Source organism: Natranaerovirga pectinivora (assembly GCF_004342165.1).
Lineage (GTDB): Bacteria > Bacillota > Clostridia > Lachnospirales > DSM-24629 > Natranaerovirga > Natranaerovirga pectinivora.
In genome coordinates this window covers 173,015-288,357 of sequence record NZ_SMAL01000002.1, presented here as the reverse complement: position 1 = coordinate 288,357, position 115,343 = coordinate 173,015, and the positions used below count along the sequence as shown (strand labels likewise).

Sequence of the window (115,343 nt, the reverse complement as noted above, 5' to 3'; positions counted from 1 at the left end):
AAATATGCAATAACTGTAGTAACTACAAGCAATATCATTGGATATATTATATATACTTCTAAAACCTCTACCTTAAATACGATATTCTGAATACCCATTATTGCAAAAATCTTGCCGGATGTTACAGGCCCAAGGAAATTAGAGAATATAATGCCTAAAATAATCGCAATGACTAGAATGATGCTTATTCTAGCTGTTTGCCAAAATCGTATCCCACTATTTCTAAAGCCGATACTTTTTAGCATTGCTATTTCACCTTTTTCTTTAATAATAAAAGTCTTCATCATTAAAATAGTAATTAAAGCATTTATAGCAAGGACAATTAGAACAATTAAATTCTTCATAATATCAATTTGATCTAATATCCCGCCTAAATATTTTGAAACATATTCTTGTGAGTCGCTAAAGGTATAACTTGGGTAGGCCACCTTTAATTTATTGATCCATAGTTGTGGCTCTTTATCTCCCTGAAAATTACCTTGGAAAGGGTATACCATTGCTAAATATCTAAAATCTATATCCATTATAGGATTTAATCTTACTGATTCCCCCATATTTGTCATACTTTCATATATACCGGTCACTATTAACGGCCTTTTTTCCTGACCAATTTGCACGTATATGGTATCCCCAATAAAATGATTTAGCTTCTTAGATACTTTTTCTGTTATTGCTATTTCATTTTCTAATTTTGGCATTTCACCTTTTAAAACATTATGATTAGTCGTATTACTTCCTTGGACTTGAAATGCCATTAATGTAAAAATATTGTCTTTCTCCTCTCCTTGAAACTTAAGGGAATACATTATTTCACCATAAACTTCTATATCTACACCAATATCTCTAAAAGATCTATTAAGGTGATTCATATCCTCTAAATATTCTTCTTTACTAACACCTATGGAGTATTTGTACATTTCATCCGTTTCAATAAATACATCACTATAATCAAGTCCAAACAACTTAATAATATTGCCATCTTTCAAGGTGTTCATCGTGTTCAAAGGAATAATAATTAAAATTGTTCCTATACAGAAGGTTAAAATCAAAACCACAAACCGCTTAATATTGCATAAGATATCATTTATAGCAATAAAGATTGGTACTTTTATATTTCTAAAGCTTCTAAGTTTTAACCTTGAATTGCCTTTAAAACGTTCACCATTACTGCCATTTCTAATGGCATCTATTGCAGAGTATTTACTCAGTTTTCTTGTACAGGTGTAGCAAAATATAAGAACGATTAAAACAACTAAAATAGAGCAAACTATATTAATTAATATATTTCCAGTAGAATTTTTCATTAATATATTTTCTGAGGCTTGCTTTAAAAGCATATTCCCAAAGGGGAAGCTTAGTATAAAACCAACAACCACACCTATTACAGTTATAGCAAGGTATTTAATCAAATAAATCTTTTTAATCCCCATAGATTTAAGGCCAATTGCTTTCATAATCCCTATTTCTTTAAAGTCATCTTCTAAGGTAAAAATGATTGTAAATCTTAAAATTAAAAAGGCTATTAAAATAAGACAAATGCTTACTATAATTAAAACTGCAGAGGGCAACATATCAAAAATAAAACTAATATTAACAAAGGAATTGTCAAAGCTAAATATCGTATTACTATCTATCCCTTCAAATTCTTTTTCAAGTGTAGCTATATCTTCTGACATTATATAATAATTTATCATAACCCCTGCATCCTCATAGGTTCTGAAAATTTCATAATCTTCATCACTGATAAGCAGCCTTTTCATTTCAATCATACTGGATCCGTAAATAGCATCCTTCGTAAAGAGCTTTATTGTAAATTCTTTTTCTATATGTCCTAAAGTAATAACAACTTTATTGCCAACTTCTAAATTGTTTTTATTTTTATCAGCATATGACAAGGCAATTTCACCTGGTTTTAAAGTAACTTCTTCTCCATTATCATCAAGTAGTTTTCCATACAACTTTGGTTGTGATTGAAGCAAAACTTCTCCAAAAGGATTAAATTCTTGAATTATATTGTCTTTTATAATTTTGATATTGTCTTTAAAGAGCATTGTACTACGATCAATGTCATAAGAATTTATGACCTGAGAGTTATTAAGCCAATGATTAAACTCTTCATCTCCCCCTCTATCATAAGCCGAGATAATGTAATCTGGTACTTTCGCCTTCTCCATAAAATAGTCAACAGATTCTGTTATTGCAATTAAATTATTCATACTACTTGCTAAGAATGTTGTTGATAAAATGATGAAAATCAAAAGAATAATATTCATTGCTTTTTTTCGTTTTAAGTCCTTTTTAAAAATTGTAAAAAACATAGTCCTTACCCCACTTAAATTATTTATTGATCTTGAGTTCATTATAATTTATTAATTATTAAATAATCCTTAAATAAAATATTAAAAAAGCTATTTTAAATCGTCTTGTATATTCTAATTATATTTTTATATTTTTTATCTTCTTTAGTAATCACATTAAATTTTATTATCAATATGAATGTTTTTACCTTATAATTTGTCTTTTGTTAACAAAAGTGATAGTATATTTATATATAACCCCTAATCAATATAAAAATTGAAAGGAGAGATAAACATGATTTGCATCAAAAAACTTATAACTTCCAAACCATTGGTGGCATTGATTTTATTACTAACATCGAGTTCTTTCAATGTTTTTGCAGAAAAAGAAAACTTATCAATAGCAATTCAAGACTTGCTCCCACACTATAACAATTTTAACTGGTCATACTTTGGAATTACAGGCTATGGTCATGATATGTCGATTGCCTCTATTATTAAAAACGATGATAATCTCCATTACTATATTAATGGAAATGTCCACGATATGTCTAGTGGAGAGTCCAATGCTGACTTTTCCCTTTCTTTAGAGTATATTGTAGAAAGTGATACCCTCATACAAATAAAAGAAGAGGAAACCATGCTAGATTCAGAGTTTGATCGTATTGAATTAATAAGAACCCCCTTAGTACAAGGTACTCATTGGACTCAAGAAGTTGAAAAGAATGGTACCCTTACAACTCTAAGTTCTACCATTACTGATGTTGAAGTGACAAATGAAGGTACAATCTTTACAGTTATTTATGAAGATACTAATAGTTCTTATTATGAAAAACGTCAATTACAGGAAGGCATTGGTGTCATTGATTTTGAAAAAGTTATGTACAACAATGAAGATGAGGAGTATATGGTAAATTACTCTTTATTTACAAACGAAACAGGGTTAGATACCTCAATTAATTTTAAAGACACTTCTAGATCTGCTTGGTATATGCCCTATGTCTCAAAATTAATTACTCTAGACTTACTTCACGGCTATCCAGACCAAACCTTTAGACCTAATAAAGAAATAACTGTTGCGGAGTTTTTAAAGTTAACCATTTTATCTTTAAGTTATAATCTAGAAGCAGGTGATGACATATGGTTCAACCCTTATATAGAAAAGTCATTGGAACTTGATATTATTTCTAACGATACCTTTGATGATTATAACCGTCCAATTACTCGAGAAGAGATGACAAAGGTTATTGTCAATGCTTTAGGTAAAGAGCCTCAATGGGGAGAATTAGATTTTACTGATGCAGATGAAATTGATTCAGAATATGTTCCTTATGTTTATATAGCAATTGAGTTAGGCTTCATCCAAGGTTATCCTTCATATAATACTTTTGCCCTTAATCAGTTCACGACTAGAGCAGAAGCTGCAAAATTATTTGCTTTTTTAGCTGAAACTATATATACACAAGAATCACTTAGTATTTCAAATTCACTAGATTTAGAAAATGAATTCCAAGATCGCTTATTTCAAGAAACTGAAGAAGGCTGGGTTGTTCGTGATTTTAATAATAAACAAGATTTAATTGATTATATTGCAGAAATTGCAGATAGGGAACTTGTAGAAACATATGTGAACAATTACTACGATTATATAGATGGTGAACTCGTTTTAATCCCTAAAGATGGTCCTACCTTAATCATTGAAGATAGGGAATACCAATTAGAGATTATTACTCCTAAAAATTTTCAATTAAAACAAGAGACTACTACAGACATGATAGGTCACTATACCCTTACTATAACTTTCCATTATGAAGATAATCGATGGATTGTGACAAATCGTCATGTAAATGTTCAAGACTAATTAAGAAATTATTCACTCTTTTAAAGGGCAAAACCATGTCATCCATGATTTTGCCCTTAATATTTTCAAACCTATTTATCCATATAAAAGAACTGTTTACTTTCAATTAATCCATCTTTTTCTAGTTTCTCGATATTCATTCTTTGAGGATTACCAATTACATCTGACGGACAGTAGAATCTCCCATTTTTTTCTTCTGGTTGATATATTGTGTATTCCCCTACAGGCTTACTGATTGGTTCGTGATATTCTATATATTCATCTTCATTATAGAGACAACCAAAGATAGCATTTAGATAAATCCTACCACCTGAAGAAAATTTTACATTGTTTTGACGGGCCATATCTCTAATACGAATCAAATCATCTATGCGTGTCATTCTACCTAAAGATGGTTGTACATGATCTACGCCCTTCTCAATATAGATTTCATATTCATAGGAAATCCTCATAGATTCACCAAATGCAATAGGTGCTGAAAAGCCCATTTCTTTTAAGCGTTTTATACCGTTCATATCATTGGCATGAATAGGTTCTTCGATCCAAGCCAGGTTATAAGGTTTTACCAATTCAGAGAATTTGTAAGCTGTCTCTACATCCCATTTTTGATTTGCATCAACAGAAATATTTATGTGATCGCCTACTGCCTTTCTCACTTTTTCTACCCTTCTTAAATCCCTGTCCATATCATCGCTACCCACTTTAAATTTAAGGGTATTGTATCCTTCTTCTACATACCTTGTCATATCTTCTATTAATTCATCATCTTCTAGCAAGATAGACCCGCCACCTTTATAAGCAGCTGCCCAGTCTTTTGTAGCCCCCAAAAATCTGTGTAAAGGCTTTCCTGCTCGTTGAGATAAAATATCTAACATCATTAAGTCCAGCATCCCAACTTCAACAGCTTTTTCACTCTGGAACCCACTATTTCTAATTTTCCAATATAAGCTGGTTCTCCATTCATTATAGCTTTTCTTCTCTCCATTAAGAATCATAGGAAGAATATTTTTTACAAATCCTCGTCCTACAGAAAGATGGGCACAAGCACCTTCATCATCATAGAGTTCAATACAGCCTTGTTCTGGAGCATTTTTACCCATTCCACCAGTACCATCTTTAAATGGTCTTGGTAATGGAATCGGATTAAAATTATAGTATATCGCCTTTGTAAAACGAATTTCATCTTTAAAATCAAATGCAAACATCATATTCCTCCTCAAAGTTATAACTTAATCTTAATACTAAAGGTAATGCTTATATATATCAACTTATATATTACACAAAAATAAACCATATTTTTATACAAATTATCTATTTACCTCATTTTCATATATTCCATTCAACCTTTTGTTTGAACATAATCACCATAGTATCAATCATCATCATAACTTTAGAATAGACTTCTATAGTAATTTTTCTTAGCTAAAAAATAACACCAATAACAAAGAAAGAGATTACAACCTTGTATTATTAAAACCAACCATACATAATAATATGTGTCTCTAACTAATAAACTGCTTAAATGTGTATTTTGAACTACTATTAACAAGATAAATACAAAAACCGTAGACAATACTGTAGGAAGTATAAAAATAGGCCGTAAAACTTGCCTTATATAAAGCCTCATTTCAATGTCTGTAATACCTATACGCTTTAATTGCAAATAATTTTTTAGTAAAATTTCCTTCCCAAGTATCAGCCTGAAGTATAGAATACTATTAAATGCTATAGCAAATATAAAAATCAAAAGATATAAGACAATTATCATTGCTCCTGTTGAAAATAAACTATTTTCATAAGTAGAATAATAATCAGCTATAAAATATGGGTTTTCATTATATCTGTCAAACCGATAGGCTAACTGAAAATTATTAACATTATATTTTTCATAAAGGATATCAGCTACTTTATCTGCTACCTTCTTCGAATCTTTTTTATTATTAAAATAACTTAAGTACAATTCTCCTATTCTATCCTCTCTAAGATTTATTCTAATGTTTCTATAATCTTCATCATTTAAAATAATAAGATAACCTGTATGATATCTACTCATATAATTAATTATTTTAGAATCCAGAGAATATCCTTCTTTAAACTCTAAGGGTATTACACCGTTCATTATTTCAATTGTCTCAGGCATTTTGCGCATAGTGGCATTTTTAAAGGTATGTATAACACTATAAGTTCCTTTATTAACAGCAATAGGTTCTTCTAAAAGTTTTACTATTTCTTTTTCAGAGATTACTATTTGCGACATCTTTATTACTATATCAGGCATTTCAGTTGTAAAAACAGGTGTTATAAACTCTATTTGAATGGCATCTATTTCTTTTACTTTTTGTTCTTTAAGCACTTCCATATAGATTTGTTCAAAACCCTTGACTTCATTACTATATGCACTTGCAAAATCATAAATTTCGAAGGATCTTGTTGATTGTTCTATATTATTGTATTGTATAATTACCATGCCAATACCTATAACAACTAGGAGCTGCACTACTACTGACAAAAAAATAATCATACTATTATCTACAATATGATTCCTAACTTCACGTAAATGTAATAAATTATTATAGTAGAATACTTTAATTTTAAAAAATAATTTTATTATCAAAAGAATACTTTGTGAGATAAATAAGTACAATCCTAAGAATAATATCAATAAAATCAATATTATTACAAGCTGCATACCTTTTTGCGATTCTAACAAATTGCTCATCCAAGTTGGAATTCGATTGTATGCCACAATATAAACTATGAAATATGCCATTAGTAAAAATATGATTAATCCAATAAATCCTAGATAACCATTTTCTATAAACAATTTTCTTGGTTTTCGATTTCCTTTAATGATTTCTAATGGTTCTTTTCTAGAATAGTAAATAAATGAAAAGAGCGTACTAATGACAAATACAAATCCAAAAAGAATGAAACTTATAAAGGGACTACTTATATCAACAAAAGCTATTTTTTGCTCTATGACATACACTTTTTTAATAACTGCAATAATTAGATTGCCGAATAAACTTCCCAAGAGTATTCCTGTAATCCAAGATGCTACAAATAAAATAATACTCTCAAATAAAAAAATCCCTAAAACGCCACTTCTTTTCAAACCTATTACCAAATAAATGCCATATTCTCTCATTCTGGATAGTATTAAAAGCTTACCCATATAAGGGATATAAAGTAAAGAAAGCACAAAAATTATTAATGCACCAATCAAAAGTACCGTGTTCATAAAAAAATCAGAATAGTTGTTTAGTTCGCCAATCAACACAGTATTCATGGATAGGTTATATAATATATAGAATAAACATACCAAACCTGATGCAATAAAATAAATATTCATCCAATCTTTTTTCTTAAATAGGAAGTTCTTCCACACAATACTTCTAAATTTCATGTGTAATTCCTCCCATCATTTTAAGACTGGCAATAATTTGATGGTAAAAACTCTTTTGATCTCCTTTTCGATCTAACTCGCTAAATATCGTGCCATCTCTAATAAAAGTAATTCGATTGCAATAACTTGCTGCTAATGGATCATGTGTTACCATTAAAATTGTTCCACCTTTTTCCTCATTTATATGCTTGAACGAAGTCATAATCTCTTCTGATGCTTTTGAATCAATGTTACCAGTAGGTTCATCTGCAAAAAGAATTTGTGGTTTATGAATTATTGCTCTAGCGATGGCAGCTCTTTGTTGTTGTCCTCCCGAAACGTTCCAAGGGTATTTGTCTTTAATATCTTCAATTGAAAAGAATTTCATAATTTCATTAATCTTGTTTTCTATTTTCTTACCTTCTTCTTTATTTAATATCAATGGTAATGCCACATTTTCTTTTATTGTTAACCCATCCATTAGATTAAAATCTTGAAAGACAAAACCCATATGATTTCTTCTAAATAGTGCGATTTCATTTTGTGATAGGTTTTCAATATTCTTATTATTAAGTAATATTTCTCCTGAATTAATATTAATAATACCACCCATGGCACTTAGCAAAGTAGACTTACCACTTCCTGAAGGACCCATTATACCAACAAACTCACCTGATTGAACTTCTAAAGATAGTTTGTCAAGTGCAATTGTTTTGTTATCAGAGCCTTTAACACCATATATCTTAGTTACATTCTTACAAGCTAACATATGCTTCCTCCCAGCCTATTATATCTTTTTTTACTTGTAAAACAAGCATATACAAAAACTCAATCTATATCTACCGTAAAGATTAGGCTTTTTATTACAAATTTGTAATAAATCTAGTAATAAGCTATAGGATATGTTATTTTAACACAGGTACCCATTTCTACTTGAGATTCAATATTAATGTCTTGATTAAGTTTTGAACAGATTTGGTGACATAAGAATAAACCAACGCCAGTAGATCGTGGCACCTTACGTCCGTTTTCACCTGTAAAAAACACCTCGAATACCCTTTTAATGTCGTAGTTTGGTATACCAATTCCATTATCTTTAATACAAAGAGTAAAGTTCTTCTCTCTTTCTTCTACATAAATATGTATTGATTTTTCTTTTTTACATTCATATGAAAACTTAATAGCATTGGATAAGATTTGATCTAGAATAACACCATTCCACTTTTCATCAGTAATAACTTTTATCTTTTTTTGATCTTCATTAAATTTTAGAATTGGATATACTTGATGTGATAAAAAGGATGATTGCCTCTGATTAATGGCTTTCTTAATTGAATCATATATTTTAACTTTAGTTGGCATCAGATCTTTAGCAAATTCATTGAGCCGTAAGATATTAAGGGTTCCATCTAATAACTCATTCAATTGATCACATTCTTGCTTTATATATAAATGATACTGAAGGGCTTCTTCAACTAAGACTGGACCAAACCTCTCATTGTATAATTTCATCACTGTCAAAGGCGATTTCATGTTATGTAAAAACTGTGCAATAATATATTTTTCTGATTGATATGTGTTCAATATTTCATTTTGTCTATTTAGCACCTCATTATGCATTTCTTCCACATATTGGATAATCTGTAAATAGCTTGGCTTATAATATTCATTGGGTTTATGTTCTAGAGATTCTTTTAATAATACGCATCTCATTAAAGGATAAAAATGAAACCATTCATAACCTATGTATATAAGCAAAATTGTAAAAAAAGTTATTATTGGAAAGGTCAAATCTAATACATTATATTCAAGTCTATAATACAAAAAATTTATAAGCATTATTAATATAATGGCAATTAACGCGACTCTTATTTCTTTAAAAAACAACATTATAAGCTTTTTTCTAATTTTCATCCATACCATCTCCTAATGACATATAATAACCTACTGATCGCTTACTCCTTATAGAATATGGATATTCGAGAGTAGCCAACTTATCCTTTAGTCTTTTAATATTTACATTAAGAGTGTTCTCGTGGACAAAAATATCGGTATCCCATAAAGCCTTTAAAAGTTCATATCTTTCAAATATTTTATTAGGATTAGCTATAAAGAGTTTTGATAAAATAAGCTCATTTCGACTTAGAGTTGTTTCCTTATCTCTATAATACAATTTAAAATGGTCAGTATCTATAACAAGTCCATTGTATTGAACTTCTATATTCTTTATATTTTGTATTTGATATCGCCTAAGCACCGTTTTTATTTTAGCTTCTAGAAGTTGCAAACTAAATGGTTTAACTATATATTCATCAGCACCTATATCCATACCATATATCTGCTCAAATTCACTACCCCTAGAAGATATAAAGATAATGGGTGCCTCTGATTTCAAACGGAACAAACGACATAATGTGAAGCCATCTTTATATGGCAGGTTAACGTCTAAAAGCGTTAGGTCCGGGGCAACTTCTTCAAACACTTCTTCTATATTGATCAAAGTTTCTGGCACAATAACTTGATATCCATACCCTTCTAACCCAGTCTTCAAAGCATTAGATAATTGCATATCATCTTCTACAATTAATATTTTAGACATTATATCCACCTCTAAGATAGTATTATAGTTAAACAAGCTTTTGTTTTAAAAATTTTATTTTATATGAAGTATTCATAATATAAACAGCCATTAAAGATAAACTTCCCCCAATGATAGTAACTAACCTAGGGACTTCTCCTAATAATAACCAACTTGTAATCATTGCACTTGTTGGCACAAGAAAGATAAAAGAACTTGCTCTCCTTGCACCCAAATTACTTACTGCAAAAAAGTACGCAGTCGTTGCAAATGTTGTTACACCTATAGATATATAAATGACATTGATCCAAAACCCAGTTGTCATATAGTGGGTAGAAAATAAGCCTTTAGGAATAGATAAAAACAAAGTAATCAGAGCAGTTATACCATATGTATAAAAACTAAAAGTAAAGGCATGAATATTTTTTTTTGAAGTTTGGCTAGTTATAGAAAGAAATCCCCATGTAATCGCTGCAAAAAAGAAAAGTAAATTCCCACCCATTAATATTTGCCCACTATTAAACTTCCATCCTTCAAGTAAAACAAACCCTCCGATACACCCTACAAAAAGCCCAATCATATGTTTCCATTCAAACTTTTGTTTGAATAATATGGCCGTAATTAAAAACGTAAATAAGGGATTTAATGTTGTAACCAACACGCCCCCTGCTCCAGCCAATCCAACAGTGAGCCCAATAAAAAAAAGAAAATTATAAACTGCTAAACAGACTGCTCCTATTAGTACTTGAATAAAGCCTTTTTTATTTAACTTTAATGGTACTTTTAAATACAGTACGACAGGTACAAATGATATAAATGTAATAAAAAAGCGCCAAAAAATTAAAATTTCAGGTGACGCAGACTGTGAAATTATTTTACCTGAAGTCCAACTGCCTCCCCAAAAGGTCATAGAAACAATCATTAATATATAAAAATATGTATTTTTTTTCATGGAATTCTCCTTACATTATATTTTCAATAAAGCTTATGTCTGTTCCTAAGCCATAGGCATAAGGTGACGTTGTTACTATTTTATCATTAAAAAATATAAACATCTACACAAAAAAAGTCCTTCATAACCCACTTACTCATTTAAGATAATTGACCCAATCATCCGTCTATGCTATCGTTAATTAGAGGTGTTAATATTAGGAGGGATTTGTTTTGAAAAAAGCAATTATTTATTACTTTAGCGGAACAGGTAATACCTGGTGGGTGTCCAAGGAACTAAAAAAACAACTGGTTCTTAATGATTGGGAAGTCAATTGTTTCTCCATAGAATGTATTCAAGATGAAGATATATTAAATCAAATTACCGATGTTAATCATATCGTATTTGGATTTCCTGTTTATGGTTCAACAGCCCCCATTCCAATGCTTAATTTTATTCACAGTTTTCCAAAGGCAAATAACAATCAAACTATTAGTATCTTTGGCACTCAGGCCCTAGCATCTGGTGATACAGCCTACTTTATTGGAAAACACCTTATAAAAAAAGGCTATAAACTTAAGCAAACCATTCATTTTAAAATGATGAATAATCTCCATTTACCTAGATTTAGATTTTATGCGCCTAAAAATGATGATCGTGTTATATCCCTCCACCGTAAAAACTTACCCATTATAAAACAGCTCGCATTAAATATTACTCATAACAAAAAGAATATTCGAGGTAAATACTCTTTGGGTATTCTCATAGGCATTTTTCAAAGAAGTCATATTAATAAACTTATTACTACTGCAAGCAAAGGATTTAGTGTTGATTCTTCTCGTTGTGTAAACTGCGATAAATGTGTAAATATTTGTCCAACGAAAAACATTATTAAATCAAAAAACACCTATGTCTTTGATAGTAACTGTGCTTTATGTTTGCGTTGTTATTCTCAATGTCCTACATATGCTATTTTAATTGGCAAAAAATCAGCAAATATTAAGAAATTCCCTCGCTATAAAGGACCACAGGATGGTTTTAATGTTAATCTTTTAATAAAAGCTAAGAAGTGATTCTTTTGTTATCAGTCATAAAAAGAATAACCCACGAGATGAGAACCAGAATATTCGTGGGTTATCTTTTAATAGATTTATCCATCACTATACTACTTACTATAAATCTCTCTTTCAAATACAGAACCATCACTATATACTACTTTTAACACAAGACGATTATAGTCAACATTATCCTCTGATGATATGGTTTTTGTTAACGAATCTTCTCTAGCTGGTGTTCCGTCGTAATATCTCATTTCTTGGTTAACGAATTTTTCTTCATCTATTAGCCGGCCATCATTATATTTCTTTAGAAATGCATCTTTTAAAAAAACTGATGTATTATACATATTACCATTCATTACAGTTAAATTGTAGTTATTATTATCATTAATGTTTTCGTTAATATATCCATAAACATCTAAATACCCATAATATTGAGCACCTATCTCCTCAATATTAAAAATGTTAATATCACTATTTTTTATAGTTTCATCATGAGACACTGATATATAATAACTAAAACTCATTCTATTTTGTTTTGGATATTTCTCATCTACAACAACTTCAACATTATTACTTATACCATTTCTACTGACTCCAACATTTCTACTAATTCCAATATTCCAGATAGGTTCTACATCCATATCAATTGGTAATTCAACTCTAAAAAACCCATTTCCACTAGGCTCAGCCTTAACAGATGTATACTCTTCACCCTCTGCTATCCTGTAGTTTAAATGAACCTCAGAATTACTTTGCAACTCTTTTACTTGCCACTCAAAATTTACTGATCCTTGGTTCTTATGGGTATCACTTAATTCTGTTCTAACATCAACCCTGCTTAACCAACTCTGTTCTTCTTGCATTCTATTAATCGCATTACTAACATAGCCCATTTGTGAATTAACAGTATTCATAATGTGCTGATTATTATTTGAAATATGGTTTAGTGTATTATTTATGTCCTTAATCCTTGTTATCAAAATATAATTTAATAGTAGACTTAAACACAGTCCACCAACTACGATAATTTTAAAATGTTTCATTCTGAACCTCCCAAATTATTTAACAAATAGATGTATACGAGTGTTTATTCCCAAACCATACCGATGGTTATCCTTATGGGTTCTATCAGTTTTTCTCCTAAAGCAATTCCTTTCATTATTAGCACTATATATTTTTATATAGTCACTATTGATATAACTTTCAGCAAGATCCTTTTAAATGTAATGAGTTAAAAAACCTAAGGCGATTGTCCTTAGATTATGTATATTCGGTTAATTAATTTATTTCTAACTCTACCTTTTTTTATCTTATTAAGTATTATATTCAATATTCAAATATTTGTCAAAGTATTACGATGATATAGTTTTTATCAACAATAACACCTCATTAAAAACTAATTACAGTATAAACTGGTGCTCCCTTTTACTTAATTAAGATTAAAAATACGCTATTTAAATGACATTATTGATCTTGTCGAAGTATACAAAATTAGTGCCGTAGTATATACTAAAAACTAGGTCATACTTTTTTATGGAAACATCAAAGGAGGGTATATGAAATGACACTATTAGAATTTGAGACAAAGTTATTACAAATAAAAGACTGGACAATCATAAGATTGCCTATAAATATTAGTAAAGAACTCCCTTCTCGTGGAATGGTTATGATTGAAGGAACCATCAACACCACTAAAATAAAAATTCCTCTCGAGCCAGATGGTATGGGCAGCCATTGGTTCAGGGTTGATAATTCTTTATGTGAAGAACTAGCTTTAAAGGTTGGTGACATAATTTCATTGTCCATTATATCTACTAACACATTAATTGAACCAGAAGTACCTGATGATTTAAATAAATTTCTTAGTTTATTTAATTTAGAATCCCAGTGGAATACTATTACAACAAAGGCTCGTTGGGAATGGATACGATGGATTCGCGCTACCCATAATCCACAAACCAGAGAAAAAAGAATCCAAACCGCTTGTTCTATGCTTGACTCTGGAAAAAAAAGACCTTGTTGTTTTGACCAGAGTAGATGTACTGAACCCTATGTATCAAAAAATGGTATTCTAATTATAAATTTATAATCATTCATAATAATTCAAATACAAAGAACCCACGAACTTCGATTAAATCAAATTTCGTGGGTTCTTATGCTAATCAGTCTATATTCTCAACCATATAATACTTGTTCCTAAAGATGAGCTTTAATTTGTTCCATAATAGACGTATACTCTTCGTCAGTAAGATACTTTTGAGCAGGGTTCATTGCAAATGTACCACCCCATTCAAATTCATCTTTGTATTTTGGAACTAAGTGAAAATGCAAATGATTTCCAGTATCCCCGTAAGCACCGTAATTTACTTTCTCTGGTTTAAACGCGGCGTGAAGAGCTTTTGCCACACGGTCAACATCTTTAAAGAAACCATTTCTTTCTTCGTCTGATAGATAAACCATTTCCCCTACATGATCTTTTCCAGCTACAATAACTCTTCCTTTATGACTTTGTTCTTTAAATAGGATAAGAACAGAATTATCTAATTCACAAATCTTAATGCCAAATGCATCAAGAAGTTCTCCCTCCATACAATATGCGCAGTTAGTATCTTTTAACATTTTATTGCCACTCCTCTTTAGTAAATTTTGTAATATATATATATTATACGAGAAGCTAAAGAATAACAATAGGTCTTGATAGATTAAATTTAAATTGGTAATGCCTTTTATTTTAAGATTCATATTTAATAACTCTCTTTAATATATATGAAAAAAACAAGCTATTAATAAAACTCATATAAAATTAGGGAGCTATTAAAAATGAAGAAATACAAAAAAATATTATTAATCACACTACTGATAATAATAACTAACCTGTTTGTTCATGCTAATGGTATAGAAAAATTCGTAGACGTACAGGATGAAGGAACTGTATTACATTATGAAAGTATTTATAAAATAGCAAACAGGGGTATCATCACTGGTTATAACAATGGTTTCTTTGAACCTAACAAACCACTTTCTATATTGGAATATGCTGTTATTCTTACTAGAACTTTGGAATTAGAAAGAAGTAATTTTATATCTAATAGCAAAATAACACCTGACCTTCCTACAACCCATTGGGCATATGACTATGTAATGGCCGCTATTGAACATGGTTATATTTCTCCATTTAGTAATCTCCTATCCTTACATAAAACTGTAACTAAGAATAACGTAGAAGAACTCGTTTCAGATTTAGGTTTGGAACTCGTGCTCCATGTTTCAGATGAAATAACAAGAGGTGAAATGTCTTATATTGTTAATCAAATACTAACACACAAAGAAAACAAAAAACTTGATATGCCTACACTTATAGAGACAAGTAATGAAAAGCTTCAATTCAAAGCAAATGCCAGTTATTTGTATAGTTTATTAGGTGAATATTTAGTAGATGATACGCCTGTAACCAATGAATCTATTGCATTAATATTACTAGACAGAATGAAAATAAGTTATCCTAATTATGATTATTATAACCATATGATTAAAGACACTTCTAAAGGCCATTTAATCAAAGCTTTTAGTGAAGGATTGTTAGAAATCGACCCCCAAGGTTATGTTCAGCCCTATAAAGAATTAACAAGAGATGATGTATATAGGATAGTTAAGCGACTAGAAGAACCTTTGACTGTAGCCAGGCCTCAATATGTAGAAAGAAGAAATATTCCAATATTAATGTACCACGAAATTAATACCCTTCCTAAAAATGGCCCCACAGGATTGTATGTTAGTAAAGAGAATTTTTCATTGCAATTGGATGCTTTACAAAAAAATGGATACAATACTGTAACCATGGAGCAAGTATATCAACATTGGAAAAATCAAGTGCCTTTACCTGAAAATCCAGTGGTATTGACTTTTGACGATGCTTATATCTCTCATCGAAATTTTGCAACAGTAGAATTATCAAAAAGAGGTATGGTAGGTACCTTTTATGTGATAATGGGTGAATTTTATTTAAATGATCCTTGGTATGTTAACGAACAAGATATAAAAGAAATGTATGAATTAGGCATGGAGATTGGAAGTCATACTTTAAATCATATAGATTCTAGAAATACCAGAAATGCTGTTTTACTTGAAGAATATAAAGAATCCAAAGAACGCTTAGAAACATTACTTGGAACAGATATCCATCATTTTTGTTACCCATATGGTGCATCAACTCAATATGCTTTGCAAACATTAAATGAATTAGGTTATAGGACTGCCGTAAAAACAACATATGGGAAAGCCAATAAAAATCAAGGTTATTATCGATTAAGCAGAATTCGAATATTTTATACAGATACTATTAATGCTTTTTTAAATAGATTATAATCATTTCTCGACGTCAATCTATTAATCATGGACAAAACCCCAACTTCTATCACCTATAATAGAAGTTGGGGTTTTGTTTGAGTATTTTAATCATTTTGATATGATATTACCTCACAGTAGCTTTTAAGCTAAACACCAAAGGAAGCTTTCCTTCTAAATGTGGAAAGTAAGAAAGACCTTTTTTATCTAATATTGATCCGCCCATCCCCTGAGCACAACGATCATATTCGTTAAAATACTCAATAAATAATCCAGCTCCAGCTATTGCATTTACCAACTGACTCACTGTATACATCCAGAAGTAATTTTCTGCTTCCTTATAATCAGATGCATAACCACCAATCTCATTAGAGACATCTGGTTCTTTTCCAAAGTAAGGGTATTTTATTTCTATAATATTCTCTCTAATCTTCACTTCATCAAATGTATAATAAAAAGGATGACTATCATGCACATAAAAAAATCCATCATCTTTTAAAAAATACCTAATTGTTTTTCCCCACTTCTTCAAATCAGGCAACCAACCGATACACCCGTCTGAGGTAAAGATTATATCATATTTGCCTATATGGTTATCCATAAGTGCCATAATGTCACATTCAAAAAAGTCTACATTAGCAACACCTAAATCATTTGCAAGTTTTTCTGCAAAATATATGTTTTCAGGAACTAAATCAACACCAGTAACTTGTGCACCCATTTTAGCTAACACTATTGAATCGGCTCCTGTATTACATTGCAAGTGGAGTATTTTCTTTCCTGAAACATCACCAAGTTCACTTAATACTATAGGGTTAAATAGGTAACTATTCTCTTCAAAACTCTTTTTATAATGATTGTAGTGATCTTCTGATACTAAACTCCAAGCTTTTTTGTTTGATTCAATTTCCTTCATATGCATATCCTCCCTTATTAAAGTTCCCCACTGTACATAAAGTACTTATTTGTACATAAGATTTACTTAATTCATTTACATTACATTCTATCATTTTTATTCCTCACTTTTTATCTCGCTTCGGTAAACTAAGCTTCTTAAATTTATTAATGATAGCTGCAACGCGTCCTTCCACACCCTGATCCTAACTAAGAAAAAATCAAAAAAACCCAAGGCCAATTAGCCTTGGGTTCATATATAATCAGTTTTATAAATGATTTCTCATTTCTTAAAGAAACTGATGGAATATATCCCTAATCACTAATAGGATCTTTGCAGCTTGAATCTTAAAAATGGACGCACCTCTCCCGTAAACAGGTGAAATTGCTATCATTAAAGATTCAAATGTAATCCATCTTAGTGTCGTACTCATAGGATTTATTACCATCTCCAGCCCTTGGACTGTGTTCCTTTCATAATCTTATGAATTTTATTATAGTTAATTCTTTAATATTTGTCAAACAATTTTGCATAACAGAAATATTTTTATGATTTCTCTAATATACAGAACATATTATTCATTTGTAGAGAAATTATTTTTTAATTATTGGTATCCAAATCTCACATTTATAATCTTCATCACTTATGTTCCCTGGAAGATACACCTCTAGCTCCGGTGCATCTGCATGCTCATATCCAGTTGCTGGAAACCACTCTGAAAAAATACGTCTCCATATATCCTGCATCGCTTTAGGTAGTGGTCCAATTGATTCAAATACTGCCCAAGTAGCTGAAGGCACCTCTTTTTCAACAAAGTCTCCAGCCAGTCCCACCTCTGGTTTTTCAACAGCAATAACATACGCAAACTCTTCATTTTCTAGATCAAATTCCATGCATACTCCTAGTACCCCTAAACTTCCAGCTACCTTATTTAATTGTTATACAATCTTTCAATCTATTAATCCACTCCACAATATTCTCCCCTTTCAAACTAAGTATATCAATGTACTAATTATTTCTCCTGCTATTCTGTGCTTTCAATTGACTGGTTAGGGACAGGAATGATGTTTGTTTAAATCACCACTATTTATTTACTCCTTTATAATAAGTCCGAATATTTTCGAAAAGTCTACTGCTTGCATAGGAGAAACAATTGCCCCCCTAATATCTTCAGGTTGTATACCTACTCCTTCAAAGTTGGAATTACTCAAGTCTATTCCTGACAAGCTAGTTCCGGACATTTGACTTAGTATAAAACTGCATCCTCTAAACTCAACCTTATCCAATTTACTGGTTTGAATATTACTATTTTGAAACATACACTCTGATAGGATTACATTTTTCATTTGAATATAATTCATTAGAATAAATTGACCATTACAGTTGTCCATATAAACATTCTGAAGTGTTGCATCATTGAGATTTAAACCCATTAGCTTGCAGTTTATAAATTCAGTTCTATGTATAATTGCCCCAAGAAAATTTGCATTTGATAAATCACAGTTTTCAAATCTTACATCCGTAAGCTCTAATGCGTTTAATGTGATGCCTTTAAAATCAACCTTATTAAAAACCACACCTTCAAATTCTACTTTGTTAGCTTCTCGTGTTTCTATCGTATAGTCTGATATATAGATATTCTTAATAGAAGCTTCATCTTCAACATCAATAGTTTTTATACACGTTTGTTCAATACCCTTTATGAATTTAGGCTTAATTACTTTCGGCAGAACTTGCTTATTATTCATAGTCAGTCTCCTAAATTTTATTTTTATCTAAGTACTTATTACGCTCAATTTTCAAACAATATTATAATTTTATCATTATAAGATTAAAAAATCCATGCTAATAAGTAATCTACTCTTTTCAACGTGTATTTTAACAATGGCGCGTTTCGAGATCAGTGTTCAACTTTGTATACCTTAAATGTAACTTTTTCAATAGCTGTTAAATATGATATAGTGCTATATATTAATTTATTTGGGGGTTAAGATAATGAGTTATCACTTATATCAAATGCCAAAGACAGAACATAGACAGTCCTATCAATATATTACATTGGTAGATCCTTACGTTGTAGAAACATTAAAAACGATTATAGGACGTTCAGCAGTGATTGAAACAGTCAGAGGAAACCTACAAGGTATAATAGAAGATGTAATGCCTGATCATATTGTTGTAAGGTCATATGATAGTGACACGACCTTCTATGTTCGCATACAACAAATTGTCCATGTTATGCCGACTTAAAAAGAAAGGATTCTTTGCTGTCGATATATATTTATTAAGCCTAAATTTACTCTTAATCTAAAAAACCCGGGAACTTCTAACTAATTGTTAGAAATTCTCGGGTTAGATATCATTATCGATAAAACTTATAATGGTTATAGATTCTTTTTGAATAAATTTGATAATAGTTTAGCACTATTCTTTACTTATACTTTTAATATACATGAATCGTAGTATTCAATCCACCAGAAAACACCAGAAGTATCCCGTTGTCTTTCCTTTGTCTTTTGCATTAGCAATATTTTTTATTTCTATCACTACTTTTATTAACCCTCATATATTAACTATATAGCCTATATATACTATATTTAAGCTTGTTTTAACAAATTTATAGAAACTTCTTTAATGTAAAGTTAATTGAAAAGGAGGTGCATACATGCGCAAAAATAATAAAGACTCCTTAAAACGTGGCAATAATTTGGGTTGCTGGGATATGGGTGGTAATACTGATTGGCACAATAATCGCAAATGTCCAGAAAAACCTATTGGGCCTACTGGCGGTCCTACTGGACCTACAGGTCCAACCGGTCCGACAGGGAATACTGGCCCTACTGGTCCAACTGGTCCAACTGGGGATACTGGCCCTACTGGTCCAATGGGTCTAGCAGGGGATACTGGCCCTACTGGTCCAACTGGTCTAGCAGGAGATACTGGCCCTACTGGTTCAACTGGTCTGACAGGGGATACTGGCCCTACTGGTCCAACTGGTCTGACAGGGGATACTGGCCCTACTGGTCCAATCGGTCCAGCAGGAGGTCCAACAGGGGATACTGGCCCTACTGGTCCAATCGGGCCTACTGGACCAACAGGCGACACGGGTCCAACTGGACCTATTGGTGATACTGGGCCTACTGGAACTATTGAACCCAACCCATTTGATGTATATGTTCAGGCAGGAGCAATTGGTGGTGATGGTTCACAAGCCAATCCATTTGGAACTATACAAGAAGGCGTGACAGCTGTACTTCCAACAGGAACTGTTCATATCCTAGGCGGAACTTACCCAATAACTTCTCAAATAACAGTTAATAAAGCTGGGGTAACATTACAAGGATATCCAAATACTCTGGTAGAGCTCCAATCACCTGTGATTCCATTTCTTGTTACAGGAGACGGTATAACCATAGACGGCTTAACGATTACAAGTGATATCCCATATGCTGTTGAATTTATTCAACTTGCTGGAACCAATCATAAACTTATTGACAATGTTATATATGGACCACCTCAAGCAGGACCATCAACAGATTGGGTTGTCAATCGTGGGTTTGTCACACAAGGAAATGTGGAAAATCTAATTGTTCAGGATAATATTTTTTATTCACTCAGACAACCTGCTTATTTGAATCCAAATTCAACAGGTCATATCGTCAACAATGTCGTCTACAATACCCGTGGTTTCGTTGTAGATGGAGCAATATTTGTTTTCTCTGGCAATTCATGGGGTATTCCAGAAAATGCCGTTGATATTGCATTGTTAGTTGGGACACCAGCAGGACCACCATATGATCCATTATCCGAGTTATCTGCTAATAATAGTGATGCTACCATTAGTGATCAGAGGTAAATATCAATACACTTTCCCACCCACTAAGTGGGTGGTTTTTAATGAAAGGAGTTTCCATTGAGTAAATATAAAATATGTGTTTATGCAATCTGCAAAAATGAAGAGCAATTTGTTGAGCGTTGGATGGATTCTGTTAGTGAAGCCGATATTGTCATTGTAACCGACACAGGATCTACTGATTCCACCGTTGACAAACTACGTGAGAAAGGCGCTACCGTCTATATAGAAGAAATAAAGCCTTGGCGATTTGATGTTGCAAGAAATATTGCCTTAAATCATATTCCAGAAGATGTTGATATCTGTGTGTCTACCGACCTTGATGAAGTGTTTGAAACAGGTTGGAGACAAAAACTTGAAGCAGTGTGGACACCTGATTGTACAAGAGCAAGATATCTATTCACCTGGAACTATCATGAGGATGGCACACCAAACAAGCAATTCACTATGGAAAAAGTTCATCGACGCAAGGGATTTCGCTGGGTACATCCCGTACATGAAGTCCTTGAATATAGAGGAACAGATAAAGACCATTCTGTTTGGGTTTCAGGTATGGTTTTAAATCACTATCCTGATTTATCAAAGCCAAGACATCAATATCTCCCTTTGCTAGAACTATCCGCACAAGAAAACCCTGATGACGATAGAGGCGTTTTTTGGCTAGGAAGAGAATATATGTATTATGAGAAATATAATGAGAGTATTTCTACTCTAAAAAAATACTTAGATATGCCAACAGCAGTATGGGATGAAGAAAGATGCGCTGCAATGAGATTTATAGCTAAATGCTATGAAAAAACAGGTAATTTACAAGAATCTAAAATGTGGCTTTATAAAGCCATTGCAGAGTGTCCACATATACGTGAACCTTATGTCAATATGGCACAGTTAGGGTATCTTGAAAAAAATTGGCCCCTAGTAAACCTTATGACAAATGAAGCATTAAAAATAAATAACAAAACAGGAAGTTATCTTCTCGAACCAACTTCTTGGGACTATACCCTTTATGACCTTGCTGCAATAAGCAATTACAGACTTGGGTTGTATAAGAGATCCTATGAATATGGTAAAAAAGCCTGTGAAATGTCTCCATCTGATGATCGACTAAAAAATAATCTCTCTTTAATAAGTTTTAAAGCGGAAGAAAATGAGAGGTGATATTTTGAATAAATATAAAGTATGTGTCTACGCCATCTGTAAAAACGAAGTACAATTTGTTGATCAATGGGTTGATTCTATGAATGAAGCAGATCTTATTATTGTTACAGATACTGGTTCTGATGATGGTACCGTTGAAAAACTTCGTGAGAGAGGCGTTATCGTACATGTAAATCTGGTCACGCCTTGGCGTTTTGATACTGCTCGTAATATTTCACTAGAGCATGTTCCAAATGATATTGATATTTGTGTCTGCACTGACTTAGATGAGGTTTTTGAAAAAGGATGGAGAAACTGCCTTGAAGAAGCTTGGACACCAGATACAAAAACAGCTAATTATTTGTATAATTGGAGCTTTAAAGAAGATGGTACCCCTGACGTACAATTCAACTACTTTAAAGCCCATTCTAGACATGATTACAAATGGCAACATCCAATACACGAATGTCTAAAATACGTAGGCGCATCTCCTGAAAAAAAAGTATTTGTTACAGGCATGGTTCTAAATCATTATCCCGATACAACTAAATCAAGAAGTACTTATCTGCCATTGTTAGAAATGGCTGTAAAAGAATCACCTGAAGATGACCGTATGACGTATTATCTAGGTCGAGAGTATATGTATCATGACATGTGGGAGAAATGTATTGAAACATTAAAAGGGTATTTAGACCTTAAATCATCTGTATGGAAAGAGGAGCGATGTGCTTCAATGAGATGGATTGCAAAATCATACTTTGAGCTAAAAAATCCTACACAGGCATACTGTTGGTATTATAGAGCTATAGCAGAATATCCTTTTATGAGAGAACCCTATATAGAATGTGCTAAAATGGCATATTTAATAGAGAATTGGGAAATGGTCTTTTATATGACAAAAGAAGCTTTAAAAATAAAGGAAAAATCATCCACCTATATTAATATGGGCTATTGTTGGGATGATACCCCTTATGATCTAGCTGCACTAAGTTGTTATTACCTTGGATTACATGAAGAATCCCTTATTCATGCAAAAACAGCACTTTCATTAAATCCTAATGATAAAAGACTTATGAATAATATACAACTTATAGAAAACAAATGTATCCATTGATTTTAATCATCAAAAAATCAGCACAATGTCTCTATATATTGACATTGTGCCTTTCTTTTTTATTGTACCATACTACTTTCTTCTATGCGATTTGCATGATAACAAGGTGTGCTGAAACCGGCCTTGTACCTCCTGCTAGCGGTGTGATGGTTAGTGCTGCTGCATTGCCAGCAGGATTTCTTACAGTGAGTATTGAATTTATAGTTGTCGTAGTCACAAGAGCCATTCCTACTATCTGAGAAGTCCCTGTTGCTCGCCCCACTACTGTATATACTAAATCAGCACCATTTAAAGTCAAAATCAATTGACCTGCTTCGGTCACACTCACTTGAAATAAAACTTGATAAGTGCCTATTAGTGCCAAGTTAAATGAACTTGGACCAGTACGGGCAATGTCAGATCCACTAGTTGGACCATCTTGTGGGAAGCTTACATCTGTTCCAGGTGCAACTGTTGCTGCATTATCAGGTGGCATCAAAGCATAAAAATCTGCATAGTTTAATACACCGCCTGCTGGACCTGTTGGGCCTGTTGGGCCTTCTGCTCCGGCTGGACCCGTTGGGCCTGTTGCTCCTGCTGGACCTGCTGGGCCTGTTGGGCCTTCTGCTCCTGCTGGACCTGCTGGGCCTGTTGGGCCTTCTGCTCCGGCTGGTCCCGTTGGGCCTGTTGGACCGGTTGGGCCTCCCGCTGGGCCTGTTGGACCTGTTGGACCCGTTGGACCTGTTGGTCCTCCTGCTGGGCCTGTCGGTCCTGTTGCCCCATCTTCCCCCGCTGGTCCCGTTGGGCCTGTTGGACCGGTTGGACCCCCTGCTGGACCGGTTGGTCCGGTTGGTCCTGTTGGTCCTCCTGCTGGACCTGTTGGGCCTGTTGCTCCATCTTCTCCCGCTGGTCCCGTTGGGCCTGTTGGACCTATTGGACCCGTTGGGCCTCCTGCTGGGCCTGTTGGGCCTGTTGGGCCTATTAAACCTGTCCTTCCTCTTGGACCTCTTGGGCAAATTGGGCATTGCTTTTCCCATTTATTGTCTTGGTCAGAGCACTTATAATATCTTTTTGTAAAACACCCTCTATTAAGGTTATTATCATCATTACAATTATTCATATAATCTATTCACCCCTATCAATTAAGTTTTTAACTTGTCTTATTTCATCATATGTTTTTTAGAATAAAATGTTTCTTGATAGGTATCAATTTTTGAACAATCATTAGAAGTTGCTCAATATTCTTAATAAATCTGCTGCTATTTCTTTTTGTGTTTTTTTACTTAGAGAATTACATGATTGAAATTAGTAAAAAAAGGTGTTATGCTAACCACTGAAAAGCAAAAAATATTATCCTTACTATATAATATTGAATTTCAAAATTTCTACTGGCAATATTATATACTAAAGACTAAATTTATAGGCTCTTTCAAATGATAAAGTGAGGTAATAATAATATGATAAAAGCAGATAACTTGTCCTACTCGTTTCCCCAAAAAGAATTATATAATAATATTTCATTTTCATTAGAAGATGATCAACATTGCGCTTTTATAGGGACAAATGGAAGTGGAAAAAGTACATTAATAGATATCATTATGAATCCAGAAAGATATATGTTCGATGGTAAGTTAGAAATAGACCCTAATTGTAGAATTGGTTATGTAAGTCAGTTCTCCCAACTAGAGAATAAAAATGATATTACAGTTTTCGAATATATAGGACAAGAATTTATTAAACTACAAAATGAAATAACATCCATTTGTGCTGAAATGGAAACATCTATGGATATTGAAATTTTACTAGAAAAATACCAAGAAACTTTAGACGCATTTAATGCAATAGGTGGAGATGATTTTGAAAGCATCATAAACAAAAAACTGAATCTAGCAAACCTAATGAAGCATAAAGATCTAAAGGTATCTGAGCTTAGTGGTGGAGAATTCAAACTCATACAAGTAATTAAGGAAATGCTCAGTCACCCTGACTTAATCATAATGGATGAACCAGATGTATTCTTAGACTTTGAGAACCTTAATTCTCTTAAAAACCTAATTAACTTCCATAAAGGAACACTATTAATTATTACCCACAACAGATATCTATTGAATCATTGTTTTAACAAAATTCTACACCTTGAAAACATGGACCTCCAAGAATTTGATGGAAGTTTTATAGATTATAACTTTTCATTACTTCAAACTAAAATCGAGTTACAAGAATTGGCTATAGCCGATAGTGAAGAAATTGAGAGAAATGCTATTTTAATCAATAACCTAAGAAATATAGCAACTCGTAATTCTGAAGCTGCTCGAGGAAAGTCTCTAAATGCTAGAGTCAAAATTCAAGAAAGATTAGAAGCAAGACGTATTAAAGAACCTTTTGTAGATATTAAACAACCGAATATCATTTTTGATATGGATAATGAGTTGGAAGAAATCGTTGCTTTAAAAGTTAATAATTACAGTGTTTCCTATGATGAGATACTTTTAGAAAATGTTAATTTCGAGATTAAGTCTACTGATAAAGTGGCTCTTATAGGATCAAATGGTACTGGAAAAACCACTTTATTAAGAACCATTTTTGAAAATGATAGTGATCTAATTGAAATTAATCCTGATGTTAAAATGGCTTATTTATCTCAGCATCAAGGGGAAACACTAAATGAGGCTAATACAATACTTGAAGAGTTCTTCGATGCAGGTTTTAAAACCAATGGAGAGATTATATCCTATCTTTCAAACTATGGTTTTGACGAAGAAATAATCGTTCAAAAAATAGGGTCCTTATCAGGCGGAGAAAAAAATCTACTCCAATTAGCTAAAGTTTCTGCTATGAGGGCAAATGTGTTGCTTCTAGATGAACCCACAAGTCATTTAGATACATACTCACAAATAGCACTTGAAAAAGCCGTAGAAAACTATAAAGGCGCTATTCTAATGATCTCTCATGATTACTACTTTATATCCAATTGCATGGATTATGTTCTAATTATTGATGATAAGACCCTTAGAAAAGTGAGTATGAAGAAATTTAAAAGGAAAATCTATGCTAATCATTTTAGTAAGGAATATTTAGAACTTGAACAAAAGAAAAAATCAATTGAAACAAAAATAGAATTAGCTCTAAAAAATAAAGACTTTAAACTTGCAAAATCTTTATCTGAAGAGTTAGAAGAGCTGATTAAGTTGCTTTAAAGGATTCTCTACAACAGTAATTAAATCAATCAAACATAGTAATCCATATTCTATGTGGAATGCTATGTTTAAATCATTTAAAAAATTTGTGAGTTGACCTGATTAAAAGACACCATATTTTAATGACACTTTTGTGTCACCAAATATGGTGTCTCTTCATACTAAACCCTTTGATCTAGGGCAGTTCATTAATAGAGGTGAACCATTGGGTTTCTTATCCACTAAAAGACAATATAAATGTCTCCTTATCTTCGTAGGTTAAAGAAAACCTCCATTTTCATTATAGAATGAATCACAAAATCTTATACGCCCACTTACATTGCTTTCATTTGATTTATTAAGAAAATTAATTTTTAAATACTTATTCTCAGGGTTGTTTTCCGATAGAAGAATTCTGTATTGCAATGCAGGTTTGCCTTATTCAATCCCTTTTTTATTTTCTTCTAGCACAATGGTTACATTTGGATCATGCTTTTTAGTCATACTTTTCCTTGCCTTTCTATTGTCTGCAGAATCAAAAATAATAGAAAAATCATAATTTGGAGGATAAAGTTCACTTGCGCTAATGAGTAACTTTACAAACTTATGATTAACAAGCTTTTTTTCTTTCTTAATTTGTATGCCAATCTCACCTTTTTCATTAGCTTCTTTATATACAATTCCAACTTCCTTTTGAGGATACACCGTAACACTGTCTCCAATATTAAAGTGTATGTTCTTAGTTGGATCTAGCTTTTTCGTTTTAGTTTGTTTCTTGATGGGTTGTGTAATTATAGAATGGCTTTTTTGAGCATTACTTAATTGAGCCTCCGAACTCTTTTTCAAATTATTTAAGTCATAATGACTTTTCTTCTCAACCACATCTTCCTTTCTATAAGCTACTGCATATGCCCGTTCTATAATCTTTTGTTCTAATCCTAATCTTTTTGCAATATACAATGCACAACTTTCTCCCTCTTCCCCAATCTCTAATTGGTACAAAGGCAATAGATTTTTTCGATCAAACGCCATTCTTGCATTTATAAATCCTTGTGTGTTCTTAGCAAATTCTTTAATCTCAGGATAATGGGTTGTTGCAACGAGCAAACATTTTTTCTTGGCAATTTCTTCTAGAATTGCAATAGCAAGCCCCATGCCTTCTGCCGGATCTGTTCCTGAGCCCAATTCATCTAATAACACAAGTGATTGGTCATCTGCTGTATTTAATATATGAATAATATTTTTCATATGAGAAGAAAAAGTAGATAAGTTTTCTGCTATACTTTGGCCATCTCCAATATCACAGTGTATATCATTATTCATACAAACACTGGCTTCTTCTGCAGGTATATGCAAACCACTTTGAGCCATAAGCGAAAATAACCCAACCGTTTTTAAAGTAACTGTTTTTCCCCCTGTATTAGGACCAGTAATAACAATCCCTCTCACAAATCCTTTCTCTTTGATGCTATCGCCAAGATAAAAATCTAGTGGGACCGCTTCCCCCTCTGGAATAAGGGGGTGTTTACCGCCTTTTATTTTAATAACCCTATCTGTAGTTATTTGTGGTGGCACACCTTTCATAGACAGACTTAACTTTGCTTTGGCAAAAATAAAATCCAAGGTTTCCATTGCTTCTATATTAACTTTTATTAATGGCAGATATTCTTCTACAAGGGCTGTTAATGTGTAAAGAATTCTTCTTACCTCATTGTCTTCTTCTATGTGTAAGGTTGACAATGCCTCTTGCTTCTTACTAATTACAGAAGGCTCAATAAAGTAAGTTCCCCCACTTTTTGAAGTGTCTATAACGGTTCCATTCACCTGACCTTTATACTCTTTTTTTACAGGCAAAGTGTAACGCCCATTGCGGGTTACAACGAAGCTTTCACTAAAATAACCACTATTGCCACGGAGTAGACTCTCTATTTTACTTTTTATTTCTTCTCCCAATCGGTCTATTTTTTTACGCGTATTTGCCAGTGCACTAGATGCCCTATCCTGAACAATTCCTCCCCTTATGGCATTTTCTATTTCTTCTTCTAACACTCCTAACTCATGAATAGAATTTCCATAAAACGCAATTTCTTGAGCTGTACTTTCTGCTCTTTTTAGATACTGTTTCATCCTTCTACAGGTCGTTATGAATTGTTTTACCTCATTAAACTGTTCTGGCAATAGCATAATGTCTTTGCCAAGTAAAGCGATTACTTTTTCGATTTGCGTAGTTGATCCCATATGGGGATTTCCAATACTTTCTATGATTTTTTTTCCTTGTGTTGTTTCCTGCATTTCTCTTATGACTTCTGATTCATCCATAAAAGGCTTAAGGGCTTTTATCTTAATCTTACTACGCTCTGACAGTGCATACTCAGAAAGCATATAAAGTATTTTATTAAATTCTAGTAATTCGAAAGTTTCTTGTTTCATTGTGAATTCCTCCTCAAAAAAATGCCCGCAAAAGCAGATTACATAAATATGTAGAATGCTCCTGTGGGCATAAATACTGAAAAGTCATTTTTTAACATATTCTATATATAAAAAATAAGCGTTACAATTTTATTTGCAACACTTACATTATACATTTCCGCCCATGATAAAAATGAAATTTCAAGATGGTTTATGAAAGCAATCTGTAAGGTAACTTTTAAGGCACAAAAAATAAGCGGTATTAAATACCAAAAAGCACCTTAAACAACTATATTTAGTTGAATCTCACCATTCCAGATACAATTAACAAAAAAACCATCCTTTCACTTTTAAATTTAAGATAATTCTAGACTATTTTTATTTATATGTCAATACTTTGAGTTTTTTTCCTGAAGTTATAGGGTAAAAAATATTTCTAACCCAATAAGGATTTTAATAGTTTGCTGTTAATTTTTCTTATGTATATTTCTATTTTTTTTGGGTTCATAATATAATCATGTAAATCAACCTAATTTATCACCTTTTTTTACAGGCTGTTCTGGTTGAATTAACACAACTCCTTGTGACCCATATATCCCCAAGATTAACACTTCTGACATGAAATCACCAATTTGTCTTGGGGGGAAGTTTACTACTCCTAAAACTTGCTTGTGAATCAGCTCTTCTTTTCTATAGCATTCAGTTATTTGGGCACTTGATTTTTTTATACCAATTTCATCACCAAAATCAACCCATAGTTTATATGCAGGTTTTTTAGCTTTTTCAAAACTCTCTACTTTAATAATCTCTCCTACTCTAATATCTATCTTCAAAAAATCATCAAATGTAGCCATATTCTATTTCCTTCCTTCTTCTATACAGATTTTCGCCAATAAATCAATATAAAACATATTAAAGTGAGGCGTTTTTGTCAATCAACCGTCCCCACTGTTCCATGTAAGAATTTTTGTACAACTTAACACTCGTTATTATTCCTGTAATGATCGTGAACCTTGATTTTTCATCAGCCATATACATAACAGGGAAAGTCAAGCGCAGTTTTCTATTAGTCATTTATATTTTTGTTGATCGTTCTTCTCATAGATAATAACATGGGATTAAAGTATTTTTTCCAAAACTTATTACCATATAAGTTTGATGTTTCAAAATCCACGTGAATATACCTGGCGTTAACTTCTCTACAGTAGTTATTTACAGTTTGTAGTAGTTGACTTCCTATCTTTTTATTTCTATATTCTACTTTTATATAAGTGCCAATTTCATTTATCAAACCACAATCTTTCACTGATAAGTCTATACAATTATTATGATCAGTAATACTTAAATTCATAAACCCAATTGGTATCTCTTTATCCCATGCAATGAACACATTACTCTTTAAAATCAGTTCTTCAATCTCTTTTAATGTCAATTCATCTCTTTTTAGAAATAAAGGTGCGGCAGAATAATAGTGATTTGATTCCTTCACAAGCTCATATAAAACATCCGTATCTTTAGTGGACGCTTTTCTTATATCATATGTAGCATTTTCACTATATAAAATATTGCAGTCACTAAATGCATCTATTAAATACGAACCATACCCTAAATCAAATAATATTTTTTTCAATTTATCATCATTATAAAAAATTGTCCACATATGATTAAAAATGCTTTTATTAACCCATTCCTGTGAAATGCTTTTATATAACGCATGATATACTTTTTCCTTATATTCTTCAGTAGCCGCATGTCCTATTGCCGGACAAAATACTGAATTCTCGCCATTAAAAGGGAATTTATCATATGCTAGAAAACCTATGACTTTATCCCCTAACTTTGCAACCACGGCACTTTTCTTCTTTATTTTGTTCATAAGAAATTTTTCTAGCAGTTCTGTTTGTTCTTTCCAATACGAAGGAAAACTACCGTGGTTACAGTAGCGTTCGTACTGAGTCACCCATATTTTTTCTGCCTCTAGAATATCTAAGTCGGTCAAATTGCTTACTTTTAATTCATCATTCACTCAAACCACTCCAATCAATTTATCATTCTATTCCATAAATCATTATAACAAATATGTCTTTACATTATTGGTTCTACCTCTTTTCAGAAACAAAAAAGCACTATAAAATATTCTTTTATAATGCTTTTTAATAACTATTCTCTATTTAATTTTGAAATAATTCTATGAATCCAGTTAGGTGACAAATAGTATGTTTCAGCGAGTTTTTTCACTGAAATACCGCTTTTATATTTACTATAAATAGTGAGGTTTCTTTCATAAACTTCATTCTTACTTCTTGTTTTGTCTCCCCAAGACTTTCTATTATCTTCTTTTCTTGGTATGTAGATATATTCACCATCAACATACTTTTGAATTATATCAATTAATTCTTTTGGTAAAATATCTGATGCTTTTTTATAGCTCAATTTGCTCCTCCTAGTAAATTATATATTAGGATTAAGCAAAGGCTATTTGATATTCATATCATGCAATAGCCTTTGCTATGCATAATGATCTAATTTAAACAAACAATACCTCCTTCTGTAATAGATCTATTCAATTATTGATTATAAAGTTTTTCAAATGATTTCTATTAATAGTATATATGAGTTTTAATTTTATTTCAATAATTTCCTTAATATCTATTGTTCCTTTTATTACAGTACTGGTCAAGCTAAAAGCTCTAAACTTTCTTCTTCTATTTCTTTTAAAAAGGTTTCTAACTCACTCAAATACTCAACTTTTTTTGACATATAATTAAACTAAAACAATGTTCTTCTCTAACTTTTTTACAAATATATTTCTCAGACTACCATTAATATCTATAGTATATTATTTTAAAAAACAAATAACCCGCGAACCTCCAACCAATTGTCTGAATTTCGCGGGTTATAATTTATGGAGGTATGGGGAATCGAACGAATACACCTCTATTTCTTTATGTTTAGGTATGTTTACATTATTTGTAATTACCCTCTTTTAATATTGATTTATGTTTACTTTTATTTATTTGTATTTTATGCTATTTTTAGTGCTAAGTCACTTTGATGACACCACAAAATGACGGGAATTAAACCCATCATTGTTGTTTAGTTTTATTCTTGAAAAGCCCTTGATTTTATGCGGTTTTTAGCATGTAAAGTACACACCAAGTTGGATAGGATAATATAAAAACTAACCATTTAGATGTGTACTTTTTTATATTTAAATTAAAAGTAAATAGTAAGTCAGATAAAAAGTACTCAACATTAGATTTTATAGTTGCATATTAAAAATAGTATAAGTAAAGATTAGTGCTAAACCATTATCAAATTTATTCAAGAAGAAGCTATAAGCATTATAAGAATTATAATAAGTTTTATCTATAATTATATCATAGCCATAAGAAATTATGAATTCATCGTAAACATCACCATCATATCTAGAAACATCTATAGTCAATTTTAAGTATTCTCCATTGTACTCCAATATAGAAAGAGTAGGTGGTCCATCAATACCAAACATAGTAATTCTTATTTTATCTGGAATCCCATTATTAAAATTACATAAAAATTTTACGAGTTGATCTATATTAAATGACTGAGCTAATGGAGTATAAAGGAGATCGTTATTTTCTAAAGCTATTTCTACGGTATACTCTTTAGGTAAAGATAATAATTCTTCTTCAGCATTTGAAAAAATATAATTATTTGACATTATATATCAACCTCTTTTATTAATACTATTCCATTAATTAAAAATATGTGTTTTAATTAATTTAGTGACTTTTCCTCTATTTTATTAGAAATCACATATTTGATTTTAAATATTATTATGACACATAAGTCAAATTTCAAGGGAATAAATACTAAAAAGGACAATATTGAATTTAGTAATATATATGAATATACACATATTATATTACCTCAAATAATTATTACATAACCATACAGATTCCTAGTTGTATTTTTACGTGTTATTAAGTGACGTACAACACCGACATAAATACCTATTCCGTTTTGACTATATAACCCGTTACCTTATTCTTAAAGAATCCAATTTTTTCAAAGGCCTTGCTATATAACTGAGCTGCTCTATTCCTACTATTTTGATCAAACCCCTTTTTAATGATGATTATAATTAATACTCCTTTTACCTTTAATTTTTTTGTAGTAAATGATCATTTGAAATTGGTCACCTCGCTATAGTTTGACTATTTTTATCCCAAATATTCTTTTTTTCAACCAGCAGTTGATTTTTATGTTAATATCAATTATTGGATTATTGAAACTAAGTATATAACTATACTATAATATAAATTATGAACTACATCTTCCTAAAAAGAAAGGATCATTTATATGAAAAATATAAGCAGTGGAAAAGTAAGAGATATTTACGAAGTGGATGAAAAGCGTTTGTTAATGGTTGTATCTGACAGAATTTCTGCGTTTGATCATATTATGCCAAATGATATTCCACAGAAAGGCATCCTATTAAATCAAATGTCCGCATTTTGGTTTGATTATGTTTCAGACCTTATTCCAAATCATGTACTTTCCACAAAACTAGATGATTTTCCTAAAGAGTTTCAAAATGAATCATTTCAGGGTCGAAGTATGTTAGTCAAAAAATTAAAAATGCTTCCCATCGAATGTATCGTTAGAGGTTACCTTTCTGGTTCTAGTTGGAAAAGTTACCTTCAAACCAGTGAGATATGTGGAATCAAAATACAAAAAGGCATGAAGGAAAGCGAAAAATTACCAACACCAATATTTACTCCTTCATCAAAAGCACATTCTGGAAGTCATGATGAAAATATAACTTTTGAAAAAGCCATTGAACTTTTAGGGGAGGATCTTTCAGAAAAAATCAAATCCAAATCCATTGAAATCTATGATAAATGCGCGCGCTATGCATTAAGTAAAGGTTTAATCATTGCCGATGCAAAATTCGAATTTGGGCTAGACAATAATGGAGAACTTATAATTGCTGACGAAATTTTAACGCCTGACTCAAGCCGATTTTGGCTTCTTGACACTTATGAAATTGGCCGCTCTCAAGACAGCCTAGACAAACAGTATCTTCGAAACTGGCTAAGTATGAATGGGTATGCAAACAAACTCCCCAATTATTTGCCTCAGCATGTTATTGAAATGACTAAATCCAAGTATTTAGAATGCTACGAAAAAATAATGGGGCAATCATTTGAGGTAATCATATGAAAAACATTGTGGGCGAAAACATCGCGCGATACCGTAAAGATATGGGGTTGACCCAAGAAGAAATAGCAACTAAGCTTAACATCACCTGCCAAGCCGTCAGTAAATGGGAAAAGGGACACTCTTCTCCAGATATATCGCTTTTGCCTTCGTTGGCATCTATCTTTTCAGTGAGTATCGATAAAATTATGGGTTATTCTCATAACTTTGATTCACGCTCTTACTATGAAGACCATTACAATAAAGAAGAATATTTTTGGGGCGTTACCCCCTCCACAATGTGTTTAAAAGTCCTCGAACTCTTGCCACCAACAAAGCCTTTAAAGTTACTTGATATTGGTTGTGGCGAAGGAAAGGACGCCGTGTTTTTTGCCAGATGTGGCTATTCAGTTAGTGCTTTTGATATTTCAAATGCTGGCATTGAAAAAACCAAAAGACTGGCTGATAAAGCCAATGTCTATGTCGATGTGTTTAAAGCCAATATATGGGATTTCAGACTGGAGCAAAAGTTCGATATCCTTTTTTCGAGCGGTGTATTACATTATATAAAACCAGAACTAAAAGAAGAAATATTTCTTAATTACAAAGAATATACCCAGACCAATGGTCTCAATGCAATGCACTGCCTTGTCGACAAGCCATTTATCCGTGAAATACCGGGGAAAAAAAGCCATTCTCAGCATTGGAAATCTGGTCAGTTGCTTTCTCTTTATGATGATTGGTATATTGAAGGCTGTGAGGAATATGTTTTCGACTGCCATTCAGGGGGTGTATCACATAAACACGCTGGAAATAGGGTGTTTGCTAGGAAAATATCACATCTGGAATAATAAATGGATTCATTATGGGGGCATTTAATTTTTGAAAAAGTTCGAGGAAGAGATAGGTTTTCCAAGTGGCCATATGAAATTGAAAAAGCCTTGTAAACACTGTGTTTACAAGGCTTTTTCAAAATTTATGGAGGTGAGGGGAATCGAACCCCTGTCCGAAGACCCATTTATTACAGTATCTCCCATCACAGTCGCTATTTTAACATTCCCTCACTACAACGCCTAACGACAGGCTTTGTAGGTTAGTAGCTTCATAATTCTTCTTCCTACTCAAAGCTTTGTAAGAGAAGTTCCCCGCTTCATTTGATGTTAACCCACAGCCGCGGGTTACTGAGAGTTAACAAGCTGCATTAAGCAGCTAATGCGAAATTATTTTCGTCTGCGTTTAATTTATTTACCAGGTTGTTGACGCAGTCCCAGAAAGCTGCGGATGGCTCCTCTAATATCTGATGCCCCCGTCGAAACCAGTACACCCCCGTACTAGTATTAGACGAAAAATAAATATTAGGTGCATAACCTAATTTATACTACTTTTGTGTTTTTGTCAATGTTAGTATATTACAACATAGCAAAATTATTACTATTAAGATTTATTGAACTCAAATTTAAACTAATTTAAATTCTTGATTTTAAACTCTTTTTCTGCCGCACGTCTTTGATCTTTTTTAGCAATATCTTGACGTTTGTCATAAAGTTTTTTACCTTTTGCTAGACCTATTTGAACTTTTACTAGACTCCCTTTTAAATATACTTTCAGGGGGACTAAGGTATAGCCTTTTTGAGTAATAGCACCTTGAATTTTATTGATTTCGTATTTGTGAAGCAATAATTTTCTTGTTCTTAATGGATCTTTGTTAAATATATTCCCTTTTTCATAAGGACTGATATGCATATTTAGTATATTAACTTCTCCATCTTTTGGTCTAACGAAGGATTCTTTTATACTGCATTTGCCCATACGAATTGACTTAACTTCAGTTCCTGCTAGAACGATGCCTGCTTCGTACTTTTCTTCTATAAAGTAATCGTGATATGCTTTTTTATTCTGTGCTATTAGTTTAATACTATCTTGGCCCATTTTAACACCAACCTTATATTTGTTGCGGTACCCTATATTATATCATATACATTAACAATTTCAAGGGCTTTATTCTTTACTCTAGATATTCAGGATAGTGTTTTCTTGGATTAACTAATTCATCAAAAAGTGGGGCTATTTCTTCTTGTGGATTGGCTTCTTTTGTAATGTACTTAGCCATTAATTTTTCAAATTCTCCAATTGTAAGGGGTTGTGCTTCTCTTATTAGTTCCACACCTATTTGTCCATTGGCTTCACAGGTAACTATTTTTGCATCCTTTATATCTTTTACACCTTGTTGACGAAGTCTAACTTCTAATTGGTCTACAGTCATTCTAATCTTTTTCAGATTGGTAGCATTTAATTTCCCATCTTCAATAACGATAACGGCATGACCTTTTAAAAGCTTTTCTACCCAATTGTATTTGACTTGGCCCACTTCCATAACCAATAAAAAGGCTATAAATGTACTAGCGCCAACAATGGTTTTCCAAACACTTGTTTCTACGATTGGCTGTATGATTAAGTTCCCTATAGAAATCATTATAATGGTCTGTGGAATGGTTAACTGGGATATGGATTTTCTACCTGCCAGTCTTAGTAATAACACGCCAACAGTTAATAATATTAAAGAATCTGATATTACCTCTAACATTTAATCACCTCTAACTATACTAGATAAAGCGTATAATATCCCCCACAGTAATGTGGGGGATTAAAGGTTATTCTACCATTTCAAAATCTATGGTTTTCTGTATCTTGTCAGTACCTAAAACTCTTATATTAACTGTATCACCAATTCTATATATCTTACTGGTGCGTTCTCCAACAAACATATATTTTTCTTGGTCAAAAATGTAGTAATCATCGTCTAATGCCGTCACATGAACCAATCCTTCTACTGTATTAGGCAATTCCACATAAATACCCCAACTTGTTACCCCTGAGATAACACCTTCGAATTCTTCACCAATGTGTTTAGACATATATTCTACTTTTTTAAGTTTGTTTGTTTCTCTTTCCGCTTCTTCTGCTCTTCTTTCTAATTCGGAGCATTGTTTTGTTACTTGAGGCAATATACTCTTATAATGGGCTATTTTTTTCTCATTTAACTCACCGTTTAGATTCTGCTTGATGATTCTATGAATCTGTAAGTCTGGGTATCTTCTAATTGGTGATGTAAAGTGAGTGTAGTATTTTGCTGATAGACCAAAGTGTCCATCATTGCTTGCTGTATATCTTGCCTGCTTCATAGAGCGTAATGCCAAACGGCTAATAATTGGTTCTTCTGGCTTGCCTTCTATTTCAGACAGTAATTTTTGAATTTCTTTTGGATGAATGCTTTCCTTATGACCTTTGATACGGTATCCAAAATTGTATATGAACTGTCCTAATTTCTGTATTTTTTCTGGATCAGGCAATTCGTGAGTTCTATAGACAAAAGGAAGCTCTTGCCAGTGATAGTCTTCTGCTATGGTTTCATTGGCTAATAACATAAATTCTTCAATGATTTTAGTAGCCACATTTCTATCATAAGCTTTTATATCTATTGGTTCCCCTTGTTCATTTAAGATGATCTTACTTTCTGGGAAGTCAAAGTCTATAGACCCTCTTTGTTTACGTTTTGTTCTAAGAAGCATTGCTAGGTCTTCCATATCTTTGAACATTGGTACCAATTCTTTGTATTCAGCTATGGTTTCCTCGTCATTTTCTTCAAGTATTTTTTTAACTGCTGTATAGGTCATTCTTCTATCTACATTGATAACTGTTTGTTCTATTTTATGTCCAATTACAGTACCATTTTCATCTAGGTCCATAATACAACTTAGAGCCAATCGGTCTACATTTGCATTTAGTGAACATATACCATTGGATAATTTGTGAGGTAGCATAGGAATAACCCTATCTACTAAGTATACGCTTGTGGCTCTAGTGATGGCTTCTTTATCAAGAAATGAATTCTCTTTTACATAGTGAGTAACGTCTGCTATGTGTACCCCTAATGTGTATTTTCCATCTGGTTTTTTAGTGATTGTGATGGCATCGTCAAGGTCTTTCGCATCTTCACCGTCAATGGTTACTGTTTGCCAATCTCTAATATCCAATCTGTTTTTTAATTCTTTTTCTTGTACTTCTGCTGGTATGCTTTCAACTTCTCTCATAACTGCTTCAGGAAAATCAACTGGAAGGTTAAATCCTCTAACAATTGAAGTAATATCTGTTCCTGGATCGTTTACATGCCCAATGATTTCAGTGATACTACCTTCTGGGCTTCGTCTTTCATTACCATAGTTGGTTATTTCTACAATTACTTTATGACCTGTAACAGCGCCTTTGTCATTGGTTTTTGAAACGAATATATCTTTAAAGAGTTTTGGATTGTCTGGTATTACGAATCCAAAGTTACTGCTTTTATCAAAAGTACCAATAACTTCTGTAACACCACGTTCTACGATTTGAACAACTTCTCCTTCTTTTCTTCTTCCACTTGGTTCACTAACAATTTTGATTAATACTTTGTCTTTGTGTAATGCACCATTGGTATTATCACCTGGTATGAAGATATCGTTTTCTTCTTCTTCCACAACAACAAAACCAAACCCTTTTGGGTGGCCTTCAAATACACCTGATATTAAGTTCAATTTTTCTGGCACTGCGTACTTGCTTCTTTTTGTTTTTATGAGTTTACCTTCTGCTATTAATGTCTGCAGTACTTCATCTAATATATGTCTGTCGTGCTGGGGTATATCTAACAAAGCAGCTATTTCTTTTATTTTTAAAGGTCTATATTCTGGGTGACTCACTAAGTCCATAATTATTTGTTTTTTTGTATCAAATTCGATATTATTCATAAAATCCACCTACTTTTCAAAGAATCTTTATCTTAGTATACCATATATTAGGTCTTTTAAACAAAGTTTTGGGAAAATAAATACCAATTCTTGGGAAATCATTTGTGATATAGTTAAAATAAATGATTGGCTAAAAAAACACCCTTCACTATCAATTTAGGGTGTAGAGTCTTAAGTATCATTTCTTTTTTTCTTAAAGTACGTGACTATCTAGATTTTTTGAATCAAAATTCTGCACCAAATTATAAAATGCTTTTTCGTCAATATCTTAATATATATCTTCTTTTAGTCTCAACTTTCATTCTATAGTATATCCAAAAATGTAGGTTTTCTAGCCCTTGATGCAAAAATCCGTCAACTACTCAGAGGTGTAAATGCAAACTTCTGGTCAACTAATTTAAACTGATGTATCCCCTATTATAATGTTTCCATCGACATAGTGCACCACTATTTATTCTTATAAATAATACAGTTTAAGATTATTTAGCTCTCTTCTGGAATTAATTAAAAAAACAAAGATGCAACTACGAAAAAACAAGCTTTTTTCTCTTATTCAATAAGCATTATAGCGTTTCATCTAATATTTTTTATTTATCTTACTCAATTGTTAATATACTGATTAATCTATTTTTTTTATTTTTTTTATTTTTTTATTAATTATATTTATATTTCAAATTTATTGTGCTATTATTTGCTTGTACGTACACATTTTACTATTTAGGTGGATATTTATGAATATTAAACGTTACAAAAAAAACATAATAAGCTTTGCTTTCATTATTATTTTATCATTAAATATGACATTTGCAGTATCTGGACAAACAAAAGACACTAATTATAACACAATTATTCTACAAGATGATGAACAAGTTAGAATTGCTCAAGCAAATGATGATAACATGATCTACACAACTACCTTTAATAAAATTGATAATTGGGTACAAACAATTGCCACAGATATTTATACAGGTGAACAATTTAAAGGTGATATTGTTTTCATCCAAATACCAGAACAAGAATTTGTTGTAGGTATAAGAGCATCGTTAAAAGAAAACACATTTACTAACTATGAATACACAAAAACGTATGGAACTACTAATAAGTGGGAATTAAGGAGACCAAGAAGTAATATCTTTAATTACTATTATTTCAAAACAGATGAAACTACCGCGAATTCATCAGATTTAAGTAGATTTAAATCTTATGTTGATTCAATTAATACTTTAGAAGGACAAATAATAATGGATATGGGATTGTCTGGTCTTTCTATAGTAGTTTCTGCTGCTGCTGGTGCTGGCGCAATTTTTACTGGTGGAACTTTGAGTACTGCTGCCTGGGCATCGATAGTAGCTTCCGCAGGTGCTCATTCAAAACTTGTATCTACATGTATGAGTTATGACACTGCGTGTAAAAATGCGTACGATGCATATTGGACTGTATACTATAAATCAGATGTATACTTTTAATTGTTATTAATTAAGCGTAACTATTAATCAAGCAGTAATAGTTTTATATCGTCAACCATCTTATGTGGTTGACGATATTATAAATTATACTAAGTAATTGAAAGTAAGTGATTTTTGTCAGTCTCAAAAAAAGTTGAGTAATCGTAATAAATTTCTGCCAAACAAAGCTGTTTATGTTAAAATAGATATAACTCCTTTTAGGTTGGTCTGAATTTGCTTCTGTGAATTCAATTTTACCACAATCTGGTGAGGAGTTATATTATTTTACTGAAAAAATATCCCGTGTTTTTGCGAGTCTTGGCGTTTCGGAAACACCTAACTATAACTAAGTTAAAGAGGAGACTATATGAAAAAAGTTAACCAAGAAAATCTTATTAAATTTGCTCTTTGTATTTTTATTGGTACCCTAGTTACAACTATCTTTAATAATATTGTAATTTTAATTTTAATTTCATTATTAATAGGTTATATCTTTGAAAGAATACAATTTAGAAAATAATTAGCTATCAAACACAGAAATTTCATTACAAATACTTTTAATTAAAATATCTATGACGAGGCCTCTTTTCCATATATCATTTATTCTAAATGATGGTCCTTTTAATGAACTCGAAATAATGTAATATTCTTGTACAATAGCAAAAAAAACATTCTACATCTGCAGAGTGTCATTTTTATAAGGTTCTATAATAAAAATATTGGGTAACGCTTGTAAAAGACGATTTTGCTCTATCAACAACTGTTTTCATATTATCGAATAATATTTCCTATGGAATTCCTCCAAATATTGACTTCTATCTGAGGTAGGCATATATACTTTCTTCTAAAAAATCCCAAATCCATTAGAAAAATGTTTATATTAAAAAGCTCACCATACTTACTAACCATAGTTATATTTTCTTTCCAATCTACAAATGCTACAACAGAGGCATATTTACCAGTATATCCTTTCTTTTCAATGAATTTGTATACCGTCATAACAGAAGCACCGTGACCTTCTACTTTGCTAACAACCTTGTAATCACTAATTTTAGAATGATATATCCTTTTTGATTTAGTTGGAATATATTCTCCTGATTGTATTTTAAGATACCTATCGATGGTCCCAGGATCACAAAATCTTCTTGCTTCTGATCAAGGTTCACAATAAAGTTAAAAAATTAGGTATGAGTCAATCCATGTCTAGGAAGGCAAACTGTTGGGACAACGCACCTATAGAATCCTTTTTTAGCACTCGTAAGCAAGAAATAAACATTTCTTTTATAAACAGTTTTTCAGAATTAATAACTTATATTAAGAACTATATTTAATATTATAATAATGAAAGACCCCAACTTTCATTAAATAATCTCACACCAGAAGAGAAATCAGATTTATTAAGTATGGGGTTTAATATTTGTCCTTTACAATGGGTTTTAATTTAAAAAGTCACAAAAAAAAACACTCTACTATAAGCAGAGTGTCATTTTTATGTTAAACTTGCAAGCTGGCTTGCATAAAAGTTATTTCAATTCTTGCGGACAAGTTTGAAAAATTCACTTTCACATTATATCTCTTCCTTGTGCTATCGACACAAGTTGTTAAAAAAGTATTTCCAAATCCTTGCAAGCAAGTTTGAAATTACTATTTTTATATTAAACTTAATGCTAATGCTACTACGAAGAATAAAACAGATACTATTTTAGTAAGTCTATCTAACTTACCTTCCATTGAACGTGATTTGTTTTTATTCCAGTAAGAATCTCCCGTTGATCCACCACCGAAAGCGCCTGATAACCCTTGAGCTTTTCCTTTTTGCATTAATACTACCCCAATAAGGAATAAGCTAATTAAAATAAAAACTATTTGAAGAAATATTTGCATACCTTCACCTCCTACTATCAACAGTAATATTTTAGCACAAGCTCTATATTGTTTCAACTATTTTATTTTTTTAAGAATACTTACAAACAAAATCTGATTTGATAGGTATATTTAAAAAATCCGTACCATAATCTGATACGGATTTTATATTTAAAATTAGATTATTTTAAGTTAAACCAAGCGCCTAATCCTAAAAATTCAGCTACATCTTCTAATTCTTCTTCGATTCTTAATAATTGGTTGTATTTTGCAACACGGTCAGATCTGCAAGGAGCTCCTGTTTTAATTTGACCAGCGTTTACAGCTACACAGATGTCTGCAATTGTTGCATCTTCTGTTTCTCCAGAACGGTGAGATATTACTGCTGTATATCCTGCTCTGTTAGCCATTTGGATTGCATTGAAAGTTTCAGTTAAAGTACCAATTTGGTTAACTTTGATAAGGATTGAGTTTCCTACGCCTAATTCAATACCTCTTGATAATCTTTCAGTGTTCGTAACAAATAAGTCATCTCCTACTAACTGCATTTTGCTTCCTAATCTTTCAGTTAACAGTTTCCAACCATCCCAATCTTCTTCGTCTAATCCATCTTCTAAAGAGATAATTGGGAATTTGTTAGCTAAATCTTCATAGTAAGCTACCATTTCTTCAGATGTTCTTACTACTTCTTTTCCAGCCATTTGGCTTTCACCTGGGAAGTGGTATTTACCTGTTTCTTTATTGTATAATTCACTAGCAGCCGCATCGATAGCGATTCTAATGTCTTCACCTGGTTTGTATCCAGCTTTTTCTACTGCATCCATAATTACTTGGATTGCTTCTTCTGAAGATGCTAAGTCAGGTGCAAATCCACCTTCATCACCTACAGCTGTTGCTAATCCTTTTGTGTGTAATACTTTCTTTAAGTTATGGTAGATTTCAGATCCCATTCTTAAAGCTTCTTTGAATGTTGTAGCGCCAACTGGCATAATCATAAATTCTTGTAAGTCTACTGTGTTATCAGCATGCTCACCACCATTTAAGATGTTCATCATAGGAACTGGTAATACTTTAGCGTTAAATCCACCTAAGTATTGGTATAAAGATAATCCTAATGCTTCAGCAGCAGCTTTAGCTACAGCCATAGATACACCAAGAATAGCGTTAGCGCCTAATTTACCTTTGTTATGTGTTCCGTCTAATTCGATCATTTTCATATCGATAGCAACTTGATCTAAACAGTTCATTCCGATTAATTCTTCAGCGATAACGTTATTTACATTATCTACTGCATCAAGAACACCTTTACCTACGTAACGGTCTCCTCCGTCACGTAATTCAACTGCTTCAAAAGCGCCTGTTGATGCTCCAGATGGAACTGCAGCTCTTCCTACATATCCTCCTTCAACAACAACTTCAACTTCTACAGTTGGGTTTGCTCTTGAGTCAAGTACTTCTCTTGCAAATACATCAATAATTTCAATATAAGTTTTCATTTCTTTTTTATCCCCTTTCTTGTTTGGTTTATATAAAATCACACTTATTTTTTAAATGTGTATTCTACGACTTTTTAAGTAACGATTCACCTGTCATTTGGGCAGGTTTTTCAATTTCCATCATTTCTAATAGAGTTGGCGCTATATCAGCTAATTTACCGCCTTCTCTTAATGTATAACCTTCTTTGTAATTCACTAAGATAAATGGTACTGGGTTCGTTGTATGAGCTGTAAACGGTGTTAATGTGTCATAATCCACTAACTGCTCTGAGTTACCGTGGTCTGCACAGATAAACATTTGTCCATCTGCTTTTAGTAATGCTTCTAATGCATTACCAACACATTCATCTACTACTTCAACTGCTTTTACTGCAGCTTCCATAATACCAGTATGACCAACCATATCTGGATTAGCAAAGTTTACGATGATTAAATCATATTCTTTAGATGTGATTGCATTTACAAGTTTCTCACTTACTTCGTATGCACTCATTTCTGGTTGTAAGTCATATGTTGCAACCTTTGGAGAGTCTACTAATATTCTTTCTTCTCCTTCGTTGGCCTTTTCAACGCCACCATTAAAGAAGAATGTTACGTGAGCGTATTTTTCTGTTTCAGCTAATCTTAGTTGTTTAATGCCTTTTGTAGATAAATACTCACCTAATGTATTTTCTAATGAATCTTTATGAAAAACAACTTCTTTGTTTTCGATTGTGATGTCATAATTTGTAAAACATACATAGGTCAGTGGTATAAAGCCTTTTCCTCTTTCAAATCCAGCAAATTCTGTATCACAAAATGCTCTTGTGATTTCTCTTGCTCTATCTGGTCTAAAGTTAAAACAAATAACACTATCATTTTCATTAATGCTAGCTGTAGGTTTTCCTTCAGTTGTTATCACTGTTGGAAGAACAAATTCATCATTTAAACCTTTATCATATGTTTCTTGCATAGCTGAAGCTGCACTTATAGCAGTTTCTCCTTGAGATAATACCATAACATCGTATGCAAGTTTTACTCTTTCCCAACGATTGTCACGATCCATGGCATAGTATCTACCCATTATTGTAGCTATTTTTCCTACACCAATTTCTCTTGTTTTTTCTTCTAATTCTTCTACAAATCCTTTTCCTGATGTTGGTGAAGTGTCACGTCCATCAAGGAAAGCATGGATATATACTTTTTCTAATTCATGTTTTTTGGCTAGTTTTAGTAATGCATATAAATGAGTGTTATGACTATGAACGCCTCCATCTGATAACAAACCAAAAAGATGTAGAGCACTGTTATTTGCTTTACAGTTTTCTACTGCTTTTAATAATGTTTCATTATCGAAGAATACCCCATCTTCAATCTCTTTAGTAATTCTTGTAAGTTCTTGGTATACAATTCTTCCTGCACCAATATTTAAATGACCTACTTCTGAATTACCCATTTGCCCTGTTGGTAAGCCAACATCTAAACCACTAGCATATCCTTGGACATATGGATAGTTTGACATAATTCTATCCATATTTGGTATGTTAGCATTAGAAATTGCATTACCTTCAGTTTGCTCATTTAATCCAAAACCGTCTAGAATCATTAGCACTGTTGGTTTTTTACTCAATCTAAGCAACTCCTTTTTATAACCTATCTATATTTATATATCAAAATTGACAATATTTATAAAGTCTTCATTAAGACTTGCTCCTCCGATAATACCACCATCTATATTAGGTTGAGAAAAGTATTCTTTCACATTAGAAGATTTAACACTTCCACCATATAAAATGCGAACACTTTCACTAGTATCCTCATCATAAAGATCTGCTATTAATCCACGGATTGCCTTACAAACTTCTTCTGCTGTAGTTTTAGACGCATTTCTTCCTGTTCCAATAGCCCAAAGCGGCTCATAGGCAACAACAACTTTTTTAACGTCTTCTCGTGGTACATTTTTAAAAGCAATTTTGATTTGCATCCTAATAAAGTCTATTGTTACAAGTTCTTCTCTTTGTTTAAGAGATTCTCCTACGCAAACAATGGGCGTTATATTATGCTCTAATGCTTTTAATAACTTTAAATTAACCATTTCATTGGTTTCTTTAAATATAGATCTTCTTTCTGAATGTCCAATAATGACATATTTAATACCAATCTCTGTTAGCATCTTTGGTGAAATTTCCCCTGTATAGGCCCCATTGTCTTCATAGTACATATTTTGAGCACCTATGAATAAATTGGTATCTTCTATTGCTTCTAAAGCTGATGTTAAAGATAAAAAGGGCGGAAACATTACCACTTCAAGATCCTCTCTATTAATTCTGCCTTTAATAGCGTTAATAAATTCTACTGTCTCTTTAGGTGTTTTGTTCATTTTCCAATTACCAGCAATCAATATTTTTCTCATACATTACTCTCCTAGAAATTGTATTGCCACTTATAGAATCTTCTAATATAATACCCAGATACAATATCCAGGGGTCAAGGAATATATAAAAGCAAAAGTTATGGTTCCTTTTAAGGATTTGATATTTTACTTATATATATTCCTTGAATAAAATATTAACTCAGCCTATGCCTCTTACTGTGCAAGAGACACACCTTCGCTGAAAATATCATTTCCAAATCCTTGCAAGGAAGTTTGCAAATTACATTTTCATATTAAAACATTCTATTTGAAATATGCAAAACATATCTCAAAAGTGAACTAAGAAATTTCATAAAATTTCCTAATTCACTATAAATGACTAGTGACTTAATGTCAACTAAATCTATTGTATTCATTTAATTACATAAATTATACAACTTTTTCAGAAATTAATTACTATTTATCATTTGCTGCAGCAACACCAGGTAATTCCTTACCTTCTAAGAATTCTAGGGAAGCCCCACCACCTGTTGAGATGTGAGTCATTTTGTCTCCAAAACCAAGGATATTAACAGCAGCTGCTGAATCACCACCACCAATAATAGTAGTCGCTTCAATTTCTGCTAATGCTTCTGCAACAGCAATTGTTCCATTTGCGAAGTTTGAAAATTCAAATACACCCATTGGTCCATTCCATACTACTGTTTTAGCACTTTTTAAAGCGTCTTGATAAATTGCTCTTGTTTTTGGTCCGATATCAAGTGCTAACCAACCTTCTTCAATGTCATCAGATGCTTTATGTGGTGCATCATTACTAAATTGTTGTGTCACAACATGATCTACTGGCAATAAGAATTGAACGCCTTTTTCTTTTGCTTTTTCAATCATTTCTTTAGAATACTCTAATTTTTCTTCTTCTAATAATGAAGATCCGATTTCTTGACCCATTGCTTTAAGGAAAGTATAAGCCATTCCTCCACCAATGATTAATGTATCAACTTTTTCTAATAAGTTGTTGATTACATTGATTTTATCAGAAACTTTTGCACCACCAAGAATTGCTACAAAAGGTCTTTCTGGATTGTTTACTGCATTGCCTAAGAAATCAATTTCTTTTTGCATTAAGTATCCAACTACTGCTGTATCTACATAATTGGTTACACCTACATTTGAACAATGTGCTCTATGTGCTGTACCAAATGCATCATTAACAAATACATCTGCTATACTAGCAAGGTCCTTGCTAAATGCTTCACCATTTTTTGACTCTTCAGCTCTGAAACGTGTATTCTCAAGTAATACAACATCTCCTTCATTCATAGCTTCTACAGCTTTTTTAGCGTTTTCCCCTACTACTGTATCGTCAGCTGCAAAAACAACTTCTTTGTTTAATAATTCACTAAGTCTTTTAGCCACTGGTGCTAATGAAAACTCTGGACTTGGTCCTTTTGGTTTTCCTAAGTGAGAACAAAGAATGACTTTACCTCCATCATTGATAAGCTTTTGGATTGTTGGTAAAGCTGAAACCACACGGTTCTCATCAGTGATTACACCATTGTTTAATGGTACATTGAAATCACAACGAACAAGAACTCTTTTGCCTTTTACATTTATATCATCAACTGATTTTTTATTTAACATTGTAATTGTTCCCCTTTCTACGATCAAGTAAGTATTCGTCAGGTTTAATCAAGGGATATATTATTGAATTGGCGTCGACCGGCTGAAAGGAAAGGCAGCCAATTTAATAATATATTCCTTGATTAAACATTATCAGACGATTTTCAATTTAAATAAAGGCCCGATCCTATAGTCTAAACCTACAAGACCGGACCTTTATTATTATAATGATTTAGCTATATATTCAGTAAGGTCTACTATTCTGTTTGAGTAACCCCACTCATTATCGTACCAAGAAACTACTTTAACTAAGTTGCCTTCCATTACTAATGTAGATAATCCATCAATAATAGAAGAACGTGGGTCTTGACGGTAGTCAATAGATACTAATGGCTCATCTGAGTATCCTAAAACATTTGATTCTGCTGCTTTTAAAGCTGCATTTACTTCTTCTACAGTTACATCTTTAGCTAATTCAGCAGTTAAATCTACTACTGAAACTGTAGGCGTTGGAACACGCATAGCCATACCTGTTAATTTTCCTTTTAACTCAGGAATTACTTTAGCAACGGCTTCAGCAGCACCTGTAGTTGTTGGGATAATTGATTCAGCAGCTGCACGAGCTCTTCTTAAATCTTCGTGAGGTAAGTCTAAGATTCTTTGGTCATTTGTGTAAGCATGAACAGTTGTCATGATACCTCTTTTGATTCCAAAGTTATCATTTAATACTTTAGCAAATGGTGCTAAACAGTTTGTAGTACAAGAAGCATTGTCTACGATATTGTCTTCTGCAGGATTATAATCTCCTTCATTAACACCCATAACGATTGATTTTGTTCCTTTACCAGGAGCAGAAATGATTACTTTTTTTGCACCAGCATCAATATGTAATTGAGCTTGATCTTTTGATCTAAAGATTCCTGTAGATTCAATTACGATATCAACATTTAATTCTCCCCAAGGTAAATCTGCTGGGTTTCTTTCAGCTATAACTTTGATTTCTTTACCATTTACAACTAAGTTAGTACCATTAACTTCAACTGTACCATTGAATTTTCCAAAACAAGAGTCATATTTTAAAAGGTGAGCTAATGTTTCTGCATCAGTTAAATCATTAATTGCTACGATGTCTAAACCTTTTTCAACGGCTACTTTGAATGCATTACGTCCAATACGTCCAAAACCATTAATTGCTATTTTTGCCATATTAATTTTCCTCCTAATATTGTTTGAATTTATTTTTAAGCTTTTGACAGCTATAAAACTAAGTTATTGTTATCTGTTAAGTTTATAATTTCTTTTGCTGCCCCTTCATCCATAATAAAACACCCATTGTTTATAAATTTTGAAAAAGCTATAATGGCTTGTGCTTTAGATTTCCCAGCTGCTACAGCAATGGGATAGGCAGTTTTTGTCATCTGTTCTAATTTTATACCAATGGAACGTGATGTATACACTATTTCTCCATCTTTGTTTAAATAATATCCTAAAGCCTCAGCTACAGCTTCTTTTCGATTTAAAAACTCAATAACCGTATCTGCTAAGTTTCTTCTAACAACCATTTCATTAGCATTACCAATTCCACATAAAATAATATTGGATTTTAATATTTTATTGATTGTTTTTTGGATATCTGGTTCTTTCCTTACACTTTCTAAGGATTTTCGGCTAAGATTATCTGGTATGTTTAACAATTCATAATTTGCTTCTAATTTAGTAGCCAGCTTAGCTGTTAATGAATTGGCTTGGTACTCAACATTATTTCTTAAACTTCCTCTGGCAGGTAGCACCAATACCTCAGGATACTTTTTATTTGTTTTGATGGAATGTACAACATGGTATACTGTACTTCCTCCTGCAACAGCAATAATTGAATTATTACCAATTTTATTCAATAATACTTTTGCAGCTGCTTTGCCTATATTTTCTCTAACAGATATATTATGAGCTATATCACCTGATACAATAACCACTTTGTCACATTTTAGTATTTTTTTAATGATATCTTCTAAGCTATATAATCCTCTTAAATTTCGGATAACCATTTCTACTTCAGCTAATATATTCTTTCCTTCTTCAGTAATTGTCATTCCTGAAGTGGATACTTGAATATAATCTAATTCTTTTAGAAATTCAACTTCATTTCTAATAATTTTTTCAGTATTGTTTAATGTTGTTGCTAATTGTCTTCTACCTATTGGTTGACTACTTTCTATTGCTTTTAGAACTTCATATCTTCTATTTAGAACTTGTATTTCATTTGGTATAATTTTATTTAAACAATTTAAAGATTTGTCCATAATACCATCCTTGTGGACCTTTTCAGTCCCTCGTGACGTTTTTAGTCCCAATTCAAACAAAAAAACACTGAGAAATTTTATTCTCAGTGTCTATTTTACCCAATTACCATGGAAATTTCAAGTAATTTTTTCTTTTTTAATTAAAACTTTACAAATCTTTTACAATATCTCGTCTTTAACATAATAAGCAATATTTAATGCATGGTCAGAAATTCTTTCAAGATTGCTTATTGTGTCTAAGAATACAACACCTGTTGTAGCAGTACATAAGTTTTGAGATAAGCGTTTAATATGTCTTTCTCTTAACTCTTCTTCTAATGTGTCCACAATTTCTTCATTTTGAATGACTTTTCTGATGGCTTCAATGTCTTCATTTTCTCTTGCATCTATTGCTAATTCAATAGTTTCTATTGTTTTTTGTATCATTTGAGTTAATTCTTGTAATGCATCATCTGAAAGATATAGATCATTTGCCATGTGATATTCAGCCAATTCGGCTATGTTTTCTGCATGGTCCCCTACTCTTTCAATATCATTTATAGAATTAAATAGGTTATTAACAATTTGTTTTTGATGTTCATTGATAGATGTATTGCTTATCTTAACCAAATAATCCGTAATCAGTCTTTCTATTTTATTAATATGTTTTTCATTTTCTTTTGCTTTTTGATACTTTTCTACATCTCTTTCTAATAGCGCTTCCGTTGCAATTTTAGTATTTTCTATTGCAAGTCTTCCCATATATACAACTTCTTTTATAGCATTCTCTACTGCAAAGGAAGGTGTTTCTAATATTCTTTCATCTAAATGACGTAATACAGTGTCTTGATTACTTGCATCAGGCTTGTCCTGCCCTCGTACAATCTTACCTGATAAATGTACCAAGTAAGATGCAAATGGAAATAATAACAATGTACTTCCAACATTAAAGATAGTATGGAAAATACTAATACTTGTCATCGTCGTTTCAGTGTAACCCATTTCTGGATTAATATAAGTAAAGAATATGATAATACCTACGGTGAATATAATCGTTCCTATAATATTAAAGAGTAAATGTATATATGCAGCTCTTTTTGCAGTTTTATTTGCTCCTATACTAGATAATAAAGCTGTCATACAAGTCCCTATATTTTGACCTAATATAATATATACAGCTGCATTAAATGGTAAAAATGTTGCTGCTGCAATGGTTTGAAGTATACCAACAGATGCAGAGCTACTTTGTACTAAAAATGTAACAACTGCCCCTACCAAAATCCCAAGAAAAGGATTTTCACCAAAAGCTTTGAAAGCCTCTTTAAAAACAGGACTGGTTCTATAGGGTTTTACAGCATCCGACATAAATCCTAAACCAATAAATAACATACCAAATCCTACAAATATTTCACCTATTTGTTTCTTCTTTTTATCTTTAGTAAAGAACATTAAGTATGCACCAATGGCAATTGCTACCGGTGCCATATTATCTGGTTTAAGGTATTTAGACCATTCTCCCATTGCCACTACCCAAGAGGTAATTGTCGTACCAATATTAGCACCCATAATGACACCAACTGCTTGGGTCAAATTAAGCAAACCAGCATTAACAAATCCAACGATCATAACTGTTGTTGCAGAACTACTTTGTACAATGGCAGTCACTAAAGCTCCAACAATTACACCTAAAAAGCGATTATTCGTCAAAACGGCAAGTAATTGTTTCATCTTGTTTCCAGCAGCCTTTTGTAGACCTTTTCCCATTTGGTTCATTCCATACAAGAAAATGGCAAAACCACCTATAAACGTAATAATTAATTCCATCTTTGTCCTCCCAAATGCTTTGTTAAGTCTTAGTTAATTTTATGTAAAACAACAATTTTTATCTTACCACAAATTTCGTCAAATACAAGCTATAATATAAATTATTATTAAACTTTACATTAACTTAACAATTTTTATTTTTCCCTTGAGTATATAGCATATTTTTATACTCATAAACTATAAATCTTTGTGTAAAATCACAGTAATTCACTTGACGTATCTTATACATCCTATTAGACTTATTATATATTCTTTTTTGGATACTTCCATTATTATCTTTGTAAATAACGGTTGATTTTTTTTAAAAATACAATACATATTACCCTAATATATAGGAGGTTCTTTATGTTTTATTCTGATTATCATGTACATACTCATTTTTCTGGGGATTCAAAGACCCTTCCAGAAGACACAATAAAAAAAGCCATAGATTTAGGTGTTAAAAAACTTTGTATTACAGATCATTATGATGCTGACTATCCAACTGAAGATATTATATTTACTTTTGACATTTCTGACTACTTTCATACATTAGAAAGCCTTCAAGATAAATATAAAAAGGATATTCACATACTAATAGGTATTGAATTAGGTTTGCAACCTCATTTAAAGGATTACTATGATAAGATTATTAACAATCATCCTTTTGACTTCATTATAGGGTCTTCTCACCTTGTTGATGGCATTGACCCATATCTTAGGGCTTATTACAAAAACAAAAGTGAACATACGGCTTATGGACGTTATTTAGAGAGTATCATTGAGAATATTGACGCATTTTCTGGCTTTCAAGTTTATGGTCATCTTGATTACATCGTTAGATATGGTCCTTATGACAACAAATTAATATCTCACTCTAATTATACGGATATTATCGATGCCTTATTACTTAAATTAATCCATAACCATAAAGGCATAGAAATTAACACATCTGGTATACGTTATGGTTTAGGTAATCCTCATCCAAATGTAGAAATCATCAAGAGATATAAAGAATTAGGTGGCGAAATTATTACAATAGGGTCAGATGCTCATATACCTGACCACCTATGCTCCAAATTCAATGAAGTATATGACATCTTAAAAAGCCATGGCTATAAGTACTACACTGTTTTTGAAAAGCAAAAGCCTGAGTTTATAAAATTATAAATAAAACAGTAACAAAACACTCTCTACTTCTATAAATATATAATAAGACCTAATATATATTTCTAAATGCGAGAGTGTTTTTATGAGCAAAAAAACAGTTAGAATATTATCCATAGATGGGGGAGGCGTTAGAGGATTAATTCCTGCTTTAATCCTTAAAGCTTTATCAAAAGAAATTAATGGAAAAGCTATGTATAAAAGTTTTGATATCATTGCTGGCACTTCCACTGGAGCATTAATTGCTTTATTATTATCTGCACCTAAAATCGGGGGTATTCCTTATAGTAATAGAACGGACCTTATTAGTGACCTATACGAAACAAAATCTCACTTGATTTTCAATCAAAATTGGCAAATCATTAGAACCATTTTTCAGCTCTTCAAACCCAAATACAACACAAAGTACTTATCAACTCTTCTTGATGAATATTTTAGTCAAGCAACTTTAAAAGATTCATTAACCAATATTATAATACCTTCTTTTGACATGCAAACGATGAAGCCTTTTTTCTTCAAGCATCTACCCCCATCCCATAATAATGGTTATCAAAATTTTTATCTACGAGATGTGGCACTTGCCTCGACAGCAGCACCAACTTACTTCCCTGCACACTACGCAATGCCTATAAATAGCAAAAATACTTATTGCTTTGTAGACGGGGGGTTATATGCTAACAACCCAACATTATGCGCCTATGCAGAGGCTAGAAAAATATACCCCGATGCAGAGGAATTTATTTTTGTATCTCTAGGGACTGGGAAAAACGAAAAGTCTTTTCTATGTAAAGATGTGAAAAATTGGGGTCTTATTGGCTGGGTCAATCCCTTTAATAGCGTTCCTTTACTATCTTCTTTTATGTACTCACAAGAAAGTAGTGCTAATCATCTAGTAAGCAAGATTCCTAATACCAAACTTTATAGATTAAACCCCATCATTACCAACAGGCAATCTGATATTGATAATGCCTCACCAGTAAATATAGACTCTTTAAAGAAAACGACTTTATCCTATATAAATGAAAATTATAAGGTCATAACAGAAATTGCAAAACATCTTTAGACGCAAAAATCAAGGAGCTACAGTAACTCCTTGATTTTTTTATAGGAAAGGGATGATATTAAATTTTTTATTTGCGTTATTAGTATTGTTTAACCTTCCATTGCCTCTGATACCGCTCGGTTTGTATTTCTAATTAATTCTTCAGCAGCATCTCTTGAAGCGAAACTACCTTCTAACATTATAAACCTTTCTATTACATCTCCAATTGCTGATCTAACTGTATTGTCTTCAAAGAATGGGTGGAAAGAATATACATCCGTTATTTCAGAAGCTAATACATATGCATCATAATTAATTCCTACTAACATACCTGCATCTGCAAGTATTTGCTCTGCAACTCTATTCAATGGTATACCTCTATTTAAACCATGTGCTATTACTGCATCTTTATCTGAAGATATAAATTCTAAGAATAATGCTGATTCTTCAGGATATGGCGTATTTGCACTTATTGACCATGCTTGAAGTATTTTATCAAAGCCTCCACTGTGTAATTGGTTAGGCCCTAATTTAATTTGTGGAACCGCTATAATCGTAGCATTTAAAGCTGGATCTATATTGTTTTCAAATATGTTATTATTAGAATTCCAGTTAAAAATACCTGCATATCGACCTGAAATCCAGTTTGGATTTTCTTGATTCTTTACAGCAGAATCCGCATGATAGTCTGGTATTACATTATTGTCAATTAAATCTTGAAGAAAATCAAATCCACTCGTTAATTCTTCAAGTGTATAAGATATTCGATCATTTGTAAAAATATCTTTACCAGTTTTTTGTGCTAAGTAAGCAAACATAATATGTGGGATTTCATAATCATGTCTTACATTACCTAATGAATAATAATCAGGACCTAATACATCTCTAAAAGTTCTTCCTGCTGCCATTAAGTCATCCCAAGTCTCTGGAATTGGAACACCTGCTTGTTCGTATGTTGTTTGATTAAAAACAAACCCACGTGCACCAATACTTATAGGAATTCCTTGGATTTTTCCATTTATTGTTAATACCTCAAAACTTTCTTGTGGCCAGTTTGATAAATCAAGATTTTCTAAAGTTGATAGATCATAGAATCCATTTCCATCAGGTGAAAATCCATAGTACCAGTTAAAGTTTATTTGCATAATATCCGGTTCATCTTGGGCAGTAAGTTGAGCTGCAATTCGTTCGAAGTGACCTGTGAATGCTGTATACTCAGGTATTACTGTTATATGTGGATATGCTTCTTCAAAAAGTTTAATTACTTCTAGAGTAGCCTCATGACGAGCATCCCCACCCCACCAAGACATTCTAAGTGTGATTTCTTCATCAGTATTTCCTGGTGATACATCATTATTGTTATTATTACCTGGGGTTGTGTTTGTTCCTTCTTTAGAACCACACCCCATTAAGGATACTGTTAGTGCCATTACGATCATCGCTATTATAATTTTCTTCATAAAACCTTCCTCCTTCAGCTTTAATCTGAATACTTTTATATTTAAAGCACATTGCTTTAAATCTTAGTAACGGGTCTTAAAAATTAATTCCAATGATTCATTTAATGCCTTTAACTGATTGCCAAACAGTTAATTTATAACAAGGTAATATTTTCAGAATGTTTAACTTTTTTCTCTTAATTTAATTTCACTTCCTCTTCTAAATTAATTAAGTTTAAATATTGGTTCAACTTATATATTTATTATATCTTCTTCTCATTTCAGTTTCTAGCTCAATTTTGTTCTAAATATCATGAAAATGTGCATTTTTTGTTTTTTTTAAGTAAAAATGACCAAAATTTGTTCATTGTATACAATGTTTCTTTTTATCATTAGTTACATATGTATGTTTTTTAGTAATTTTTTATCTAATTTTAGTTAATGTTCACAAATTATTCACATTTTGTACATATTTAATCCCCTTTTCTCTATATGTCTGCTTATAAAAAATACCTAAAGAAACAAAAAACCAAGATACTAATAGTATCTCGGTTTTAATGTAGGGATTAAGTTAATCACGTTATTATTGTTATTAATTACTATATTAATTGATTTTATAAGCGTTAGGTTTAACCTTGCATTGCTTCTTTTACTGCTCTGTTTGTATCTCTGATAAGCTCTTCAGCTGCATTTCTTGGAGAGAGATTTCCCATAATAAATCTTTCAAATACATCCCCATAAGCAGATCTTACTGTATTATCTTCGAAGAATGGATGGAACGAATAAGTGCCTTCGATTTGGGAAGCTAATACATAAGCTTCATAGTCAATACCTACTAACAATCCTTCTTCTGCTAAAATAGCTTCTGCTACCTTATTTAATGGCGTCCCTCTATTCAAACCATGTGCAACGACTGCATCTCTATCTGTGGAAATAAATTCTAAAAACAATGCAGCTTCCTCAGGGTGGGATGTGTTTGCACTTATTGACCAAGCTTGAAGCACTTTATCAAATCCACCACTGTGTAATTGGTTATCACTTAACTTAATAAATGGAACTGCAACTAATTGAGTATTTAGACTAGGGTCCAAATTAGCTTCATATATATTGTTATTTGAATTCCAATTGAAAATCCCTGCATATCTACCTGCAATCCAGTTAGGGTTTTCGTGATTTTTTACGGAAGAATCAGCGTGAAAATCTGGAATAACATTACTATCAATTAATGTTTGAAGAAACTCGAAACCATCAGTTAACTCTTCTTCAGTATAAGCTACTTCATTATTTTCAAAAATATTTTTCCCTGTTTTTTGAGCTAAATATGAGAAAATTAATTGTGGAATTTCAAAATCATGTCTTAAATTTCCTAATGAATAATAATCAGGACCTAATACTTCTCTCATTGTTATACCTGCCTGAATTAAATCATCCCATGTCTCTGGGAATGGCACACCTGCTTGTTCATAGATAGCTTCATTGTATACAAATCCACGAGTACCAATACTAATAGGAATACCTTGTATTTTTCCATTAATGGTTAATACTTCAAAGTTTTCTGCTGGCCAGTTGGATAAATTAAGATTTTCTAAAGTAGATAAATCATAAAACCCTTCTCCATCAGGAGAAAACCCATAATACCAGTTAAAATTAACTTGCATAATATCCGGTTCATCTCTTCCTACAAGCTGAGCTGCCATTCTTTCGAAATGACCATCAAATGCAGTATATTCAGGAACCACAGTAATATGTGGGTATGCTGCTTCAAATAGATCAATTACTTCTAATGTGGCATTATGACGTGCATCTCCACCCCACCAAGACATTCTTAGAGTGATTTGATCATCCTCACTTGGTGTGGAATTGTCATTAGGCGTTGTTTGTTCCGTATTACCACACCCCATTAATGATACCGTTAGTGCTAAAACAATCATTACTATTAAAATCTTCTTCATAAAACCTTCCTCCTTCAGTTTTAATTTGACAATTTATATTCAAAGCAAAATGCCTTAAATCAAAATAATACATTGCATTTTGTTAATATTTTAACAAGTCTAGTGGGTTATATATTATCCCAGTATGACGCCATTATTGTATTTCATTAATTTTCAGAACATTTAATTTCGAAGACTTTTTATATGTTTTATATTTAAATATGTTTTTTTGTGTCGAAATTTTTCATTAACTTATGTGGTTATTATACTCTCTTATTTATTGTTAATCTAGTAGATTTTTGTTTAAATAGTTATTAAAGTATGCATTTTTTGTTCTTATATACAAAACACACTCCAAACATCATTCCATTTGTATTCAAAATAGATGACTTTTCATTGCAAAATGTATACAGTTTCCCCTTTGTTTTTTTCAAGTGTAAGTACTTTATAGGAAACAGAACCCTACAAAACAAAAAAACCAGAGTATGCCTCTACTCTAGTTTTTCGTATTTATACCTATATAATTGTTCCACCACCAACAATATAGTCCTCTTCATAAAAGACAACTGCTTGTCCAGGTGTTATTGCTCTTTGAGGTTCATCAAATTTGCATAGTAAAGTATCTTCATCAATTTTCTTTATAATACAAGGGGCCCCTTGGTGACTGTAACGTATTTTTCCAATAACACGTTTTTCGCCTTCTAAATCTTCTATAGACATAAAATTCAAGTTATTCGCTTTTAATTCTTGAGTAAAAACCTCATTGTGTTCACCTATCACCACTTCATTCGTTTCAGGTCTTATTTCAACAACAAAAACTGGTTTTCCTAGGGCAATGCCTAAGCCTTTTCTTTGTCCTATTGTATAATGAATAATCCCTTTGTGCTTTCCAACTATATTACCTTCTGTATCAACAAAATTTCCTGGTTCAATGGTTTTTTCAAGATTCTCTTGAATGAATCTACCATAATCATTATCTGGGATAAAGCATATCTCTTGACTATCTGGTTTATTCGCTATTCTCAAATTTATCTTTTGTGCCATTTCTCTAATTTGATCTTTTGTGTATTTACCCACTGGCATTAAAGTACGAGATAATTGCTCTTGAGTTAAATTATACAATGCATAGGTTTGATCTTTTTGAGACGTAACAGATTTTTTCATTGTATATCTACCATTTTCTAACTGAACAACTTGGGCATAATGCCCTGTAGCAATGTACTCTGCTCCAATTTGTAAAGAACGGAATAACAAGGATTCCCATTTTACATATCTATTACAGGCAATACAAGGATTTGGGGTACGCCCTTCTTGATATTCATCAATAAAATAATCAATAACCTTTTCTTTGAATTCATCTTTAAAATTCATTACATAATAAGGTATCTCTAATGCATTGGCTACTCTTCTAGCGTCATCTACAGCACTCAGTCCACAACACCCTGCTTTTTCTTCTTGTACATCAGTGTCTTCATCTTGCCAAATCTGCATGGTTACACCAATTACATCATAACCTTGTTCTTTTAGTAAATACGCCGCCACAGAACTATCTACTCCGCCTGACATACCTACAACAACTTTTGTTTTTTCCATTGGTATCCCGCCTATTTATTCTTCATCATCGTCATGGTCGTGATCATGCACATCTTCTTTTGGTGGTTCAAGGCCTTCTATCTCAATATTATGTTTTTGAGCATAATCCCATAATGCTGCATGGATAGCCTCTTCTGCTAACAATGAACAGTGGACTTTTGCTTTTGGAAGACCATCTAAAGCTTCCATTACTGATCTATTAGTAACTTGCAATGCTTCTTCAATGGATTTACCTTTTACTAATTCTGTTGCCATACTACTTGTTGCAACAGCAGCACCACAACCAAAAGTTTTGAACTTAACATCTTTTATAATATTGTCTTCAACATCTAAAAAGATTCTCATGATATCACCACATTTTGCATTTCCTACTGTTCCAGTACCACTTGCATTCTCTATTTCCCCCATATTTCTTGGGTTCATAAAATGATCCATTACTTTTTCTGTATACATAAATATCACCTCAAATTATCTTTCATAAATTTCAGTTACGATTGCAGTTTCTATATTTTATTGATTCATTTTCATAAAATCTTCATATAAAGGAGACATATCCCTTAACCTTTGAACAATCTGTGGTAAGATCTCCAATAAATAATCCACATCTTCTTCTGTATTTTTATCTCCTAAAGTAATTCTTAAGGAACCATGGGCTGTTTCATGGGGTAAACCAATAGCCATTAATACATGAGATGGATCTAATGATCCTGATGTACAGGCTGAACCACTAGAAGCGCAAACCCCTTTCATATCTAACATAATGAGTAAAGATTCACCCTCAATAAAGTCAAAACTAATATTTGCATTATTAGGTAATCTCTCAGTAGGATGACCATTTAATCTGCTATAAGGAACATTTTCTAATATGCCTTTAACCACTTTATCTCTAAGGGCTATAATCTTTTTAGTATTTTCTTCTCTATTGGCATATGCCAATTCAATTGCCTTACCAAAGCCAACAATTCCTGGCACATTTTCAGTTCCTGCTCTTCTTCTTTTCTCTTGTGCGCCACCATGGATATATGCTTTAATTTTTACACCCTTTTTAATATATAAAGCACCTACACCTTTTGGGCCATATAATTTATGAGCACTCATACTTAAAAGATCTATATTCATATCTTTTACATCAATATGAACACTTCCTAACGCTTGAACAGCATCCGTATGAAAAATCACACCTTTTTCTTTTGCAATTCTACCGATTTCTTTTATAGATTGAATGGTTCCTATTTCATTATTTGCAAACATTATTGAAATCAATATCGTATCTTCTCTAATTGCATTCTCTAAATCTTGTAAAGAAATTCGACCATATTCATCTACTTCTAAGTAAGTTACTTGAAATCCTTTTTTCTCAAGGTATTCACAAGTATGCAAAACCGCATGATGTTCTATTTTTGATGTAATAATGTGTTTTCCTTTTGATTCATAACTTTCTGCTATGCCTTTTATTGCCCAATTGTCAGCCTCTGTTCCACCACTAGTGAAAAAAATCTCATCATCCTTAGCATTTATTGCTGTTGCAACTTGCTCTCTTGCTTTCAAAATCGCTTCTTTATTTTTACCTGCTATACTGTATACACTAGATGGGTTTCCAAAGTTCTGAGTAAAGAAAGGAATCATTTCTTCTAATACTTCTTTACTTGTTGGGGTGGTTGCTGCATAGTCAAAATATATTGCTTTATCCATTAAGATCATCTCCTCGTTTTCTCTAACACTTGGGACTTATGATATTGTTTATATTATGGCCATTTATCTTAATGTTCTCATCAATTAAATCCTTTAATGTTATATCATTTACTACATTATTTATGCTATCACTTATTTTTTTCCAAACATATTTGGATACACAATTGTCTTCACAATCACACTGAAGTTCTTCCTTTAAGATAGAACAATCAACAGGTGTCAAATCCCCTTCTAAAGCTCTTAAAATATCACCTACTGTAATATCATCTGAAGGTTTTGATAGGGCATATCCTCCTTGTGCACCTCTTGTACTGGTAACCAATCCTGCTTTTTTCAGCTTAGCAATAATTTGCTCTAAATAGTTTTCAGATATGGATTGACGTTCTGAAATACTACTTATAGGAATATTGCCATCCTTACTATTTATAGCCAAATCCAGCATCGCTCTAAGGCCGTATCTTCCTTTTGTAGACATTTTCATATTTATCACCATCAATTCCTAGTAATTTACTCGGATATCTAATCTCAGAATATCACTTATGGTTTAAACTGTCAACATTTTTTTGCAATATAATTAGTACTTTCTTGCATGAATTTTTTCAAGGATTTCGTTATATTTACTACCATTTATTTTGTACAAAAATAATATTTTTATTTGACAAAAATCATATTTTTGCATATACTGTATATAATCAGTATAAACAGTATTTACAAGGAGGTGCCTAATGCATATTATTATCTCTAATTCTAGTTCTGAAGCAATCTACACTCAAATAACCAACCAGATTAAAAAACAGATTGTTTCTGAGGAATTAAAGGAAGGAGCTCTTCTTCCTTCTATAAGAAAGTTGGCAAAAGACTTACAAATAAGTGTCATTACAACTAAAAGGGCCTACGAAGAATTAGAAAAGGAAGGTCTTGTACACTCCGTTCCTGGAAAAGGCTTTTTTGTAGCCGCACAAAATCAAGCTTTTTTAAAGGAAAAGAAAATAAAATTTATAGAAGAAAAATTGTTAGAAGTCATAACCGAATGTCACTTCGTTGGTATTTCATTAGATGAACTAATGGATATGACCAAATTATTATATGAGGATCAATAGGAGGGATTTTTATGAGTACTATATTAAATATCAATAATATTTCTAAACATTTTAAAGATTTTTCTTTAAACAATATTAGCTTCACTTTAGATAGAGGCTATGTAATGGGTTTTATTGGCTCTAATGGCTCTGGTAAAACAACAACCATTAAACTAATTATGAATTTACTGAGTGCTGATTCTGGTAGTATTGAAGTTTTTGGACTTGATCATAAGAAAAATGAGAAATCAATAAAAGATAGAATTGGTTTTATATATGATGAGTGCTATTTCTTTGAACACTTGAGCATTATGGATAACGCTAATATCCTTGGCCCCTTGTATAGTCAGTGGGATAAAGAGGTATTTCTTAATTATGTAAAGCGATTTGAATTAAATCCTAAGCAAAAGTTAAAAAAGCTCTCTAAAGGGATGAAAACCAAATTCCAAATAGCTTTTGCCCTTTCCCATAATGCTGAGTTTTTAATTATGGATGAACCGACAGCTGGTTTGGACCCTGTTTTTAGAAGAGAATTTTTAGATATTATATATGATGTGATGCAAGATGACCATAGAAGTGTCTTTTTTTCAAGTCATATCACCAGTGATTTGGATAGAATTGCAGATTTTGTAACCTTTATTGATAAAGGTAAAATTATTTTCTCTCAATCTATGGAAGTTGTAAAAGAATCCTATATCATTCTAAAAGGAAATAATGAGATTTTAAAATCTATTAATAAAGATCATTTAATCGGTCTTAGACAGTCATCTGTTGGTTTTGAAGCATTAACGACAGATAAAAATTATTATTCTAACAAATTCGGCGACAGTATTGTGTTAGAAAAACCAAATCTAGAAGATTTAATGTTTTATTCTAAATAAGAAAGGAGTTTTTAAATGGTACGTTTAGTAAAAAGTCACTTTATGTATTTGTATAAAAGGAAAATATTATTTACTATAATCTGTATGTACCACTTTATTATGATAGGTGCAATTTCTATAGGTTTATTTTTAGGGGATACTTATGATTATGGTTTGATTACTGGTTTTAATATAGTTGTTATAATGAGCATTAGTTCCATATTAATGTTTACCTTTACCATTCCTGCTCGTGATGAGCCTATTACTAAATTTTATTTGAATTTACCCTTGTCACGTAAAGACTATATTTTAGGTATGTATATGTATTTGGTCATACATTTATTAATTTTTTTACTGCCTTCCATACTATTTGCATTAATTGTTTTTTTTGTAAAAGATGGTTTTAGTTTAAATCTTATAGGGTTATTTGTTTTGAACTTCTGTATTTATATTTTTTATGTTTTTATAAATTGTTTTCTATTTATAACCTTTAAGTATGGTCAAATATTTCTATTTATTTCATTTTGGTTGTCTTTATATACTTATAAATATCTCCTTGATTTTACACAGTTTAGTTCAAATTTGATAATGAATCGTTCAGCCAATATACTTTTTTATGTACTCATTACTGCTGTTTTTACTTTAGTGATGTTCTATTTAACCTTATTTGGTTTTTCTCGTAGAGATATTGATTAGGGGGTAGTTATGTTGATAAAATATATACAGTTTTATTTAAAATCTAATAATGCTTTAAAGACTTGGCTTGGAATACTCTTTGGTATTTTTATAATGTATTTTCTAAACTTATATTCGGATGATTATTTTGTAATAAGTTGGACTTCCATTTATTGTTGTTTTTATTTTATATATACCAATAATAAAGAACATAGACAGTTATTACTAAAAAGTTTTCCTATTGAAAATAATAAAGTCATTAAAAGTTTATTTATCTGCAATATGATTGTTTTGTTTGTTATACTAACATCTATTTTTATCGTAATATACTTATTTAATTTATATGCCGGCACGCCTTATACATTATCTAATTTATATAATGTGTATATTATTACATTACTTATACTTGTAATTCTAATACCTGCTATTCAAACAAAAACTTTAGATCACAAAAGTGAAAATATAATTTTTTTATTAATTATCCCATTTATTTTATTCATATTTTTAAGCGTATTTATTAAACTTATATTAGAAAGAAATATTTTAGCTCATTTTTTTGACTCCTATATAATCCACTTAACACTACTAACCGTTGTGTTAGGCATATGGTCAAACCACTCTTCTTATAAAGCAGCTTTAGAAAAATATCCTAAGTTGCAATTCTAAGCTACTAAAAAACAAGTATTATATCATCTTTTGATTAATGCTTGTTTTTTTGTAAAGCAAAATAACGCAAAAATTAAGCAAGTTTTACGTAGTTTTTTACTTAAGTTTTCTATATAATATTACTTAAGAAGATTAGGAGGTACTTAACATGAAAAACAAAAAGCCAACTCTAACAGAGATTGCTAACGCTCTAGGCATTTCTACTGTTTCCGTAAGTAGAGCTTTATCAGGTCAAAGTGGTATTAGTGATGATCTTAGAAATAAAGTTATAGATAAGGCCAATGAATTAGGTTATCTTAAGAAAAAAAGCGATTCCCTAAAAATTTTGGTACTCCATTTAAAACCTTATACTCAAGACAATAGTAACTTTAGCCTTTTAATGCAACGCTTAGAGAGGTCTCTTCAACACGCAGATACAGATTATAGCATTGAATTTATACCAAAAGAAACTCAAGATCAATTGCTTCTTCCTTACAAACTTTCAAAATGTGGCCATTTTGATGGGGTAATCTTTATTGGAAAGTTTGATTTGAAATATATGGCATTGGTCCAAAAGAAAATTCCTTGTCAAGTATTGTTTACAGGCTACTCTCCAGGATATATGGGTGATAGTATATGGTTTAATTTCAATAATTCTGGTTATCAACAATGTGAATACCTTATACAAAAAGGCCATAAAAACATTGGCTTCTTAGGAAATATAAGCTTAATACGTAATAAGGAAAAACTTCTTGGTATTACCACAGCTTTAGAAAATTATAACCTATTGCCTAATGAAGATTTATTTATAGAAAATATTGCATTCTCAAAAAAAGATCAGTTAGCTTTGTTTACTAATAGGGATCATTCTATATCTTATATCGATAAGACGGATATAAATTATTCTAAAAAACTTGTTGAGTTGATTCAATCTAAAAAAGATCTAAGCGCCATTATATGCGAATGGGATTTTACAGCCATTGAGCTGATTAACCTCCTTCAAGAACATAATATTAAAGTACCTGAAGACATCTCCATTATGGGTAGTGGCAATAGTGAGTACGCTACTGTTACCACACCAACCTTAACAACTATGGATATTAATGTGGCATACGCAAGTGATTTGGTTGTAAAAACTTTAATCAAACGTATTAAATTACCATTTAAACATTATAAAAACATAGGGGTTTTATGTACCCTTGTAGAAAGAAATTCTGTAACAAATAAAAAACAATTATAAGGTGGTGAATGCTTTGAGCAATAAGATAATAACGAACTTTATTAAGAAAAATAGTTTTTTTTATATCGTTGGAATTGTACTAATGTTAACTGCTTCATTAACTCAAGCATTAATCCCAACTATCGTTGGAAATACCATTGATTTAATGCAGGATGCTAACTTTGACCAATCTCTTATATTGAATAATATTTTCTATATTATTGGGATCACACTTCTTGTTTTTCTAGCAACCTTTGGCTGGAGAAACTTAATCATCGGTAATTCTAGAAAATTGGAATGCACTTTAAGAGAGCACCTTTTTAACCACTTTCAAAAATTATCTCCTGAATTCTATAACAAACGAAAAACAGGAGACCTCATTGCCTATGCTATTAATGATATTAATGCTGTGAGAATGACCTTTGGTCCTGCCTGTGCCCTTTCTATTAATAGTTTTGTTATTTGTGTGTCCGCTATTTATTTTATGGTGGCTAATGTTAATTTAAGATTAACCTTACTTTGTCTTTTGCCTTTACCAGTGGTTGTGGTTTTTATGCTCAGGGTTGGTAAAAAGATACAGTTGAGATTTAAAAAAGTTCAAGAAAACTTTGCATCTATATCTGATTGTGTTCAAGAAAACATCTACGGTATTCGAGTTGTTAAAGCCTATGTCCAAGAAGAAAAAGAAATTGCTAAATTTGAAAAACTAAATAATAATATGGAAGAATCTACCCTCAATATGGTAAAAACCTCTTCTGTTCTTGAACCTGTTATTGAGATATGTTTTAGTATTAGTTTTGTTCTAAGTTTATTAATTGGTGGGAATATGGTTTTACAAAATCAAATAACACTTGGTGCGTTTGTTGCTTTTCAAGGGTATTTGACAATGATTATGAAACCCGTCTTAAATATTGGAAAAGTGATTACCCATATTCAACGTGGTATGGCTTCTTTAATTAGATTAAAAGAAATTTTTAATACTGAGCCCCATATTAATGAAAACAACCATTTAACCACCCCTCCTATTAATGGGGAAATCCGTTTTGAGAATTTAAGCTTTACGTATCCATCATCAAAAATGAAAGCCTTAAATAACATTAGTTTTGATATACCAAAAGGTCATACCATAGGTATTGTTGGTAAAACAGGGTCAGGGAAAACCACAATCATCAACCTTCTATTAAAATTATTCAATACTTCAGAAGGTGTAATAAAAATTGATGATAGAAGTATTGATCATTTTCCTTTAGAAAACATCAGAAATAGCATTGGTTTGGTGCCCCAAGATTCATTTTTATTCTCTACATCTATTAAAAACAATATCACATTTTTTAAAGATATTTATTCTAATAAAGATATAGAAGATGCCTCTCAAAAAAGCTACATATACAAAAGCATACTGGGTTTTTCTGATGGCTTTTATACCAAGTTAGGGGAACAAGGGGTTAATCTATCCGGTGGTCAAAAACAAAGGATTGCAATTGCTCGTGCCCTTATTAAAGACCCTGATATTCTTATATTAGATGATTCTTTATCTGCTGTAGATACAGAAACCGAAAGGAAAATCCTTACTTCCCTTAGAGAAGTAAGAAAGGATAAAACAACGATTATTATTGCCCATAGAATTTCTGCTGTAGAACATGCCAATGAAATTATTGTTTTAGACGAAGGAGAAATTAAAGAAAAAGGCAGTCATAATGAACTCTTAGAAAAGGGAGGTATGTATTATGAGATGTATCATGAACAATATTCAAAAGATGATATTGCCTAAAAAACAATCTAACTCCCGTAAAGATAAAAAGATTTCAACAATTAAAAAACTTTTTAGTTTAACCGTCCCTCATTATAAAAAAATATTACTTGCCCTACTTTTTGTATTAATCATAAATGTTGTTCAGATTATTAAACCCTATATATTAAAAGTGGTTATTGATGATTTTTTAATTAAAAGGATGTCTGCTAATGGGTTATATTCTGTTACCTCTATGAGCATTTTATATCTTACCCTTTCCCTCATAAGTGCCATATTAATATATTTTCAGGTGAATATCATAAATAGAGTTGGCCAAAAAATCATAAAAAACTTAAGAGGCAGGGTTTTTAAAACTATACAAGCCCTACCCCTACATTATCTTGATAAAACATCCTCTGGTAGACTTATAACTAGAGCAACCAATGATGTAAACGAATTAAACGATCTGTATTCAGAAGTTTTGATAAGCCTTTTTAAAGACGTATTCCTACTTGTAGGGATTGTTTCGGCAATGTTTTTAATGAACGTAGAATTGACTCTTATCTCTTTTATCGTTATACCTATTATGGCTTATATTGTTGTAAAATTAAAAACCAAGTTAAGAGCCAATTTTGTTGATATGAAACATTATGTCGGCAAAATAAATGGCTTTATGGCAGAAACCATTTCTGGAATGAAGATCATACAAATCTTTAGAGGGGAAAAGGAAAAACAAAAAGAGTTTTTAGAGATCAATAATGATTATATGAAAACCACATTCCTTCAAGTAAAATACAATAGTTTGCTTAAACCTGCTGCAGAGCTATTTCAATCCTTTGCTACTGCCTTATTGCTTTGGTATGGTATGACTAGAATCACCAATCAAACATTAGAACTTGGTGTCCTTTATGCTTTTACAGTTTACATTAGGCAGTTTTTTAATCCTATTTCTGATTTGGCAGAGAAATATACCAGCATTCAATCTGCATTGGTCTCTACTGACCGTATCTTTGATTTGTTGGATGAAAAAGAGATTCTAGAAGATACGGACATTGGCCTTAGCCTGGATACCATTCATGGTGAAATTGAGTTTAAAAATGTTTGGTTTTCTTATGATAATGAAGAATGGGTATTAAAAGATGTAAGCTTTAAAGTCAAAAAAGGAGAAACCTTTGCTTTTGTAGGTGAAACAGGAGCAGGTAAATCCACTATTATCAATTTAATCAATGGCTTTTACAAAATACAAAAAGGTGAAATTCTTATAGATGGCATCAATATTAATGATATCAAGTTAAAAGACTTAAGAAAAAATATATCTGTTGTCCTACAAGATTCCTTTTTATTTTCTGGAGACATTTATATGAATGTAGCTCTTAATAACGATATTGATGAAAAAGAAATCCAAGAGTTTCTTGACCTATCTTGTGCTTCATCCTTTATTAATAATTTTGAAAAAGGAATCCATACACCTGTAATGGAAAGAGGGAATAATTTTTCATCTGGCCAAAAACAATTGCTTTCTTTTGCAAGAGCCATTGCTCAGAAACCTTCTGTTATTATCTTAGATGAAGCAACAGCCAATATTGATACCCATACTGAAAAATTAATTCAAAGAGGTATTAATAATATAACAAAAGATAGAACAACTTTAATCATCGCCCATAGACTTTCTACCATTAGAAGTGCAGATAAGATTATTGTCCTAAAAGACGGAGAAATTGTTGAAGCTGGAAGTGACCAAGAACTAATTGATAACGGCGGTTATTATAAAAGTATGCTTGTACATAATTACTCATAAACTTTAGGTACAGAGGTTTACATTAACACCTCTGTACCTTTTTACTAGGAAAATTTTCAAAAAGCTTGATGCTGTTCTAAACAACACTTTCTTTATACCTTTATATATACGTTACTTCTACTTCTTTTCCCAGAAAATTTAATATATCTTGTAGTTCCTTTACTATATTTACCTTTATATTAAAATCAATTGGGAACTTAGGGTTTTGATGGGCTGGATTTACAGCCCTACCAAGCCAAATATGTAAATGGGTACAATCTTCTAGTAAAATTTTAGCAAGTTTAGATGCGCCATTATTTTCATTCAATAACTTTTGATAAATCAAATGATCATTTATTAGTAATGTCTCTTTGATGATTTCTAGGGTTTTTTTCATTGTCAATACCCCTTCTGTAACCAAATCCACTCCTTCTATTCTAGCCATTGGGGGTACATCCTCAGCGTAAGTATCCATATCTACAATTAACGCTCTATTAAGTATCCTCGAAACTATATTTGCTGTTGTGCCGCCAGAGACAACAATTTTTCCAGCTGAATGTTTTAAGTAATTCACCAATTTAATATCATCTTCCATACTTTCAGGTGGCCCTGTAAACAAATTCACTACCTCTGGTTGTCTTAATTTAATAGAAACCACCGTTGTATCATCACCTGGTTTATTATCGTATAAATTCTCACATGCATTAATCAGATGCCTAGAAACATTTTTTGAACACTTTTCTTTTTTTGCGATTTCTCTTAAAAAATCATTGATATTTTCCCATTGCCAACCTAAATTCAATAATTTTCCTACCCCAGCATGTACCGCCCCATCACTTACAACAGTAAGCAACCCATCTTGATCCATTCTAAATTGGCTCTCATAAATCACTTTACCATTCAAGGTCTTTTTTTCTTTGTAAATTTTTCTATCTCTTCCATTATCAAATATAAAAAACGGTGGATTATCACATTCCGCTATATATACCCCCCCATCATTTTGCACTTTTATAATGGTAAAGGTGGAATAAGCTAATCTTCTCACCTGACATTCTGGCAAAGTATTACTTATGGTATCAATGGTTTCTTCTAAACTTGCACCTTCCTTAAGCATAGTTACAGCTATTTTTGATGTTAAGGTTGCTAGTATATTGGCTTTTACGCCACTACCCAGTCCATCAGCCAGTACAATGATAACACCGTCATCGGATTTCACTATTTCAATATGATCTCCACATAATTCTTCTCCCCATTTGTTAATACTATTGTAAGAAACATCAATATAATATTTCATTACAAACCACCTTCTTCACCTTTAACAACTTCTTTTAGCTTGGTTAATGCTACTTTTGTCTCTGCAGTTGTTTCCCCTAGTAAGCTAGCAATCTCTTGTGCAACCCTCATTTGTTTGTTTATAACGTTTTGGGCTATATTTAAAGTGTTTTCTCTCATCTCACTTAATTCTTTTTTCCTTTTTTCTTCTTGAGTAATATTTGTAATGATTGTAAGGAGTATATTTTCTTTATGCAAGTATAAAATGTTCAAAATACCTACCAAATTATTATGATTGAATTGAATACGCTTATTAATGATATCACTTTTTAATCTAAAAATATTTTCCCATTCTATTTGATTGATTAGATTCTTAATAGGTTGACTAATATACTTCTCACTTTTTATCTCAAACATATTTTTAGCTGAAGGGTTTAAGTCAATAATATTTAACTGTTCATCGACTATAAATATTGCATTAGGAGAATTCAAAAAAATAACATTGCTTAAACTTTCTGCTTTATTTCTCATATAGGGCATACACATATCTATTTGGGACACCCCTTCAAAGACTGCTAGGGCTTTTTCGCGGCAGGTATTATAACCACAAGCACCACAATTAAGTTCATCAATTAATTGATACTTTCCTAATTTTTTTAATATTTTATTTAGAGTTGATTCACTTATTTTCTCTTTTTCTTTTTTCTGACTTTCAAAAGTTCTCTTTAACTCATTATCTGTTAAGAAATATAAAGGTTCATTTCCTTTATTTTTGTTTGTTATATATCTTTTAAGCTTCTGCTTTCTATTAAATAAACCAACACTATTTTTAGGTATTGCTGGACCACCTATGCAACTTTCATTACAAGCACTGATTTCTATAAATACTTTAGATAAAGATTTGTTTTTTAATTCTTCAAAAACACTTTTAGAATTACTTAGTCCTGTAATTGATAAAATATCATAGCCCTTATTAATTAGACAGTCTCTTAGACCATTGGCTATGCCACCAACTATTGGATAGCTACGTCCGTTATCTTCACCATTATACCCCAGTACCTTTTTTTCATAATTATCGCCTAAATATTGATCACTGTCTTCAATCCACCCTACAACCTCTTCTAGTGTTAGTACGGCATCAATCATTCCTGCATTATATTGATTGAGAGCTTCACATTTTTTACTAATACATGGTCCAATAAAAACCGTCATTGCCTCTTTTTTTTCTTTTTTAATCGCTTTTCCGTGAGCAATCATAGGGGATACAAAAGGCAACATGTATTCAATACTTTCTGGATAATGTCTTTCCACAAGCAAATTTATTGTAGGACAACAACTGGTCACCACATAATTAGGGTTATTTTCTTCTATGTAATTAGCGTAAGCTTTGGTTATATATTCTGCACCTATTGCTGTTTCTTCTACTGAAGAAAAACCCAACCCCATTAACTGTTGAATAAATGTATTAGGTTCTGTAAAAAAGCCTGCAAAAGATGGTGCCAAACTACCAATCACTTCTTGTCCTTTGTCAATAGCTTCTTTAACAATCTCTATATCACTCTTTATGTGTCTAGCATTTTGAGGACATACGACAAAACATTGTCCACAAGCAATACAAAGGTTTTCATCTATTTGTGCTTGATTTTCATTAAATCTTATAGCTTTGATAGGACAAGTTCGTAAACATTTATAACAATTTCTACAGTTAGCAGATGCAAAATTAAGTATTCTCATATGACACCTGCTCTCTAATAGCATAAAAAAAAGCATTTACCTTGTTTGGTTCAAGTGAATATATTTTATCTTGATTAACTTTTACAGATACAGCCTCTGTACAATGACCTAAGCAGAAAGCTGCTTTAATAGTAATTTGATCTTCAAGAAAAGACTCCTGCACCAAGCTTTCTATTTTTGATATAATTTCATAAGAGCCCTTTAGATGACAGGCGCTTCCAACACAAACTTCAATAACCATAACCAATCCTCCCAAAAAACCAAATACATTATTTTTAGTATAAAATATAGTTAATTTTTTGTCAAAGTTTTTTCAAATTACTTCAATAATTTTCAACGTTTATATACGAAGATTTCCTAGTCTATAAAAAAAGACAATCCTAGAAACTCTCCTAGAATAGCCCTTTTTATTATCTCTATTATACTTTATATTTTATTTATTTCTTCCAAATAACAACAATATAATACATCCTATAAATATAAACATATCCCCCAAGTTAAAAACTACTTTTTTTAAAGATTTAAAAGAAAAGTAATCAATTACATGGTTTCTTTTTAATCTATCATAGAAATTACTTAATGCCCCTCCCATAATTAAAGCTAATGCAAATTTTGTCACCGCATTCCCTTTAAATATAATAAGTTTCAAAAGATATATCATCATGGAACCAATTGCAATGATATTAGCTATAAACAAATATTGGGGCTTTTCCTTAAAAATTCCCAAAAAAGCACCTTTATTATAGCATTTCGTTAGAATAATATTCCCATTTAATATATACTCATCTTTATGTAATGCTCTGGTTTTATCCATCTTGACTTTTATAACTTGATCCAATACAAATAATAATGCAATTAAAAAGATATATATCATCTCGTAGTCTCCTTACAATTAATTTTTCTTTATTTACTTATCTTTTATCATACTGAAATAAATACATAATGACAAGCCTATTAGAATATATTTCTCTTAAATAGATAGAAAAAGCATAGGCGATTGTATATGAAAAGAAACAAAAAAGATTCCATCATTAAAGGGGCTATTATATTAACTATTGCAGGGCTTATTACTAAAGTTATAGGATTCTTATATCGAATATATATGTCTAATCTTATCGGCTCTGAAGGAATGGGGATATTTCAATTAATTTTTCCTGTGTTTATGATTTGTTATACCATATGTTGCTCTGGATTGTTTACTGCTATATCAAAACTTGTAGCTGCACAAAGGGCTTCTAATAACACTAAAAATATGTCCCGCATCATCAATACAGCCACATTTATAACATTGGTTTTATCACTAATACTTTCTATCATTATATACGTATTTAGTGAATTTATTAGTTATAATTTATTAAAAGAACCTAGAACTTTACTTTCATTAAAAATCCTTGCTTTTACAGTTCCATTTACAGCTATAGGCTCCTCTGTTAAAGCATACTTTTATGGTTTAAAGAAAACCTTTATCCCTGCTAGTTCACAATTAATTGAACAAATTATAAGAGTTGCTGCTGTTTATTTGTTAGCAAGTACCTTTATTCCTAAAGGATTAGAGTTTGCTTGTGCTATGGCAGTAATAGGTATGGCATTAGGAGAAATAATCACTTGTTTCTATGTTATTATTTCTTATAGAGTATCCATAGGAAAAAACACTGAAGAGAGATGCTCTAATTATAATTCTTACAGAAAAATTGCCAACAATATTGCAACTATTGCCATCCCTCTAACAGCAAATAGGGTATTGATTACGATTTTATCTAGTGTAGAAACAATCTTGATCCCTTCAAGGTTACAACTATTTGGTATGACCCATTCTAATGCTCTAAGTTTATATGGTATGTTAACTGCAATGGCAATACCCTTGGTAATGTTTCCTTCTGTCTTTACAAATTCATTATCTCTCCTGCTCTTGCCAGCAGTTTCTGAAGCCAGTGCCGCAAAGAACAAGAACACCATCAAACATACAACATCAAAGACACTACAGTATTCCTTACTTATAGGTATTATTAGCACATGTATTTTTATTGTATTTGGTAAACCAATGGGCACGCGAATATACAATGAGCCCTTTGTTGGAAATCTTTTAGTGATACTTGCTTGGCTATGTCCATTTATATATCTTAATACCACACTAGCTAGTATATTAAATGGCTTAGATTATGAACTTATTACTTTTAGAAATAATACTATTGGATTAGGCATTCGCATTGTATTTACAATCTTTGTTATACCAATTGCTGGCCTTAAAGGTTACCTATGGGGATTGTTAGTAAGTAGTTTGATAATCACCTTATTAAATTTAATAAAGATTGTAAAAGTAACTACAGTTAAATTTGATATTTCAAAATGGTTATTAAAACCAATCTTTGCTGCAGTTATATCTTCTATATTAATTAGCTATATCTATTATAATTACATACAATATTTAACAGGATCTTTATTAATTTTATTTGCTAACTGTATTATTCTTGCTTTAATATATATAATTATATTAATTTATTTTAAATGTATTCCACGGAAGGATCTTGGTAATGTGAAGCGTTCTATCTAGCATTATTTTTATAGAACTATTCTAAAAAACAATATACTCCCCTTACAGATAGACAATCAACAATGATTGTCTTTCAACAAGGGGAGTATATTAGTTTGTATAACTATCCTTTATACCCTATTAAATCTTTTACAACTTCTGAAGCAATAATCAACCCAGAAACAGATGGCACAAAAGACATACTTCCTGGAATTTGTCTTCTTGTTACACAAGTTCTATCTTTATTTGGGCATATACAATTGGTTTTGCAATCCCCTTCTAAGGCTATAGGCGTTAATGGTGCTTCTTTTGAATAAACAACTTTTAATTTTTTTATAGCTCTTTTTTTCAGTTCTTTTCTCATTACTTTTGCTAATGGACATATGCTTGTCTTATAAATATCTGACACTTCTAACATAGCAGGATTCATCTTATTTCCTGCGCCCATTGCACTTATAATAGGAATTTTTTTATTGTTACATCTTTCAATCAAATCTAATTTAGACGTAACCATATCTATGGCATCAATAACATAATCATAGTCATCTGATAATAATTTTTCAGCAGTTTCAGCAGTGTATAACTCTTGATACGCTACAACTTCTACTTTTGGATTAATGGTTAAAATTCTTTCTTTCATTACTTCTACTTTAGGTTTACCAATTGTTTTACGTGTGGCATGTAATTGCCTGTTTATATTTGTAAGACATACATCATCATCATCTACTAAAATGAGTTTTCCAACACCACTTCTAACCAATCCTTCAACAGCATAAGTACCTACGCCACCTATTCCAAAAACTGCTACCGTTGAATTTTTTAATTTCTCAAGTCCTTCTTTACCAATAAGCATTTCTGTTCTAGAAAAAGCATGTAACATAATCAGCACCTCTATAATATTTTATTTCTCTAGTTATCATATATGAATATAAGGTATAAATCAAGCGTTTCACTATTATTTTATTAGTAATTACAGATTGATTACCTATCACTTATCCTTCTGTACTTTCGTATATTATTATAAGAAAAACCTTGGAGGAATTTATGGGTATTCACTATTTACACGAAATTAAAAGAACACCTCCACTTGAGACCCTTATCGCCCATGCAGGCGGGTCTATTTATGGCATTCCTTATACAAATTCTTTAGAGGCCCTAAACAATAGTTATATGAATGGCTTCAAACTTATTGAATTAGATTTTCACTGGACAACAGATGGTTATCCTGTCTGTATACATGATTGGGATTCTACACCTAGATGGTTGTTTATGAATACCTCTAGACAATATTCTTTAGAAGAGTTCTTAAACAAAGACACCCTTTTGAATCTTACTCTCTTAGATCTCAATAGACTTGAGCAATGGCTTATTTTTCATCCAAGTATCTATATCATCGCAGATATTAAAAAAGATTATATTCGATTATTAAAGTATATAAAAGACCATCATCCAAAGATACAACACAAATTCATCCCTCATCTCTATTCATTTCATGATTATGAATATATTAGATATTTAGGGTATTCTTATGTTATTCCTGCACTTTATAACCTTGCTACTTCTGATACAAGTTTATTTCACTTCCTAGAAGGCAATGAAGTTTTTGCTGTTAGTATGCCCTTACTTAGAGCCTTAACCCTATTACCTAGGAATCTGTATTATCTAAATGTGCCTAGTTATGCACATACCATTAATTTTAACAAAACATTATCCACATTAAAAGCCAATAAAGTCACAGGTGTCTATACAGATTATTTACGCCCTAATTCAATCCAATCTATTAGATAATAACCCTATTAAACACTCATTCCCACAATAAAATGAAGGACCAAAAGATATCATATAAGCCACTTGCCTTTTCCACTACAATAACATTTGCCACTGCACCAACAACATAATTTTATAATTATCTACATTCCTTCTTTTGTTACAATTTCGTTAAGAATATTATATGCATCTTCAACAAGATTTTCACAAGGCACACCTTGTTTTTTAAGTTCAATACACTCAAGTGAACCATACTTATCTTTTATTTTTTTTAATAAAGCCTTGGTATCTTTTCTTGTTTCATTTATTTCTTTAGAATCTTCTCTTCCTTTTGAAGCACCAATAACAATAAGGGCCGCTGTGATGGCACCACAAGTGCTTCCAATAGTCATTCCAGACCCAAAAGGACTTCCTAGGGCTACTGGAATACTTTTATTATGTTCTGTGTTGTATCCCTTTATTATTGCCTCTGCACAATTGTACCCTTCATTATAAAAATCTATTGCTTTTTTCACAATATCACCTATTCATGTCTTTCTCTTCCAATTTCTTTCCTATTGTATTGTACATGCTTTCCTATATTCTTTCAACAAATATTTGTTAAAAAAAACACCCCACAAATAATATGGGGTGAGATAATAGTCTATTCACCATAATAAGCACGTTTATAAAGAGCAACCAATTCAGATACTAAAGGCAATCTAGGATTTGATGTGGTACATTGATCTTCAAAGGCCTTATCCCCTAAATACTCTACTTTAGATAAAAAGATATTTTCTTCAATACCGTGGTCTTTTATGCTTTGAGGGACATCCACTTCCTTCATTAAATCTCTTACGGCTTTAATAAGGGATTTTACACCTTCCTGAGGTGTGGAAGCTCCTAGCCCTAAATGTCTTGATATCTCACTATACTTTTCAGGAGCAATATATTTCTCATACTTTGGAAAAGAAACAAATTTAGTCGGTGTTTCAACACCATTGTATTCAATCACATAAGGCAATAATATAGCATTGGCAGCCCCATGAGGAATATGAAATTCTCCCCCTAACTTATGAGCTAAAGAATGATTAATCCCTAGAAAAGCATTGGTAAAAGCCATTCCTGCAATGCAAGAAGCATTATGAACTTTTTCCCTTGCAACTTTGTCATTGCCATTATTGTAAGCTTTTGGAAGATAATCAAAAATCAGTTGAATGGCTTTTAAGGCTAAGGCATCTGTGTAATCTGATGCTAAGATAGAAACATAGGCTTCTATTGCATGAGTTAAAACATCTAATCCCGTATTGGCCGTTACTTTAGGTGGTACCGTCATAACAAAATCGGGGTCAATAATGGCAACATCTGGTGTCAATTCATAATCAGCTAGAGGATACTTTATATTTTTTTCCTTATCTGTAATAACCGCAAATGAGGTTACTTCTGATCCTGATCCTGATGTGGTAGGAATTGCTACAAATTTTGCTTTCTTACCCATCTTAGGGAATTTATAAACTCTTTTTCGAATATCCATAAACTTCTGAGACATATTGTTAAAGTTTGCTTCAGGATGTTCATAGAACAACCACATACCCTTTGCTGCATCTATGGCTGAACCGCCTCCTAATGCAATAATGACATCTGGATGAAAACCATTCATTAATTCGGTTCCTTTATAAACCGTTTCTAGAGATGGATCTGGTTCTACATCACTAAATATCTCACAATGTACATAATCAAGTCGTTTTCTTAAATAATATAATACTTTCTTTACATATCCAGATTCTCTCATATAAGGATCCGTAACAATTAAAGCACGACTTATATTTGGCATTTTACTTAAATATTGAACAGATCCTGATTCAAAATAGATTTTCTCAGGAATTTTAAACCATTGCATATTTACTTTTCTTTTTGCCACCCTTTTCTTGTTAATTAAGTTAACAGCTGTAATATTAGATGTTGTAGAATTTTTACCATAAGATCCACAGCCTAAAGTTAAAGAGGGCATATTCGTATTATATATATCCCCTATGGCACCATGGGTAGAAGGTGAATTTACTATTATTCTTCCTGTTTTTAACTTTTTTGAAAACCCATCAATAATGTCTTCATCATTAGAATGAATAACAGAGGAATGGCCTAGACCTCCTAATTCAACCATAATCTCTGACATTTTTATACCTTCGTTAGCATCCTTTGCTTTTACTACCGCTAATACTGGTGATAATTTTTCATAGGATAGCAAATGTTTTTCACCTACGCCATCTATTTCACAACATAACACTTTAGTATCCTGTGGAATTTCTATATTGGCCATTTTTGCTATTTCGTAAGGTGATTTCCCTACAATATTGGAGTTAACAACTTTTTTCCCTACATTTATAACCACAGATTCAATTTTTTCTATCTCTTCTTTCGTCGCAAAATAACAGTTTTGCTTTTTCATATAATTGGTCACTTTTTCATAAATACTTGATTCAATAATGGCAGCTTGCTCAGAAGCACAAATCATTCCATTATCAAAAGACTTTGATAAAATTAAATCTGTTACGGCTCTTTCAACATTTGCTGATTTTTCTATGAAGCAAGGAACATTACCAGGTCCAACACCTAACGCAGGTTTTCCTGTTGAATAGGCTGACTTTACCATTCCTGAACCTCCAGTCGCCAATATTAACGCTACTTCTGGATGATTCATTAATTTTTGCGTGGCTTCTAGGGATGGTTCTTCTACCCATTGAATACAATCCTGAGGCGCTCCTGCTTTGATTGCTGCTTCTTTTAAAATCCTAGCCGCTTCTGAAGAACAATGTTGAGCAGAAGGGTGGAATGCGAAAATAATAGGATTTCTTGTTTTCATTGCTATTATTGATTTAAATAAAGTTGTTGAAGTTGGGTTTGTAACTGGCGTAACACCTGCAATCACGCCTACAGGTTCGGCTACTTCCATATAATCCTCCTCTTCATTTTCTTCAATGATGCCTACGGTTTTCTCGTATTTTATACTATGATAAATGTATTCTGTTGCAAACAGGTTTTTTATAATCTTATCTTCATATATGCCTCTTTGGGTTTCTTCAAATGCAAGTTTAGCCAAATACATATGTTGATCTAACCCGGCTAGTGCCATTTCTTTTACAATTTTATCAATCTGATCTTGCTCCATTAACATAAATTCATCTAATGCTTTTTGCGCTTTTTGAACCAATACGTCAACCGTTTCTTGAACTTTTATTAATTTTGTATTATCATCCATTACCGCAACTCCTTTTTATTATTTGCTGTATGAATTATTAAAATGTAGGTCTGACTTATTCATTATATGTTCAAATATCTTTTTCTTTACACCAGACAACTATTAGAAAAATAAAAAAACCTCTTAAACATTTAAGAAGTTTTTGTATCAATATTTTTTATTTAGCCCTTTCTTAAAAGGGGCATAGTACAACATCTAAATGAACCACCTGATTTAATAATCTCTGAGAATTCTACTTCTATTACATTAAACCCACGACTTCTAAGAGCAGCATTCACATTTCTATTCTCAGGCAAACTAAAGACCTTCTTATTACCAATAGAAAACACATTGGTTCCTAAAGAAAATTGCTCTTCCTTACTCACTTGAATTAAGTCATATCTACTTTCTAAAAATTTTATTGTATCTTCATTTAATGCTTGGGGATAATACAATGCTTCATTTTCAGAGACAATATTAAAAACACAATCTAAGTGTAAATACTTTTCTCTAAAATCAATGGTTACAACTTCATAATCTGTAAGAAGTCTTTGTAAATGATTAATGGCATTTTGGTTGGTTCTCTCGCTCAGACCTATATAGACGGTCTTACCATCAATAATTACGTCACCGCCTTCAATTTCGTCACCAATTAAATTAAAGTAAGAAATCATATTGCCTTCCAAATAATTTTTCAGTGCATCCTCTTCACCAACTCTAGCTTCATTAGCCATATCTGCAACAAAAACTGTTTCTCCTAGAACAAATCCAATATCTCTAGTAAAAACTTGCTCATGATATTTATTAAGAGGAGGTAACATGATTACATCAACCCCATTTAACTTCAGTTGTTCAACAAATTTATTATGTTGTAACATAGCAATATTAATTTGTATATTTTCATCTAAATAGTGTTTTTGAGTTTCATTAATTGCTTCTCGTATGGTCATATATTTAGGTTCACATACTATCACCTTTTTAAGCACATTATATTCACTATTGCAGTATGTTTTTAAGTCCAATCCTAACATTTAATCCCTCCACACCATTATTTTAGGGCTTGAAATTTTTGTTTTCAATGGAAGCTTTAGGCTCTTTCAAAGCTAAGCTTAAGTTAAATTAATTACTATTAGGATTGCCTATTCTCTAGCTTTTTATTACTTACTGCTTTCTACAAAAACTTATACAAATTTAAACCTATTTGTTCATTAAATTCTCTTTCTACTTGTCCATCAATTATTGTTAATACTATCTCACAAGTACCACTAATAACTGCTTTATTCAAATGGCCACCAAATACATTCATCTCCACATCAGAAATATTAATATGGGTATGCAAATAGGTTTCTCCATTCATTGTAGATACACTACCTACCAAACTTGTGATTTCATAATCGCCACTAAAGGTTTTAGAATAATATTTTTTTTCCTTCGTATTAAATAATCCCACTGTAATCTCATCTGCTGCACCAAGACCTGTATATGAACCTGCTTTTATTTGCTCTTTGTCACAAATTGCTTTTATACATTCAACAACTTCTTCTTTAGGATCAATTCTTATGACCACACTATTATTAAATCTTTTATATTCCATTACCATCACCTTCCAATAACTTTTCTTAATTATAGCATAAAAACCACCTATTAAATAAGTGGTTTAAATAAACTGTTTATAAGATTTCATTTGTAACAGGTATCACTTGACCCGTTACATATCCTGAATCTTCCGAAGCCAAATACACATATGCAGGTGCAATTTCAAAAGGTTGAGCAGCTCGTTTATAAGGAGTATTCCTTCCAAACTCTGACACAGTATTAGGCGGAAATGTGGATACAACCAAAGGTGTCCATACAGGTCCTGGCGCAACAGCATTCACACGAATGCCATTATTTACCAAAGACATTGCTAGTGATTTTGTAAGGTTTATTATGGCACCTTTTGAAGCAGCATAATCCATTGCACCTGAATTGCCTTTTACTCCAACAATTGATGATGTGTTAATGATGCTACTACCAGTTTCCAAATATGGAAAGGCTGCCTTAATCAAATAGATATATGAAAATAAATTTGTAGTAAATGTATCTTCTAATTGCTCTTGAGTCATATCAAGAACACTTAAAGTTTGATAGGCAATGGCATGGTTGTTTACAAGTATATCAATTCTCCCCATAAACTCCATAGTTCTTCTAACCATTTCTTCACACTCATTTTCTAATCTCAAATCTGCCTCAAAAAGCAAGCATTCTTGACCTAAATCATTAACCCTTCTTTTTGTATCCATAGCATCTCTGTGTTCATTTAGATATACTATTACTATATCTGCTCCTTCTTTTGCAAATGCAATAGCTACAGCTCTTCCAATTCCACTATCTCCACCTGTAATAATAGCTACTTTTCCTCTTAATTTACCTGAACCTACGTAACCATCATAATCCGATATAGGATTAGGAATCATTCTATATTCAAAACCTGGCCTTGCTTGACTTTGAGGTGGAAAGGGTATCGGCAGATCTTCACACTCTTCTTTTCTACTATAATAAGGATAGACTGGATACATAATAATCTCCAATTTTATATTTTACTTCATTATATTCAAACAATTTACCTTTGGTCTCCATTAAAATAGTTATACCATTGGCTATACTTATACATGCCTTTGGGCATCAATGGGATTCAACCTACCAAATTATTAACCTATTCTTTACATATCAATAAGCATCAATCTATAAAACTTTAACCCATATATTCATATTTTCAAATCCTCCACAAATATGACAATGATTAACTAGCTTACCCCCATACTCATAATTATGTTTGGCAAATATAATATTCATTCCTGCTGAGATAGACCTTGCTGTACTATAAAACACATTATAATTTTTTCTTCTCATTTCTTTTTCTAATTCTAATATTAATCTTCCCATTAACCCCTGTCCTCTATGTTCTACTTCTGTTGCACAATCTGTCATTTCCGCATTATAATTTTCAGGGTCCATATCTGCTGAAGCAGAGCTTATAATCCTGTTGTTATAAGTAATTACTTTAAAATACACATGGTTTTTCATAGCATATTTTATATACTCTCCATTGTTCATAGGTGATGGATAAGTTTCAAACACACTTTTATATAAACGTGCCAATTGTTCAGCATCTTCTTCACAGGCATCCCTTATCTCGTATTTGTCATATATTATATATTCATAATTGTCTTTTATATAATCTCTTGATCTAATTAATACCTCTTCTTCCTCTGGGACATACAAACTCATCTTTCTTTCTTGTTTTAAAAATTTAGATAAAAAGTATCCAGGTTCCCCTTTTAGAAAACTATAAACTTTAGCTTCCATAATAAAATTATTTTTTTTAAATACTTTAATATCAGCCTCGCCACCAATATAAAAAATCTTCCCTGCATTAACTTTCTTTGCAATAATCTCAATCTTTTCTAACAAGAATGCTATATCACCCTCAAAGGCAACAATCTTTATCCGTTGATTAAATGTATCTACTTTTATAACGCCATATCCACCATTAAAATCTACTCTCTCTGTTTTTGGAATATCTAATAGCATATAATCGCCCCTTAATTACTGTATATATATATTTTATCGCTTTTTATATGCTTTAATTCTAAAAAAGTTAGATTCTCAAAAGAATCTAACTTTTAACCTGGCTGAATCTTAATCTATAACCACACTTTCTACACAACGCTTCAATTACTTCTCCATTAGAAAAACTATTATATATATCTGTTGCTTTTTTACTTTCTATAATCTCTTTGAATGAAGAGTTTTTCAAATTACCCAAATCCATAATGCCTTCACCATCAAGACAACAAGGCACCACTGTTCCATCAACTAAAATAGCGATTTGATTTCTTAGACCGTGACAAAAGCCTTTTGAACTTATTTCTTGTATTTGTAAATCAGGCCAATTAAATTGACTTTCTTGATTAATATATAATCGCTCTTCTATCTTAATACCTTTTCCAGGTTCTACTTTTTCTTCGATTTGAAAATCTAAATTAAATTCTTTTTCAATTATTTCTAGCATTTGACGATTTTTTTTCTTTTGAGTATTGGTTGCATTATCCTTTTGAAGGTTCCATAACCTTAAAGAAATTATTATGTTATTTTTAATTGCATCCTTTGAAAAAGATATGATGGAATTCATATACTCTAACATTTTTTCAGAGCCTTTTTCATCCTCAAAACTATGGAGAGAAAAATTCACCTGTCTTAATGAAGGTATCTCTAATATTTTATCTTTAACTAAATTAATTAATGTACCATTGGTTGTAATATTAACATAAAATTCTTTCTCATAACTAATCTGTAATAATTTTTCTAGTTGGGGATGTAATAAAGGTTCTCCTTTTACATGAAAGTAAAGATGTTTACTATATCCTTTAATCTGCTCTAATATATTAGTAAAGGTATCAATATCCATGTATTGACTTAATCTTTTTGTAGGCGGGCAAAAACTACAACTAAGATTGCATATATTAGTAATTTCAATATAAGTCTTTTTAAATTTTTTCATCTCTTTATGCTCCATTCATTATTTACTAGAAATAAATCCTTTGTCTATGAATATAATATAAAAAAGGATAATAGTTGGTTCAATATGACTCCACATAACAATAATCTTGATAAACTTTTATCTCTCCTTGCAACAGCAGCATTCCAAAAAGCAATTAATGGAGAACTTGTTAATCAAGAACTCTTATTAACTGCTCAAGCTGCTTTATTAAAGGCTCAAATTCCTTATGATGTTAATTACTCTCCTGGAACACAAAGAATTGCACCCTTTGCCACTTTATTAATATTTATAACACCAATTTGGTCAGTACGTATAGTCTTTAACTTCAATTCTTAGTCTTGTAGAAATAAATAGAATAGAATTCTATTCTACTTATTATACTTTATTTTTTAATTTAATTAAATATCTCAATGGTACTACAAAGCTACCTTATAAATTACAACAATTTATTTATATCAAAAAAAGAGAGGCCTAAACCTCTCAGTTTTATTTTTTCTATATAAATCTTAACGCTTCAACAGGATCTAAATTTGCAGCTTTGCGAGCTGGATAAAGACTTGAAACCAAACCAATTACAATTGCTAATCCAACTGCTAATAATAAAATATCCAATCTCCAAGGAATCTGTATATCCATTCCTGCTAAATATGGTCCAGCATAACTTGCAATAAACATACCAATAAAATATCCAATAATTCCACCCACTGTACTTATTATAACACCTTCAAGAACAATCATCTTAGCAATATCAGACTTTCTAAATCCTATAGCTCTAAACACACCAATTTCATTGGTTCTTTCCCTGACAGAACTTAGCATTGTTAATCCAACTACTAACATTCCTACCAATAATACAAGTAGGGATATGGACATTCCAAAACGAACCAATCTCATTAACATCTCATCTCTTCTTAAAGTTTCTTGACGAAGACTTGTCACATAGGTATGTGGAAGTTCTCTTTCTAATTCTAAAAGCAGTGCTTCTTCTGATCCTTTGAAGTAATCTACTGCCATTTCGATTACAGTAATCTCTTCAGGCCGCCCTAACAACTCTCCAGCAGCAACAAGATTCATGAAAATTTGTTGGTCTTCCGTAGAACCACTTTCTAGTAGAATAGCACTTATTTCAAATTCTTTATCTGAAATAACTAGAAAATCTCCTTCTTTAATATTAAGTGAATCTGCTATTACAGCTCCCACTATAATTTGTTCATTTGAAATAGTAAGTCTTTCTAAATCTTGACGACTTAAATCAATGAGTTCAAAGTCCATTTTCTTATCTTCACCTTGTAAGGGACTTATCTCCAAAGCTTGTGAATCTGACATTTCCATCCCGTCATCAATTCTTAACCAAGGCTTAATTAAAAATTCCTCTTGAAGGTTAGCCCCAACTACCATGATCCTTTGCCCCGTTTCTAAAGAATTAAATCCTAATAATTTTGGAGCAATAATTCTTATCATATCACTAGATGGTAATGCTTCAATTTTAGAAACATCTTCTGTTGTTAGTTGTTCAACATCATACATAATCTCAGGCAATGTTATCCCACCATAAGAGAATGTTAAGCCTCCTGCATCTGGTGTAATTACAACATTTACACCAAATTCAGTTACTTGTCTTGTCATCTCTATTTTCATTGTCTCAACTACTCCGTATACAGAAACAACTGTAGCAATTCCAATAATTAACCCTAACAACACAAATAACATTTTTGCTTTACGTCTACGGAGATTGTTTAATATTATATTATGAAGTTTCACTTTATCCCTCCCTTATACTTTTATATAAAATTATTAGTCTAATGATAATTTACCATCTTTCATCATTATCGTTCGCCCCATATAACGGGTGTTATCCGGATTATGCGTTACCATTAATACAGTTAACCCTTCTTCATTTAACTGTTGAAACAACGCCATAATTTCATCACCTGTTTTAGTATCTAAACTACCAGTAGGTTCATCTGCTAAGATAAGAGGTGGCTCATTTACAATAGCTCTTGCAATGGCAACTCTTTCTTGCTCTCCTCCTGAAAGCTGGTTTGGTAAGCGGTTCATTTTCTCAGTCAAGCCAACACGACCCAATACGTCTGCTGCCATCTCTCTTTTTTCTTTATTAGATCTTTTTGTAGTTGTTAAAGGTAACATTACATTTTCAATAGCTGTTAAATAAGGTATTAATTGAAATTGCTGAAATACAAATCCTAAGTATTCTCTTCTAAAGTCAGCTCTTTTTTCTTGTGATAATTTGTATATATCAATGCCATCTATTTCTATGGTTCCAGAAGTAGGTGGATTTAAAGCACCAATAATGGATAACATGGTACTTTTTCCTGAACCTGAGTGCCCCATTACACTAATGGATTCACCTTTCATAACGTCAAAGCTTACAGACCGCAAAGCTTGGACTTCATCTCCCATAGATTTATATGTTTTTTTAACTTCTTTTAACGAAATCATTATTTCAGACATTCTTATGCCTCCTTATAATTAGTTTCACTGTGAATACATTTATAAAAAACGTAGTGCTTCTGCCGGGTCAAGCTTTGCAGCTTTTATAGCTGGATATGCACTTACTATGATTGCTAAGCTTGTTGATAACAACACTGCTGGTAATAATAAATTAAACTGAATAGGCACACCACTTTGGATTCCTGCTAGGTAAGGACCTGCATATTTTGCGCCTAGACTTCCAAAAGCAAATCCAAGAACACCACCTAAAATACTAACCATTCCAACTTCTAAGAAAATAATTTGTATAATATGACGCTGACGGAACCCAATAGCTCTAAATATACCAATTTCTCTGGTTCTTTCATTAATAGAAGATAACATAGATATTAAAACAACTAATGCTGCAATTAAAAGTACCATCCCTGATAGGGCATAACCAAAAGCTGAAAATTGTTCAATTGTCTCTTCCCTAAAAAGAGCTGCTTGTCTTAAAGGAATGCCACGGGCATTAGGAATGGCTTCTTCTAATCCCATTGTAACTTCCTCTATAGGACAGTAATTACAGTATGCTGAAATCTCTATCATAGAAAGTTCACCAGGTCTATTAAGAATATTTTGAACCACTGTCAAATTAGCAAATATAAGGCCATCTTCTTCACTTCCAAGTTCATCTAATACACCATAAACATAAAAAATCCTATTATCTATTTCTAATGCATCACCAATTTGCACATTAAATGCCCTTGCAGCCGATAACCCAAGAATTAAACGATCTTCAGGCAATTCCAGCAGAGCCAAATCGCCTACCCTATCTCCTGGTGCAACACCTTCTTGATATCTCAATGAAAACCACGGCTTTTGTGAAAACTCTTGTTTCGTTTCTATACCTACAATTAAAGACTTTTGACCTTTAATATCTACAGCTCCTACTAGTTTTGGTGATACTATATTAATGTACTCAGCAACGGATGAAGTAAAAATAGGTGGGATATCTTCCATTGTTAATTTTTGGACATCAAAAGTTAAATCCGAGACCATGGCATTACCATAACTCATTTCCATTCCTTCTGTACGAGGAAGTAAAATGGCATTGGCACCGAATTCATCAATTCTATCCCCTAAATCTTTATTCATTGCTTCTATAATATTTAGAAAAGCTATAACTGTCGCTACTCCAACAACTAATCCCATCATTAGAAAAAGCATTTTCATTTTTCTACGTTTTAAGTTACTTAAAGCAATCTGAAATATACTCATTTTTTCACCTCTATTTAACTGCTACTATTTTGTAATAATTTTAGTATTGAAACTCATAGAACTCACCATCAAAGTAAGCTAATCCTAAAAACACTTCTTCATCATTATGGATATAGATTTCCATATGACACCCAAAATTTACTACTTCTGCTTTTGCATCTTTTGCACCTGGATGATCCCCATATTTGTTTCTGAAATATGCCAGAGCCTTTTTCCCTAATTCATCATCATCAAAACTTTCTACTACTGCCTCTCTATAAAGCTGGGGTGCATCTTGTATTGAAGGTGATTGGGTAGTAGGTGCCGGTTCAGATACATTAGGGTTTGTCGCAGTAATAGTTTCACTTATAGATGGGGACCCACTATTGCCATTTTGATTCCCATTTGTATTGTTACTTTCTGGTATTATTGTTGGATTACTATTTTCATTAGAAGTTACTGGTTTTTCTCCTTCAGTAACTTCATCAAGAATATCACTTTCTATTTCTTCTTTTTCATCTATTGCTTCTTCTGTGTTTGAATCATTCTCTCCAAAAAGAATATCTACGTCAATTTCATCTGTATTTTCTGTAGTAAAGAGTTCATTGTTTCTACCTTGTATAATTTTCACGCCAGTTGTTACACCCACTACTAATATTATTGCTAGCAAACCAAAAGCTATATGATTTAACTTCTTGTTTTTAAACACATTTCCACCTCTATTCATTCAAAAACTAAATTTCGCTTACTCTACCATTAAAAAAAGATAATCTAATCTTTAATTGGTCCCCTTCATATATGTGAATTTCTCGATGACAGCCAAAATTTCTTATGACTGCTTCCGGTTCCTCTGCTCCTACTTGTTCACCATAATGATCCATATAGTATTCTAATCCCAGTTGACGCATTGTATCTGTATTTGTACCTGCTAAAAACCCTTGAGTAATGCCTAATCTGTTCATCCCAAACAAAAGGACTACAATGATTAATGCAACATAAATTAAGTTTCCTATATCGAACTTTCTTTTTTTATTGTCTACTTTAATCTCATTCATATTTTGTCACTCCTTCACAAAGGCACATTATGCTCTAATTCTCCAATTTAAAACTTCTTCAAGTTCAATAATAATAGTTCCATTTTCAACTATAGGATTCAAATTAACTGGTGGATAGGACCCACAAGATGGTGCTCCAGATATAAAGCTATGGTTTTCTATACTATAAGTTGTACGACAAGTATCACATACAAGGGTTTCTCCTGCTAAAGAAAATGTCCTTCCACGACAAGGTTCACACATACTACTACCAGCAAATAACCTTCCTGTAGGTGTAATATATGCCATTAAAGGTACTAATACATTTTCATTATTCTCCAGTTCAAAAGATACAATATTATTTGTATCAACAACTTCTAGAGGTATTTTTATTTGACCATTTTCAACTGTAGGGGCAATTGTTGTCATAGATATTAATTCTCCCACATAGGAACGGGAAGTTGCTACTGGACTTCCAAAATAATTATTATCTCCTTCATTATCATTGGAATTTAAAGCTATAAAGGCTACTCCAACAATTAAAACAATCCCTATAATTCCAAGGAGCACTGGCAATTTACTTTTTTGTTCTTGTGTAAATTGTTCTTTTTTACTAACAAATTTCTTTGGCATTTAAAACTTCCTCCCTTTTTCTACTACTTTATGTAGTACTTCATTTCAAAAACAAACTACTACGCATTGTAGTAGTGTTATTATTATATTCTTTCTTCTGCAAAATTACAAGTAAAATTTATATTTTTTTACACAAGTTTTATCTTCCTTACTTATACAATCCTAACAAATCAAACTCACCATTGTCACTACAAGGGTTATAATAATAATTTTTATTGCCATTAGCTTTTTAAAGGATAATTTTGGATTTACCATTTCTCCTGAAACCAAACTTAAAATACGGTACTCCATTTCATTTTTATTCCCAATAAAACTTACTACTGTTCTTACAACTTGATCTTCTTTGTCTACAAGGATGCGCCATACTTTTAATAAAGTTGCTGCATATGCACGAGGATTCCCCAGAAGTTCAGCGGTTTCTTTATCACATAAACGTTCTCTCTCAGTTAAATAATTTTTTAAAAGTAGTGTACTTAATGGATTAAAAAACATAATATCTCTTATCAAATGAAAAAACCATCCAATAAAACAATCCCCTCGACGTATATGGATAAGTTCATGGGTTATCATCATGTCTAACTCACTGTCACTTAATTCATTTACCATCACACTATTTATAATAATAACAGGATTTACCCATCCCATAACCATGGCTGCAAATCCATCTTTTCTACTAAGTAATACCCTTGGAACCTTCTGATTTAAATACATACAGCGTTCTGTAATAATTTTTTCTACTCTTATCTTTTCTGGGCAACACCCTCTATCCTCTAGCCTAAATCTATATAATAAAATTCCACCTATTACCCCTTTAATTAAAGCCAATAGTATTAAACCTAATATTATAGGGCCAATAAAAAATATAAAATTAATACCTACTTTACAAATCAAATCAAAAAAATAATTTGAATTTCTAATATAGCCCATTTCACATCGCTTTGTTAGTATGGTATAAAAAAGTGTTAAACTAATTAAAGGCAGGACCAATCCCAAGGTATAAAAACCCATTCTTTGTCTAGGATTTTTTATTTTAAAAGCCTTTAGACTTAAAAAAATTATTGGAAATACCAAAGTAATCCCAAATAAAACATGAGAAAAAAAAGCGTGAAAATTAGATGCCATTTGCCTCACCATCCTCACTAAGTGCCAATAGTTGTTCTAGTTTTTCTATTGTTTGACGATCCCCTTTTTTTACTCGGGATATAAAGTGAGCCATAGTAGCCTCAGCAAAATCTTCTAATAAACTATCCACGACATTGCCAACCATCTTACTGGTGAATTCTTCCTTTGATAGAAATGGTATAAAGTATAATGTTTTTCCATCTTTTCTTCTATCTAATATATTTTTATCTGCTAATCGTACCATAATGGTCATAACAGTTGTGTAGGCAATATCTTTTGATAAAGCTAATTTATCAAATATTTCTCGAACAGTTACTTCACTACCTTTTCGCCAAATAGCATCCATAACTTCACTTTCAAGAGTTCCAAGAACTTTATTTAAACCATGTTCACTAGGCTTATAATCCGAAAACCTTTTCATTGTATCAACTCCTTTAAGTCATTATACAACATTCATTTACTACACACAATAGTAAACAATTTACTCATGTTTCTTTGATTATATAGTCAAGGATTTTTATTCTTTAACCTTAATACAATTATGGCTACTCACATTTAGATGTAACTACTCATAAATTATACCAAAGTGAATTTTTAGTTTACACCCAAGGAGTGGGGAAGTTGTATATACATGAAGTCGAACCAATTAATATAAGTGGTATATGGCGGACCAATCGTTTACCCATTAAGTTTTATCAACGTGGTAATAAAGTCTTAGGAGCCTTTGAAATTAGGGAAACACTTATGGAAGGCACTTTACAAGGCAATGTATTAACAGGTACATGGATGCATCCTTATGAACCCGTTTATGGACCTTGTAACTATGGTTCCATTAGGTTTGTATTTACACGTGATACATTTGAAGGGTATGTAACATATTGTGACACTAATATTCTTTCAGATGTACTCTGGATAGGACGTAGAATAGAAGAATTTTCATCATATAGACTATGAATAATAAAAATAGAGATACATAAAGTATCCCTATTTTTATTTATGAATATATATTCAGTTCCTATGGGCACCAGAATTACTATCTTTATTTGTTTTCTTCTATTACATTTTCTTTTCTGTAAAAGAACAATCCTAATAAAATAACAACAATACAAATGATTAAGTATTGACCAATACTTGGATTTCTTATACCACCATATACGATAATTAAAGATCCAATAATGGCTAACATTGGAACTCCGAATCTTTTCCAAAGTTTTAAATGTTTAAATTTAGCCATATACCAAATATATAAGAAAATATACATTCCGTAAATTAATACAATTGGAATTTCATCTAATGCAATAAATTCACCAAACCAATTGTTAAAACTTCCATACCATATTGTTAAATGAATTGATGAGAATACTAATCCAAATAACACTGAGTATTTTGGCATATCCGTTTTTTCATCTACCTTTGCTAGCAATTTAGGCATCGGCCCTTGATTTCTAACAGCCAGTGAGAAAGGTGTGCGAATACAAGATATTACTAATCCATTTAAAGTTCCTAAACAAGAAATTACAACAAAGGCTGTTAAAATTGTTGCAGCTGTATTTCCAAATAAAGTATTGGCTGCAATACTAACAGCATTATTACCTTCTGCCATAATTTGCGTCGTCGGTAATACACCTGCTATACCTAAAAAGTACCCTACATAAACGATTAATACAACTATGGAACCAATCGTTAAGGCTCTAGGTAAATTTTTCTTTGAATCTTTTATTTCATTATTTATAGTAGTTGCTACTATCCAACCTTCATAAGCAAAAGCCGTTGCAACAACTGCTGAAGCAAGAGAACTAAAATTACTACCTATAGTTTTTGATGCAACTTCAAAATTCTCAATCATTACACCATTTACTAACCCATATATAATACCTACTACTCCAACTAATATTAGTGGAATTAGTTTTATAATTGTTGTTGCTACTTGAAACTTTCCAGCTAATAAAGCTGAATAATAATTTAATATGTATCCTGCTAATAAATAAATACCTGCTATAATCCAAGTTAAACCAGAGTTTACTGGATTATCACTGCCAAAAAGTGTAAGTGTGTACATTGCAGATACCCATGCTAAAATTGCAGACAGCGGTGTATAATATAAAACACCTTTGAACCAACCTACCAAATAAGCAAACCTTTTACCATATGCTTCTTCCGAATAATCAACTACACCATTAGCTTTTTGGATATGTTGAGCAAATTCAGCAAAAACCAAAGCTCCAAAAATCATGGCCATTGCCCCAATAACCCAAGCAATTAAAGCTAAAATCAAATTACCATCTGTTAATTTCAATACATCGTCGGCTTTAAAGAATACCCCTGAACCAATAACAACACCAACAACCATTGCTATTGAAGTCCACAAGCCATACTTTTTGTTTAATGTCTTCATAATACCTGTCCCCTTTTTAGTTTAATATTACTTTCTACTTAAATTATGCCGTTTATAGCCATTTAATGCCTAATTTAAGTCTTTTTGTAGCAATATTATACCACATTAAACCGACAAAGTATATTACTTCATTATCTTTTTGAATAAATTTATTAGCTCTTTTAATGTATCTTTCTTACTAACAACCTTCTTTGCTAATTTGTATTATTGTCATCACCAAAAACCCCATATAAAAATAGCTGTGTCAACTCTTTTCTTGTTTCAATATCACAATAATTTCTAATCTCAGGATTGCTAAACATATTGGCAAGGGCACTTGTGAACAACATAATGGTATTGATAGAGATCGCATTAGAGATATACCCTTCGGCTTTCCCTTGATCAATTAATCTCACCATCATTGGAATGGTTACCTTATGCGCATATTCTTCTACATGCTTTTTAAAAGCAGGATCTTCTAATACAAAATTCTGAAGGCCTTCAGCATTTAGCTTTTCTTGATATTTTATTGAGTCATCAAACATTCTTTTAACTTTTTCCTTAAAAGGTAAGTCTGAATCAACCATAATATTGAATTCTTCTCCTACATCTTCCATATATTTATAAAAAACCTCTTTTGCTAATTCATCTTTATTTCCAAAAAAGTTATAAATGGAAGCTGGAGAAACACCTGCACGCTCTGCTATTTCACGTACACCTATATCTTTAAAATTTCGAACCATTACCAAATCTTTAAGTGCATCTATAATTTGATTTTTTTTAATTTCTCTACGCTTTTCAAATCCATTCATAATTATGTCACCTCAAGTATATTTTATTATATAATTATATAACACGTCAAGGAATGGTTATATAATCTCTTGACAAAAAAATAACTATCTGATATTATATAACAGTAATAATTTTTGTTACATATTTTTTCAAATAAAAGGAGTGGAGATAATGATTGAAGTAAAATCTCTTACTAAGATTTATCCAAGCGGAAAAGGTATTTTTGATGTGTCCTTTGACGTAAAAAAGGGAGAAGTATTTGGGTTCTTAGGTCCTAACGGAGCAGGAAAAACCACAACCATTCGTAACTTAATGGGATTTACAAATCCAACTAGCGGTAGCGCTACCATTAATGGACTAGACTGTCGTACAGAAGCTGCAACAATCCAAGAGAAACTTGGGTATGTTCCAGGAGAAATAGCCTTTTTTGATAACATGACAGGCTTACAGTTTTTAAAATTCATTGCAGATATGCGCGGTGTTTACGATAGCAATCGCCAAAGCAAACTTATTGAATGGTTTGAACTTGAAAGCGATCGTAAAATTCGCAAGATGTCAAAAGGAATGAAGCAAAAAGTTGGTTTAATTGCAGCCTTTATGCATGACCCTGAAGTAATTATTTTAGATGAACCAACTAGCGGACTTGATCCATTGATGCAAAAAAGATTTGTGGAGTTAATTGTAGAAGAAAGAAATCGTGGAAAAACCATTCTGATGTCTTCTCATATGTTTGATGAAGTAGATAAAACTTGTGAAAGAGTTGCTATTATTAGAGATGGAAAAATTGTTGCCGTAGAAGATATAAAAACCCTTAAAGCCTCTCTAGAAAAAAGCTTTTTTATTACTTTTGCAAACAAGGCAGAGATTGATAAAATTAAGAATAGTGGCTTAGAGTTTAAAACAGCAGACGATAACAAAGTGGAAATTATTGTAACAGGCGACTATAGTCATTTGCTTACCACTTTATCCAATTGCCAAGTAACGGATATAGACACTTCTGTACAAACGCTTGAACATATCTTTATGCGTTACTATAGTAAGGAGGGAAAATAATATGTCCTATACATTATTTAAAGCAAATATTAAAAACAATCGTTTTATATGGATACTAATGGCAGCCATTTATACTTTTTACTATTCTATTATGCTAACAATGTTTGATCCTGAAAGCGCTGAAGGGCTTATGGCTATGATGGATGCAATGCCAAAAGAATTAATAGATGCATTAGGCTTTAATTTCGGAACAACTTTACTTACATTTATATCAGGTACTTTATATAGTATGTTATTGTTTATGTTTCCTATGATACTTACTATAGTGGTTAACCATAGACTTATTGCCAGTCAAGTAGATAAAGGTAGTATGGCCTATTTAATTTCTACATCAAATTCAAGAAAAAAAATTGCTACCACTCAAGCATTGTTTAGCATTATTTCAATAACAACATTATTTGTGTATATAACCATCATTGCATTAATTCTTTCATCAACTATGTTTCCTGGTCAATTAGAAATAGGTAAGTTCCTGCTACTTAACCTCTATGCCTTACTTCTCTACTATGCTATAAACAGTATTTGTTTCTTTGCCTCTTGTTTTGCTAACGAAACAAGACATAGCCTAGGACTAGGAGCTGGTATTCCTATAGGCTTTGTTATTCTTCAAATGCTTGGGGATTCTGGTGAGCAGTTGAACTGGATTGGTAACCTTTCATTATATGCCCTTTTTAACCCTGAAAGGTTGTTTGCTGGAGATGCCTTCGCATATGTGGGTATGTTTGTTTTTGCAATTATTGCCACTGTTTTATATGTTAGTGGTATTATAATATTTGATAAAAAAGATTTGCCTATTTAACAAAACAAAATTTAAACTTGGGAAACTTATGTTCCTTGGAAATAAGAGCATAAGCTTCCCTAAATTTAAAACAGCAGAGACTATACTCTGCTGTCTTTTATTCATTAACTATTTTATCAACCACTTCATATTCATTATACTTAATCTTTTGATCTAACTCTTTTCTTAAATTTTCAAAAGCTGTTCCAATCATCAATTTTATCCTATTTAATTGGTTAACTTCGCTGGCACCTGGGTCATAATCTATTGGCACAATGTTTGTATCTGGATAAATTCTTTTCAATTCCTTTATCATCCCTTTTCCTGTCACATGATTGGGTAGACAAGCAAATGGCTGCATACAGATTATATTTTTTATGCCATTATTAATAAGCTCCACCATTTCTCCAGTCAAAAGCCAACCTTCTCCTGTTTGATTTCCTAAGGATATAACCGTTGAAGCACCGTAAGCTATTTCTTTTATATATACTGGTGAATAAAAACGCTCACTATTGGTCAAGGCTTCTTTGTACGCTTTCATATAAAACTCTATGATTCTAATTGCCCCATGTCCTAATATTTGTGCAAGTTTATGCCCTGCTAAATGGGTATATCTATAATCTGAATTATAAGCACAATAGAGTAGAAAGTCTATTAAGCTAGGAACAACAGCTTCTCCTCCCTCTTCCTCAACAATATTAACAACATTATTATTAGCAGTAGGGTGAAACTTAACCAATATTTCACCTACCAATCCAACCTTAGGTTTTATCTCATTGGTTATATCTAATGCCTCAAAATCTTTAACAATATTATTTATGTTTTCTTCAAAAACCCTCTTATTGACTACTTTTAAGGAATGTATACATTGTTTAACCCACGTGTCATATAGTTCATTTGCAGAACCTTTTATTTTTTCATATGGCCGTACTCGATATAAAACACTCATTAATAAGTCACCGTATATAAGAGCCATCATAGCTCTGTTAAGAAGACCCAAGGAAAATTTAAACCCTGGATTTTTCTCAATGCCATTTGCATTTAACGAAATAACAGGTATATGTTCAAACCCTGCATCCTTTAATGCTTTTCTTAAAAATCCAATATAGTTGGTTGCTCTACAACCACCACCTGTTTGAGACATCATAACAGATGTATTATTTAAGTCATATTGACCTGATTGTAACGCTTCAATTAATTGTCCTATTACGATTATTGCTGGATAACATGCATCATTATTTACATATTTCAACCCTTCATCAACTGCTTTTGCACTAACTGATGGGATAACTAAATGATATCCTGAATGAGAAAAAGCCTCTGTTAAGAATTGAAAATGTATTGGGGACATTTCAGGCACTAAAATCGTATGTTTTTTTCTCATTTCTTTTGTAAAAGGTATTCTTGTATACCAATTATACACTTTCTGTAACTTGACCCCATTTTTTTCCCTCTCAAATAGAGTTGCTTTTAATGATCTTAGTCTTATTCTTGCTGCACCAAGATTCTTGCCCTCATCAATCTTTAATGCTGTATAAACTTTAGAGTTTTCATTAATAATTTCTTGAACTTGATCTGTTGTCACTGCATCAAGGCCACACCCAAAGGAATTTAGCTGTACCAATTCTAAGTGTTCTACATTGGCAACGTAACTAGCCGCACTGTAAAGTCTTGTATGATAGGCCCATTGGTCTACAACTCTTAGAGGCCTTTTTATTGTACCCAAATGAGATATACTGTCCTCTGTAAGCACAGCCATATCTAATGAATTAATCATTTCTGGTATACCATGGTTTATATAAGGATCAATATGATAGGGCCTTCCCGCCAATACAACACCTTTTATACCATTTTCTTCAATATATTTAAGGGCATCTTCTCCATATTTCTGTATATCCTTTTTAAATAAATACTGTTCTTTATATGCGCTGTTAACACTTTTTTTTATTTCATCCATAGGAATATCAAAGATACTTAACTCTTCATACAACCTTTTCATCAGCCTTTTTACATTATCAAAGGGTAAAAAAGGTTTCATAAAGTTAATATTTCTTTCTCTTAATATGTCCATATTATTTTTGATCACTTCAGGGTAAGAAATAACAATAGGGCAATTAAAGTGATTGCCTGCATCCTTGAATTCTTTCTCTGAATGGGTTAAACAGGGATAAAAGATAAAATCAATCCCCTTTTCTACAAGATTCGTAATATGTCCATGGACCATTTTTCCTGGAAAACAAACTGATTCTGATGGTATTGTTTCTATGCCTTTCTCGTAAATTTTTCCAGATGATTCATCAGATACCTCTACCCTATACCCTAGTTCTGTAAAAAATGTAAACCAGAAAGGATAATTCTCAAACATATTTAGAACTCTTGGTATGCCAACCCGACCTCTTATAGCATTTTCCATAGTTAGTGGTTTGTAATCAAAAAGTCTCTTGTATTTGTATTCATATATATTAGGTGACCCTTTTTTGTTACTAATTTTTCCTGCTCCCCTGTCACATCTATTACCTGATATAAACTTATCCCCATTATTGAATTTTTGGACTGTTAACAAACAATTATTTGAACATAATTTGCATCTTGATACCTGAGAACGAATATTAAAGTTACCTAATGCCTCACTTTGTAGAATCTTAGTTTCGTACCCTTCTACATATCTTTCTTTTGCTAATAAGGCTGCTCCAAAAGCACCCATTATTCCAGCTATATCCGGTCGAATAGCCTCTCTTTCTGATAACCGTTCAAAACATCTTAGAACAGCATTATTAAAAAATGTCCCTCCTTGAACAACAATCTTTTCACCTAACTCCATAGAATTTTTTATTTTTATTACTTTAAATAAGGCATTTTTGATAACTGAGTAAGATAAACCAGCGGATATATCCCCTACAGTAGCCCCTTCTTTTTGAGCCTGCTTTACTCTTGAGTTCATAAAAACAGTACATCTTGAACCTAAATCCACTGGTTTGCTAGAAAAGAGAGCTTCATTTGCAAATTGATCTATGTCCAAACCTAAGGAGTTAGCAAAGGTATCTAAAAAAGAACCACACCCAGACGAACAAGCCTCATTTAATAAGATGGTGTTAATAACCCCATCTTTAAGCTTCAAACATTTCATATCTTGACCACCAATATCTAGTATGAAATCCACACCAGGACAAAAGAAGTCAGCAGCCTTATAATGGGCTATTGTTTCTATTTCTCCAATATCAATATTTAATGCTGACTTTAATAATGCCTCTCCATAACCAGTAACCACTGAATTCACAATTTTTGCATTTTTAGGCATTGCTCCATACATCTCTTTTAAAACATTAATAGTTGAGTTTAAGGGATTGCCTTCATTACTACCGTAATAGCTAAATAGAAGTGATCCTTCCATATCAATAAGTGCTATTTTTGTTGTAGTAGATCCTGCATCTATTCCTAAAAAACATTCTCCTTTAAAACTAGATAATGTTTTTTTACTAATTTCATTTTTCTGATGTCTATATAAGAATTCATTGTATTCATCTTGACTTGAAAAAAGTGGCTGTAAACAATGGTCTTTACTAATGCCTTCTATTGTACTTTTTTCAATTTTTTTAATAATCTCTTTTAACTGAATCTGCTCCTCTTCTTGAGATATCAATGCTGCACCTATGGCTACATACAACTGGGAATTTTTTGGAAAAATAATATTATTCTCTTCTAAGTCTAATACCTCTATAAATCTTTTTCTTAATTCTGAAAGAAAATGTAAAGGTCCTCCTATAAAAGCCACCTTTCCTCGAATAGGTCTGCCGCAAGCTAATCCACTTATGGTTTGTATTACCACCGCTTGTAATACTGAGACAGATATATCCTCTTTTGCAACACCTTCATTTAATAGAGGTTGTACATCTGTTTTAGCAAATACACCACATCTAGCAGCAATGGGATAAACTTCTTTATAATTTTTAGCAAGTTCATTCAAGCCCAAAGGGTCTACTTTTAATAAAGTAGACATTTGATCGATGAAAGACCCTGTTCCACCAGCGCAAGTACCATTCATTCTTTGCTCAACACCATTACTTAAGTAAGTAATTTTTGCATCTTCTCCTCCTAATTCAATGGCCACATCGGTTTCAGGAAAATATTCATTAATGGCTCTAGTGGATGCAATAACTTCTTGGCAAAAAGGAAGTCCTATGTTCTTAGCTATACCCATACCGCCTGATCCTGTAATGGTTATAGTCACATTTACATTCGTTAAGACCTTATAAGCATCAAATACTACCATTTGAAGCTTATTTTTAATATCTGCATAATGTCTTTCATACTTACTGTATATTAGATTTTTGTACTTATCAAATATTACAACTTTTAATGTTGTGGAACCAATATCAACACCAATATGATATAGCTTATCCATACCTATGCAGCATTATGCTGCATTCACCTCCAATATTGTTTTATCTGTATGCATATCTCCAAAGAATTCATCACTGATTTTCACTACTATGTATATGAGAATTACTTGAAAATTAATACAGATAACAATATCAAGTTTGGATATAAACTGACACTGATATATTATTACGATTTGCTTAATAAAATTGTATTAAAAAAGGGTAGATACTAACTATCTACCCCATTCTTAATAATTCCCTGCTTAGATAAGATTTAGCCTTTACGTAAGCTTTTCTTTTCTTTTTTCTTTCTCTTTTCTTTCCTTTTCTTTAAGCCTATAGTCAATATATTGTACATAGAAATGCTTAAATAAAGCTGTGATAGGAACTGCAACAATCATACCCAGCACACCAAATAATGAACCAAATATAAAAATTGCTAAGAGTACCATAAGTGGATTTAAATTTACATTCTCGCCAACTACTTTCGGTACAATGATATTCCCATCAATTTGCTGTAGAATTAAAAGAGTTACTAAAGCATATACTGCTTTCATTGGATTATCGCCAACTAAAGCAACCAATACGGCCATTATTGTCGCAACAATAGAACCAACTAAAGGAATCAAATTAGCAAACCCGGATATAATACCAATAACAATTGCAAAGTCAACGCCAATAATTAATAATGTTATACTTATAAGGACAGACATAATAAGTACATCTAGTAATTGTCCACGAACATAGCCTGACAATATCCAGTCTGCTTCCTTCCATATGTTTCTAACAGCTTTTGAGGTACGAGTTGGTAATATGGCATTAATAGATCGATTCCAGCCATTTAATAAATATTTTTTATCCATTAATAAGTAGAAACTAATGACTATCCCTATAACGATACTTATTACATAGCCACCTAATTTTGTTATAAAGCCAATAACTTGAGTTCCTATTGCCTGAACAGCTGAAGTAACCGTTCTAATAATTGTGTCCACCAATTCTTCTCCTTGATTAACCAATCCAAAATCACTTAATTTTTCTTGTACTTGAATAGCCACATTATTAAAACCTTTTACAAACTCTTCTACAATCACTACTGTATTACCCACATTTCTAAATCCATCAGTATTCTTTAAATTCCAAGATATAGCATAACCAGCTATAATAAAAATAACAATTATGGTAATATATGTTAAAGAAGTAGCTGCTAATCTTGTTTTTTTAACTTTTACTCTTCTCTTTTTCTTATTATTAAGATGGAAATGCAATTTATCACAAATATTTCTATCATAGAAATTTACGATAGGATCAAATAAATAAGCCAATACTAAACCAATAATTAATGGCGCCAATAAATTTATGGTCGTCGATACTATATTTTTTAGTGAATCAAATATTGTTGATATATTATTAATTGCAAAAATTATTCCATATAATATTACTGCTGTTATAATGATATGAATTGATATTTTTATATAATGTTTGTCAAATTTATACTTCATATTATTTTCTCCTTAATTTTACAATTTTACCATAATCATTATATCATAAAGTATTCCCATTTTAAATAATAAAGTGACACCCGTACCCGCGCTTTTTAATCAACTTTTTACTTTATAGGAAATAGAACTTCCTATAAAGTAAAAAAGCTTATAATTACTCCTTGAGGTAATTATAAGCTTTAATTTTTGCTTTATTTTAAATATCTGCAGTTAATACACTGTCAAATTCATCTTCAATTTCTTTAGAAGGTTTAGTAGTTAATAAACTTACCACTACAATAAGAATAAGTGATATTGCAAATGCAGGTACAATTTCATATAAATTTATATATGATTTAATAATATTTCTCCAAACAAGGACAGTGATACCACCTGATAAAATACCAGCTAAAGCCCCTTGCCAGTTCATACGTTTCCAATATAAAGATAATAAAATACAAGGTCCGAATGCTGCACCAAATCCAGCCCAGGCATAAGCTACTAAATCAAATACTGAACTATCTGGATTAAAAGCTATAATAAATGCTACAAATGTTACACCAACTACTGTTGCCCTACTAATCCATACTAACTGTTTCTCAGTTAATTTGTCTTTAAATATGGTTTTACAAATATCTTCTGAAACTGCAGATGCTGTTACCAGCAATTGAGAATCTGCTGTACTCATAATCGCTGATAGAATAGCTGTTAAAATAACGCCTGCTAAAATCATTGCAATAGGTCCTGTTAGTAAATTTTGAACCATAATAATAAATACATTTTCAGCATCTATTGCCCCTAATTGTTCAGCAGTCATTACAGAAGATAAGTAGGCTTTACCAATAACGCCAACCAATACCGCTGCCGCTAAAGTTATTATTACCCAAACGATTGCTATTCTTCTTGCTGGCTTAACATCTTTTGAATGTCTAATACCCATAAACCTTGTTAAAATATGAGGTTGACCAAAATAACCAAGACCCCAAGCAGCAAAAGAAACAATAGTCAATATACCTATACTGCCAAATCCAGTCCATTCATTTAATCCTAATCCACCAGGTACCTGAGCAAATGTTGATACTAAATCAAATGTTTCTTTAGTACCCCCTAAAGAAGAGATAGCCATTATTGGAACAATAATAATTGCAAAAAACATTAACGTCCCTTGTATTAAATCAGTCCAACATACCGCTAGGAAGCCTCCTAAGAATGTATAAGAAACAATAACTAATGCACCAATTATAAGTGCAAGAGAATAATTTAAATCAAATACAGTATTAAATAATTTAGCACCTGCTGACAATTGAGCTGCTGTGTAAATTAAAAAGAATATGATTATGAATATTGCAGAACTTATACGAATAATTTTCGTTTTATCTCTAAATCTATTCTCTATATATGTAGGAATTGTAATAGAATCGTTAGATATTTCGGAATACTTTCTTAGCCTTTTAGCTACGAATAACCAATTTAGATATGTACCAACTGCTAACCCTATTGCTGTCCATACTGCTTCTGGCAAACCATTATTTCTAGTAAGTAGAAATGCCGTTCCTGGCAGACCCATTAAGAGCCATCCACTCATATCAGATGCTTGTGCACTTAAAGAAGTAACCCAAAAATTAAGCTTCCTCCCTGCTAAAAAGAAGTCACTCTGACTTTTGCTTTTTTTGTACGAATATATACCAATTCCTAATAATAGTAATAAGTATAAGACGAACATAAAACCATGTATCGCTGTTGCATTCATTTTTGTTCCCCCTTGGATATTAAAAGTTTATATAAATATTACCATATAACTAAATATGCATCAAGAATAAATAAATATAACCACCTATTTTTTGAAGTTTGTAAATTACTTTTTTGCAATTTACGAACATTGTAAAAAGGACTTGATGTTAATCAGAAACTTTATTAAAATAATATATATGGTAATTATAATAAATTTACTTTTTGTAATTTACTCGTCGTATAAATTACTTTAAGTATATACATACTTATAACCTAAGTACTTTATTTTTACATACAAATAGTCATACATAAGGGTAGGTGAGTTCAATGATTAGAACATTATTTATTTTAAATCCTAATGCTGGAAAAATGCAAGCCAAACATAATCTCTTTAAATTAATAGATTTATTTACAAAAAACAAATATGAAGTGACCGTTTTTCCTACTCAAGATAGATTAGATGCCACTAATATTGTTAAAGAAAAAGCTAATGAGTATGACTTAATTGTTTGTTCCGGTGGTGACGGAACTCTTAATGAAGTTATTTCTGGATTGATGCACCACACAAACCGACCAAAATTAGGCTATATTCCAACAGGTACAACCAATGACTTAGCAACAAGTCTTAATTTGCCTAAGACTTGTATTAAGGCTGCCAAAAAGATTATCGCAGGAAGTTCATATTATTACGATATTGGTTCTTTAAATGATAGTTATTTTACTTATATTGCAGCATTTGGTGCTTTTACGAAAGTTTCTTATACAACGTCACAAAAATTTAAGAATGCATTAGGACGTATTTCATACTTTTTAGAAGGGATCAAACATCTTACTGAAATAAAAACCTATCCTATAAAAATTGAATATGACCATGGCGTCATTGAAGATGATTTTGTATTTGGGGCCGTTACCAATTCAACATCTATAGCGGGATTATTTCACTTAAACTCACATGATGTAATACTTAATGATGGATTATTTGAAGTATTACTAATTAAATCCCCTAAAAATGCTATTGAATTAAAAAATATTATTATGGGATTGTTAAAACAACAATACAATGATAAATATGTTACTTTTTTTCAAGCATCCCATTTAAAAATAACTTCTGATTCTAATATTCCTTGGATTATAGATGGGGAAAATGGTGGTACTCAAAGGGATGTTACCATCTCAAACAATCATAAAGGTATTGAATTCATCTTGTAATAAAAAAACAAGGTCACTATAATTATCTATAGCAACCTTGTTTTTTTAATTACTAATATTATTGGTTAAGTTCTCACTTGCTTTTTTTATCTCTTCCATTGCTTTTGAAATATTGATTATACTATTACTTTGATTTTCAATAGTTGCCAACATTTCTTCTGTAGAAGCAGAATGCTCTTCAGAAATACTTGCAATTTCTTCTGATTCTTGTCGTATTTTTGAAAATATACTAGTTGTTAATTTTATCATTTCTAACTCTTTAACGATATAATCATCAATCTCTTTAAAAGATTTTTCAATGTTATGAAAGCTATCATTAACTTCTTGAGATATGTTTTTACCTTCTTTAGCTGCTACATTACCGTTGTTAACTTTATCTAGCACATTTTGGGTTTTACGATTGACTTCATTAAGTATTTCACTTATTTGATCAACCGTATTAGCGCTTTGCTCTGCTAATTTTCGCACTTCATCAGCTACTACTGCAAACCCTTTACCTGACTCTCCAGCACGGGCTGCCTCAATTGCAGCATTTAAGGCTAATAAATTGGTTTGTTCTGCTATTTGAGTGATACTAGAAAGGAAATTATTGACCTCATCAATATTATCCCTTAACTCAATAACCGTATTTAATGAACTTGTAACGGTATCACCTATAATACTAATCTGACTATCCATTTGATTAATTTTTTTAGATCCATCTAATACAAGTTTACTAGCATTATTAGAAACTTCACTTAATTTATTAGAAATCTCTTGGGTTTCAAGAACTTTTTTATCTGCATCACTCATCATTTCACTAATTTGGCTAATGCTTTCTGCTTGCCCAACAACTCCTGTAGCTACTTCTTGCACCGTTGTTGTCATTGTGTTGCTAACTTCTGTAACTCTTTCTAAGTTAGAATCTATATTGTATATATCTTCATTAAGCTTAATAGCACTATCTTCTACGATGGACATAGTCTTATTAAGTTTTGTTATTAATTCTTTAGATTTCTTAGACTCTTCTATTCCATATTTAATAAGCTCAGAACCCCACTTTGTTACGAAAAATAATATAAGGATCATTATATTAACAATAAAAAGCATAATACCACTTTCAATTTCAAATGTATTAACTACCATAACTTCTTTTGCAATGTACCCAATATTAACCAACAAAGTATTTATTGCAAATAATTTTTTATTAAAATATAGACCAGTTACACATATTGGCATTAACAAAAAAAATGGCTCTCCGCTAGGTATAACAAGAATGGTTGATATAAACATAAACATAGTAATTATGTAAGCCGTTTGTATTTCATACTTTTTCTTTTTAATTCCAAAACCTATAAATCCAATTACTGCAATATAAACGCCACCTACAATTGTTAAATCAATTCTTTCCCCTGATATTCCAAAGTATAACAAAATAATAGTTAACACCCCTAAGATACCCACTATTGTTTTATTAACTTTTCTAGAATATTCTTTCATAAAGTTTTCATTCATAAATTCAACTCCTTTGATGTTTTTTTTTGATAGCTGTGGTGAATTTAATTAAACTTTTCTCTTTGCTGATTATATTTATTATAATGCCCCTACCAGGCATAAGTCAAATATTGTATTTATTTAGTTTATATTGTTATTTGTGTGCTGGTTTTTTCCTATTTATAATCTCCAAGAACAATTCCTTATCTAATACTTCTATTTGACTATAGTAATTTTTTTTATCCCCTTTAAAGTCTAAATTTTTTCCAAAATAGAGCTTCTCTAATACTTGTCTAGTTTGATTACCAACACAGTTTTTTTGATGAAGTTCGCATTCTAGACAGGTTTCAATGGTTTCAATTAAACTTTCTTTTAATATTTCTTTATTACATAAATTAATGTCACATAATGGGATCTCCCATTCTTTTTCCACAACAAATTTATTATTATTTTGTGCTTCTTGAAGACTATTGTTAAGAAAACTTATTGTACATTTATATTCGCTACAATCAAGACAGTCTTTGCTCTTTTCATAAACTTTATTTAAAGAATCCTGAATTTTTTTTGTGTTCAGGTACAATAGTTCTGCTGTGTTTTTATAAGCAGTTAACACGGCTGATTTCTTCATTATATTTCTCAAACGCCAAATTACTATCGCAACTAAAAAAACAAGAAATACACTTACATTTACATTTGTTAATTTTTCCTTAGGTACATTACCCGTAAGACCTATTATTCCAAAGAGAATAAACACTGTAGCAGAAGCAATTTTCAGTGGGATTTCTGGTATTCTTTTTCCTAGTAATCTTCCAGCGACTATACCTATTAAACTTGTTATGATCATTCCAGTCACTGTTCCCATTAGAATAAATAAAGGAAAACTCCCTTGGGATGCAAGGGTTATCACTGTTAGCTGAGTTTTATCTCCAAACTCACCAATAAAGAAAGCCATCCCAACAGTTAATATAGGTCCAAAATTAAACTTTTTATTTTCAACTTCCTCTTCATCCATATCAAAATTTAAGGACCAAATTCCAAAAAACACAAATGCTAAGGCAGCTATTATTTTTACAATGTCAATTGGAATAACATTGGTTAAATATGCCCCTAAAAGTGCTGCTAATCCATGGTTTAACAAAGACCCGAGTAACACCCCCATAACGACCTTTCCTAATGAATACTTCGTTGCAAATGTCATTGCTAATAATTGAGTTTTATCACCCATCTCCGCCATGATAATAAAGAAAAAAGCTTGTATTATTTCTAAAAACATAGTATCTCTCCTTATAATGGTGATTTTTTTATATACTGGGAATTTAGCATTTTCTGCATAAAAAGAACGAGGCTTTTAGTTTACCCAGTGTACACACACTAAATAAACGTAAAAGTCTCGCTCCTTTATTTATAATAAAGTGAATAGAACCAGACCCTAAGGTCAGTATGTTGACTCTATCCGTATTAAATACAGCTACTCCCTTTTTCCAACTATGAAATCGTAACATAGAAAAAAAAATATTTCAACCCAAAAATTACAATTTCTTATAAATCTCTTCTTATTACCGCAATAGCTTTAGGCACTATATTGAATTTAACTTGATCACCTATATTAATAATTTTGTCTGAATGGATATGAATTAATACCTCTTGCTTTTCATCTTTAGATATTAATAATTCAACAACCAATTCTATAGATTCTCCAGTATAACTCATTTGCTTAACAATACCTTTAATATTACCATCATCATCAACTTTTAAGCTTTCTGGTCTAATAGATACATATACTTCTTCATCCGGATTAAGGTTGTTTATATTGTTAAACACAATATTTCCTATCTCAGTTAAAACGGAGTGACCATCCTTACTTATTACCCCTTTTACGATTGTAGATGAACCAATAAAAGTTGCAACAAATCGATTAATAGGGTTTTTGTATATTTCTTGAGGTGTACCTGTTTGCTGAACTTTTCCGTCACGCATAACAATTATTTTATCCGAAATAGACAATGCATCTTTTTGATCGTGAGAAACAAAAACTGCAGTTGCACCAGCTTCCTTTATAATTCTCTTAACTTCCATTCTCATTTGAATTCTCAAATCCGCATCTAAATTGCTAAAAGGTTCATCTAATAATACAACAACAGGTCTTCTAGCCAGAGCTCTTGCTAATGCAACCCTCTGTTGTTGCCCACCAGATAATTCATTAGGATAACGTTTTTCAAATCCTTCTAAGTTTACTAACTTCATTACTTCTTTAATTCTTTCATCACGATCTTTGCCTTTATACCCGAAACCTATATTATTAAAAACTGTTAAATGTGGAAACAAAGCATAATCTTGAAAAACCATTCCAATGCCTCGTCTCTCAGGCGGAATCCAAGAAACTTCATCACTAACTACCTCTCCTGCAATAGCTACACTTCCTGATTCAGCTCTTTCAAATCCTGCTATAATACGAAGAGTTGTTGACTTTCCTGATCCACTTGGCCCAAGTAATGTTACAATAGACCCTTTTTCTACTTCTATATTTATATCATTTAGAGCAGGCTCATCTGATCCTAAAAATGTCTTTGAAATTGACTTTAATTCTATATCAAACATTATTTTCGATCCTTTCTAGTATTTACTTAACATGTACCTCAATGGAATAATTGATACAATAATTAACAATAAAGCTGCTGGAGCGGCTAAGTGATAAATTGCCTCTGAAGCTTCAAAATAAATACGTACTGCTAATGTATCAAAACCTGGAGGCCTTAGCATAAGGGTTGCTGGTAACTCTTTAAGAGAGCTAACAAAAACCAACGCCCCTCCTGCCAATACGCCTGGTAACATATTAGGTAAAATTACCTTAAACATGACTAACCAAGGTGGACAGCCAAGACTTCTAGCAGCTTCATCAATTTTTGGAGAAACCAAACTTAAAGAAGCTTCCCCTGATTGCATCGCTTGGGGTAAAAACCGAACAACAAAAGCTAATGCCACAACATAAAACGTACCATATAGGGCTGGTATGTAATTATTAAAAATAAATATAAAACCTAATGCAACAATAACCCCTGGCAATGCATATCCTGCGAAACTTAATCTTTCAATGATGCTTGTAAATATTGAAGGATAACGCATTTTTAAATAAATTACTGGCATTGATAAAAACATACATAAAAGTGCTGCCAAACTAGATACTTTTAAACTATTTAAAGCAAATCCAATAAATCTATTATCTAACGCCCCCATTCGAATACCAATAATTGACCAATAAACCAATACAATAATAGGTAAAACCACTGAAACTATAAATATTATGCTTACATAAAGAATAGTTACAGTCTTCCATTTACCTAATTTTAATACTGAAGGCTTTCTATATGTATTAGACGTTTGATAATACTTATTATTCTTTCTAGTTTTAGATTCTATCCATAAAATTATAATGGTTATTACTATCAAAACCAAACTAAGGACCGATGCTGATGCCGTGTCAAAGCCCACTCTTTGAAAATAAATTGCAGCAGTAAAAGTAACATATCTTAACATTGCAATTGCACCGAAGTCAGATAAAACATAAAGGGCTACAAGAATAGCACTAGCTCCTATTGCTGGCCTTAAAGCAGGTAAAATAACCTTCCAAAACACTTGAAAGTTATTCATGCCTAGGGAACGTGCCGCTTCCTCAAAATTACGATTCATTTTACGAAGGGAAGCACTTGTAATTAAGTATACATATGGATACGTAAACATGGTCAATACAAAAGCTACACCCCAAAAAGAAAAAATATTTATAGGGTAATCACCAAAATTATCTACTAACCAAGGCACACTTCTCCAAAAATTACGTGCCCATCCACTACGACCAAAAATAATAATATAAGTCACAGCTCCTACATAAGGCGGTATAATCAAAGGCAAAGCCAATAACCATCTCCACATTTTTTTAAATGGTATATCTGTTCTTATTGTAACAAACGCTAAAGACACTCCTATGATTAATGTAAAAACCATAACAACAGCTGTTAAAGAAACTGTATTCCATAACAGTTGAGGAATTCTTTGATCTAATAGCCTTGTCCAACGACTTTTTCCAGCAAAAAGAGATCTCCAAGCAACATAAAAAATCGGAATTGACATAATAAGTGCTACCGTTGCTCCTAATAAAAGCAAAATTAGCCCTGGGGGATTACAATTCCAAATATTTAACCATTTTCTCCTTATAAAACGGAGAATGGTTGGAGAAAATTTTTCCCCAACCTTAGCATCATTTTTTTTATTTAATTTTTTTATATTATAATCATTACTAAAATCACTCATTCTGCTCTCTCCAATAAACTTCTAATTGATATTGATTATTATTATATCCGAAAAGTTATCTTAAGTCAAGGTCAAGACCTGAAGCTTCAATTAAAGCTCTTGTATCTTCAAAATAATTTCCTAATTCTTTTATTGGCATATCTTGTGATTTTAAATCTTTAAATTCTACGATATTTGCTGCAACAACTTCTGGATATTCCGCACCATACTCAGAGTTAATTAATAACTCTAATGATTCTCCAACAAATAAAACTTGGTTTTCTGGTAACAATAACCACTCTAAGAAGATTAAAGCATTTTCATTATTTGGTGCGCCATTAACTAGCCCTAATCCAGCAGCATTAGCAATTGCTCCCATTTCATCGTCCCCTTGATCTAAGTAGATGAAGCCTACATTATTATTTTCTGGCTCAACAAGTTGTTGGTGGAAGTAATAGTTGTTTACTAACCCAAAAGCATGTTCCCCTGCGCCTACTGCACGACGAATATCTCCATGTCCTTGGTAAATTCCCGCTGCATGTGTTCTAATAGAGTCAATCCACTGAGCAGTTTTTTCGTCGCCCCACTCATAACGTAGTGAAGAAATGTGACCAATCATACCACCATTACCACCACGAGTAATCGCATAACCATTTTCTACATCTGCCCATTTTGCATCAAATAAATCTTCATTTGATTTAGGCATATCTTCATAAGAAATCATATCTTTATTATAAATAAAACCACGTGATCTTACAGAAATAGCAAAAAAGGCATTATCTTCCGCTCTGAAGTCAGCTGGTATACTTTCAATCCCTTGTGGATTAGACCCTTGTAATAATCCTTGACTATGTAAGTATCCTAAAGCACCTAAGTCATTAGAAATAAATATATCTGCTCTTACATTTCTTTGCTCTTCTACTAATTGAAGTGGATTGGCACCGTGTAATGCAGAAACTTTTATACCTGTATCTTCAGTAAATTTATCAAGTAATGCTTGAACGAATCTCTCATTACGATTTGAATATACAACTAATTCACCTGGATCTACATTATTGTTATCAGTTACATTTTCACTTGGAACTTCTGGATTAATTTCTGTTTGTTCGTTATCAGTGTTTGTATTACATCCTGCTAATACAAAACTCATTGTTAAAACCAATGCTATTAATAAACTAAATTTTTTCACTTTGTTTCCTCCTAAAATCAATTCAATGTTTAATTGCGACTGGTTCTCATTTTCAGTCGCTATCTAATTTCAAATTATATGGTATAAAAGTCCATTTGTCAATATAAAAAATTAAAATCTTTCATTGCTATAAAAGCAACGAAAGATTCAGTCATAAACTAGGTGGTATTCTTTTTTTTGAATGCTGCTCAAAAGCATAGGCTATTTTTAAAAGTTTAGGTTCACTAAAAGCTTCTGCTGCAAATGTTATACCTATAGGTTTACCATTTTGCAAAGTACCACCTGGAACAGTTATAGATGGATAACCTGCTTTAGCTACAATTTCAACACCTTTATAATTTGGAAATAATAAAGCATCAAGATTGTGCTTAGACATCACTTTGTCTATACCATCTTCTTTACTTAATTTTATATCATTTAGCCTTGAAACAATATAATCTAGTTCTGTTAATGTTCCAGACGTATTATTTGAAGCAATTAAATCTGTTTGTCCATATTTTAACATTTTTTCTGGATCTTTATTATTGTACTGAATTAATTCTTCTAATGAATGCACTGAAACATTATGATTCAGGCGTGCTAAGTAATTATTTATCCCGACTTTAAACTCATATAGCATAACTGTTTTGCTGTTAATATTATTTGCAGTTTGTATTTCTATATTATCAATAATCACTGCACCTTGTTTTTTTAATAGTGCTAAATTCTCTTCAACCAGTTTTACTTCTTCAGATGTTAAGCTATTAAAAAAATGTTCTCTTGGTACACCAATTCTAACACTTTCTAATCCATTCCTATCAAGAAATTGTGTGTAATCATTATGAAGTTGGTCTCTGCTAGTATAAGTGATTGGATCATTTTCATCCACTCCCACCATGCCACTTAAGAGAATTGCTACATCTTCTACGGTTTTGCCCATTGGTCCAGCCACATCTTGACTATGAGATATTGGTATAATACCTGAGCGACTTATTAACCCTACTGTAGGCTTTAAACCAACAATACCATTATCACTGGCTGGACTTATGACAGAGCCTGAAGTCTCTGTACCAATGGCAACAGTACAAAAGTTTGCTGAAACTGCAACACCTGATCCTGAACTTGATCCCCCAGGACTTAAATTTCCTGGGTCATAAGGACTTAGTACTTGTCCTCCTCTAGAGCTGTATCCAGGGGGCATGCCTTCTGTCATAAAATTTGCCCATTCCGTCATATTTGTTTTTCCCAATATAATGGCTCCTGCTGTTCTCAGTTTTTTTATTAGATAAGCATCTTCTTTTGCATAGTTATATTGAAGTGCTAAAGACCCTCCACTAGTATGCATTTTATCCCTTGTATCAATATTATCTTTTACTAGTACTGGTATTCCATGTATTAGCCCTCTTATACCTTGCTTTTCACGCTCATAATCTAACTTTTCTGCAATGTGAACAGCATCTGGGTTAATTTCTAGTATTGAATTAAGCTTTGGACCATCTTTATCCAATTTGGCTATTCTTTCTAAATACATTAATACCAATTCTTTAGAAGAAAGTATATTGCTTTTAAACCCTTGTTGAATATCTGAAATGGATGCTTCTTCTATATTAAAATACTTTGTCATTGACTCACCTTCCTTATAAGAAGTTCTTATAAATAAGTATTGCACGAATTACTGACTTAAATACTTAAATATATGAATAATAACTACTTCTTTAATACTCACTTACTTAATATAAATAGAATAAAATAGATATTAGGTATTTTTTTTGAGTATGTGTTACAACTATTTTTATAAGGGGGCTTTCTTTTATGCACCACAGAATGATACCAACAGGGCAACACCAATTACCACTCTTACCTTATCCATATGATGCTCTAGAACCTGTTATTTCTGAAAAAACATTACGTATCCATCATAACAAACATCATAAATCCTATGTAAATGGTTTAAATACCGCTGAAGTTAAACTGGCTGAAGCTCGAAAAAAAAATGACTTTGACAATATAAAACATTGGGAAAGAGAGCTTGCTTTTAATGGCTCAGGTCATATATTACACAGTATTTATTGGACCAACATGGCACCATTAAACCAAGGCGGCGAACCTGGACCACTAACAATGGAACAAATCAATCAGTACTTTGGATGTTTTGATAGCTTTAAAGAACAATTTAAAAAAGCCACTGAAAAGGTTGAAGCATCTGGTTGGGGCGTATTGATTTGGAATCCAGCTTGGGATAGATTGGAAATATTACAATCAGAGAAACATCAAAATTTAACTCAATGGGGTGGTATCCCAATTTTAGTTTGTGATGTATGGGAACATGCTTATTATCTAGAATATCAAAATGAGCGCAAAACCTATATAGATGATTGGTGGAAACTTATAAACTGGAATGATGTTGAGAAAAGACTGGTTATGGCAATGGATGGTAAGTTGCCTCTAGAAAGAGGAAAAGAAGTTATTCAATCTTCAGACGTTTTTCATTCGCATTTTAGAAAATAAAACTTCTAAAAAAAACAACAAAGATTATATATCATCTTTGTTGTTTTAATTTTTATTCATCAAAACACTGAGCTGCGTTCTATTTTTCACTTCTAATTTTTCCATAATGATTGAAACAATATTTCTAATGGTACCTTCACTTAGAAATAATTGTTGACTTATTTCTTTATTGGTTAACCCTTGAGATACAAGACTTAGTACATCTTTTTCTCTTGGCGTCAATTTATCTATAGATGGCAAATCTGGCGTCGTCAGTTTTTTCAACACATCACCGTCTAATACAGCAACACCTGCAAATAATATGCGTAATTTTTCCCCAATATTTGTGATTTTATCCGTTTTTAGTAAATACCCTTCTGCCCCAGCTTGTAATGCCAACTGAATATTCTGTTTATCCTGAAAAGTTGTAAGCATCATAATTTTTATATGTGGAAGCTCTTTTTTTATTATTCTAGTTGCTTGTACACCATCTACCCCCGGCATTCTTATATCCATTAACACAATATCCGGCTTAGTTTTTTCACATAAAGCAATGGCTTCTTGTCCATCATTTGCAGTTCCAAGAACAGTGATATCTTCTTCCTTAGATAAAGTTAATTCTAAGCTTTTACATATAAGTTGATCATCATCTACAATGACTATGTTCATAAAAATCCCCCTTTAGGCTCAATGGGTAATACGCAGATTAAACGAAATCCATCCGACGTATCTGTAGATATATTTCCGCCAACTGCGCCCACTCTATGTCTTAAATTCCTAAGTCCAATCCCTGATAGATCCTTGTTATTCTTAATACCATTATTTTCTACACACAACCTTACTATGTAAGGAGTTATGTCTAAAGTAACATTTACTTTTTTAGCCATAGAATGTTTCATTATATTTGTTAGAGCTTCTTTCAAACAAGGTTCTAAGATATTCCACAGATAGATAGGAACCTTAGAGGAATCCCCAAAAACCTTGAATTCGATGGGGCAAAAAGTAAATTCACTACATAATTTATTAAGACACTCTATTCCAACTTCTGTCAATGGTGTTAGATCATGAACTGTATACCTTATTTTTTCAATACCCATCTCTAACCGCTTGATAGATTCTTTAAACATTTCTTTAATTTCTTTTGAATCATTGTCAATTAAGCTCTCTATAACCTGTAAAGACATATAGGCAGCAATAATTTCATGTCCCGCATTATCATGGATTTCCCGGGAAATTCGACTTCTTTCTGAGACTTCCGCCATCCTTGCAACTTGAATGTTGGCAGTAAGTAGCTCATCTTTTAAACTTTCTAATTCCCGTCGTTTTTGACTATTAAAGTCGATTTGGGCTAAATCTTTATTTTTCTGCGCCTTCCATTTCTCTAACAAAAAACCTACAAAAAGACTCTGAATAAGCATTACCATCAATGGATAATCTCCTTGTACAAAGACATAAATAGCAATGGGCAATACCAATAATCCAATATTTATAAATAATGTATTAAACACTATAAGTACAAGGCCATATAAACCATAAGGCCAAATAACTGAAACACTAATACAAACCAGCACATCAATTATTAATGTCCAATGCAACTGATTAAAACGCCAACGCAATAACATCATATTAACAATAAATAACGTGAAAAAGAATCCTACTATGGTGCTGTCTGTTCTTATCCACAGCAAACATAGTAAGATTACACCAATAAGTCTATAAATAGTCCCATATATCTCAGGGGAAATAAAAGTTTCATTATCATTCATAAAAGCACCTTCAGTATTATTCTAATCGGCGTTTGCTTCCAAATATAATAAATGCACAAGTAAACATTAGTAAGGCAACTATTGATACCATAAATATTTTCACTTCATTATTGGTAATGGCAAGTAATCCA

99 protein-coding genes, 1 other RNA gene and 1 pseudogene (2 of these 101 running past the window's edge) are annotated in these 115,343 nt (G+C 31.8%); 30 read left to right on the top strand and 71 right to left on the bottom strand.

Annotated elements, in window-relative coordinates:
• Nucleotides 1–2,318: the 5' portion of an ABC transporter permease gene (locus EDC18_RS03825; RefSeq protein WP_165878467.1), read on the bottom strand. The gene continues 55 nt to the left of window position 1, outside the view; the window shows 2,318 of its 2,373 coding nt (coding positions 1–2,318); it begins with the start codon at nucleotides 2,316–2,318; its stop codon lies beyond the left edge, outside the window.
• A gap of 274 nt (nucleotides 2,319–2,592) precedes the next feature.
• Between EDC18_RS03825 and EDC18_RS03820 the strand changes: the two genes are divergently transcribed.
• Nucleotides 2,593–4,158, top strand: coding sequence for an S-layer homology domain-containing protein (locus tag EDC18_RS03820; protein WP_132250466.1), 1,566 nt, complete (start codon nucleotides 2,593–2,595; stop codon nucleotides 4,156–4,158).
• Nucleotides 4,159–4,229: 71 nt separating this feature from the next.
• Here EDC18_RS03820 and EDC18_RS03815 read toward each other — a convergent pair whose 3' ends face one another.
• The 6 genes from EDC18_RS03815 to EDC18_RS03790 all read right to left on the bottom strand — a co-directional run bounded on the left by EDC18_RS03815 (nucleotide 4,230) and on the right by EDC18_RS03790 (nucleotide 11,073).
• Nucleotides 4,230–5,363 carry an enolase C-terminal domain-like protein gene (locus EDC18_RS03815; protein ID WP_243115051.1) on the bottom strand — a complete coding sequence of 378 codons (1,134 nt, stop codon included), beginning with the start codon at nucleotides 5,361–5,363 and terminating at the stop codon, nucleotides 4,230–4,232.
• A 185-nt stretch (nucleotides 5,364–5,548) separates the two neighbouring features.
• The gene (locus tag EDC18_RS03810; RefSeq protein WP_132250462.1) at nucleotides 5,549–7,564 is read right to left on the bottom strand and encodes an FtsX-like permease family protein; all 2,016 of its coding nucleotides are present in this window, start codon (nucleotides 7,562–7,564) and stop codon (nucleotides 5,549–5,551) included.
• Complete coding sequence (locus EDC18_RS03805) at nucleotides 7,554–8,312, bottom strand: ABC transporter ATP-binding protein (RefSeq protein WP_132250460.1); 759 nt, start codon at nucleotides 8,310–8,312, stop codon at nucleotides 7,554–7,556. Before EDC18_RS03805 ends, EDC18_RS03810 begins: the two co-directional genes overlap by 11 nt.
• A gap of 113 nt (nucleotides 8,313–8,425) precedes the next feature.
• The gene (locus EDC18_RS03800) at nucleotides 8,426–9,457 is read right to left on the bottom strand and encodes a sensor histidine kinase (protein WP_165878466.1); all 1,032 of its coding nucleotides are present in this window, start codon (nucleotides 9,455–9,457) and stop codon (nucleotides 8,426–8,428) included.
• Nucleotides 9,447–10,142: a response regulator transcription factor gene (locus EDC18_RS03795; RefSeq protein ID WP_132250456.1), complete on the bottom strand. Its 696-nt coding sequence runs from the start codon at nucleotides 10,140–10,142 to the stop codon at nucleotides 9,447–9,449. Before EDC18_RS03795 ends, EDC18_RS03800 begins: the two co-directional genes overlap by 11 nt.
• 28 nt (nucleotides 10,143–10,170) lie before the next feature.
• Nucleotides 10,171–11,073, bottom strand: a complete 903-nt coding sequence (locus EDC18_RS03790; RefSeq protein ID WP_132250454.1) for a DMT family transporter — start codon at nucleotides 11,071–11,073, stop codon at nucleotides 10,171–10,173.
• Nucleotides 11,074–11,285: 212 nt separating this feature from the next.
• Here EDC18_RS03790 and EDC18_RS03785 point away from each other — a divergent pair, with 212 nt between their 5' ends.
• A complete protein-coding gene (locus EDC18_RS03785; protein ID WP_132250452.1) occupies nucleotides 11,286–12,125 on the top strand; it encodes an EFR1 family ferrodoxin in 840 nt (279 codons plus the stop codon).
• 92 nt (nucleotides 12,126–12,217) lie between these two features.
• Here the strand turns inward: EDC18_RS03785 and EDC18_RS03780 are convergent, their stop codons facing one another.
• Nucleotides 12,218–13,156, bottom strand: coding sequence for a hypothetical protein (locus EDC18_RS03780; RefSeq protein ID WP_132250450.1), 939 nt, complete (start codon nucleotides 13,154–13,156; stop codon nucleotides 12,218–12,220).
• 518 nt (nucleotides 13,157–13,674) lie between these two features.
• Here EDC18_RS03780 and EDC18_RS03775 point away from each other — a divergent pair.
• Nucleotides 13,675–14,202, top strand: coding sequence for a YdeI/OmpD-associated family protein (locus EDC18_RS03775; protein WP_132250448.1), 528 nt, complete (start codon nucleotides 13,675–13,677; stop codon nucleotides 14,200–14,202).
• A 107-nt stretch (nucleotides 14,203–14,309) separates the two neighbouring features.
• On the opposite strand, the gene EDC18_RS03770 is transcribed toward EDC18_RS03775, so the two are convergent.
• Complete coding sequence (locus EDC18_RS03770; RefSeq protein WP_132250446.1) at nucleotides 14,310–14,732, bottom strand: HIT family protein; 423 nt, start codon at nucleotides 14,730–14,732, stop codon at nucleotides 14,310–14,312.
• Nucleotides 14,733–14,933: 201 nt separating this feature from the next.
• Between EDC18_RS03770 and EDC18_RS03765 the strand changes: the two genes are divergently transcribed.
• Entirely contained in the window at nucleotides 14,934–16,478 is a 1,545-nt protein-coding gene (locus EDC18_RS03765) for a polysaccharide deacetylase family protein (RefSeq protein ID WP_132250444.1), read from the top strand.
• Nucleotides 16,479–16,584: 106 nt separating this feature from the next.
• On the opposite strand, the gene EDC18_RS03760 is transcribed toward EDC18_RS03765, so the two are convergent.
• From EDC18_RS03760 to EDC18_RS03750, 3 genes and pseudogenes are all read right to left on the bottom strand, one after another.
• Nucleotides 16,585–17,373 carry a class I SAM-dependent methyltransferase gene (locus tag EDC18_RS03760; protein WP_132250442.1) on the bottom strand — a complete coding sequence of 263 codons (789 nt, stop codon included), beginning with the start codon at nucleotides 17,371–17,373 and terminating at the stop codon, nucleotides 16,585–16,587.
• Between the two features lie 572 nt (nucleotides 17,374–17,945).
• Nucleotides 17,946–18,269: pseudogene (locus EDC18_RS03755) on the bottom strand (GyrI-like domain-containing protein); the annotation flags it as partial.
• A gap of 174 nt (nucleotides 18,270–18,443) precedes the next feature.
• Complete coding sequence (locus EDC18_RS03750; RefSeq protein WP_132250439.1) at nucleotides 18,444–19,100, bottom strand: pentapeptide repeat-containing protein; 657 nt, start codon at nucleotides 19,098–19,100, stop codon at nucleotides 18,444–18,446.
• Between the two features lie 247 nt (nucleotides 19,101–19,347).
• Here EDC18_RS03750 and EDC18_RS03745 point away from each other — a divergent pair, with 247 nt between their 5' ends.
• The 4 genes from EDC18_RS03745 (at nucleotide 19,348) to EDC18_RS03730 (ending at nucleotide 23,456) form a co-directional block, all read left to right on the top strand.
• Nucleotides 19,348–19,602, top strand: a complete 255-nt coding sequence (locus EDC18_RS03745; RefSeq protein ID WP_207669158.1) for a YuzF family protein — start codon at nucleotides 19,348–19,350, stop codon at nucleotides 19,600–19,602.
• Between the two features lie 415 nt (nucleotides 19,603–20,017).
• Nucleotides 20,018–21,208 (top strand): collagen-like domain-containing protein, encoded by a 1,191-nt coding sequence (locus EDC18_RS03740; protein ID WP_207669157.1) that lies wholly within the window; start codon nucleotides 20,018–20,020, stop codon nucleotides 21,206–21,208.
• A gap of 57 nt (nucleotides 21,209–21,265) precedes the next feature.
• The gene (locus EDC18_RS03735) at nucleotides 21,266–22,363 is read left to right on the top strand and encodes a tetratricopeptide repeat-containing glycosyltransferase (protein WP_132250437.1); all 1,098 of its coding nucleotides are present in this window, start codon (nucleotides 21,266–21,268) and stop codon (nucleotides 22,361–22,363) included.
• Between the two features lie 4 nt (nucleotides 22,364–22,367).
• Entirely contained in the window at nucleotides 22,368–23,456 is a 1,089-nt protein-coding gene (locus EDC18_RS03730) for a tetratricopeptide repeat-containing glycosyltransferase (protein WP_132250435.1), read from the top strand.
• Between the two features lie 82 nt (nucleotides 23,457–23,538).
• Here the strand turns inward: EDC18_RS03730 and EDC18_RS03725 are convergent, their stop codons facing one another.
• A complete protein-coding gene (locus tag EDC18_RS03725) occupies nucleotides 23,539–24,555 on the bottom strand; it encodes a collagen-like domain-containing protein (RefSeq protein ID WP_132250433.1) in 1,017 nt (338 codons plus the stop codon).
• Between the two features lie 337 nt (nucleotides 24,556–24,892).
• Here EDC18_RS03725 and EDC18_RS03720 point away from each other — a divergent pair, with 337 nt between their 5' ends.
• Nucleotides 24,893–26,632, top strand: a complete 1,740-nt coding sequence (locus tag EDC18_RS03720) for an ABC-F family ATP-binding cassette domain-containing protein (RefSeq protein ID WP_132250431.1) — start codon at nucleotides 24,893–24,895, stop codon at nucleotides 26,630–26,632.
• A gap of 417 nt (nucleotides 26,633–27,049) precedes the next feature.
• On the opposite strand, the gene EDC18_RS03715 is transcribed toward EDC18_RS03720, so the two are convergent.
• The 5 genes from EDC18_RS03715 to EDC18_RS03695 form a co-directional block, all read right to left on the bottom strand.
• The gene (locus tag EDC18_RS03715) at nucleotides 27,050–29,041 is read right to left on the bottom strand and encodes an endonuclease MutS2 (RefSeq protein ID WP_132250429.1); all 1,992 of its coding nucleotides are present in this window, start codon (nucleotides 29,039–29,041) and stop codon (nucleotides 27,050–27,052) included.
• A 503-nt stretch (nucleotides 29,042–29,544) separates the two neighbouring features.
• Complete coding sequence (locus tag EDC18_RS03710) at nucleotides 29,545–29,874, bottom strand: tRNA-binding protein (protein WP_132250427.1); 330 nt, start codon at nucleotides 29,872–29,874, stop codon at nucleotides 29,545–29,547.
• Nucleotides 29,875–30,086: 212 nt separating this feature from the next.
• Nucleotides 30,087–31,046 (bottom strand): GNAT family N-acetyltransferase, encoded by a 960-nt coding sequence (locus EDC18_RS03705; RefSeq protein ID WP_132250426.1) that lies wholly within the window; start codon nucleotides 31,044–31,046, stop codon nucleotides 30,087–30,089.
• A gap of 134 nt (nucleotides 31,047–31,180) precedes the next feature.
• On the bottom strand, nucleotides 31,181–31,453 hold the full coding sequence (locus EDC18_RS03700) for a CD3324 family protein (protein ID WP_132250424.1): 273 nt from the start codon (nucleotides 31,451–31,453) through the stop codon (nucleotides 31,181–31,183).
• Nucleotides 31,454–32,282: 829 nt separating this feature from the next.
• Nucleotides 32,283–32,723 (bottom strand): DUF4362 domain-containing protein, encoded by a 441-nt coding sequence (locus EDC18_RS03695; protein ID WP_132250422.1) that lies wholly within the window; start codon nucleotides 32,721–32,723, stop codon nucleotides 32,283–32,285.
• A gap of 641 nt (nucleotides 32,724–33,364) precedes the next feature.
• Here EDC18_RS03695 and EDC18_RS03690 point away from each other — a divergent pair.
• Together EDC18_RS03690 and EDC18_RS03685 are read left to right on the top strand one after the other, a co-directional pair.
• Entirely contained in the window at nucleotides 33,365–34,228 is an 864-nt protein-coding gene (locus tag EDC18_RS03690; RefSeq protein WP_207669155.1) for a phosphoribosylaminoimidazolesuccinocarboxamide synthase, read from the top strand.
• Nucleotides 34,225–35,055, top strand: coding sequence for a methyltransferase domain-containing protein (locus tag EDC18_RS03685; protein WP_132250418.1), 831 nt, complete (start codon nucleotides 34,225–34,227; stop codon nucleotides 35,053–35,055). Before EDC18_RS03690 ends, EDC18_RS03685 begins: the two co-directional genes overlap by 4 nt.
• 125 nt (nucleotides 35,056–35,180) lie before the next feature.
• Here the strand turns inward: EDC18_RS03685 and ssrA are convergent.
• The 4 genes from ssrA to rnr form a co-directional block, all read right to left on the bottom strand.
• Nucleotides 35,181–35,532, bottom strand: a transfer-messenger RNA (tmRNA) gene (ssrA, locus tag EDC18_RS03680).
• A 133-nt stretch (nucleotides 35,533–35,665) separates the two neighbouring features.
• Nucleotides 35,666–36,133, bottom strand: coding sequence for an SsrA-binding protein SmpB (smpB, locus tag EDC18_RS03675; RefSeq protein WP_132250416.1), 468 nt, complete (start codon nucleotides 36,131–36,133; stop codon nucleotides 35,666–35,668).
• Between the two features lie 76 nt (nucleotides 36,134–36,209).
• Nucleotides 36,210–36,788, bottom strand: a complete 579-nt coding sequence (locus EDC18_RS03670) for a DUF421 domain-containing protein (RefSeq protein WP_132250413.1) — start codon at nucleotides 36,786–36,788, stop codon at nucleotides 36,210–36,212.
• A 67-nt stretch (nucleotides 36,789–36,855) separates the two neighbouring features.
• On the bottom strand, nucleotides 36,856–38,985 hold the full coding sequence (rnr, locus tag EDC18_RS03665) for a ribonuclease R (protein WP_132250412.1): 2,130 nt from the start codon (nucleotides 38,983–38,985) through the stop codon (nucleotides 36,856–36,858).
• A gap of 731 nt (nucleotides 38,986–39,716) precedes the next feature.
• Here rnr and EDC18_RS03660 point away from each other — a divergent pair.
• Nucleotides 39,717–40,451 carry a geobacillin-26 family protein gene (locus EDC18_RS03660; protein ID WP_132250410.1) on the top strand — a complete coding sequence of 245 codons (735 nt, stop codon included), beginning with the start codon at nucleotides 39,717–39,719 and terminating at the stop codon, nucleotides 40,449–40,451.
• Nucleotides 40,452–40,797: 346 nt separating this feature from the next.
• Nucleotides 40,798–40,950, top strand: a complete 153-nt coding sequence (locus tag EDC18_RS14485; protein ID WP_165878465.1) for a hypothetical protein — start codon at nucleotides 40,798–40,800, stop codon at nucleotides 40,948–40,950.
• A gap of 251 nt (nucleotides 40,951–41,201) precedes the next feature.
• Here the strand turns inward: EDC18_RS14485 and EDC18_RS03655 are convergent, their stop codons facing one another.
• The 9 genes from EDC18_RS03655 to EDC18_RS03615 form a co-directional block, all read right to left on the bottom strand.
• Entirely contained in the window at nucleotides 41,202–41,429 is a 228-nt protein-coding gene (locus EDC18_RS03655) for a hypothetical protein (protein ID WP_132250408.1), read from the bottom strand.
• Nucleotides 41,430–42,080: 651 nt separating this feature from the next.
• Entirely contained in the window at nucleotides 42,081–42,314 is a 234-nt protein-coding gene (secG, locus tag EDC18_RS03650) for a preprotein translocase subunit SecG (RefSeq protein ID WP_132250406.1), read from the bottom strand.
• A 161-nt stretch (nucleotides 42,315–42,475) separates the two neighbouring features.
• Nucleotides 42,476–43,789 (bottom strand): phosphopyruvate hydratase, encoded by a 1,314-nt coding sequence (eno, locus tag EDC18_RS03645; protein WP_132250404.1) that lies wholly within the window; start codon nucleotides 43,787–43,789, stop codon nucleotides 42,476–42,478.
• Nucleotides 43,790–43,853: 64 nt separating this feature from the next.
• Nucleotides 43,854–45,398 (bottom strand): 2,3-bisphosphoglycerate-independent phosphoglycerate mutase, encoded by a 1,545-nt coding sequence (gpmI, locus tag EDC18_RS03640; RefSeq protein ID WP_132250402.1) that lies wholly within the window; start codon nucleotides 45,396–45,398, stop codon nucleotides 43,854–43,856.
• 33 nt (nucleotides 45,399–45,431) lie between these two features.
• Nucleotides 45,432–46,181 carry a triose-phosphate isomerase gene (gene tpiA / locus EDC18_RS03635; RefSeq protein ID WP_132250400.1) on the bottom strand — a complete coding sequence of 250 codons (750 nt, stop codon included), beginning with the start codon at nucleotides 46,179–46,181 and terminating at the stop codon, nucleotides 45,432–45,434.
• A 417-nt stretch (nucleotides 46,182–46,598) separates the two neighbouring features.
• Nucleotides 46,599–47,783, bottom strand: a complete 1,185-nt coding sequence (locus tag EDC18_RS03630) for a phosphoglycerate kinase (RefSeq protein WP_132250398.1) — start codon at nucleotides 47,781–47,783, stop codon at nucleotides 46,599–46,601.
• A gap of 201 nt (nucleotides 47,784–47,984) precedes the next feature.
• The gene (gene gap / locus EDC18_RS03625; RefSeq protein WP_132250396.1) at nucleotides 47,985–48,968 is read right to left on the bottom strand and encodes a type I glyceraldehyde-3-phosphate dehydrogenase; all 984 of its coding nucleotides are present in this window, start codon (nucleotides 48,966–48,968) and stop codon (nucleotides 47,985–47,987) included.
• A 50-nt stretch (nucleotides 48,969–49,018) separates the two neighbouring features.
• On the bottom strand, nucleotides 49,019–50,062 hold the full coding sequence (locus EDC18_RS03620) for a sugar-binding transcriptional regulator (RefSeq protein WP_132250394.1): 1,044 nt from the start codon (nucleotides 50,060–50,062) through the stop codon (nucleotides 49,019–49,021).
• Between the two features lie 159 nt (nucleotides 50,063–50,221).
• Nucleotides 50,222–51,865: a Na/Pi cotransporter family protein gene (locus EDC18_RS03615; RefSeq protein ID WP_132250392.1), complete on the bottom strand. Its 1,644-nt coding sequence runs from the start codon at nucleotides 51,863–51,865 to the stop codon at nucleotides 50,222–50,224.
• Nucleotides 51,866–52,210: 345 nt separating this feature from the next.
• Between EDC18_RS03615 and EDC18_RS03610 the strand changes: the two genes are divergently transcribed.
• Both EDC18_RS03610 and EDC18_RS03605 read left to right on the top strand, forming a co-directional pair.
• On the top strand, nucleotides 52,211–53,014 hold the full coding sequence (locus EDC18_RS03610; protein WP_132250390.1) for a histidinol-phosphatase HisJ family protein: 804 nt from the start codon (nucleotides 52,211–52,213) through the stop codon (nucleotides 53,012–53,014).
• A gap of 82 nt (nucleotides 53,015–53,096) precedes the next feature.
• A complete protein-coding gene (locus EDC18_RS03605) occupies nucleotides 53,097–54,074 on the top strand; it encodes a CBASS cGAMP-activated phospholipase (protein WP_132250388.1) in 978 nt (325 codons plus the stop codon).
• A gap of 89 nt (nucleotides 54,075–54,163) precedes the next feature.
• Here EDC18_RS03605 and EDC18_RS03600 read toward each other — a convergent pair whose 3' ends face one another.
• The 6 genes from EDC18_RS03600 to EDC18_RS03575 form a co-directional block, all read right to left on the bottom strand.
• Complete coding sequence (locus EDC18_RS03600; RefSeq protein WP_132250386.1) at nucleotides 54,164–55,513, bottom strand: ABC transporter substrate-binding protein; 1,350 nt, start codon at nucleotides 55,511–55,513, stop codon at nucleotides 54,164–54,166.
• A 608-nt stretch (nucleotides 55,514–56,121) separates the two neighbouring features.
• Nucleotides 56,122–57,444, bottom strand: coding sequence for an ABC transporter substrate-binding protein (locus tag EDC18_RS03595; protein ID WP_132250384.1), 1,323 nt, complete (start codon nucleotides 57,442–57,444; stop codon nucleotides 56,122–56,124).
• Nucleotides 57,445–57,939: 495 nt separating this feature from the next.
• Nucleotides 57,940–59,016 (bottom strand): tRNA 2-thiouridine(34) synthase MnmA, encoded by a 1,077-nt coding sequence (gene mnmA / locus EDC18_RS03590; protein ID WP_132250382.1) that lies wholly within the window; start codon nucleotides 59,014–59,016, stop codon nucleotides 57,940–57,942.
• A gap of 15 nt (nucleotides 59,017–59,031) precedes the next feature.
• Nucleotides 59,032–59,469 carry a Fe-S cluster assembly scaffold protein NifU gene (gene nifU / locus EDC18_RS03585; RefSeq protein ID WP_132250380.1) on the bottom strand — a complete coding sequence of 146 codons (438 nt, stop codon included), beginning with the start codon at nucleotides 59,467–59,469 and terminating at the stop codon, nucleotides 59,032–59,034.
• 57 nt (nucleotides 59,470–59,526) lie between these two features.
• On the bottom strand, nucleotides 59,527–60,708 hold the full coding sequence (gene nifS / locus EDC18_RS03580) for a cysteine desulfurase NifS (RefSeq protein ID WP_132250378.1): 1,182 nt from the start codon (nucleotides 60,706–60,708) through the stop codon (nucleotides 59,527–59,529).
• A 22-nt stretch (nucleotides 60,709–60,730) separates the two neighbouring features.
• Entirely contained in the window at nucleotides 60,731–61,189 is a 459-nt protein-coding gene (locus tag EDC18_RS03575; RefSeq protein ID WP_132250376.1) for an RrF2 family transcriptional regulator, read from the bottom strand.
• 244 nt (nucleotides 61,190–61,433) lie between these two features.
• Between EDC18_RS03575 and EDC18_RS03570 the strand changes: the two genes are divergently transcribed.
• The 7 genes from EDC18_RS03570 (at nucleotide 61,434) to EDC18_RS03540 (ending at nucleotide 68,716) form a co-directional block, all read left to right on the top strand.
• Entirely contained in the window at nucleotides 61,434–61,808 is a 375-nt protein-coding gene (locus EDC18_RS03570) for a GntR family transcriptional regulator (protein ID WP_132250374.1), read from the top strand.
• Between the two features lie 11 nt (nucleotides 61,809–61,819).
• The gene (locus EDC18_RS03565) at nucleotides 61,820–62,668 is read left to right on the top strand and encodes an ABC transporter ATP-binding protein (protein WP_132250372.1); all 849 of its coding nucleotides are present in this window, start codon (nucleotides 61,820–61,822) and stop codon (nucleotides 62,666–62,668) included.
• Between the two features lie 15 nt (nucleotides 62,669–62,683).
• A complete protein-coding gene (locus tag EDC18_RS03560; RefSeq protein WP_132250370.1) occupies nucleotides 62,684–63,343 on the top strand; it encodes a hypothetical protein in 660 nt (219 codons plus the stop codon).
• 9 nt (nucleotides 63,344–63,352) lie between these two features.
• A complete protein-coding gene (locus tag EDC18_RS03555; protein WP_132250368.1) occupies nucleotides 63,353–63,988 on the top strand; it encodes an ABC-2 transporter permease in 636 nt (211 codons plus the stop codon).
• 148 nt (nucleotides 63,989–64,136) lie between these two features.
• Nucleotides 64,137–65,207, top strand: a complete 1,071-nt coding sequence (locus EDC18_RS03550; protein WP_132250366.1) for a LacI family DNA-binding transcriptional regulator — start codon at nucleotides 64,137–64,139, stop codon at nucleotides 65,205–65,207.
• A 13-nt stretch (nucleotides 65,208–65,220) separates the two neighbouring features.
• Complete coding sequence (locus tag EDC18_RS03545; RefSeq protein WP_132250364.1) at nucleotides 65,221–66,957, top strand: ABC transporter ATP-binding protein; 1,737 nt, start codon at nucleotides 65,221–65,223, stop codon at nucleotides 66,955–66,957.
• Nucleotides 66,914–68,716 (top strand): ABC transporter ATP-binding protein, encoded by a 1,803-nt coding sequence (locus EDC18_RS03540; RefSeq protein WP_132250362.1) that lies wholly within the window; start codon nucleotides 66,914–66,916, stop codon nucleotides 68,714–68,716. The genes EDC18_RS03545 and EDC18_RS03540 overlap by 44 nt, the downstream gene beginning before the upstream one ends.
• A gap of 100 nt (nucleotides 68,717–68,816) precedes the next feature.
• Here EDC18_RS03540 and EDC18_RS03535 read toward each other — a convergent pair whose 3' ends face one another.
• From EDC18_RS03535 to EDC18_RS03520, 4 genes are all read right to left on the bottom strand, one after another.
• Nucleotides 68,817–69,989 carry a SpoIIE family protein phosphatase gene (locus EDC18_RS03535; protein ID WP_132250360.1) on the bottom strand — a complete coding sequence of 391 codons (1,173 nt, stop codon included), beginning with the start codon at nucleotides 69,987–69,989 and terminating at the stop codon, nucleotides 68,817–68,819.
• Nucleotides 69,989–71,701, bottom strand: a complete 1,713-nt coding sequence (locus EDC18_RS03530) for a [Fe-Fe] hydrogenase large subunit C-terminal domain-containing protein (protein ID WP_165878464.1) — start codon at nucleotides 71,699–71,701, stop codon at nucleotides 69,989–69,991. The genes EDC18_RS03535 and EDC18_RS03530 overlap by 1 nt, the downstream gene beginning before the upstream one ends.
• Nucleotides 71,688–71,942, bottom strand: a complete 255-nt coding sequence (locus tag EDC18_RS03525; RefSeq protein ID WP_132250356.1) for a (2Fe-2S) ferredoxin domain-containing protein — start codon at nucleotides 71,940–71,942, stop codon at nucleotides 71,688–71,690. The genes EDC18_RS03530 and EDC18_RS03525 overlap by 14 nt, the downstream gene beginning before the upstream one ends.
• A 192-nt stretch (nucleotides 71,943–72,134) precedes the next feature.
• The gene (locus EDC18_RS03520; RefSeq protein WP_132250354.1) at nucleotides 72,135–72,575 is read right to left on the bottom strand and encodes a signal peptidase II; all 441 of its coding nucleotides are present in this window, start codon (nucleotides 72,573–72,575) and stop codon (nucleotides 72,135–72,137) included.
• Between the two features lie 129 nt (nucleotides 72,576–72,704).
• Between EDC18_RS03520 and EDC18_RS03515 the strand changes: the two genes are divergently transcribed.
• Nucleotides 72,705–74,252, top strand: a complete 1,548-nt coding sequence (locus tag EDC18_RS03515; protein ID WP_132250352.1) for a putative polysaccharide biosynthesis protein — start codon at nucleotides 72,705–72,707, stop codon at nucleotides 74,250–74,252.
• Between the two features lie 103 nt (nucleotides 74,253–74,355).
• Here EDC18_RS03515 and EDC18_RS03510 read toward each other — a convergent pair whose 3' ends face one another.
• The gene (locus EDC18_RS03510) at nucleotides 74,356–75,111 is read right to left on the bottom strand and encodes a tRNA threonylcarbamoyladenosine dehydratase (protein WP_132250350.1); all 756 of its coding nucleotides are present in this window, start codon (nucleotides 75,109–75,111) and stop codon (nucleotides 74,356–74,358) included.
• A 164-nt stretch (nucleotides 75,112–75,275) separates the two neighbouring features.
• Between EDC18_RS03510 and EDC18_RS03505 the strand changes: the two genes are divergently transcribed.
• A complete protein-coding gene (locus EDC18_RS03505; RefSeq protein WP_132250348.1) occupies nucleotides 75,276–76,019 on the top strand; it encodes a glycerophosphodiester phosphodiesterase family protein in 744 nt (247 codons plus the stop codon).
• Between the two features lie 122 nt (nucleotides 76,020–76,141).
• Here the strand turns inward: EDC18_RS03505 and EDC18_RS03500 are convergent, their stop codons facing one another.
• From EDC18_RS03500 to EDC18_RS03470, 7 genes are all read right to left on the bottom strand, one after another.
• Complete coding sequence (locus tag EDC18_RS03500; protein WP_132250346.1) at nucleotides 76,142–76,513, bottom strand: C-GCAxxG-C-C family (seleno)protein; 372 nt, start codon at nucleotides 76,511–76,513, stop codon at nucleotides 76,142–76,144.
• Between the two features lie 128 nt (nucleotides 76,514–76,641).
• Nucleotides 76,642–79,236 (bottom strand): bifunctional acetaldehyde-CoA/alcohol dehydrogenase, encoded by a 2,595-nt coding sequence (adhE, locus tag EDC18_RS03495; RefSeq protein ID WP_132250344.1) that lies wholly within the window; start codon nucleotides 79,234–79,236, stop codon nucleotides 76,642–76,644.
• 161 nt (nucleotides 79,237–79,397) lie between these two features.
• Nucleotides 79,398–80,246: a dimethylarginine dimethylaminohydrolase family protein gene (locus tag EDC18_RS03490; RefSeq protein ID WP_132250342.1), complete on the bottom strand. Its 849-nt coding sequence runs from the start codon at nucleotides 80,244–80,246 to the stop codon at nucleotides 79,398–79,400.
• A 140-nt stretch (nucleotides 80,247–80,386) separates the two neighbouring features.
• A complete protein-coding gene (locus EDC18_RS03485) occupies nucleotides 80,387–80,809 on the bottom strand; it encodes a PPC domain-containing DNA-binding protein (protein ID WP_132250340.1) in 423 nt (140 codons plus the stop codon).
• A gap of 76 nt (nucleotides 80,810–80,885) precedes the next feature.
• Nucleotides 80,886–81,773, bottom strand: a complete 888-nt coding sequence (locus EDC18_RS03480; protein ID WP_132250338.1) for an SDR family oxidoreductase — start codon at nucleotides 81,771–81,773, stop codon at nucleotides 80,886–80,888.
• Nucleotides 81,774–81,939: 166 nt separating this feature from the next.
• Entirely contained in the window at nucleotides 81,940–82,788 is an 849-nt protein-coding gene (gene ablB / locus EDC18_RS03475; RefSeq protein WP_132250336.1) for a putative beta-lysine N-acetyltransferase, read from the bottom strand.
• Nucleotides 82,789–82,873: 85 nt separating this feature from the next.
• On the bottom strand, nucleotides 82,874–83,758 hold the full coding sequence (locus EDC18_RS03470) for a radical SAM/SPASM domain-containing protein (protein ID WP_132250334.1): 885 nt from the start codon (nucleotides 83,756–83,758) through the stop codon (nucleotides 82,874–82,876).
• 84 nt (nucleotides 83,759–83,842) lie between these two features.
• Here EDC18_RS03470 and EDC18_RS03465 point away from each other — a divergent pair, with 84 nt between their 5' ends.
• Nucleotides 83,843–84,094, top strand: coding sequence for a hypothetical protein (locus EDC18_RS03465; protein WP_165878463.1), 252 nt, complete (start codon nucleotides 83,843–83,845; stop codon nucleotides 84,092–84,094).
• A gap of 159 nt (nucleotides 84,095–84,253) precedes the next feature.
• On the opposite strand, the gene EDC18_RS03460 is transcribed toward EDC18_RS03465, so the two are convergent.
• The 8 genes from EDC18_RS03460 to EDC18_RS03425 all read right to left on the bottom strand — a co-directional run bounded on the left by EDC18_RS03460 (nucleotide 84,254) and on the right by EDC18_RS03425 (nucleotide 90,658).
• Nucleotides 84,254–85,519: an ABC transporter permease gene (locus tag EDC18_RS03460; RefSeq protein ID WP_132250330.1), complete on the bottom strand. Its 1,266-nt coding sequence runs from the start codon at nucleotides 85,517–85,519 to the stop codon at nucleotides 84,254–84,256.
• Between the two features lie 33 nt (nucleotides 85,520–85,552).
• Nucleotides 85,553–86,230 carry an ABC transporter ATP-binding protein gene (locus tag EDC18_RS03455; RefSeq protein ID WP_132250328.1) on the bottom strand — a complete coding sequence of 226 codons (678 nt, stop codon included), beginning with the start codon at nucleotides 86,228–86,230 and terminating at the stop codon, nucleotides 85,553–85,555.
• A gap of 39 nt (nucleotides 86,231–86,269) precedes the next feature.
• Nucleotides 86,270–87,469 carry an ABC transporter permease gene (locus EDC18_RS03450; protein ID WP_132250326.1) on the bottom strand — a complete coding sequence of 400 codons (1,200 nt, stop codon included), beginning with the start codon at nucleotides 87,467–87,469 and terminating at the stop codon, nucleotides 86,270–86,272.
• Between the two features lie 40 nt (nucleotides 87,470–87,509).
• Nucleotides 87,510–88,157: a hypothetical protein gene (locus tag EDC18_RS03445; protein ID WP_132250324.1), complete on the bottom strand. Its 648-nt coding sequence runs from the start codon at nucleotides 88,155–88,157 to the stop codon at nucleotides 87,510–87,512.
• 25 nt (nucleotides 88,158–88,182) lie between these two features.
• Nucleotides 88,183–88,503, bottom strand: a complete 321-nt coding sequence (locus EDC18_RS03440) for a hypothetical protein (RefSeq protein ID WP_132250322.1) — start codon at nucleotides 88,501–88,503, stop codon at nucleotides 88,183–88,185.
• Nucleotides 88,504–88,530: 27 nt separating this feature from the next.
• A complete protein-coding gene (locus EDC18_RS03435) occupies nucleotides 88,531–89,115 on the bottom strand; it encodes a Fe-S-containing protein (RefSeq protein WP_132250320.1) in 585 nt (194 codons plus the stop codon).
• 162 nt (nucleotides 89,116–89,277) lie between these two features.
• Nucleotides 89,278–90,237, bottom strand: a complete 960-nt coding sequence (locus EDC18_RS03430; protein ID WP_165878462.1) for a M56 family metallopeptidase — start codon at nucleotides 90,235–90,237, stop codon at nucleotides 89,278–89,280.
• Complete coding sequence (locus EDC18_RS03425; protein WP_132250316.1) at nucleotides 90,227–90,658, bottom strand: BlaI/MecI/CopY family transcriptional regulator; 432 nt, start codon at nucleotides 90,656–90,658, stop codon at nucleotides 90,227–90,229. The genes EDC18_RS03430 and EDC18_RS03425 overlap by 11 nt, the downstream gene beginning before the upstream one ends.
• Before the next feature lie 200 nt (nucleotides 90,659–90,858).
• Between EDC18_RS03425 and EDC18_RS03420 the strand changes: the two genes are divergently transcribed.
• The gene (locus EDC18_RS03420; RefSeq protein WP_132250314.1) at nucleotides 90,859–91,191 is read left to right on the top strand and encodes a hypothetical protein; all 333 of its coding nucleotides are present in this window, start codon (nucleotides 90,859–90,861) and stop codon (nucleotides 91,189–91,191) included.
• An 85-nt stretch (nucleotides 91,192–91,276) separates the two neighbouring features.
• On the opposite strand, the gene EDC18_RS03415 is transcribed toward EDC18_RS03420, so the two are convergent.
• Both EDC18_RS03415 and EDC18_RS03410 read right to left on the bottom strand, forming a co-directional pair.
• Nucleotides 91,277–92,632, bottom strand: coding sequence for an APC family permease (locus EDC18_RS03415; protein ID WP_132250312.1), 1,356 nt, complete (start codon nucleotides 92,630–92,632; stop codon nucleotides 91,277–91,279).
• 194 nt (nucleotides 92,633–92,826) lie between these two features.
• Nucleotides 92,827–93,423: a TetR/AcrR family transcriptional regulator gene (locus EDC18_RS03410; RefSeq protein ID WP_132250310.1), complete on the bottom strand. Its 597-nt coding sequence runs from the start codon at nucleotides 93,421–93,423 to the stop codon at nucleotides 92,827–92,829.
• 151 nt (nucleotides 93,424–93,574) lie between these two features.
• Between EDC18_RS03410 and EDC18_RS03405 the strand changes: the two genes are divergently transcribed.
• Together EDC18_RS03405 and EDC18_RS03400 are read left to right on the top strand one after the other, a co-directional pair.
• Nucleotides 93,575–94,456 (top strand): ABC transporter ATP-binding protein, encoded by an 882-nt coding sequence (locus tag EDC18_RS03405; protein ID WP_132250308.1) that lies wholly within the window; start codon nucleotides 93,575–93,577, stop codon nucleotides 94,454–94,456.
• A 1-nt stretch (nucleotide 94,457) separates the two neighbouring features.
• Nucleotides 94,458–95,255, top strand: a complete 798-nt coding sequence (locus EDC18_RS03400) for an ABC transporter permease subunit (protein WP_132250306.1) — start codon at nucleotides 94,458–94,460, stop codon at nucleotides 95,253–95,255.
• A 97-nt stretch (nucleotides 95,256–95,352) separates the two neighbouring features.
• Here EDC18_RS03400 and EDC18_RS03395 read toward each other — a convergent pair whose 3' ends face one another.
• From EDC18_RS03395 to putP, 3 genes are all read right to left on the bottom strand, one after another.
• Complete coding sequence (locus EDC18_RS03395) at nucleotides 95,353–99,636, bottom strand: 2-hydroxyacyl-CoA dehydratase (RefSeq protein ID WP_132250304.1); 4,284 nt, start codon at nucleotides 99,634–99,636, stop codon at nucleotides 95,353–95,355.
• 258 nt (nucleotides 99,637–99,894) lie between these two features.
• On the bottom strand, nucleotides 99,895–101,115 hold the full coding sequence (locus tag EDC18_RS03390) for an AI-2E family transporter (protein WP_132250302.1): 1,221 nt from the start codon (nucleotides 101,113–101,115) through the stop codon (nucleotides 99,895–99,897).
• A gap of 196 nt (nucleotides 101,116–101,311) precedes the next feature.
• Nucleotides 101,312–102,844, bottom strand: a complete 1,533-nt coding sequence (putP, locus tag EDC18_RS03385; RefSeq protein WP_132250300.1) for a sodium/proline symporter PutP — start codon at nucleotides 102,842–102,844, stop codon at nucleotides 101,312–101,314.
• A 308-nt stretch (nucleotides 102,845–103,152) separates the two neighbouring features.
• Here putP and EDC18_RS03380 point away from each other — a divergent pair, with 308 nt between their 5' ends.
• Entirely contained in the window at nucleotides 103,153–104,034 is an 882-nt protein-coding gene (locus tag EDC18_RS03380; RefSeq protein ID WP_132250298.1) for a diacylglycerol/lipid kinase family protein, read from the top strand.
• A gap of 45 nt (nucleotides 104,035–104,079) precedes the next feature.
• Here the strand turns inward: EDC18_RS03380 and EDC18_RS14845 are convergent, their stop codons facing one another.
• The 6 genes from EDC18_RS14845 to EDC18_RS03350 all read right to left on the bottom strand — a co-directional run bounded on the left by EDC18_RS14845 (nucleotide 104,080) and on the right by EDC18_RS03350 (nucleotide 112,583).
• Nucleotides 104,080–105,528, bottom strand: a complete 1,449-nt coding sequence (locus EDC18_RS14845; RefSeq protein WP_132250296.1) for a methyl-accepting chemotaxis protein — start codon at nucleotides 105,526–105,528, stop codon at nucleotides 104,080–104,082.
• A gap of 133 nt (nucleotides 105,529–105,661) precedes the next feature.
• Nucleotides 105,662–106,780 carry a TMEM165/GDT1 family protein gene (locus EDC18_RS03370; protein ID WP_132250294.1) on the bottom strand — a complete coding sequence of 373 codons (1,119 nt, stop codon included), beginning with the start codon at nucleotides 106,778–106,780 and terminating at the stop codon, nucleotides 105,662–105,664.
• Nucleotides 106,781–107,046: 266 nt separating this feature from the next.
• Complete coding sequence (locus tag EDC18_RS03365) at nucleotides 107,047–108,105, bottom strand: ABC transporter ATP-binding protein (RefSeq protein ID WP_132250292.1); 1,059 nt, start codon at nucleotides 108,103–108,105, stop codon at nucleotides 107,047–107,049.
• Between the two features lie 15 nt (nucleotides 108,106–108,120).
• A complete protein-coding gene (locus EDC18_RS03360; protein ID WP_132250290.1) occupies nucleotides 108,121–109,812 on the bottom strand; it encodes an ABC transporter permease in 1,692 nt (563 codons plus the stop codon).
• A gap of 55 nt (nucleotides 109,813–109,867) precedes the next feature.
• Complete coding sequence (locus tag EDC18_RS03355) at nucleotides 109,868–110,980, bottom strand: extracellular solute-binding protein (protein WP_243115050.1); 1,113 nt, start codon at nucleotides 110,978–110,980, stop codon at nucleotides 109,868–109,870.
• 151 nt (nucleotides 110,981–111,131) lie between these two features.
• Nucleotides 111,132–112,583, bottom strand: coding sequence for an amidase family protein (locus EDC18_RS03350; protein WP_132250288.1), 1,452 nt, complete (start codon nucleotides 112,581–112,583; stop codon nucleotides 111,132–111,134).
• 188 nt (nucleotides 112,584–112,771) lie between these two features.
• Between EDC18_RS03350 and EDC18_RS03345 the strand changes: the two genes are divergently transcribed.
• The gene (locus EDC18_RS03345) at nucleotides 112,772–113,467 is read left to right on the top strand and encodes a superoxide dismutase (RefSeq protein WP_132250286.1); all 696 of its coding nucleotides are present in this window, start codon (nucleotides 112,772–112,774) and stop codon (nucleotides 113,465–113,467) included.
• 45 nt (nucleotides 113,468–113,512) lie between these two features.
• Here the strand turns inward: EDC18_RS03345 and EDC18_RS03340 are convergent, their stop codons facing one another.
• The 3 genes in view from EDC18_RS03340 to EDC18_RS03330 are tightly spaced (at most 16 nt apart) and all read right to left on the bottom strand, a layout consistent with a single transcriptional unit that may run on beyond the window.
• On the bottom strand, nucleotides 113,513–114,115 hold the full coding sequence (locus tag EDC18_RS03340) for a response regulator transcription factor (RefSeq protein ID WP_132250284.1): 603 nt from the start codon (nucleotides 114,113–114,115) through the stop codon (nucleotides 113,513–113,515).
• Entirely contained in the window at nucleotides 114,112–115,212 is a 1,101-nt protein-coding gene (locus EDC18_RS03335; protein ID WP_132250282.1) for a sensor histidine kinase, read from the bottom strand. Before EDC18_RS03335 ends, EDC18_RS03340 begins: the two co-directional genes overlap by 4 nt.
• A 16-nt stretch (nucleotides 115,213–115,228) precedes the next feature.
• Nucleotides 115,229–115,343, bottom strand: partial view of an ABC transporter permease gene (locus EDC18_RS03330; protein WP_165878461.1) — the end only. Its footprint extends 575 nt past the window's final position; the window shows 115 of its 690 coding nt (coding positions 576–690); the start codon falls outside the window, past its right edge; it ends in the stop codon at nucleotides 115,229–115,231.

Excerpts from the sequence above, each read along its gene's own strand:
- EDC18_RS03820 (WP_132250466.1), top strand. The coding sequence starts at position 2,593 with ATGATTTGCATCAAAAAACTTATAACTTCCAAACCATTGGTGGCATTG.
- EDC18_RS03815 (WP_243115051.1), bottom strand. The coding sequence starts at position 5,363 with ATGTTTGCATTTGATTTTAAAGATGAAATTCGTTTTACAAAGGCGATA.
- EDC18_RS03810 (WP_132250462.1), bottom strand. The coding sequence starts at position 7,564 with ATGAAATTTAGAAGTATTGTGTGGAAGAACTTCCTATTTAAGAAAAAA.
- EDC18_RS03805 (WP_132250460.1), bottom strand. The coding sequence starts at position 8,312 with ATGTTAGCTTGTAAGAATGTAACTAAGATATATGGTGTTAAAGGCTCT.
- EDC18_RS03800 (WP_165878466.1), bottom strand. The coding sequence starts at position 9,457 with ATGAAAATTAGAAAAAAGCTTATAATGTTGTTTTTTAAAGAAATAAGA.
- EDC18_RS03795 (WP_132250456.1), bottom strand. The coding sequence starts at position 10,142 with ATGTCTAAAATATTAATTGTAGAAGATGATATGCAATTATCTAATGCT.
- EDC18_RS03790 (WP_132250454.1), bottom strand. The coding sequence starts at position 11,073 with ATGAAAAAAAATACATATTTTTATATATTAATGATTGTTTCTATGACC.
- EDC18_RS03780 (WP_132250450.1), bottom strand. The coding sequence starts at position 13,156 with ATGAAACATTTTAAAATTATCGTAGTTGGTGGACTGTGTTTAAGTCTA.
- EDC18_RS03775 (WP_132250448.1), top strand. The coding sequence starts at position 13,675 with ATGACACTATTAGAATTTGAGACAAAGTTATTACAAATAAAAGACTGG.
- EDC18_RS03770 (WP_132250446.1), bottom strand. The coding sequence starts at position 14,732 with ATGTTAAAAGATACTAACTGCGCATATTGTATGGAGGGAGAACTTCTT.
- EDC18_RS03765 (WP_132250444.1), top strand. The coding sequence starts at position 14,934 with ATGAAGAAATACAAAAAAATATTATTAATCACACTACTGATAATAATA.
- EDC18_RS03760 (WP_132250442.1), bottom strand. The coding sequence starts at position 17,373 with ATGAAGGAAATTGAATCAAACAAAAAAGCTTGGAGTTTAGTATCAGAA.
- EDC18_RS03750 (WP_132250439.1), bottom strand. The coding sequence starts at position 19,100 with ATGAATAATAAGCAAGTTCTGCCGAAAGTAATTAAGCCTAAATTCATA.
- EDC18_RS03745 (WP_207669158.1), top strand. The coding sequence starts at position 19,348 with ATGAGTTATCACTTATATCAAATGCCAAAGACAGAACATAGACAGTCC.
- EDC18_RS03740 (WP_207669157.1), top strand. The coding sequence starts at position 20,018 with ATGCGCAAAAATAATAAAGACTCCTTAAAACGTGGCAATAATTTGGGT.
- EDC18_RS03725 (WP_132250433.1), bottom strand. The coding sequence starts at position 24,555 with ATGAATAATTGTAATGATGATAATAACCTTAATAGAGGGTGTTTTACA.
- EDC18_RS03720 (WP_132250431.1), top strand. The coding sequence starts at position 24,893 with ATGATAAAAGCAGATAACTTGTCCTACTCGTTTCCCCAAAAAGAATTA.
- EDC18_RS03715 (WP_132250429.1), bottom strand. The coding sequence starts at position 29,041 with ATGAAACAAGAAACTTTCGAATTACTAGAATTTAATAAAATACTTTAT.
- EDC18_RS03710 (WP_132250427.1), bottom strand. The coding sequence starts at position 29,874 with ATGGCTACATTTGATGATTTTTTGAAGATAGATATTAGAGTAGGAGAG.
- EDC18_RS03695 (WP_132250422.1), bottom strand. The coding sequence starts at position 32,723 with ATGTCAAATAATTATATTTTTTCAAATGCTGAAGAAGAATTATTATCT.
- EDC18_RS03690 (WP_207669155.1), top strand. The coding sequence starts at position 33,365 with ATGAAAAATATAAGCAGTGGAAAAGTAAGAGATATTTACGAAGTGGAT.
- EDC18_RS03685 (WP_132250418.1), top strand. The coding sequence starts at position 34,225 with ATGAAAAACATTGTGGGCGAAAACATCGCGCGATACCGTAAAGATATG.
- smpB (WP_132250416.1), bottom strand. The coding sequence starts at position 36,133 with ATGGGCCAAGATAGTATTAAACTAATAGCACAGAATAAAAAAGCATAT.
- EDC18_RS03670 (WP_132250413.1), bottom strand. The coding sequence starts at position 36,788 with ATGTTAGAGGTAATATCAGATTCTTTAATATTATTAACTGTTGGCGTG.
- rnr (WP_132250412.1), bottom strand. The coding sequence starts at position 38,985 with ATGAATAATATCGAATTTGATACAAAAAAACAAATAATTATGGACTTA.
- EDC18_RS03660 (WP_132250410.1), top strand. The coding sequence starts at position 39,717 with ATGAATATTAAACGTTACAAAAAAAACATAATAAGCTTTGCTTTCATT.
- EDC18_RS14485 (WP_165878465.1), top strand. The coding sequence starts at position 40,798 with ATGAAAAAAGTTAACCAAGAAAATCTTATTAAATTTGCTCTTTGTATT.
- EDC18_RS03655 (WP_132250408.1), bottom strand. The coding sequence starts at position 41,429 with ATGACGGTATACAAATTCATTGAAAAGAAAGGATATACTGGTAAATAT.
- secG (WP_132250406.1), bottom strand. The coding sequence starts at position 42,314 with ATGCAAATATTTCTTCAAATAGTTTTTATTTTAATTAGCTTATTCCTT.
- eno (WP_132250404.1), bottom strand. The coding sequence starts at position 43,789 with ATGAAAACTTATATTGAAATTATTGATGTATTTGCAAGAGAAGTACTT.
- tpiA (WP_132250400.1), bottom strand. The coding sequence starts at position 46,181 with ATGAGAAAAATATTGATTGCTGGTAATTGGAAAATGAACAAAACACCT.
- EDC18_RS03630 (WP_132250398.1), bottom strand. The coding sequence starts at position 47,783 with ATGTTAAATAAAAAATCAGTTGATGATATAAATGTAAAAGGCAAAAGA.
- gap (WP_132250396.1), bottom strand. The coding sequence starts at position 48,968 with ATGGCAAAAATAGCAATTAATGGTTTTGGACGTATTGGACGTAATGCA.
- EDC18_RS03620 (WP_132250394.1), bottom strand. The coding sequence starts at position 50,062 with ATGGACAAATCTTTAAATTGTTTAAATAAAATTATACCAAATGAAATA.
- EDC18_RS03615 (WP_132250392.1), bottom strand. The coding sequence starts at position 51,865 with ATGGAATTAATTATTACGTTTATAGGTGGTTTTGCCATTTTCTTGTAT.
- EDC18_RS03610 (WP_132250390.1), top strand. The coding sequence starts at position 52,211 with ATGTTTTATTCTGATTATCATGTACATACTCATTTTTCTGGGGATTCA.
- EDC18_RS03605 (WP_132250388.1), top strand. The coding sequence starts at position 53,097 with ATGAGCAAAAAAACAGTTAGAATATTATCCATAGATGGGGGAGGCGTT.
- EDC18_RS03600 (WP_132250386.1), bottom strand. The coding sequence starts at position 55,513 with ATGAAGAAAATTATAATAGCGATGATCGTAATGGCACTAACAGTATCC.
- EDC18_RS03595 (WP_132250384.1), bottom strand. The coding sequence starts at position 57,444 with ATGAAGAAGATTTTAATAGTAATGATTGTTTTAGCACTAACGGTATCA.
- mnmA (WP_132250382.1), bottom strand. The coding sequence starts at position 59,016 with ATGGAAAAAACAAAAGTTGTTGTAGGTATGTCAGGCGGAGTAGATAGT.
- nifU (WP_132250380.1), bottom strand. The coding sequence starts at position 59,469 with ATGTATACAGAAAAAGTAATGGATCATTTTATGAACCCAAGAAATATG.
- nifS (WP_132250378.1), bottom strand. The coding sequence starts at position 60,708 with ATGGATAAAGCAATATATTTTGACTATGCAGCAACCACCCCAACAAGT.
- EDC18_RS03575 (WP_132250376.1), bottom strand. The coding sequence starts at position 61,189 with ATGAAAATGTCTACAAAAGGAAGATACGGCCTTAGAGCGATGCTGGAT.
- EDC18_RS03570 (WP_132250374.1), top strand. The coding sequence starts at position 61,434 with ATGCATATTATTATCTCTAATTCTAGTTCTGAAGCAATCTACACTCAA.
- EDC18_RS03565 (WP_132250372.1), top strand. The coding sequence starts at position 61,820 with ATGAGTACTATATTAAATATCAATAATATTTCTAAACATTTTAAAGAT.
- EDC18_RS03560 (WP_132250370.1), top strand. The coding sequence starts at position 62,684 with ATGGTACGTTTAGTAAAAAGTCACTTTATGTATTTGTATAAAAGGAAA.
- EDC18_RS03555 (WP_132250368.1), top strand. The coding sequence starts at position 63,353 with ATGTTGATAAAATATATACAGTTTTATTTAAAATCTAATAATGCTTTA.
- EDC18_RS03550 (WP_132250366.1), top strand. The coding sequence starts at position 64,137 with ATGAAAAACAAAAAGCCAACTCTAACAGAGATTGCTAACGCTCTAGGC.
- EDC18_RS03540 (WP_132250362.1), top strand. The coding sequence starts at position 66,914 with ATGAGATGTATCATGAACAATATTCAAAAGATGATATTGCCTAAAAAA.
- EDC18_RS03535 (WP_132250360.1), bottom strand. The coding sequence starts at position 69,989 with ATGAAATATTATATTGATGTTTCTTACAATAGTATTAACAAATGGGGA.
- EDC18_RS03530 (WP_165878464.1), bottom strand. The coding sequence starts at position 71,701 with ATGAGAATACTTAATTTTGCATCTGCTAACTGTAGAAATTGTTATAAA.
- EDC18_RS03525 (WP_132250356.1), bottom strand. The coding sequence starts at position 71,942 with ATGGTTATTGAAGTTTGTGTTGGAAGCGCCTGTCATCTAAAGGGCTCT.
- EDC18_RS03520 (WP_132250354.1), bottom strand. The coding sequence starts at position 72,575 with ATGATATATATCTTTTTAATTGCATTATTATTTGTATTGGATCAAGTT.
- EDC18_RS03515 (WP_132250352.1), top strand. The coding sequence starts at position 72,705 with ATGAAAAGAAACAAAAAAGATTCCATCATTAAAGGGGCTATTATATTA.
- EDC18_RS03510 (WP_132250350.1), bottom strand. The coding sequence starts at position 75,111 with ATGTTACATGCTTTTTCTAGAACAGAAATGCTTATTGGTAAAGAAGGA.
- EDC18_RS03505 (WP_132250348.1), top strand. The coding sequence starts at position 75,276 with ATGGGTATTCACTATTTACACGAAATTAAAAGAACACCTCCACTTGAG.
- adhE (WP_132250344.1), bottom strand. The coding sequence starts at position 79,236 with ATGGATGATAATACAAAATTAATAAAAGTTCAAGAAACGGTTGACGTA.
- EDC18_RS03490 (WP_132250342.1), bottom strand. The coding sequence starts at position 80,246 with ATGTTAGGATTGGACTTAAAAACATACTGCAATAGTGAATATAATGTG.
- EDC18_RS03485 (WP_132250340.1), bottom strand. The coding sequence starts at position 80,809 with ATGGAATATAAAAGATTTAATAATAGTGTGGTCATAAGAATTGATCCT.
- EDC18_RS03480 (WP_132250338.1), bottom strand. The coding sequence starts at position 81,773 with ATGTATCCAGTCTATCCTTATTATAGTAGAAAAGAAGAGTGTGAAGAT.
- ablB (WP_132250336.1), bottom strand. The coding sequence starts at position 82,788 with ATGCTATTAGATATTCCAAAAACAGAGAGAGTAGATTTTAATGGTGGA.
- EDC18_RS03470 (WP_132250334.1), bottom strand. The coding sequence starts at position 83,758 with ATGAAAAAATTTAAAAAGACTTATATTGAAATTACTAATATATGCAAT.
- EDC18_RS03465 (WP_165878463.1), top strand. The coding sequence starts at position 83,843 with ATGACTCCACATAACAATAATCTTGATAAACTTTTATCTCTCCTTGCA.
- EDC18_RS03455 (WP_132250328.1), bottom strand. The coding sequence starts at position 86,230 with ATGTCTGAAATAATGATTTCGTTAAAAGAAGTTAAAAAAACATATAAA.
- EDC18_RS03450 (WP_132250326.1), bottom strand. The coding sequence starts at position 87,469 with ATGAGTATATTTCAGATTGCTTTAAGTAACTTAAAACGTAGAAAAATG.
- EDC18_RS03440 (WP_132250322.1), bottom strand. The coding sequence starts at position 88,503 with ATGAATGAGATTAAAGTAGACAATAAAAAAAGAAAGTTCGATATAGGA.
- EDC18_RS03435 (WP_132250320.1), bottom strand. The coding sequence starts at position 89,115 with ATGCCAAAGAAATTTGTTAGTAAAAAAGAACAATTTACACAAGAACAA.
- EDC18_RS03430 (WP_165878462.1), bottom strand. The coding sequence starts at position 90,237 with ATGGCATCTAATTTTCACGCTTTTTTTTCTCATGTTTTATTTGGGATT.
- EDC18_RS03425 (WP_132250316.1), bottom strand. The coding sequence starts at position 90,658 with ATGAAAAGGTTTTCGGATTATAAGCCTAGTGAACATGGTTTAAATAAA.
- EDC18_RS03415 (WP_132250312.1), bottom strand. The coding sequence starts at position 92,632 with ATGAAGACATTAAACAAAAAGTATGGCTTGTGGACTTCAATAGCAATG.
- EDC18_RS03410 (WP_132250310.1), bottom strand. The coding sequence starts at position 93,423 with ATGAATGGATTTGAAAAGCGTAGAGAAATTAAAAAAAATCAAATTATA.
- EDC18_RS03405 (WP_132250308.1), top strand. The coding sequence starts at position 93,575 with ATGATTGAAGTAAAATCTCTTACTAAGATTTATCCAAGCGGAAAAGGT.
- EDC18_RS03400 (WP_132250306.1), top strand. The coding sequence starts at position 94,458 with ATGTCCTATACATTATTTAAAGCAAATATTAAAAACAATCGTTTTATA.
- EDC18_RS03395 (WP_132250304.1), bottom strand. The coding sequence starts at position 99,636 with ATGGATAAGCTATATCATATTGGTGTTGATATTGGTTCCACAACATTA.
- EDC18_RS03390 (WP_132250302.1), bottom strand. The coding sequence starts at position 101,115 with ATGAAGTATAAATTTGACAAACATTATATAAAAATATCAATTCATATC.
- putP (WP_132250300.1), bottom strand. The coding sequence starts at position 102,844 with ATGAATGCAACAGCGATACATGGTTTTATGTTCGTCTTATACTTATTA.
- EDC18_RS03380 (WP_132250298.1), top strand. The coding sequence starts at position 103,153 with ATGATTAGAACATTATTTATTTTAAATCCTAATGCTGGAAAAATGCAA.
- EDC18_RS14845 (WP_132250296.1), bottom strand. The coding sequence starts at position 105,528 with ATGAATGAAAACTTTATGAAAGAATATTCTAGAAAAGTTAATAAAACA.
- EDC18_RS03370 (WP_132250294.1), bottom strand. The coding sequence starts at position 106,780 with ATGTTTTTAGAAATAATACAAGCTTTTTTCTTTATTATCATGGCGGAG.
- EDC18_RS03365 (WP_132250292.1), bottom strand. The coding sequence starts at position 108,105 with ATGTTTGATATAGAATTAAAGTCAATTTCAAAGACATTTTTAGGATCA.
- EDC18_RS03360 (WP_132250290.1), bottom strand. The coding sequence starts at position 109,812 with ATGAGTGATTTTAGTAATGATTATAATATAAAAAAATTAAATAAAAAA.
- EDC18_RS03350 (WP_132250288.1), bottom strand. The coding sequence starts at position 112,583 with ATGACAAAGTATTTTAATATAGAAGAAGCATCCATTTCAGATATTCAA.
- EDC18_RS03345 (WP_132250286.1), top strand. The coding sequence starts at position 112,772 with ATGCACCACAGAATGATACCAACAGGGCAACACCAATTACCACTCTTA.
- EDC18_RS03340 (WP_132250284.1), bottom strand. The coding sequence starts at position 114,115 with ATGAACATAGTCATTGTAGATGATGATCAACTTATATGTAAAAGCTTA.
- EDC18_RS03335 (WP_132250282.1), bottom strand. The coding sequence starts at position 115,212 with ATGAATGATAATGAAACTTTTATTTCCCCTGAGATATATGGGACTATT.